Genomic DNA, 98,831 nt, shown 5'->3' with positions numbered 1-98,831 from the left:
GGCCGGCCGCGGCGGGGCGACGGTGGCCACGCGGTCCCGGGCGGCCGGGGCCGGCACCAGGCGCGGGGCCACGACGGGAGGCGACCCGCCCTCCGCCGTTGCGGCCGGCGCCGGGGCGGGCGCTCCGCTCCGCTGTTGCGACACCTCGCCGTTCCGCTGGGGTGGCACAGCGCCGCTCCGCTCGAATGGCACGGCACCGCTCCGCTCGGGCGCCGCGGCGACGACCGGGCTCGCCGGCCGTGACCCGGTCCAGGCCACCGCGGCCGCCACCGCGACCGCGGTCAGCCCGGCCAGGCCGAGCGCGACCGGCAGGCCCGGCCAGCGCGCCCGTGCCGGCATCGCCGGCACGTCCGATACCGGGGACGTCAGGCCGGCGCGCTGGGCCGCCACTTCCCGGTTCAGCATCTGCGGCATGGCGCGGTCGCGCGCCTGTGCCACCGGGCCGTCGCGCAGCGGCCCGCGGGAGGCGAGCGCGCGGCGCACCACGCTGACCCAGCCATCCCCGCCCGGCAGGCGCAGCGGCGGCAGGGTGGCGAAGGCCTGCGGCAGCAGGGTGCCGAGGCTGCCCAGCTCCTCCGGCTGCAGCTGCAGGTGCACCACGGGCAACTGGCCGGGGAAGATCGCGGCGAAGCGGGCGGTTTCGAGCCGGTCGCGGAAGGCCAACTCGGCGCCCGCCGTTTCGCCGGGGGCGATGTCGATCAGCGCGACGCCGATCTCGGGATGCAGCAGCACATGCGGCACCAGCAGCGCCTGGCCCTGGAAGGGGCTCAGGTTGCACTGGTCGAGCCTGATCCAACCCGACGGGACGTCCGGCCCCTGCGCCGCTGCCGGCCCGGCCGCGTCGCGGGCGAGAATGGGCTTGTCCAGTTGGTAAAGCCTCTCGCGCTGCTGCATCATGGATTGAACAGTCCCCCTGGACGCACGCCCTCAACGCGCCCCCGCGCGTCGAAGTCCCCCGATCGTCTAAATGTATACTCGCATGGCGCCGAAAAGGCAGCAGCCCTTTGCAATGGCTGCGGTTCCGAATACTGCCGCGGAGGTCGGAACTACCGGCGCGGGGCGCGCCGGTCCGTGGCCGGTACCGGCGGCGGCCGGTCCTGACCAGCCTGCGGCGGCCGGCCGCGGCCTAGAGCCGCCAGCCCGTATGGATGGCGACGATGCCGCCGGTCAGGCTGCGGTGCTGCACCCGTTCCAGCCCGGCCGCCCGCATCATGCCCGCCAGCGTCTCCTGGTCCGGGAACATGCGGATGCTTTCCGCGAGGTAGCGGTAGCTGTCGCCGTCCTGCGCCACGCGCTCGCCGAGCGCGGGCAGCACGCGGAAGGACCAGGCGTCGTAGACCGGGGCGAGCGCGGCGACCTCGACCCGGCTGAATTCCAGGCAGTGGAAGCGCCCGCCCGGCCGCAGCACGCGGCGGACCTCGCGCAGCACCGCCGGCTTGTCGGTGCAGTTGCGCAGCCCGAAGGCCATCGAGACCTTCTCGACGCTGCGGTCGGGCAGCGGCAGGTGCTCGGCATCGGCGCAGAGGAAGGTGAGGCCGGAGGCCAGCCCGCGGTCGAGCGCACGGCCCTGCGCCACCTGCAGCATGGAGGGGTTGATGTCGGACAGGATGACCCGCCCGGCGCCGCGTTCCAGCGCCCGGAAGGCGATGTCGCCGGTGCCGCCGGCGAGGTCGAGCAGCGCCTCGCGCGGGGAGGCGGCGATGGCGGCGACGAAGGCCTGCTTCCAGGCCCGGTGCAGGCCGAGCGACATCAGGTCGTTCATCAGGTCGTAGCGCGGCGCCACGCTGTCGAAGACCTGGCGGACCATCCCGGCCTTGGCGGACTTGGGCACCTCGCGGTAGCCGAAGTCGATCGTGTCGTCGCCCGAAAGGGCCGGGTCGGGGGTGTTGCGTTCGGTCATGCCCGGTCACCATAGCGCCGCGAGGGGGACGGGGACATATGCCGGAACTGCCGGAAGTCGAGACGGTGATGCGCGGCCTGCGGAAGGTGCTGGAGGGCCGGGTGATCCGCGCCGCCAGCATCGCCCGCCCGGACATGCGCTGGCCCTTCCCGGACGGCCTCGCCACGCGGCTGGCCGGCAGCCGGGTGGAGGGGTTCCGCCGCCGCGGCAAGTACATGCTGATGCGGCTCTCGGGCGGCGACAGCGTGCTGATCCACCTCGGCATGTCGGGCCGCATGGTGGCGCGGCCTGCCGCGGACCTGCCCAATGCCCCGGTCGCGCATGAGCACCTGGCGCTCGAGACCGAGGAGGGCATCCGCGTCGGCTTCGTCGACCCGCGCCGCTTCGGCAGCGTCGATCTCGTGCCGACCGCGGCCGAGGACGCCCACCGGCTGCTCGCCGGCATCGGGCCGGAGCCGCTCGAGGAGGATTTCACCCCGGCGGTGCTGACGGCGGCGCTCGCGGGGAAGCAGACCCCGATCAAGGCGGCGCTGCTGGACCAGAAGGTCGTCGCGGGCCTCGGCAACATCTATGTCTCGGAGGCACTCTACCGCGCCGGGATCTCGCCGAAGCGCCTGGCCGCCAGCGTCGCGGGCGCCCGGGCGCTGCGGCTGGTGCCGGCGATCAAGGCGGTGCTGGAGGAGAGCATCGAGGCCGGCGGCTCCTCGCTGCGGGACTATGTCCAGGCGGATGGCGGCATCGGCTTCTTCCAGGAACGCTTCAAGGTCTACGACCGCGCGGGCCAGCCCTGCGGGCAGTGCCCCGGGCCGCCTGCCTGCGGGGGCATCCGCCGCTTCGTCCAGTCCGGCCGGGCCACCTTCCATTGCCCGCGCAGGCAGCGGTGATAGGTTGCGCGCCGACGCGAGGGAGGCAGCCATGGCCGAGTACGAGATGATCCTGACCGAGGTCGAGGGGCGGGTGGCGATCATCCGGCTGAACCGGCCGAAGGCGCTGAACGCGCTCTGCGACCAGCTGATGGACGAGCTCGGCCAGGCGCTGCGCGGCTACGACGCCGACCCCGGCATTGCCGCCATCGTCATCACGGGCTCCGAGAAGGCCTTCGCCGCCGGCGCCGACATCAAGGAGATGCAGGGGCGCAGCTACCCCGCCATCTATCTCGACGACTTCATCGGCAAGCGCTGGGAAGCCGTGACCTACGTCCAGAAGCCGGTGATCGCCGCGGTTGCGGGCTTCGCCCTCGGCGGCGGCTGCGAGCTGGCGATGATGTGCGACATCATCCTGGCCGGGGACAACGCGAAGTTCGGACAGCCGGAGATCAACCTGGGCGTCATTCCCGGCGCCGGCGGCACCCAGCGGCTGACCCGCGCCATCGGCAAGTCGAAGGCGATGGAACTGATCCTGACCGGCCGCATGATGGACGCGGCCGAGGCCGAGCGCGCCAACCTGGTGGCCCGCGTGGTGCCGGCGGCCGAGGTGGTGGCCGAGGCGGTGAAGCTTGGCGAGAAGATCGGCACGCTCTCGGCGCCCTCCGTCGCCATTGCCAAGGAGGCGGTGAACCGCGCCTACGAGACGACGCTGGCCGAGGGAGTGAAGTTCGAGCGGCGGCTGTTCCAGTCGCTCTTCGCCACCGCCGACCAGAAGGAAGGCATGGCCGCCTTTGCCGAGAAGCGGAAGGCCCGCTTCGAGAACCGCTGATCCCCATTCGATCCGTCCCGGTGTCCCGTTCCCTTGACGGGGCGCGGGGGGGGCCTGTAGAACGCCCCTCCTCGCGCATCACCGGTGCGCCCTCCCATCACTCTGGTTTGAGTCAAATTCACCCATGGCGAACACGGCCTCTGCCCGCAAGCGCATCCGCCAGACGGAAAAGCGCACCCTCCGCAATCGTGCGCGGAAGTCCCGGGTGCGCGGCTTCATCCGTAAGGTCGAGCAGGCGATCGCCGGCGGCGACAAGTCGCTCGCGCAGGACGCGCTGAAGGCGGCGCAGCCGGAAATGCAGCGCGCCGCGACCAAGGGCGTCTTCCACGCCAATACCGTCGCCCGCAAGCTGTCGCGCCTTTCCGCGCGCATCAAGTCGCTGGGCGCCGCTGCCCAGGCTTAAGCCTGGGGCCATATTTCCAAAGCCGTGATCGGGGCCGAGTTGGCGGGAATGGGTCAAGCCTGTTCTTGTTGATTGCTTGTGGTTGGTCGATTTATTCATCGGCTGTCATAATCTTGCCCCGGGTTTCATTCGACCGGTACTACCTCGCAACTCAATTTCGGTAAGTTACCATTTGCGCCGACTTGGTCACCGGGGTAGCATCCCCAGGTCAGGACGGCGGACAGGTTTCCCCCGAAACGGCGCGGTTTTACTTGTCCTGGCATTCTGCCGCGGAACTTCGTTCCGGGCAGCACGGTTCGACGTTGTCCGTGCGCCGGCAGGCGTTGGGAGCAGAAGGAGGCCGGCGGTTTGCCCCCAGAGACGTCCGGACAAATGGTCGCCTGCTGGGCCCGCATCCGCGGCCGGCTGCGTGACGAGGTGGGCGAGGTCGAATACCGCACCTGGCTGCGGCAGATGACCCTGCACGGCATCGACGGCGACGAAGCGGTGATCCTGCTGCCCACGCGCTTCCTGCGCGACTGGGTGAACAGCCATTACGGCGACCGCCTGCGCGCGCTGTGGCAGGCCGAGGACGGCGCCGTCCGCCGGGTCGAGATCCGCGTCGCCCAGGCGGCGGGGGGGCAGGCGGCCGGCAGCCTGGCTGCCGGCGCCGAGCCTGTCTATGCCGATGGGGCCGCCGCCGCGCTGCGCGCCGAGCCGCCGGGCCTGGCGGAAAGCCTCGCCCCGCCACCGCGCCCGCCCGAATTCCGCACGCCCGAGCCGCGCTCCGACTGGGTCGTGCCGCTCGAGGCGCGCTTCACCTTCGACACCTTCGTCGTCGGCAAGCCGAACGAGTTCGCCCATGCCTGCGCCCGCCGGGTGGCGGAACGCCCGGCCTCCCCGGGCTTCAACCCGCTCTTCCTCTATGGCGGCGTGGGCCTGGGCAAGACCCACCTGATGCACGCCATCGCCTGGGCGATCCGCGAGGGCGATACCCACCGCACCGTCGCCTACATGAGCGCCGAGAAGTTCATGTACCGCTTCATCGCCGCGCTGCGCAGCCAGTCCACGATGGAGTTCAAGGAGACGCTCCGCGCCGTCGACGTGCTGATGATCGACGACCTGCAATTCCTGATCGGCAAGGACAACACGCAGGAGGAGTTCTTCCACACCTTCAATGCGCTGGTGGACCAGGGCAAGCAGATCGTCGTTTCCTCGGACAAGCCGCCCTCCGACCTCGCGGGGATCGAGGACCGGCTCCGCACCCGGCTCGGCTGCGGCATGGTCGCCGACCTGCACGCGACGACCTACGAGCTGCGCCTGTCGATCCTGCAGGCCAAGGCGGCCGCGGCGCAGGTGCTGGTGCCGGCCAAGGTGATGGAGCTGCTGGCGACCAAGATCACCACCAACGTGCGGGAGCTGGAGGGCGCGCTGAACCGGCTGGTGGCGCATGCCAACCTCTTCGGCCGCCCCATCACCATCGACAGCGCGCACGAGGTGCTGCACGACGTCCTCAGGGCACACGAGAAGCGGGTCTCGATCGAGGAGATCCAGCGCAAGGTGGCCGAACACTACAATCTGCGCCTGACCGACATGGTCTCCGCCCGCCGCGCCCGGAACGTCGCCCGGCCGCGCCAGGTGGCGATGTACCTGGCCAAGCAGCTGACCCAGCGCAGCCTGCCCGAGATCGGCCGGCGCTTCGGCAACCGCGACCACACCACGGTCATGCACGCCGTCTCCCGGGTCTCGGAGCTGATCGCCGCCGATGCCGGCTTCGCCGAGGACGTGGCGCTGCTGCGGAAGATGCTGGAGACCTGACGCCCGCCGCCCCGGCCCTGGCGGCCGGGCCGGGAGCCGTCCCGGATTTTGCCGGCAGCGTAACGCAACCCTTGGTCTTGCGTGGTGAAAACCCTACCTTATCGGCTCGAATCGAGGCTGCTAGAAGCGGTGCTGAGACCGACCGGCCCATCCCAACGCGGGTGGCGCATGGCGGCGGCTGGACGGATCGTCGGGGGAGCCTGGGTGGCATGAAGTTCACGGTGGAACGGGCGATCCTGCTGAAGGCGCTGGCGCATGTGCAGAGCGTGGTCGAGCGGCGCAACACCATCCCCATCCTGGCCAACGTGCTGATCGCGGTGCAGGACGGGGTGCTGAAGCTGACCGCGACCGACATGGAGATCGCGGTGGTCGAGGAGGTGCCGGGCGTCCAGGTCGCCCGCCCCGGCCGCACCACCGCCCCGGCCGCGACGCTCTACGAGATCGTCCGCAAGCTGCCCGAGGGCGCCAAGGTCGAGCTGGACCATGCCGGCGGCGATGCCGCGCTGAAGCTGCGCGCCGGCCGCTTCAACACCGACCTTTCGGTGCTGCCGGTCGAGGACTTCCCCTCGATGACCGAGGGCAAGCTGCCGCATGGCTTCGGCCTGCCGGCCGGGCAGCTGCGCGAGCTGGTCGACCGCACCCGCTTCGCCATCTCCACCGAGGAGACGCGCTACTACCTCAACGGCATCTACCTGCATGCGACCGAGAGCGACGGCACCCGGGTGCTGCGCGCGGTCGCCACCGACGGCCACCGCCTGGCCCGTGTGGAGGAGCCGCTGCCCGAGGGCGCCGGCGGCATGCCGGGCGTGATCATCCCGCGCAAGACGATCAACGAGCTGCGCAAGCTGGCCGAGGAGACCCAGGACGAGATCCAGGTGAAGCTGTCCGACACCAAGATCCGCTTCGACATCGGCAGCGTGCAGCTGACCAGCAAGCTGATCGACGGCACCTTCCCGGAATACGACCGGGTCATCCCGCGCGGCAACGACAAGATCCTGCGGGTGAACAAGAAGGAATTCGCCGAGGCCGTTGGCCGCGTCGCCGCCATCAGCTCCGAGCGGTCGCGCCCCGTGAAGCTCTCGCTCGACCGCAACCACCTGCTGCTGTCCGCCAGCTCGGCCGAGCAGGGCCAGGCGCAGGAGGAGCTGGAGGGCGACGTGGTGAGCTACGAGAACTCGCCGCTCGAGATCGGCTTCCAGGCACGCTACCTCAATGACATCACCGACCAGATCGGCGACAAGGTCGAATTCCGCTTCGCCGACGGCAGCGCGCCGACGGTGGTGGCGGATGCGGCGAAGCCGGAAGCGCTCTACGTGCTGATGCCGATGCGGGTCTAGCCCGCTTCGGCGATCGCCCGCGCCGCCCGCAGCGCCGCGATCTCCGCCGGGGAAAAGCCGTAGCCGGCCAGCACCTCGGCCGAATGCTCGCCCAGCAGCGGCGGCGGCGACCGCACCGCGCGGGCCTCCCCGTTGAACTGGATCGGCTGGGCCATGGTCTTCAGCGGGCCGAGCGTGGGGTGGTCGTAGTCCAGCACCACGCCCCGCGCCGCGGTCTGCGGATGCGCCAGCATGTCGGCCAGGGTGTTGATCGCGGCGCAGGGGATGCCGACCCGGCCGCAGAACCCGACCCAATGGGCCGCGCTCTCCCGCGCCACGATTTCCTGGACCAGCGCCACTGTCGCGGCGAAATTGGCGACCCTGTCGGCATTGGTGCGGAAGCGCGGGTCCTCGGCCAGCTCCGGCCGCCCGATCCCGGCCGCGAAGCGGCGCCAAAGGTTGTCGCTGGCGATGCCGATCAGCACCGGCCCGTCCGCCGCATCGAAGGCCTGGTAGGGGCACAGGGATTCATGGCCCGAGCCGGACCTCTCCGGCAGCGTGCCCTTCTCCCAGTAGATCTGCAACGAATAGCCGAGCAGCGCCGCCGCGGTCTCGAACAGCGAGACCTCCAGCCGGCATCCCTTGCCCGTCCGCCCGCGCTCCAGTAGCGCCGCCAGGATGCCGCTGAAGGCGTTCATGCCGGTGGACTGGTCGATCGGCGAGAAGGGGCTGCGGATCGGCCCGCCGCCGCGGTCCCCGGTCATCGCCATGATGCCGCTGAAGGCCTGCAGGATGACGTCGTAGCCGAGCCCCTTGGCCAGCGGCCCGGTGCGGCCGAAGCCCGAGATGCTGCAATGGATGAGCCGCGGGTTCGCGGCACACAGCGCCTCGGCGCCGATGCCCAAGCGTTCGGCGACGCCGGTCGCGTAGCTTTCGATCACCACGTCGGCCGTGGCCGCCATGCGCTGCGCCGCCGCTTGGCCTTCCGGCGTCTTCAGGTCGAGCGCCAGGCTGCGCTTGTTGCGGTTGGCGCTGAGGAAGACGGCGCCGACCCGTCCCCCGGGGCCGCCACGGAAGGGCGGCCAGCCGCGAGTATCGTCGCCGGCGCCCGGCGGCTCGACCTTCACCACCTCGGCGCCGAGGTCGCCCAGCCACTGGCCGCAGAGCGGCCCGGCCAGCACCTTGGAGAAGTCGAGGACGCGAATGCCGGCGAGCGGCGTCATCTCAATAGGATTTCGGCTGGCCGAGCACCCGCTCGGCGATGAAGGACAGCACAAGCTGTTCCGAGACCGGGGCTATGCGGGTGATCATCACCTCGCGCAGCAGGCGCTCGACCACGTATTCCTTGGCATAGCCCATGCCGCCATGCGTCATCACCGCGCGCAGGCAGGCCTCGTAGCCGGCGCGGCCGCCGAGCAGCTTGGCCGCATTCGCCTCCGCCCCGCAGGGCCGGCCGTTGTCATAGAGCCAGGCCGCCTTCATGGCCATCAGCAGCGCGGATTCCAGGCCGGTCCAGCATTCCGCCAGCGGGTGCTGGATGCCCTGGTTCTGCCCGATGGGACGGCCGAAGACGACGCGCTCCCTTGCATAGCGCGCGGCGCGGTCGAGTGCGTCCTGGCCAATGCCGATGCCCTCCACCGCCACCAGCACGCGTTCCGGGTTCAGGCTGTCCAGCAGGTAGGAGAAGCCGCGGCCTTCCTCGCCGATCCGATCCTCCTCGGGGATGAAAAGGTCGTCGATGAAGACCATGTTCGAATCGACCGCGGCGCGGCCCATCTTCGGGATCCGCTGCACCTCGACCTTGCTGCGGTCGAGCGCGGTGTAGAACAGCGTGATGCCGTCCGTCGGGCGCCTTGCTTCCTCCTTCCGCACGGTGCGGGCCAGCAGCAGGATGCGGTTCGCCACCTGGCCGGTGGAGGTCCAGAGCTTGCGCCCGTTGACGCGGTAGCCGCCCGGCACCTTCTGCGCGAAGGTGGCGATGCTGGTGGTGTCGAGCCCGGCATTGGGCTCGGTCACGCCGAAGCAGGCCTGGTCGCGCCCCTCGACCAGCGCGGGGATGAAGCGCGCCTTCTGCTCGGCGGTGCCGTGCACGACGATCGGGTGCGGGCCGAACATGTTGATGTGCAGCGACGACGCCGCGGCCATGCCGCCGCCGGAGCGCGCGACCGTGTGCATCATGATCGCCGCTTCCGTCACCCCGAGCCCGGCGCCGCCGTGTTCCACCGGCATGGTGATGCCGAGCCAGCCGCCCTCGGCCATGGCGCGGTGGAATTCGCGGGGGAAACGCGTCTCGGCCTCGCAGTCCCGCCAGTAGTCGTCGCCGAAGCGGCGGCAAACGGCGGCGACGCCTTCGCGGATCGCCTCCTGCTCGGGCGAGAAGCCGAAATCCATGACGTGCTCCCTGGGAGGCGTGGTTGCCGGAGGTTGGGGCGCCGGCCTACCCTCGGCAAGACCATAAAAGCCAAGGGGAGGCGCGGGATGCCCGGTCTGTGGTTCGAGGAATTCGAGGTCGGCCAGCAATTCCGCCACGTCATGCGGCGGACCATCACCGAGGCCGACAACGTCTTCTTCTCCGCGCTGACGCACAACCCGGCGGCGCTGCACCTGGATGAGGAATACTGCCGGACCGAGACGGAATTCGGCCAGCGCATCGTCAACAGCGCCTTCACCCTCGGGCTGATGGTCGGCATCACCGTCGGCGACACCACGCTCGGCACCACGGTCGCCAATCTCGGCTGGGACGAGGTGCGGTTTCCGAAGCCGCTGTTCCACGGCGACACCATCCGCGTGGAATCCGAGGTGCTGTCGAAGCGCGAGAGCAGGTCCCGCCCCGGCCAGGGCATCGTCGAGTTCGTCCACCGCGCCTTCAACCAGAAGGGCGAACTGGTGGCGCATTGCCGCCGCTCCGCGCTGATGAAGGGGCGGCCGGCATGAGCGCGCCGCCGCGCTCCTGGCTCTTCGTCCCGGGCGACAGCGAGCGGAAGCTGCAGAAGGGCGGCGAGAGCGGCGCCGATGCGCTGATCCTCGACCTCGAGGATGCCGTCGCCGCCGGCCGCCGCCCGCTGGCGCGCGGGATGATCCGCGAATACCTCGGCGCCAAGGCACGCCGGCCGCAGCTCTGGGTCCGCATCAACCCGCTGGACGGGGAAGGGCTGGCCGACGCCGCCGCCGTGGTGCGCGCCGCCCCCGACGGGCTGGTGGTGCCGAAGGTCGGCGGCCCGGCGGAACTGCTGCGCGTCTCCCATTGGCTGGACGCTCTCGAGGCGCGGGAGGGGCTGCCGCCGGGCGGCATCCGCCTGCTCTCGGTCGCAACCGAGACCGCGGCGGCGGTGCTCGGCCTCTCCGACTATGCCCGCATCCCGGTCCCCCGCCTGCATGGCCTGACCTGGGGGGCGGAGGACCTGGCCGCGGCGCTCGGCGCCAGCAGCAACCAGGATGCCGGCGGCGGGCTCTCGCTGACCTACCGCATCGCGCGCTCCGCCTGCCTGGTCGCCGCCGTTGCCGCCGGTGCCCAGCCGATCGACACTCTGGAGCCCGACTTCCGCGACGAGGCCGCGCTGCACGCCGCCTGCGCCGCCGCGCACCGAGAGGGCTTCACCGGCAAGATCGCCATCCACCCGGCCCAGGTCGCGCCGATCAATGCCGGCTTCCAGCCGACCGCGGAGGAAGTCGCCTTCGCCCGCCGCGTGGTGGAGGCCTTCGCCGCCAATCCGGGGATCGGCACCGTCGGGATGGACGGCAGGATGCTCGACATGCCGCATCTGCGGCAGGCGGAGCGGGTGCTGGCGGCGGTGAGGTAGGACCGGGGGAGAAAGTATTCTCCCCCAGTCCCCCTCATCTATTTCTCGGAGTCTGGCATTCGCCGCGCGGCGGCAGCCGACCCAGAAAAGGGAAGGGTGGGGTTTGGGGAGGGAACACCTGTTTCCCTCCCCAACCTTCCTTCAGAACGGCACGTCCCCGCACACCGTCACCCGGTGCATGATCCGCGTTTCCGCCGGATAGTCGTTGATGGCGAAATGCATCGTGCAGCGATTGTCCCAGAAGGCGAGCGACCCGCTGGCCCAGCGGAAGCGGCAGGTGAATTCCGGCCGCGCCGCATGCTGCATCAGGAAGTCGATCAGCGGCTTGCTCTCGGCCTCCGTCATCTCCTCGAACCGGTGCAGGTGGCCGCCGACGAAGAGCGCGCGGCGCCCGGTTTCGGGATGCGTGCGGATCAGCGGGTGGGTGGAGATGGTCTGCGTGCTGCCGGGATCGACCACCTTCATGCCGATCTTGTCGGCGTAGTACTCCTTCCTCGTCTTGCCGTCGTGGCTGCTGAAATTGTCGCCGCGATAGACGCCCTTCAGCCCGTCCAGCATCCGCTGCATGCCCGGCGACAGCGCCTCGTAGGCCGCGTAGAGGTTGGTCCAGAGCGTGTCGCCGCCGGCCGAGGGGATCTCCTTGCCATAAAGGATCGTCCCCATCGCCGGACGCGGGGTGAAGGCCTGGTCGGAATGCCAGGATCCCCCGAAATTCTTCTTGTCGGCCGGCGTCTTCACGATCTCCAGCACCTCGGGGTGGTCGTCCATCCCGGCCATGTAGGGGTGCAGGTGGATCTCGCCCCAGCGGCGGGCGAAGGCCAGCTGCGTCTCCGGCGTCAGGCGCTGGTCGCGGAAGAAGATCACGCAATGCGCCAGCAGGGCCTGGCGGATCTCGCCCAGCACCTCCTCCGGCAGGTCCTGGGCCAGGTCCACGCCGCTGACCTCGGCGCCGAGCGAGCCGGCGATGCGGCTGACCTCGATATGGCGGTATTCGCTGTTGCGCAGCCCGTCCATGGCGGTGCCTCCCCCTGGTTCTTGGATCAATTGGTGCACCCTGCCGGGCCGCGGCGCAACGCCCATGCCAGCCCCGCCCTTCGCAGCCGGCGATCCAGGGTCTAGCCTGCCCGGCTTGCGGGAGGGGCAAGCCGGAATGGCCGAAGACGGGCAGCGCGGGACCCTCTCATCCCCAGACAGCGAGTCCCCCATGGCCTTCACCAGCATCGGCGTCACCACCTCCGGCCATGTCGCCACAATCGAGATCCAGCGGCCTCCGAACAACTTCTTCGACATCACCCTGATCGAGGAGATCGCCACCGCCTTTGAAACGGCGGATGCCGATCCCGCGATCCGCGCCCTGGTGCTGGCGGCGCAGGGCAAGGCCTTCTGCGCCGGCGCCGACTTCGCCCGCCGCGATGTCGGCGAGGAACGCCCAGGCCGGCACCTGTACAAGGAAGCGATCCGGCTGTTCCGCACCGGCAAGCCGATCGTCGCCGCGGTGCAGGGGCCGGCGATCGGCGGCGGGCTCGGCCTCGCCTGCATGGCGGATTTCCGAGTCACCTGCGCGGAAGGGCGCTTCAGCGCCAACTTCACCCGGCTCGGCTTCCATCCCGGCTTCGGCCTGACCGCGACGCTGCCGCGCCTGGTCGGCCAGCAGCAGGCGGCGCTGCTGTTCTACACGGGGCGGCGGATCAACGGGGAGGAGGCGGTGCGGCTCGGCCTCGCCGACCAGCTCGTGCCGCTGGCGGAGGTGCGCGACGCGGCGATGGCGCTGGCGACGGAGATCGCGCAGTCCTCGCCGCTCGGCGTCGCCGCCACGCGGCAGACCCTGCGGCGCGGCCTGGCCGATGCGGTGGAGCAGGCGACCGAGCGCGAGCTGGTCGAGCAGGACTGGCTGCGCAAGACCGCGGACTTCAAGGAAGGCATCAAGGCGACCGCCGAGCGGCGCCTGCCCGAATTCCAGGGCCGCTGAGGGAGCAGGACGATGACCACATTCCCCTTCGACGAGAACGAGTTCTTCAAGGCCGGCCGCGAGGTCTGGTTCGAGATGCGCGGCCCCGCCGCCGCCGAGAAGGCGATGGAGGAGGCCGGGCAGCACGAGATGACCCGCGACCTCCGGCAATACCTGTTCGAGCATTGCTTCGGCGCGGTCTGGAACCGCCCCGGCCTGGAACGCGTGACCCGCAGCACCATCACCATCTCGGTGCTGACGGCGCTCGGGCGCAGCGAGGAGCTGAAGTCGCATATCCGCATGGGCCTCAACAACGGCCTGACGCGGGAGGAGCTGAAGGAGATCTTCCTGCATGTCGGCATCTATGCCGGCGTGCCGACCGCGGTCGCCGCGGTGCGCGCGGCGATGGAGGTCTTCGCCGAACTCGACAAGGCGAAGGGCTGACCCGGATGACGGACAGCGATTTCCGCCCGCATTCCTCCCATTGGGGGGCCTTCACCGCGGCCTGGCGCGACGGCGAGCTGGTGGTGCGGCCGCACCCGGAAGACCCCGACCCCAACCGCATCCTGCAGAACTTCCCGCGCGCCCTGCGGCATGAGGCGCGCATCGCCCGGCCGATGATCCGCCGCGGCTGGCTCGAGGACGGGCCGGGCGCCGACCCGCGCCGCGGCCGCGACGACTACGTCGCGGTGTCCTGGGACCGCGCGCTCGACCTGCTGGCGCGGGAGCTCGGGCGCACCGCGCCGGAGCGGATCTTCGGCGGGTCCTATGGCTGGTCCTCGGCCGGGCGCTTCCACCATGCGCAGAGCCAGGTGCACCGCTTCCTGAACACCGCGCTCGGCGGCTATGTCCGCAGCGTCAACAGCTACAGCGCCGGCGCCGCCGGCGTCATCCTGCCGCACGTGCTGGGGCCGCTGGAATCGGTCAGCCGCCGCAACGTCACCTGGGACCAGGTGGCGGAGCACAGCGAGGTGGTGCTCGCCTTCGGCGGCCTGGCGCTGAAGAACTCCATGGTCGCGGGGGGAGGCATCAGCAAGCATGTCGAGCGCCGGTCGATGCAGGCGGCCGCCGCGCGCGGCTGCGCCTTCGTCGGCGTCGGCCCGCTGCGCGACGACATGCCGGCCGAAGCCCGCGCGGAATGGCTGACCATCACGCCGAATACCGACGCGGCGCTGATGCTGGCGCTGATGCACACGCTGGTGGCGGCGGGGCTGCACGACCGCGGCTTCCTCGACCGCTACACCGCGGGCTGGCCGGTGCTGGAAGCCTACCTGCTGGGCCGGGAGGACGGCCAGCCGAAGGACGCCGCCTGGGCCGCGCCGATCACCGGCATATCAGCCGACCGCATCGCCGCGCTGGCGCGCAGCCTGGCCGGCCGGCGCGTGCTGGTCACCGTCTCCCATTCCCTGCAGCGGGCCGAGCATGGCGAGCAGCCGGTCTGGGCCGGCATCGCCCTGGCCGCGGTGCTCGGGCAGATCGGCCTGCCCGGCGGCGGCTTCAACTACGCGCTCGGCGCGCTCGGCCATACCGGGCGGCGCTACAATGCCGTCTCCACCGCCGCGCTGCCGCAGGGGCGCAACGGGGTCGGCGCCTATATCCCGGTCGCGCGGATCAGCGACATGCTGCTGAACCCGGGCGCCGCCTTCGAATACAACGGGCAGCACCTCACCTATCCGGATATCGGCCTGGTCTACTGGGCCGGCGGCAATCCCTTCCATCACCACCAGGACCTCAACCGGCTGCGCGAGGCCTTCCGCCGCGTCGACACGCTGGTGGTGCACGAGCTCGCCTGGACCGCGACGGCGCGGCACGCCGACATCGTGTTGCCCGTGACCATGACCCTGGAGCGCGAGGATATCGGCAGCAGCCAGACCGATCCGCTGATGGTCGCCATGCACAAGCTGGCCGAACCCTATGGCGAGGCACGCGACGACTACGCCATCTTCGCCGACCTCGCGGCGCGGCTGGGCAGGGAGCAGGCCTTCACCGAGGGGCGCAGCGCGCGCGACTGGCTGCGGCACCTCTACGGCCGCACCGCCGACGACCTGCGCGCCAAGGGCCACGACGCGCCGGATTTCGACTCCTTCTGGCAGGCGGGCCACCTGATGCTGCCGGAAGGGCCGGACGACGGCGGCATCCTCGGCGCCTTCCGCCGCGACCCGGAGGCCGATCCGCTGCCGACGCCGAGCGGCAAGGTGGAGGTCGCCTCGGCCACCATCGCCGGCTTCGGCTACGATGACTGCCCGGGCCACCCGGCCTGGATCGCGCCGCGCGACGTGCCGGAGCCGGGGGCGCCGCTGCGCCTCGTGGCGAACCAGCCGGCGACGCGGCTGCACAGCCAGTTCGACTTCGGCGGCCACAGCGCCGAGATGAAGCGCCGCGGGCGGGAGGTGATGCGCATCCATCCCGACGACGCCGGGGCGCGCGGCATCGCCGATGGCGACATCGTCCGGCTGTTCAACGCGCGCGGCGCCTGCCTCGCCGCGGCGGAGGTGACGGACGGCGTCATGCCGGGCGTGGTGCAGCTGCCGACCGGCGCCTGGTACGACCCGGAGGACCCGGCCGAGGACGGCTCGCTTTGCGTGCACGGCAACCCGAACGTGCTGACGCGGGATGCCGGCACCTCGCGCCTCGCCCAGGGCTGCACCGGGCAGCTGACGACCGTGGAGGTCGAGCGCTTCACCGGCAACCTGCCGCCGGTGAAGGCCTTCACGCCGCCGGGGGCGCTGGCGGCGGAATAGCTGGACTTCCTGGAAACTCCAGCGGCGGCGCCTTGCCGCCGTGCGGCGTCCTGGTTTGCTGCGGCGATGCGGGGCCGTCGCTCCGCCCCCAGGTGGGAGCTTCGGCATGCGGACACTCTCTCGGCGCGGCATCATCGGCGGCGGCGCCGCCGCGCCCTTCGCGGTCCAGGCGCGCGGCGGCGGCGAGGAAGGCCTGCGGCGGCGCGTGCTCGGCGCCTTCCGCGGCCTGCCCGGCACCCGGGCGCTGAAGCTCTGGGCGCCGGCGACGGCCTCCGAACCCGAGATCCTGATCACCGAGAATGCCGACCAGCAGCTCTTCATCGGCAGCGCCATCAAGGCCTTCATCCTCTGCGAGCGGCTGCGCCAGCTGGACGGGCCGGAGGTGGCGACGAAGCTGACCGGCAACCCGCTCGCGCTCGATGAATCCGTCTGGTCGGTGGACAGCACCATCCTCAACCCGCCCAACCTGACCGGGACGATCTCGGAACGCACGGCGATGGAGGCGATGATCCTCCACAGCGACAACACCGCGACCGACATGGTGATGCGGGCAGCGGGGCCGGCGAAGGTGCGGGAATTCCTCGCCGCCGCGAACCTGGCGGATTCCGCGGTGCCGGAGAGCACGCGGTCCTTCTTCGGCTACCTGCTCGGCGCGCCGGACTACCTGACCTTCACCTGGGCGGAGCTGGTCGCCTCGGCCGACAAGACCATCGTCAATTCGCCGCTGAACGAGGTGCAGACGCTGGCCTCCTCGGCCGACGACCTCGTCTCCTTCTACGCGCGGTCGGTGCAGGGCGAGTTCTTCCGGAACCCGGAGACGCTGACGCAGTACCGCAACGTGCTGGCGCTGGGCGACGTCATCCGCATCGCCTTCCCGCTCGGCGGCAGTGTCTTCGCCAAGGGCGGCAGCATCGACGTCGCCGGCTTCCACGGGCTCTGCGTGCCCGCCGCGGTCTTCATCAATCGGCGCTGGTTCTACTTCGCGGCGACCATCAACTGGTACGCCAAGGCGGAGACCGACCCGGCGACCGTCGGCCGCTACCTCGCGGCGCTGCAGGCGGCACTCGGCGCGATCTACGACGAGATCCGGTAGCCGCGGGCTACTTCGGGTTCCGCCGGCGGAAGTCCTGCGCCATCTCCTCGAGCGTCACGAAGCGGACGCCGGGGTGCTTCAGCATGTGGCCGATGAGGCGTTCCAGCATCATCAGCACCTGCGGCCGGCCGGAGACGTCGGGGTGGATGGTCATCGGCACCACGGCATAGTCGTATTCGCGGTAGATGAAGTCGAAGTGGTCGCGCCAGATCTGCTCCAGCGCATGCGGCGAGACATAGCCGTGGCTGTTCTGGAACTTCTTGATGAACATCATCGGCGGCAGGTCGTCGAGGTACCAGCTCGCCGGGATCTCGACCAGGTCGGTCACCGTGCCTCTGGTGAAGGGCTTCATCCAGGACTCGGCGGGCTGCGCGTAGTCGATCGGCATCCAGGCATCGCCGGTGCGGACGTAGTAGGGCGTGCAGTCGTGGTGCATCAGCGAATGGTCGTAGGCGATGCCGCGCTCGACCAGGATCTCGATCGAGGCGGCGGACACCTCCCACCACGGCGCCACGTATCCCACCGGCCTGCGGCCCCAGTGCCGCTCGATCAGGCCGATGCACCTGTCGAAGATGGCCTCCTCCTGCTGGCGGCTCAGCGCCAGCGGGTTCTCGTGGCTGTACCCGTGCAGGCCGATCTCGTGCCCGGCCTTGGCGACCAGGTCGGTCTGCTCGGGGAAGCTCTCGATGGTATGGCCGGGGATGAACCAGCTCTGCGTCAGGCCGAAGCGCTCGAACAGCGTCAGGATGCGCGGCATGCCGACCTCGGCGGCGAAGACGCCGCGGCTGATGTCGCCCGGGCTGTCCTCGCCCATGTAGCTGCCGAGCCAGCCGGCGACCGCATCGCAATGGATGCTGAAGGCGCAGAGGATCTCTTTCGGCATGGTCATCCCTCCCAGTTGGCCTCCCGGTTGGCGCCGCGCCAGCGCTCGATCGCGGCGATGCAGGCGGCGCCGTCGACGACGTCGGCATAGCGCCGCTCGACATCCCTGAGGTTCTGGTCGTGCGCCGCCCGGTCGTGGTCGCCGACGCAATCCTGCGGCACCATCACCCGGAACCCAAGCGAGAAAGCGTCGATCACGCTGGCCCGGACGCAGCCGGAGGTGATGCAGCCGGCGACGATCACCGTGTCCACCCGCTCCCTCGTCAGGATCGCCGCGGCGGAGGTGCCGAAGAAGATCGACGGCGCCGATTTCATCAGCACCACGTCCGGCCCCGCGGCGGCGATGCGCGGGTCGAGCTCGACCGCGGGCGTGCCCCGCAGCAGGTCGAGCACCGGGGCGACCTTCCAGTGCGGCGCGGCGCGCGGCGCGTCATAGCCGTTGACGCAGGCGATGACCGGCAGGCCGGCCCGCTTCGCCGCCGCGATCAGCGGCACGGTGTTGCGCACCGCCGCCTCGACCATCGGCGCGCCGCCCATCGGGAAGTCCGGCTCGACGAAGCCGCGCTGGAAATCCACCACGACCAGGCCGGGCTTCGCGCCGAAGCCCAAGGGGCGGCTGCCATAGCCGCGTTCGGCGTAGATGTCGGGCATGATGCCTCCTCGCTCCATGTCGCGGAGGCCAAGCAAGCGCCATGCCCGACCCGGGCGTCAGTTCAGTGGGAGGCGCCGCCCAGGCCCGGAGCGGGCTGGCTGCCGCCGGTCATGGTCGCCTGGGAGATCGCCCGGGCAGCCGGCAGGTTGAGCTTCACCTGGTTGCCCTCGACCGAGGCGATGTTGCTGACCGCGATGTAGTGGTGGTGCTGGCCGCTGCCGTCCGGGTCGTCCTTCTTGGTCAGCTTGATCCGGTCGCCATCCATGTGGTCCACCGTGCCGACATGCTGGCCGTCGCTGCCGACGACCTCCATGTGTTCCTTCACCTGCGCTGCATGGCCGCTCATCGGACGCGTTCCTTCCCTGTTTCCAGCGGCACGAACGGCCCAGCCGGCGAAAGGATGCAGCCGCGTCAGCCGGCCTCGGCGCCCATCAGCGCCAGCCCCTCGGCTACCGAGACGAACTCGCCGCCGCCGGCGATCCGTGCCGCGCCGAAGCGCCCGGCGAAGAGTTCGCGCACCGCGGGCACGAGGGAGGTGCCGCCGGTGAGGAAGACGCGGTCCACATCCGCCGCCGCCAGCCCGGCATCGGCCAGCGCCGCATCCACCGCGGCGCCCATGCGGGCCAGGTCGGGGGCGATCCAGGCCTCGAAGTCGGCCCGGGCGATCGGTGCCTCCACCGCGAAATCCTCGTGCCGGAAGGACAGCACCGCGGTCTCCGCGCGCGACAGCGCCGCCTTCACGCCGGAGACGGCGCGGTAGAGCGCATAGCCCGCCTCCTCCTCCACCAGCATGACCAGGTGGCGCAGGCGGTCCGGGTGCTCGGCGGTGCGGGTCACCTCGGCGATGTCGGCCAGCACCTTCGGGGCGCGCATCAGCGAGAGCTGGTGCCAGCGGGCGAAGGACAGGTACCACCCCGCCGGGATCGGCATCGGCTTGCCCCAGACGGCGTACTGGTCGCCCTTGCCGAGCAGCGGCGAGACCACCCGGTCGATGATCCGGTAGTCCAGCGCATCGCCGGCCAGCCCTACCCCGGCATGGCCGAGCGGCGTCACCCGGCGCGGCGGCCCGGGCTCGAACCGCAGGACGGAGAAGTCGCTGGTGCCGCCGCCGAGGTCGCCGACCAGCACGGTCGCCGGCGCGTCCAGCGTGCTGGCGAAGCGGTGCCCGGCCGCCGCCGGTTCCAGCGCCACCTGCACGCCGGGCAGGCCCGCGGCGGTGAAGGCGGCGCGCAGCCGTTCCTCGCCGAAGGCGTCGTCGGCGGTCTCCCCGGCGAAGCGGACGGGGCGGCCGACCACGACGCGGGCGCCGGCCATCTCGGCGCCGAAGGGCGCCAGCAGCTCCCGCAGGAAGGCCGCCACCAGCGCTTCCAGGGTCCAGGCGCGGCCATGGATGCGGGTCTCGCGGAAGCTGCGCTGCGCCAGGTAGGACTTCATCGACATGATGAGGCGGGAGGCCAGCGGGTCTTCCAGGTAGGCCTCGATCGCCGCCGGGCCGGCGGCGAGGCGGGTGCCGGCGCGGCCGGCCTGCCAGAGGCAGAGGACGGAGCGGAAGACGTCGCCTGCCGCATGGTCGAGGGAGACGACGCTGCCGTCCGGGCGGAGGGTGGCGACGACGCTGTTGGTGGTGCCGAAGTCGATTCCGATGGTCGGGCGCATGGGGCGGGGGTGGAGCAGGTGGGGGGAGGGGTGTCCAGGGTCTACAAGCGGGAAGGACCGCATTCGACCCAAAGCGGTCCTTCATCTATGGTCGATCTAGGTCCGGATCTCGCGAGACCAGAACGTTCTCACGTGTACGATAAGGTTTTTAGTCCTAGGGCATACGGCAGCGGACCATGGTCCACACCAACTGAAATCAAGGCTTGAAAGATACCTTCTGGTAGGTATCTTACCTGGACAAAGCCGGTTGCAGGATCATGCCAAGCCATATCGTCGCCTACTCCGCCCTTGGTGTGGCCATAGCCTGCGAGCTTGTTGGAACCACCTTCCTGCAGAAGTCTCAGCAGTTCACCCGGCTGTGGCCGTCGTTGGCTGTGGCGGTCTTCTACGTCGCCGCCTTCTACTTCCTCACCCATGCTCTCAGGGTCATGCCGCTCGGTGTCGCCTACGCTATCTGGAGCGGCGTCGGCATCGTCATGACCGCTGCCATTGGCGTTGTCGTGTTCAAGCAGACCCTCGACCTACCTGCGCTCGTCGGCATCGCCATGATCGTGGGAGGGGTTGTGATTATGCAGGCATTTTCGGCGGCGACTGAACATTGACCGACCCCTCCGCCTACCGCCGCAGGAAGCAGCCAGACTTGGTTCGGCGCACGCTCCTCGACTGCGCCGCGAAGCTCGCCCTTGAACACGGGCTGGGGGCGGTGACGGTGCAAGCCGTTTCCGAAGCAGCGGGCGTGACCAAAGGCGGCCTCTTTCATCATTTCCCGACGAAGCAGGCCCTTGTTGAGGCGGTTGTCACCGATCTGCTGGCACAGGTTGAAGCGGATATTGACGCGGCGATTGCCCGCGATCCGAAGCCGCAGGGCGCGTACACGCGCGCCTATGTCGCATCGACGCTTTCCGACCCACTCCTCCCGGAGAGCGGGCAATGGGCGGCGCTGCACATTTCGATTATCGCCGAGCCGAGCCTCCGCCGATTGGTCGCTGAATGGCTTTCGGCACGAGTAGAGCGACACCGCGATACCGATAGCGGGCCAGTCCTCGAAATGGTGCGCCTGGCGGCAGACGGCGCTTGGCTCGCCTGCTTCCTCCGCGAGGAAGGGGGGCCAGTGCCAGACATTCCCGCCCTGCGCGACCGTCTTATCGCCATGACTTTCGCAGGCTGAAGACAGCCGCAGGACTTTGTCCAGCCGCGACGCTGCACATCCGACTACAGGCACACAAGCTGATTTGGAGGTACTCGTGGACACGGTGAGCAACCTGACTACCAGCGAACATTCCGTCCTGCTGAATCGCATCCAGGCGCTTCGAGACGTAATCGAGCAAAGCAGCTCGTCGGATGAGTTTGCTACGGAAGTGTCCGCCCACGTGCTTCACGACTTGGAGGAAGCTGGGGTGTTCCGCCTGATGGTGCCAGCTTGCCTTGGTGGTCTTGAGGCGCATCCCTCATCGGTCATCGATGTACTGAAGCAGCTGGCATATTTTGATGGCTCGACCGGCTGGCATTCCATGGCCGTGGTGACGGCAGTGGGCGTCACCAGCGCGTTCCTGGGAGAGCGCGCCGCCGATGCCATCTTCGGCTCCGACAAGCGGGGGACCTGCGCCGGTCAAGTTGCGCCTAGCGGCAAGGCCGAGCGCGTGGGCGATGGCTACCGCATTTCTGGGTCGTTCAGCTTTGGCAGCGGCCTTCCCAACGCGGATTGGGTGCTTGGCGGCTATATCCTGCACGAGGATGGCGACCCGGTGATGCGCGATGGTGAGCCGGTGATGCTCCCGAGCCCGGATGCGTTCGGCGGAAGCCTATGTCCGGGCGACGTTCGACAAGCTGTTCGCCGCCGCATCTGGCGGCTCCATCCCGGAGGATCTGTCCCTGGATGGAAGGCTTTGCACCTCGAACATCATCGCAACGGGCGCTCAAATCAGCCAAACCGCCTTTGCTTCCAGCGCCACGACGGGTCTGCGCAACGGCAGCCGTATTCAGCGCTGCTACCGCGACCTTCAGGCGGCAAACGCCCATTTCTTTACGAATGAGCAGTCATTTGTCGATGCGGGACGCTACCTTGCCGGCATTCCCGGCTCCGCGCCGGGTCTCTGAGACCCTGTTTGCGAAGTCAGGGTGCGGGTAGTCGCCTGCGATTGGGATGGGCGAGGCGGTGGAGCATCAGGCGGATCGCGGCCAGGGTGTGACCATGGCCTCGGAAACCTCGGGCAGCGCCTCGTAGTCCTTGGAGAGTCGCCGCCAGCGGCCGAACCAGCCGAGCGATCTCTCGATCACCCAGCGGCGCGGCCGCACGACGAAGCCGGTGGTGCCTGGGGCACGGCGGACGATGATCAGCACCAGACCCGCCAGAAAGCAGGCGAGCAAGGCCGCGAGCCGATTATAGATACTGTCGGCGAACACGACCCGGAGCTAGGCGTAGAGCGGCTTCACCCGTTTCAGCAGATCGTCGAGGCTGTCGGCATCCTGGATGTCGGCTGCATGCACGAACACGCCCAGCAGCACCCCGTCGGTGTCCACCGCGACGTGGCGCTTGCGGCCCTTCAGCCGCTTCGCGGCATCCCAGCCGCGTGGACCGCCGCTCTCCGTGGTCTTCGCGCTCTGGGTATCGACGATCGCCGCCGAGGGGCCGGCCTCCCGCCCCGCGCCCTCACGCAACATGACCACGAAGTGGTGGCGGATGCTCTCCCACACGCCGTCACGCAGGAAAGCGCGCATATAACCATAGACGGTGCGCCACGGTGGGAAGGCCGGAGGCGGCGGTAGGTGCCGCCACTGGCAGCCGGTGCGCACGAGGTAGAAGAGGCCATCCAGCAGGTTCCGGATGTCCGTCGTGCGCGGTCGCCCGCCCGGCCTGGCGGGCGGGATCAGCGGCTCAAGCAGGCGGAACTGGTCATCTGTCAGGGCCTGGCCGGAGCCGAAGTCCCCAACCAGCGCGCGATCGGCCGGCGTCCACATGGCGGTCTCCAGGCAGGAAACCGCCCGCAACGCCGCCCGGAAGGCCAGGATCAGCCCGTCAAACCGGTGCCCTCACCCCTTCGCAAAGAGGGTCTGAGTGAATGTTCGCCCCAATGGCAATTTTCGGCCAAATGGTGCTGCTACGGGGAAGCCTGAACGGCGGACCCAAAGGTTCCGCTTTGGAAGGTGGATCAAACAGGTGGGCACACGGCCTCGTACAGCCGCTTTCCGCCCAGAACCGACTTTCGCTGATCGCCCGCTCACCTACCCCAGCCTCGCCGCCCCCCCCTCACACACCGCTCGACCATCTCCAACCCATCGAACCCCCGCTCCACCCCATCCTCCGGCACCACCATCCCCACCCCGCCGGCCCAGAGCACCGCCCCCGGGATCATCAGGTTGTCCGGCAGCCCGAACCCGCCCACCGACAGCCCCGGCGTCGGGTCCGGCACCGCCGCCACCTGCCGCGCGCTCCGCTCGGCGAAGGGCACCGCGCCGTTGGAACAGCCGAAGGCCGGCTTCCCCGCCCCGAGGAACCAGCCCAGCTCCACCAGCGTCCCCGCATCGGCCGAGGCGCCGCGGAAGGGCGGCAGCTTGGCGATGATCAGGTCGCAGTCCCGCATCATCGCCAGGTCCTTGGCGAGGATCACCCGCCAGGCCTCCGCCTCCGGCATCGCCGCCAGGCCGGCCACCTCCTCGTTCAGCGGCGGCCGCCCCTCGATCCCATGGCGGGCGCAGATCGCCACCTTCCGCGCGGCATGCGCCGCGGCGTCGGGCAGGAAGACATCGGCGCCGGCGGGATGGGCCTTGGGCGGCATCGGGGCGGGCTCCGCACGGCGCGCCGGCGCGGCGGGACAAGGGGAAGCGCCGCGCCCTATAACGCCGCATGGCCCGCCTGCTGATCGTCTTCCATTCCCGCACCGGCGCCGCCCGGCAGATGGCCGAGGCCGCGGCGCACGGTGCGGCGCCCGAGGCCGAGGTGCGGCTGCTGCCGGCCGAGGCGGCGGGGCCCGACGACCTGCTGGGCGCCGATGGCTACCTCTTCGCCGCGCCGGAGAACCTGGCGGCGCTGTCCGGCCCGATGAAGGACTTCTTCGACCGGTGCTACTACCCCGTGCTGGACCGCCTCAACGGCCGCCCCTATGCGCTGCTGGTCGCCGCCGGCAGCGACGGCACCGGCGCGGCGCGGCAGGTCGCGCGGATCGCCACCGGCTGGCGGCTGCGGGCGGTGGCGGAGCCGCTGATCGTCTGCACCCGGGCGCAGACGGCGGCGGCGATCCTGGCGCCGAAGGCGCTGGACGAGGCGGAGCTGCGCCGCTGCGAGGAGGCGGGCGCGGCGCTCGGGGCCGGGCTGGCGCTCGGGATCTTCTGAGGCCGCGCCGAGCGGTTTCCGTGGCCTTTCGCGGCGGGCCGTGCGATAGGACTATCGTCAAGGTCGGTGCCGCGCCCGGCCGGGGCCGCGGGGCGCGCTTGAATTGCTCAATTCCTCAATCGCTGAAGCGGCGACCGCGCAAAGCCGCGGCCGACCTGACCCGCGGCGGATCGGGGCCGGATCGGCCTCAATCGGATTGAGCGGCATTGAGCCGAATTTCAGGCTTTAGCCGCCTCAATACCTCAGGCGGCTATTTCAGTTCCTGACCCTCGAGCCCGCCGTCGAGGAAGATGTTCGGCTTGAGGAAGAAGCACAGCACCAGCGCCCCGGTGCGCGACCGCGCCACATGCCGGTTGCCGCGCGGGCGCCAGACGAAGTCGCCGGCCAGCACCTCGCCCTCCTCGTCCTCGAGGCTGCCTTCGAGCAGGAAGCTCTGCTCGATCTCGACATGCTCGTGCAGCGCCAGCTCGGTCCCCGGCGCCCAGCGGAACAGCGCGGTCAGCAGCCCGCTGTCCGGGTCCTGCAGCAGGATCTTCATGTGGATGCCCGGAGTCGGCGTCGGCTTCCAGGGCAGCGCATCGGTGCGGACATAGCGGGAGGCGAGGGGGTGCAGCCTGTCCTCGCCGGCCAGGAAGGGGGTGGTGGCGGTCATCTTGGTCCTCCGCGTCCTGGCGGGGACTATTCCATCGGGGGCGATCCGGTGGAAGCTTCGCCGAGGGAAAGGGAGGAGGGCGACATGGCGGAGGAAGGCAGCCCGGTCACGCTGGTGACCGGCGGGGCGGATGGGATCGGCTGGGCGATCGCCCGGCGCTTCGCCGCCGGCGGCCACCGGGTCGTCATCGCCGACCTGCGGCCGGAGGCGGCCGAGGCGCGCACCCGCACGCTGGGGGAGGGGCACCTGGCGCTCGGCTGCGACGTGGCCTCCGAGCCCGCTGTCGTGGCGATGGTGGCGGAAGCCCTGGCGCGCTGCGGCAGGCTCGACGTCCTGGTGAACAATGCCGGCATCGCCGACACCTTCCTGCCGACGGTGGAGCAGGGCGCCGACCTCTTCATGCGGCAGCTCGACATCCACCTGAAGGGCACCTTCGTGGCGAGCCGGGAAGCGGCGAAGGCGATGCTGGGGGCCGGGAGCGGCGCGATCGTCAACCTGGCCTCGATCGCCGGGCTCACCGGCCTGCCCCGGCGCAACGGCTATGGCGCGGCCAAGGCGGGCATCATCGCGCTGACCCGGTCGCTGGCGGCGGAATGGGGCGGCGGCGGCATCCGGGTGAACGCCATCGCCCCCGGCTATGTCCGCACCGCGCTGGTCGAGGCGCTGGAGCGGGACGGGAAGATCGATACCGCGGCGATCGCCGGGCGCGCCCCGCTCGGCCGGCTGGCCCGGCCGGAGGAGATCGCCGAAGCCGCGTGGTTCCTCGCTTCCCCGGCGGCGAGCTACGTGACCGGGGTGACGCTGCCGGTGGACGGGGGGTGGATGGCCTTCGGCGCGGCGGGGTGAGGCCCTTGGCCGACGCCGCGACGCGTGCGGGGGGGAGACCGAAGGCCCGGCCCTAGGCGCCGCAGGCGGGGCCCGGCTGCAGGACCGCGCCTGTCGCCAACAGCGGCGGATCGGAACCGCCGCTCGCCTTGCCCGCCGGCAAGGTGAAGGAGACCTCCAGCCCGCTGGTGTGCCAGGCGAAGTCGATCGAACCGCCGATCTGACGTTCGACAAGCTGGGTGATGAGGCGGGAGCCGAAGCTGCGGTGCGGTGGCTCTCCCGCCAGCGGCGGGCCGCCCGACTCCTTCCAGGTGAACTGCAGTCCGCCGTCCGGGTCGGTGAAGCGCCAGCTCAGGCTGACCCGGCCCTCCGGACCGGAGAGCGCGCCGTGCTTCGCCGCGTTGGTGGCCAGCTCGTGCAGCAGCATCGCCATGGGCTGGACGACCTCCACGACGAGGTGCGCCGTGGGGCCCGCCAAGGCGACCCGCCCGGCATAGGGGCTCAACTCGCCCTCGGCGACCGCCCTGACGTCGCTGCCGCTCCAGGCCGTTTCCGACAGCAGCGAATGCGCCCTGGCCATGGCGGCGATACGGCCCACGAGGACCGTGGCGAACTGGTCCGGCGAGACGGCGCGGGGCGCGAGCTGGGCGAGGGACAGTGCCACCGCGAGCGCGTTCTTCGCCCGGTGGTCGACCTCCCGCATCAGCAAGGTCTGGCGTTCATCCGCCTGGCGCTTGGCCAGATCCCGCGACCGCAGCGCCGCCTCCGCGGCCGAGAGGCCGAGCCGCAGCGCCTCGAATTCGGCGACGCCCGATGCCGGCGGGAGCGGCAGGGGCGTCGCGGTGCCGCCGGCGGCGAGGGCCTGCGCGGCGCCGACCAGATCGGTCACCGGCCGGATCAGCCGGCGCGACAGCCAGATCGCCAGCACGGCGCCGAGCATAACGGTGACGCCGCCGCCAAGGACCAGGATTTCCAGCGGGCGGCGCCAGCTTGCGACGTAGTTCGACCGCATCGCGACGCTGCCGACGATCCAGCCGGGCACCGAGCCCAGCCGGGCGAAGCCCATGACGACTTCCTGCTGCGACACCGACATCCCCTCCAGGAACCCGGAGTTCCGTCCCGCGGTGCCGGCCGTGAACCATCCCGGTGCCTGACGGCCGACATAGATCGCATGCTCCCGGGACCGGGCGACGACCGACTGATGGCCATCGACGACGACGTTGAACCCCGTGTCATCGGATTTCTGTTCTGCCAGCAGCCGAGCGAGACGCTCGGGTGCCAGGCGCGCTGCCAGCACGAAGGGGATCAGCCCGTCGCGCTTCACCGGAACGGCCACCCCGACCACCGGCCGCTGCGCCACCGCCCCGGTCACCAGGTCCGTGACGATTGGCTCGCCGCTCTCCGCCACCGGCCGGAAGTCCCCGGCCGAGACCCGGCCGGCGGGCTCGCCCGGTGGCAGGGCGGTGTTGACGATCTGCCGCATGCTGGCGCCGTCGAGCAGCAGCACCGGGGTCCCCAATGCGGCGGAGGCGCGGCGGGCTTCCACCTCGAAGGCGGCGAGGTCGGGGACCGGGCCGTCGAGGGTGGTGGAACCCGCAAGGGTGGCCATGGTCGCCCGGTGAGCGTCGATTTCGCGGTCCGTGGCGAGCGCCAGGGCCTCCGCCGTGGCGACCAGCCCGTTCCGGAAAGCCTCCTGGTAGGCGGTGACCGCGCGGCTCGCCGAAGCAAGTCCCAGCCCGAAGGCTGGAATGAGCATGGCAAGCGCCAATGCAAGAAGATAATACTCGAAACGGATCGATCCTGCAACCCGATTGGACCCAAACCAATGCATTTGTGCAACCGTCAAGAGTGCAATCGTTGTGCAGGAGGTGGCGGCGACGGTATATGATTGAATTTATGGTGATGGTCCATTGTTTTGGATTTCCTCCATCTGACGGAATAGACCGCGTGATATGAGGTGGCTCGAATATTGTGATCGGATGCTTGATGGCGTCGTGACCGCGGGTCGGGTGCCGCGTGGTGGCAACGAGCTCTGGACGATGCGGGGGGCGCAGCCGTCGACCCGCCGGTCAACGCGGTTGGAGCGCGCAATATCCGCCGGATGCGCGCAGCCCCGGCGGCCGGGGGAGACCGCCGGGGCGGCCTGGCGCCTCGGCCTTTCCCGGTCACGAGCTAGCGGACCGGGATGACTCCGCCGGGGGATGGCGGCTGGATGATCTTCGGTGCGGCGGGCTGCGGCGGGCGCCGCCGCCGACCCTGCCTCACCTCGCCCGGCCGGCGACGCGGCGACAGGCCTCGGGCCTCATGCCGGCCGCCCGCCGGAAGGCACGGGTGAAGTTCGACTGCGCGGAGCAGCAGCAGGCGAGGGCCGCCTGGGCGATCGGCATCGCGCCGAGCGACAGCAGCGGCTTCGCGCGCTCGAGGCGCAGCCGGCTGAGGTCGCGCTGCGGCGGCACGCCCATCGTCGCGGCGAAGGCGCGGTTGACGTGGAACGGGCTGAGTCGTCGGCCTCGTCTACCTGCACGCCTCGCAGCTCGATGGCTGCGCCTTTTGCGTCGGCAGCCACAGCCACGACCTGCTCGGCGCCGGGGTTCCGGCGCGCAAGCTGCTGCTGCCCGCCGGGCGCGCGGCGCTGGCCTGGGCCGAGGCGGTGACGCCGGTGGCGGAGAGGCATGTCCCCGACGAGGCCTCTGCCGCGGTCCGGGCGGGGTTTTCCGGGAAGGAGGTGGCCGACCTGACCATCGCGATCGGCCTGATCAACAGCTGCAACAGGATCGCCATCAGCTTCCGCCGCGGACCCGAGCCCGGACCCTGAGCACATGCGCGGCGAGGGCCGGCGCCTTGCCGCCGGGGAAGGAAGAGGGATTGACTTCGAAGGAATAATATCCTAGTCTCGGCCGCTTTTTCCGGGAGCCGAAGCGATGCCGCCCGTGTCCCTGCGCTGGCCCCGACCAGGAACCGCCCATCCCGCCGTCCGGCGCCCAACGGAGGCCCCCTACCGGTGCGGCCTTCCGCCGCCAATGCCTCGTGCCGGCGCGGCGGAGGGTTTGTCCGGAAACGACAGGTGCGGCCGAAGCAGGCGCTGCCGGGCGGCATCCCCGTCACCGCGCTGCCGCGTCCTGCGGCGGGCTTGCGCCGGGCAACACGGCAGGTTTGTCCGAAAGCCGCAGGCGCAGGGGATCCGGCCACCGCCGCGCGACATCGCCCCCGCCCGGCCTGCCGCGCCGCGGCGTCCAACACCACGGCTCGACCCGGGGCTTTGTCCGGAACCAGGCGCCATGGCCGCTTCGCCCGCTCGGGACCGTGCCGGGCAGCCCCGGGGCCCGGCGCTTCGGCCCCGCCCGTTGAACCCATACCCACCCCGCGGCATTGTCCTTCCGCATGCCGCCAAGGGAGGGACCCCACCATGAAGACACGTGCCGCAGTGGCCTGGGAGGCCAAGAAGCCCCTCACCATCGAGACCGTGGAACTGGACGGCCCGAAGCACGGCGAGGTGCTGGTCGAGATCATGGCGACCGGCGTCTGCCACACCGATGCCTATACGCTGGACGGGCTCGATTCCGAGGGCCTCTTCCCCGCCATCCTCGGGCATGAGGGCGCCGGGATCGTGCGCGAGATCGGCGCCGGCGTGACCAGCGTGAAGGTCGGCGACCACGTGATCCCGCTCTACACGCCGGAATGCCGGCAATGCAAAACCTGCCTCAGCCAGCGCAGCAACCTCTGCACCTCGATCCGCGCGACCCAGGGCAAGGGCGTGATGCCGGACGGCACCAGCCGCTTCCATTGCGAGCCGGCGAAGCCGCAAGGCAACCAGATCTTCCACTACATGGGCTGCAGCACCTTTTCCAACTTCACCGTGCTGCCGGAGATCGCGGTGGCGAAGGTGCGGGAGGACGCGCCCTTCGACAAGATCTGCTACATCGGCTGCGGCGTGACGACGGGCATCGGCGCGGTGATCTACACCGCCAAGGTCTGGCCGGGCGCCAACGTGGTGGTCTTCGGCCTCGGCGGCATCGGTCTCAACGTGATCCAGGGCGCCCGCATGGTGGGTGCGGACAAGATCATCGGCGTCGACATCAACCCGGCGAAGCAGGAGATGGCGAAGAAATTCGGCATGACCCATTTCGTCAACCCGACCGAGGTCGGCACCGACAAGGTGGTGCAGGCGATCGTCGACCTGACCGGCGGCGGCGCCGACTTCTCCTTCGACTGCACCGGCAACGTCAACGTCATGCGCCAGGCGCTGGAATGCTGCCACCGCGGCTGGGGCGAGAGCATCATCATCGGCGTCGCCGAGGCGGGCAAGGAGATCGCCACCCGGCCCTTCCAGCTGGTGACGGGACGGGTCTGGCGCGGCTCGGCCTTCGGCGGCGCGCGCGGCCGGACCGACGTGCCGAAGATCGTCGACTGGTACATGGAGGGGAAGATCAACATCGACGACCTGATCACCCACACCATGCCGCTCGAGAAGATCAACGACGCCTTCGACCTGATGCATGCGGGCAAGTCGATCCGCTCGGTCGTGGTGTTCTGAGCGTGGCGGAGGTCGTCTCCCGCGCCCGCTGCTTCGGGGGCGAGCAGCGCGTGCTGCGGCATGCCTCGGCCGAGACCGGCACGGAGATGCGCTTCGCCGCGTATCTCCCGCCGCAGGCGCTGGCGGGGGCGCACGTGCCCGTGGTGTGGTTCCTCGCCGGGCTGACCTGCACGGAGGAGAATTTCACCGTGAAGGCCGGGGCGCAGCGGGTCGCGGCGGAGCTCGGACTGCTGCTGGTGGCGCCCGACACCTCCCCGCGCGGCGAGGGCGTGCCGGACGACCCGGAGAAGGCCTACGACTTCGGCCTAGGCGCCGGCTTCTACGTGGATGCGACGCAGCAGCCCTGGGCGCGGCACTACCGGATGCGCAGCTATATCGAGCGGGAGCTGCCGGCGCTGGTCGCCGCCGAGCTGCCGGCCGACCCGGCGCGGCAGGGCATCATGGGCCATTCCATGGGCGGCCATGGCGCGCTGACCATCGCGCTGCGCGATCCGGGGCGGTTCAGGGCGGTCTCCGCCTTCGCCCCGATCTGCTCGCCGATGCGCTGCCCCTGGGGGGAGAAGGCGCTGGGCGGGTATCTCGGCCCCGATCGCGCGGGGTGGCGCCCATACGACGCGACCGCGCTGATCGAGGACGGCGCGCGCGTCGCCGACATCCTGGTGGACCAGGGGGGCGCGGACGGCTTCCTCGAGAACCAGTTGATGCCGGAGCTGCTGGAGGCCGCCTGCGCCAAGGCCGGCATCCCGCTGACGCTGCGGCGGCAGGAGGGCTACGACCACTCCTACTTCTTCATCGCCAGCTTCGTGGAGGACCACCTGCGCTGGCACGCGGCGCGGCTCAAAGCCTAAGCGGCGCGGAAGCGCGCCGCCGTCACCGCATCCTCCACCAGCGCCGAGGCGATCGCCGCGCGCGCCTCGGCAGTTTCGGCCAGCGCCACCACCCGGTCGAACCAGGGGCACTGGCCGCGCACCCGGGCCTGGAACAGTCGGTCCAGCGCCGCGGCCGCCGGCGACCGGCCGGCGCAGCAGGAACATGCTGCCGCATGGGACTGCATGGCATCGAAGCTGCCCGTGGTCACGGCGCCCTCCGGCAGCGCCGGGGCCGGCGCCGCCGCCAGCACGGCCGCCTTGGGTCCGGCCGCCAGCGCCGCCGCCAGCGTCGCCGTATCCGCGGTCACCAGCAGGGGAATTCGGGCATCCAGGGTCCAGGCCACGCGTTGTGTCTCCGAGAGGATGCTGGACATAAGGATATCTTTATGTCATTTCCACACCCATGGACAAATTCCTGGCCCAGCTGCGCGCCGCCGCCGAGCCGACCCGGCTTCGCCTGCTGGCGCTCTGTGCCCGCGGCGCCTTTTGCGTGACCGACCTCTGCGAGGTGCTGGGCCAGTCCCAGCCGCGCCTGTCCCGCCACCTGAAGCTGCTGGTGGAGGCCGGGCTGCTGGAACGCGTACCGGAAGGCGCCAACGCCTATTTCCAGGTCCCCGCCAGCGCCGGCCTGGTGCACCAGTTGCTGGCCCGCCTGCCAGAGGAAGACCAGATGCTGGCCGCCGATCGCCGCCAGGCGGCCCGGCTCGCCGCCGAACGCGCCCGTGAGGCGTCCGACAGCTTTCGCCGGCACGGCGCCGACTGGGACGAGATGCGCGCCCTCGGCCTGCCGGCCGAGGCGATCGAGGCGGCGCTGCTGGCCGCCCTGCCGGAGAAGCCTGGCCGGGTGCTGGATATCGGCACCGGCACCGGCCGCCTGCTGGAACTGCTGGCCGGGCGGGCCGAGGCGGCGCTCGGCGTCGATGCCAGCCGCGACATGCTGGCCCTGGCCCGCGCCCGGCTGACGGAGCGCGGATTGGGCGGCCATTGCGCGGTGCGCCAGGCCGACATGTACCGGCTGCCGCTGCCGGATGCCGGCTTCGACGTCGTCGCCCTGCAGATGGTGCTGCACTACGCCGAGGATCCCGCCGCGGCGCTGGCCGAGGCGGCCCGCGTGCTGCGCCCGGACGGGCTGCTGCTGGTGGTGGACCTGGCCGCGCATGAGCGCGGCGAGTTGCTGGAGCACCACGCGCATCGCTGGCCCGGCTTCGACGATGCCGGCATGGCGGGATGGCTGGGTGCGTCCGGCTGCGCCGGGCTGCCGCCGGTCGAGATCGGCGGGCCGCTCGCGGTTCGCCTCTGGCCGGCGCGGCGAATGCCGGGCGCCGTCGCCGCCGTGCCTGCGCTTACCTTCTGATTTCGCGGAAAGCTTTTCCCCATGGCCCGTCCCCCTCTGCTCGAAGCGCTCCGCAACCGCGTCCTCCTCTGCGACGGCGGCATGGGCAGCCGCGTGCAGGCGCTGACCCTCGACATCGACCGCGACTACTGGGGCAAGGAGAACTGCACCGACGTGCTGAACCTTTCCCGCCCCGACCTCGTGCGGGAGATCCACCGCGGCTACTACGAGGCCGGCGCCGACATGGTGCTGACCAACAGCTTCGGCGGCAGCCCGGTCACGCTCGGCGAGTTCGAGCTGGAGGACCGCGCCTTCGAGATCTGCAAGGCATCGGGCGAGCTGGCGCGGGAAGCCGCCGAAACCTTCGCCGATGGCCGCGACCGCTGGGTGATCGGCGACATCGGCCCGGGCACCAAGCTGCCGAGCCTCGGGCATATCGGCTACGACGCGCTTCAGGCGGCGCTGGAAGTCCAGTGCCTCGGCCTGATCGCCGGCGGCGTCGACGCCATCCTGACCGAGACCAACCAGGACACGCTGTTCATCAAGGCGGCGGTGAATGCCGCCAAGGCGGCGCTGAAGCAGACGGGCAGGGACATCCCGATCTTCGTGCAGGTGACGGTCGAGACCACCGGCACGCTGCTGGTCGGGCCGGACATCCACGCGGCGTCCACCGTCGTGCATTCGCTCGACGTGCCGCTGATCGGGCTGAATTGCGCGACCGGGCCGCAGGAGATGGCGGAGCACGTCCGCTTCCTCAGCCAGAACTGGCCGGGGCTGATCAGCGTGCAGCCGAATGCCGGATTGCCGGAGCTGGTCGATGGCAAGACCCATTACCCGCTGGGCGCCGCCGAGATGGCGAGCTGGATGGAGCGTTTCGTCCGGGAGGACGGCGTCAACCTGATCGGCGGCTGCTGCGGCACCTCGACGCCGCATATCCAGGCGCTGGACGCGATGCTGCGGAAGCACGGGGAGTGGCGGCCGGCGCCGGTGGCGCGCAAGCACCACTGGGTGCCCTCGGTCGCCTCGCTCTACGGCGCGACCCCGCTGCGCCAGGAGAATGCTTATTTCTCCATCGGCGAACGCTGCAACGCCAATGGCTCCAAGGCTTGGCGCGAGCGGCAGGCGGCGCATGACTGGGACGGCTGCGTCGCCATCGGGCGGGAGCAGGTCGGCGAAGGCTCGAACAGCCTCGACATCTGCACCGCCTTCGTCGGCCGCAACGAGATGGAGGAGATGAACGAGGTCATCACCCGCTTCACCTCCTCGGTCAACGCCCCGCTGGTGATCGACAGCACCGAGACGCCGGTGATCGAGGCCGCGCTGAAGCTGCATGGCGGCAAGCCCATCATCAACTCGATCAACTTCGAGGATGGCGAGCAGGCGGCCGAGGACCGGCTGCGGCTGGCGAAGAAGTTCGGCGCCGCGGTCATCGCCCTGACCATCGACGAGGTCGGCATGGCGAAGACCGCCGAGGACAAGCTGCGGATCGCCACGCGCCTGGTCGACTTCGCCTGCAACAAGCACGGCCTCGCGCAGTCCGACCTGCTGATCGACCCGCTGACCTTCACCATCGCCACCGGCAACGAGGACGACCGCAAGCTCGGCCAGTGGACGCTGGAGGGCATCCGGATGATCCGCGACGCCTTCCCCGACATCCAGATCATCCTCGGCCTGTCCAATATCAGCTTCGGGCTCAACCCCGCGGCGCGGCACGTGCTGAACAGCGTGTTCCTCGACCATGCCGTGAAGGCCGGCATGACCGGCGCCATCGTGCATGTCTCCAAGATCAAGCCGCTGCACCTGATCCCGGCCGAGGAGGTGCAGGTGGTGGAAGACCTGATCTTCGACCGCCGCAGCGAAGGCTACGACCCGCTGCAGAAGGTGCTGGAGATCTTCTCCGGCCGGAAGGCCGCCGACAGCGTCAAGAAGGTCCGGGGCGAGACGGTCGAGGGCCGGCTGAAGGACCGCATCGTCGACGGCGACCGCAAGGGGCTGAACGAGGAGCTGCAGGACGCGCTCGACCAGGGCATCGCGCCGCTTGCCATCATCAACGACGTGCTGCTGGACGGCATGAAGGTGGTCGGCGAGCTGTTCGGCGCCGGCAAGATGCAGCTGCCCTTCGTGCTGCAATCCGCCGAGACGATGAAGGCCGCCGTCGCCTATCTCGAGCCCTTCATGGAGAAGGTTGAGGGCCAGGAGAAGGGCACCATCGTGCTGGCGACCGTCAAGGGCGACGTGCACGACATCGGCAAGAACCTGGTCGACATCATCCTGACCAACAACGGCTACCGCGTGGTCAACCTCGGCATCAAGGTGCCGCTGGCCGACATGGTGGCGGCGGTGAAGGAACACCGGGCGCATGCCATCGGCATGTCCGGCCTGCTGGTGAAGTCGACCGTGGTGATGCGCGAGAACCTCGAGGAGATGGCGCGCATCGGGCTCGAGGTGCCGGTGCTGCTGGGCGGCGCGGCGCTGACCCGCAACTATGTGGAGGACGACTGCGTCCGCGCCTATGCCGCCGGCGAGACCTCCGGCCGCGTCGCCTATGCAAGGGATGCCTTCGACGGGCTGCACCTGATGGACAAGGTGACCGGCAACGGCTTCGACGACTACCTCGCGGCCATCCAGAAGAAGCGGGTGGGCAAGTCGCGCAACGAGAGCCGGACGCTCGGCACCGCCGACCCGCGCGGCTTCGCCCCGGTCGACGTGAAGTATGCGCAGGAGCGGCGCCGCCGCGTCACCGCCGGCGAGCCGATCCCCGACCCGCCCTTCTGGGGCGCGCGGGTGATCGAATCCGCGCCGAAGGCGGTGGTGCCCTTCATCAACGAGCGCAGCCTCTATCAATTCCAGTGGGGCTTCCGGAAGCAGGGGCGGAGCCTGGACGACTTCCTCGGCTGGGCGAAGCAGGAGCTGCGGCCGGTGCTGAAGCGCATGCTGGCGCTGACCGAGGCGGAGAACATCCTGCGGCCGCAGGCGATCTACGGCTATTGGAAATGCGCGGGACAGGGCAACGACCTGGTGCTGTTCGAACAGGACGGCGAGACCGAGGCCTGCCGCTTCACCCTGCCGCGGCAGCCGAAGCAGGACGGCGAGTGCATCGCCGACTTCGTCCGCGACATCGAGGACGGGCCGCGGTCGCGCGACGTGATCGGGCTGCAGGTGGTGACCGTCGGGCAGAAGGCGTCCGACATGGCGCGCGACTGGTTCGAGGACAACCGCTACCAGGACTACCTCTACCTGCACGGCCTGTCCGTGGAGATGGCCGAGGCGATGGCGGAATACGTCCACAAGCGCATCCGCTCCGAGCTCGGCTTCGCTGGCGAGGACGACCGTGACATGGACAAGATGCTGGCCCAGGGCTACCGCGGCGGCCGCTACAGCTTCGGCTACCCCGCCTGTCCGAAGCTGGAGGACCAGGCGCCGCTGCTGAGGCTGCTGGATGCGGAACGGATCGGCGTGACCATCAGCGACGAGTGGCAGCTTCACCCGGAGCAGTCGACCAGTGCGATCGTGCTGCACCACCCGCGGGCGAAGTACTTTTCCGTCTAGCGGTTCGCCGCCTTGTGCGAGCCGACATTCTCGTGCCACTCGACCGGCAGCCCGTCCCAGGTGGCGAGCTGCTTGCCCGGCCATTTCCGCCGGACATAGACCTGGAAGCCATCGGGGGTGGCTTCCACATAGCCCGACTTTCCGTCGTTGAGCCGGAGGTGCTGCGCCAGCGCCTCCGCCTGTTCCCGCATGTAGCTGTCGCTCATCGCCGTGCTCCTTCCGTAGCTGTCATATAGGAAGCGCGACCGCGCCCTGCATCAGCCGTCGTTGCGTGCGGAACACCACGGCGCTGTCTGCATGCCAGCCGGCATTGTCCCGGCGGACCTCGGCGCCGACGGTCAGCATGCCGGAAGCGTGCGCGACGCGGATCTCCTCGGGCCGGGTGCCGCGGGTGGCCAGGGCCTGCGGGATGCTGCCTTCGATGCGGCAGGCGACTGCAAGGCAGAGGGCGCCGGTCATCGGCACCGCGCGGTGCGGCCGTTCCATGGACAGCATGCGGATGGTGACGTTATGGCCGGCGGGCTCGAGCACGCTGCCGTCGAGGATGCGGGCGGCGGTCGGGCCGGCGACCAGGGCGACCCGCGGATTGGCCAGGCTGACGCCGTCCTCGGTTGCGGCCAGGCCCATGGCGACGCCGCCCGTGCGGCGGATGCGGTCGAGCAACGCCATCAGGTCGGCGCGGGCCTCGATTTCGTCGGGCGATTCAGCGCCCGTCAGGCCGAGGTCGCTCGCCGCGACGAAGACCGCCGGGTTGGCCGCATCCACCAGGCTGGCGCGCAGCGGCCCGAAACCGGGGATGTCCAGCACGTCCACCGCATTGCCGGTCGGCAGCAGCCCCGCGCATTGCGAGCCGCCGGGCGCGAGGAAATCCAGCCGGATGCGCGCGCCGGTGCCGGCGACGCCAGCGATGGCGAAGTCGCCGTGAATCTCGGCGCGGCCGTCGCGCACGGGGAAGCGGGCGTGGATGAGCTTCCGCGTGTTGACCTGGTGGATGCGGACCAGCGCCTCCCCATCCGCCGCGCGCACCAGGCCTTCATCCACCGCGAAGGGGCCGACGGCCGAGGACAGGTTGCCGCAATTGCCCTTCCAGTCCACCACCGGCCGGTCCACCGAGACCTGTGCGAAGGTGTAGTCGACATCAGCCTCGGGGTGGGTCGGCGGGCCGATGATGACGCCTTTCGAGAGAGAGGAGATGCCGCCGCCCATGCCGTCGAGCTGGCGGCCGTTCGGGTCCGGGCTGCCGAGCACGCCGAGCAGGATGGGGTCGATCGCGGCGCGGTCGGCCGGCAGGTCCTTCGCGTGGAAGAAGACGCCCTTGGAGGAGCCGCCGCGGATGAAGGCTGCCGGGATGAACTGCTGGCTCATGCCGCCTGCGCCTCCAGCACGCGCCAAACCTTCTCGGGCGTCACCGGCATGTCGATATGGCCGATCCCCAGCGCGTCGCAGACCGCCGAGACGATCGCCGGCGGCGCGCCGCAGGCGCCACCCTCGCCCGCGCCCTTCACGCCGAGGTCGTTGTTGGGGCAGGGCACGATGTTGAAGCCGAGGTCGAAGCCCGGCGCGTCGGCGGCGCGCGGCATGCAGTAGTCCTGGAAGGTGGCGGTGAGGAACTGGCCGCTCTCCTTGTCGTAGACCGCATGTTCCAGCAGCGCCTGGCCGATGCCGGTCATGATGCCGCCATGGCTCTGGCCATGCACCAGCATCGGGTTGATGACGTTGCCGACATCGTCCACCGCGGCGTAGCGGACGATCTCGACCTGGCCGGTGTCGGGGTCGATCTCCACCTCGGCGACGTGGCAGCCGTTCGGGAAATTGCATTCGGTGCTGCGGGTATAGAGCAGCTGCTCGTCGAGGCCGGGCGCCTCGCCTTCGGGCGGCACCTGCGCCAGCTCGATCACCTGTTCCCAGCCGGTGCTGAGGTCGGTGCCGGCGACGCGGAAGCGGCCGCCCGCGAATTCCACGTCGTCCACCCCGGCTTCCAGCAGGTGCGCCGCCAGCCGCCGTGCCTTGGCGACGACGAGGTCGGAGGCCCGGGCGATGGCGACGCCGCCCATCTGCGAGGAGCGCGAGCCTCCGGTGCCGTTGCCCTTCTCCACCACCGCGGTATCACCCTGGATCAGCCGCACCGCATCGAAGGGCACGCCGAGCTTCTGGTGCAGGATCTGCGCATAGGCGGTCTCGTGCCCCTGGCCATGGCTGAAGGTGCCGACGGTGACGGCGACCGTGCCGTCGGGTTCGAAGCGAACCCGCGCCCATTCGCTGGGCTGGCCGCCCGAGGCCTCGATGAAGTAGCCGAGGCCGATGCCGCGGCGCCTGCCCTGCGCCGCCGCGGCCGCACGCCGCGCCGGGAAGCCGGCCCAGTCGGCCAGCGCCTGCGCCTTGGCCTGGGTTTCTGCGAACAAGCCGCTGTCGATCGCGTTGCCGACGACGTTGGTATAGGGGATCTGCTCGGGCCGGATGTAGTTGCGCCGGCGGATCTCGTCGCGGCCGATGCCGAATGCGGCGGCGCCGAGGTCATACAGGCGTTCCAGCACATAGGCCTGCTCGGGCCGCCCGGCGCCGCGATAGGCATCGGTCGGCGTAGTGTTGGTGAAGACGCAGCTGACCTGTGCGTTCAGCGCCTGGATGTCGTAGACCGTGCCCATGATGCGGCCGCCGGCGACGGTCGGCACGCGCGGGCCGAAATCCTGGAGGTAGGCGCCCATCGCCGCCATGGTGCGGATGCCGACCGCGAGCGTCCTGCCATCCGCATCGAAGGCCATCTCGGCCCGCGTCACGTGGTCGCGGCCATGTGGGTCGCACTGGAAGGTCTCGGTCCGGCCGCTGGTCCACTTCACCGGCCGGCCGAGCCGCTTTGCCGCCCATAATACCATCCCCGATTCCGGGAAGATCTTGCCGCGCAGGCCGAAGCCGCCGCCGACATCGGGGGAGATGACCCGCAGCTTCTCCTTCGGCACCTTCAGGATCAGCCGCGCCAGCCCGTCCTGCACCCGGATCACCCCCTGGGTCGGGGAGTGCAGGGTGTAGCTGTCGCTCGCCGCATCGTATTCGCCGAGCGCCGTGCGCGGCTCCATCGGGTTGCCGACCAGGCGGTTGTTGACGAGCTCGAGCGAGACGGTCCTGGCGGCGCGGGCGAAGCCGGCATCGGCCTCCGCCTCCCGCCCGCTGTCCCAGAGGACGCAAAGGTTGCTGCCATTCTCCTCCCAGATCACCGGCGCATCCGGGGCCAGCGCCGCGGCGGTGTCGGTGACGCTCGGCAGGATTTCGTAGTCGACCTCGATCAGTTCGGCGGCGTCCTGCGCCTCGGCCCGGGTCTCGGCGATGATCAGCGCTACCGGGTCGCCGACGAAGCGGACCTTTTCCGTCTGCAGGATCTGCCGCGGCGTCGGGAAGAGCTTGGTGCCGCCCTTGCCGGGCACGTCGACCATCACGGGGAACCGGCCGATCCCGTCGGCGGCGGCGTCATGCCCGGTCAGCACCGCAACGACGCCGGGCGCCGATCTCGCCGCCGTCACGTCGATCGACAGGATGCGGGCATGCGCATGCGGCGAGCGCAGCACATGGGCCTGCGCCTGGCCGGGCCGGTTGACGTCGTCGGTATAGGTGCCGCGTCCCGTCAGCAGCCGGACGTCCTCCTTGCGCCGCACCGGCTGGCCGATCCCGAACTTGTCCATGGTTCCGCCCCTGCTTTCCCCCGGAGGAAAGCCGCCCCGGCCGGGACTGTCGAGGGGGGGTGGCGCGACGGGCCGGAATGGGCGAGGAAAGGGGCCAAACGGGCAGGAGGAAGGCGCCATGGCCGGCTTGCGGTTCGATCTGCGGGACACCCCGCCGGAAGCCGAGGCGCTGCGCGGCGAGCTTCGCGCCTTCCTGGCCGAGCAGGGGCGCGACTGGGGCCCGATGGTCCGCGGCTATTCCTGGATGGGCTTCGACCGTGACTTCTCGCGCGAGGTCGGCAAACGCGGCTGGATCGGCATGACCTGGCCCAGGGCCTATGGCGGCGGCGAGCGCACCGCGCTCGAGCGCTACGTGGTGCTGGAAGAGATGCTGGCGGTCGGTGCCCCGGTCGGCGCGCACTGGATCGGCGACCGGCAATCCGGCCCGCTGATCCTCCGGCTCGGCACCGAGGAACAGCGGCGGGACTTCCTCCCCCGCATCGTCTCCGGCGACCTCGCCTTCGCCATCGGCCTGTCGGAGCCCGACAGCGGCTCCGACCTCGCCAGCCTGCGCACCCGGGCGGAGAAGGTGCCGGGCGGCTGGAAGATCAACGGCCGCAAGGTCTGGACCACGAACGCGCATCGCTGCGACTTCATGATCGCCCTGCTGCGCACCGCCCCGGCGCCGGACCCGAAGCAGAAGCACCAGGGGCTCAGCCAGTTCCTGGTGGATTGCCGCAGCAGCGGCATCACCATCCGGCCGATCCTCGACCTGGTAGGGGAGGAGGGGTTCAACGAGATCACCTTCGACGACGTCTTCGTCCCCGACAGCATGCTGGTGGGGCAGGAGGGCAATGGCTGGGAACAGGCAACGGCCGAGCTGGCCTTCGAGCGCGCCGGGCCGGAACGGTATCTGTCCTCGCTGCCGCTGCTGACCGCCGCCCTGGACGACCTGCGCGACGAACCCGCGGCGCCCGAGGCGGTCGGCCGTCTGCTCGCCCGCGCCGGCACGCTGCGCCAGATGTCCCTGGCCGTCGCCGGCATGCTGCAGGACGGCAAGACCCCGGCGCGCGAGGCCGCGCTGGTGAAGGATGTCGGCAACGACTACGAGCAGGCGCTGCCCGAGACGCTTCGGAAACTCTTCGATCCCGCCCGCACGCCGGATGAGGTGCAGGAGATGCAGCGCATCATGACCATGGTCGCCCGCAGCTACAGCCTGCGCGGCGGCACCCGCGAAATTCTGCGCGGCATCATCGCCCGCCAGCTGGGGCTGCGCTGATGTCGGACGATCTTCGCACGATCCTGCTGGAGCAGGTGGAGCGCCTGCTGGCCGACCGGGCCGGCCCCGACCTGCTGCGCGCCAATGAGCGCGGCACCTGGCCGGAGGCGCTCTGGGCCGAGGCCGAGGCGCTCGGCCTGCCGACCGCGCTGGCGCCGGAAGCGCTGGGCGGGGCCGGGCTCGGCTGGGACGATGCCGTCGCGGTCTGGCAGGCGCTGGGCCGGCATGCCTCGCCGGTCCCGCTCGGGGAGAGCATGGTCGCGGCGGCGCTGCTGGCCGCCGGCGGCATCGCGCCGCGGGCCGGGCTGCTGGGCCTCGCGGTGGGCAATGCGCCGGTCGCCTGGGGCCGTAGGGCGGCCGCGGTGGTGATGGTCTCGGCCGGCACCGTGCTGCTGCAGCCCGGCCCCGCCACCCGCCAGGGTACCGCCCACTATAGCCGGGAGCCGGCCGACCTGGCCGCGCCCGGCGTGCCCTCCGAGGAAGGCCGGCTGCCCGATGCCTTCGGGCCCGACGCCGCGCTGCTGGCCGGCGCGCTGCTGAACGCCGCCCGGATCGCCGGGGCGCTGGAGGCGGTGCTCGACATGACGGTCGAGTATGCCAATACCCGCAAGCAATTCGGGCGTCCCATCGGCGGCTTCCAGGCGGTGCAGCAATTGCTCGCCCGTTGCGCCGGCGAGGTGGCCGCGGCCGGCGTCGCCGTCGCCAATGCCGGCCGCGCCGCCGACCGGCACGGGCTGGCCGCCGCCGAGTTCGAGATTGCCTCGGCCAAGGTGGTAGCCGGAGAGGCTGCCGGGACCGGCGCCGACATCGTCCACCAGGTCCATGCCGCCATCGGCTTCACCGACGATCATCCGCTGCACCTCTTCACCCGCCGCATGTGGGACTGGCGGGACGGCTGCGGCGCGGAACGCGTCTGGGCGGCGCGGATCGGCAAGGCGGCGCTGACGCGCGGCGGCGACAGGCTCTGGGCCGACCTGACGGCCCGCTGAAACAGGGGAAACTCCGGGAATGCCCGACTACGTCACCTACGAACAGGATGGGCCGGTCGTCACGCTCACCCTGAATGCGCCGGACAAGCGCAATGCCATCTCCACCTTCGCCGATTGCGACGCGGTGGTCGCCGCCGTCCACCGGGTGAACCGGGACCGGTCCGTGCGCGCCGTGATCCTGACCGGCGCGGGCACGGCCTTCTGCGCCGGCGGCGACCTGAAGGCGATGCGCGACCGGCGGGGGATCATCGAGGGCAGCCATGCCGACCTGCGGGAGAACTACCGCCGCGGCGTCCAGGCCATGGCGAATGCGCTCTACGACTGCGACGCGCCGACCATCGCCGCGGTGAACGGGCCTGCCATTGGCTTGGGCCTCGACGTCGCCTGCATGTGCGACATGCGGATCGCCTCGGAGAAGGCGAGCTTCGCCGAGAGCTTCGTCAAGGTCGGCATCGTCCCCGGCGATGGCGGCGCCTGGCTGCTGCCGCGCGTGGTCGGCATGTCCGTCGCCTGCGAGATGAGCTTCACCGGGGACGTGCTGACGCCGCAGGAGGCCAAGGAGGTGCGGTTGGTGTCGCGCGTCGTCCCGCACGAGGCGCTGATGGACGCCGCCCGGGCGCTCGCCGGCCGCATCGCCGCCAACCCGCCGGAGATGGTGCGGATGACCAAGCGGCTGCTGCGGGAGGGCCAGCATACCAGGCTGTCCACCCTGCTGGAGATGTCGGCCGCCTTCCAGGCCCTGGCCCATAGCACCGAGGACCACAAGGAAGCCGTCGGCGCCATGTTGGAGAAACGCAAGCCGACCTTTACAGGGCGCTGATGACCATCCTCTCCGAGGGTCCGATTCGCGCCTCCGCGCCTCCGCCGACCGGGCCCGCCCTGCCCCGCGCCGCCGTCGGCGCGCTCGAAAGCTCGAAGATCCGCGAAGTCTACAACGACGGCGCTGACATCCCCGATCTCATCCCGCTCTGGGTCGGGGAGCCGGACATCCCGACGCCGGACTTCATCAAGCGGGCGGCGGCGGAGTCGCTGGCGGCGGGGGAGACCTTCTACTCCTCCAACCTCGGCATCGACCCGCTGCGCGACGCCGTTGCCCGTTACCAGCGGCGCAACGGCCGTCGGGTGACCATGGACCGCGTTTGCGCGACCAGCGCCGGCGTCAATGCCATCATGCTGGCATGCCAGACCGTGCTGGACCCGGGCGACCGGGTGGTCACGCTGGCACCGCACTGGCCGAACATCGGCGCCATCCCGCTGATCCTCTCGGCGCCGGTCGAAACCGTGCCGCTGTACCTGGCGCAGGGGTTGTGGCGGGTCGATCTCGACCGCCTGCTGGCGGCCATCACGCCGGAGACGCGGCTGGTGCTGCTGAACTCACCGGCCAATCCGACCGGCTTTGCCCTGACGCGGGAGGAGCAGCAGGCGATCCTGGCGCAATGCCGCCGCACCGGGACCTGGATCCTGGCCGACGAGGTCTACGAGCGCCTGTATTACGAAGGCCCGCGCGCGCCCTCCTTCCTCGACATCGCCGAACCCGAGGACCGCGTCATCGCGGTCAACAGCTTCTCCAAGTCCTGGGCGATGACGGGCTGGCGCCTGGGCTGGCTGGTGGTGCCGCCCGCGGTGACCGATTCCGTCGCCAAGCTCGTCGAGTACAACACGTCCTGCGCCCCGGTCTTCGTCCAGCGCGCCGGCGTCGCGGCGCTGGACCAGGGCGACGAGTTCATCCTGGAGGTCGCGGCGCTGTACCGCCGTCTCCGCGACAAGACCGCCGCGGCGCTGAACGCCGTGCCGGGGGTGACCGCGCCGGTCGCCTCGGGCGGCATGTACAGCTTCTTCCGGGTGGAAGGCCTGACCGACAGCCTGGCCGAGGCCAAGCGGATGAGCCGCGGCGCCAAGGTTGGCCTTGCCCCCGGTTCCGCCTTCGGCCCGGGCGGGGAGGGGCATTTCCGGCTCTGCTTCGCGCAGCAGGAGGCCACGCTGGAACGGGCGCTGGAGCGGGTGACGGGCTGGCTGCGCGGGCGCTGACGCGGGTCACGTCCCGGGTGGCTGGGCGGAGGAGGGTGGCGGCCTAAGCCTCGGCCTTCCCGCCTCGCATCACCTGGCTCATCAACCGCGCCGTGTCGCCCTGCATGCGTTGCATCAGGGCGCCGATCTCCTGCGCGGTCTGCAACCCGAGCCACTGGGCCCGGTCGAGCATGGCCATCATGGCCTCGGCCGCCTCGGGCGGGGCGCTGGCACTGGCGAGGTGACGGGCGTTCCGGGTCATCTCGTCCAGCATCCGCCGGGTCACCTGGGCATGCTGATTCGCCGCGGCCTGCATCCAAGTCATCGCCAGCCGGTTGGCCGCCGCGACCATCTCGATCCCTCGCCGCTGCATGGCCAGCAGGTCCTCCGGCCCGCCGTCGCGGGCCGGGGGTACCAGGGGCCGGAAGCCCGATCCGCGGGGTTGCTCACCACTCATCGCCGGTATCCCACTGCAACACGCGCGCGCTGCCGCCGGTGCTCGCGCCAGGATGACAAGCCGCGCGGCGAAGCGCCAGATGCAGCCCGCTGCCCCATGACGCGTTGCCTCGCCATCCCGAGGAGGAAACCCATGGCGGACCACCTGAAGGCGATGCTGGACAGCCAGCCGCACCACCCATCGGCGCTGGAGGTGATCCGGCGCTGCATTGCCGCCTGCCTGGATTGCAACGCGACCTGCACCAGCTGCGCCGATGCCTGCCTGGCCGAGCCGATGGTGGCGGAGCTGGTGCCCTGCATCCGGCTGGACCTGGACTGCGCCGATATCTGCGGCGCGACCGGGCGGGTGATCGGCCGGCTGACCAAGCCGAACAAGGCGACAACGGCCGCCATGCTGCAGGCCTGCATTGCCGCCTGCGAGGCCTGCGCCGCCGAATGCGGCAAGCATGCCGGGATGCACGCACACTGCCGGATCTGCGCCGAGGCCTGCCGCGACTGCGCGGCGGCCTGCCAGGCGCTGCTGGACGTGATGCCCTAACGGGAGGCCGGGATGGCGAAGGAAACCAGGGCCCAGCGCGAGACGGTCGAGCGGGTCATGCGCGAGTGGAAGGAAGGCGAGCTGGAAACCAGCCGCGGAACCCCGGTGACGTCGCGACGCCAGGCGGTGGCGATCGCGCTGCACGAGGCCGGCGCATCGCGCGACGAGACGCCGGCGAAGAACCGCAGGAACCTGCAGGTGACCAAGGCGCGGGAGCGGAAGTCCGAGGAAACGCGGGCGTCGCTCTATGCCGAGGCGACGCAGCGCGGCATAGCCGGCCGGTCCCGGATGACCAAGGCGGAACTGGTCCGGGCGCTGCGGCCGCACTGAAGGCGCGGCCGCAACACTGGGGGTCAGCCGCGGGCGATCCAGGGCATCTTGGAGGCCGCGATGGTGACGAACTGGATGTTCGCATCGAGCGGCAGGTTTGCCATCATCAGGATGGTGCTGCCGACATGGGCGACGTCGAAGGTCGGCTCGACCTTCATCTCGCCATTGGCTTGCTTGACCCCTCTCGCCATGCGGGCCGTCATCGGCGTCGCCGCATTGCCGATATCGACCTGGCCGGAGACGATGTCGAACTCCCTGCCGTCCAGCGCCAGCGTCTTGGTCAGCCCGGTGATGGCGTGCTTGGTGCTGGTATAGGCAACGCTGTTGGGACGCGGCACATGCGCGCTGATGCTGCCGTTGTTGACGATGCGGCCGCCCATCGGGTCCTGGTTCTTCATGATGCGGAACGCCGCCTGGGCACAGAGGAAGGACCCGGTGAGGTTCACCTGCACCACGCGGGCCCAGTCGTCGTATTGGAGGTCCTCGATCGGCCCGGCCGGGACGTTGCCCCCGGCGTTGTTGAACAGGAAGTCGAGCCGGCCCCAATCGGTCTTCAGCTTGTCGAAGAGCGCGCTGACCGAGGCGGGGTCGCCCACATCGGTCGGTACCGCGACGGCGCGCGGCCCGGCATTGCCGGCCAGGCCCGCGGTCTCGGCCAGTGCATCGGCGCGGCGGCCGGCCAGCGCCACGGTCCAGCCATCGGCGAGCAGGGCAAGGGCGGCGGCGCGGCCGACACCGGAGCCGGCGCCGGTGACAACGGCATACTTGGTCATCGAGGTGTCTCCTTCAGGAATTCGGCCCGCGACCCATGCCGATGGGCTGCCAGCGGCGCAAGGCGGTATCCTGCAGCACGCCGGGATTGACGCAGCTCATCGGCCATTTGCCGGACAGCACCAGGGCCAGCTCGTGGCCGACGCGGCGCTTGCGCGCCTCGTCGAACCGGGCGGAGGCGCTGGCGACATGCGCCGTGAGGGTCACGTTCTCCATCCGCAGCAGCGGGTTGTTGTGGCTGGGCGGCTCGACCTCGAGCACGTCGAGCGCGGCATGGGCGATCCAGCCTTCCTGCAGCGCCTTGATCAGCGCTTCCTCGTGCACCGTCGGGCCGCGGCCGACATTGACGAAGATGCTGCTCGGCTTCATCAGCCGGAAGTGCTCCTCCCGCAGCATATGGGTGCATTCGGGGCGAGCAGGCGCGTGCATGGAGACGAAGTCGGACTGTGACATCACCTCGTTCAGCGTCGCCGGCAGCACGCCGTGTTCGGAGATGGTCATCTCCTCGACGAAGGGATCGTAGGCGATCATCCGCAGGCCGAAGGGCGCGGCGCGCCTGGCTACCGCACGCGCCACGCGGCCGAAGGAGATGAAGCCGAGCGTCAGGCCCATCAGACGGGGGATCTTCAGCAGGGCCGGACGGCCTTCCTTCCAGCGGCCCTCGCGCACCATGCGGTCCTGCTCCAGCAACCGGCGGAAGCCCGCCAGCAGCAGCATCATGGCGTGGTCGGCAACTTCCTCGATAAAGGTGTCGGGCACGTTGGTCACCGGGATGCCGCGCGCGGTCGCCGCCTTCACATCGACGCTGTCGACGCCGACGGAGCCGAGCGCGATGACCTTGCAGTTCTCCAGTGCGTCGATGATGTCCTTGGTGATGGCGATGCCCTTGCCGTAGATCGCATCCGCGGTCCGGGCGGCGGCGATGAAGCCGGCGGTATCGGTCGGCGCCTCGACGATCTCGGCATCCATGCCCGCCAGCGCCTCGCTCTCCAGCGCATAGCCGCCACCGGCCGTGGTGAAGCTGGCGCCGGCGGGCGTGACGATCCTGTACTTGGCCATGGTTGGGCGTTCCCTCCTACTTCGGCGGCCGCGCGCGGATCGCGGCCTCGTTCACCTCGACGCCCCAGCCCGGTCCAGTTGGCATGACCAGCTCGCCATCCTCGATCACCGGCGGGGGCGTGAACTCGTCGCGCCAGGCGACGCTGTCGATGTCGATCTCCATCACCCTGAAGTTCGGGATGCAAGCGGAGAAGGTCGCGCTGATCATGCTGCACAGGTTGCCGTAGAAATTGTGCGGCGCGCAGTTGACCTCGTAGACGTCGCAGAGCGAGGCGATCTTTATCGATTCGCCCAAGCCGTTCCAGATGACGTCGACGATGCCGACATCCATCGAGTACTGCTCGAGGTACGGGCGGAAGTCGCGCCTTCCGTGCAGCGTCTCGGCCGAGGCGATCGGGCAGGGGGCCATGCGCTTGATGGTGCCCAACGCCTGCGGATCGTGGATGTCGATCTCCAGCCAGGTCAGGTTGAAAGGCGCAACGGTCTCGGCGATGCGCTGGAAGCCCTCGGTCCTGAAGTGGAAGTTGGTATCAAGGTGGATGCCCATCTCGGGCCCGACCGCGTCCCGGATGCTGCGGAGATGGGCGCGAAGCTCGGCCAGCAGCCGGTTGTCCCAGTTTAGCTCCGGCCAGCCGGCGTGGCGGCCGAAACCGGGGGAATACTGGAACAGGCTGCCGTCCGGCCCCGGCACAAGGATATTGGTCTTCAGCGCCTTGAAGCCGCGGTCCTTCACCTCGGCCGCGTGGCGGGCGACATCGGCGCGGCTGCGGATGGCGGGCACGCCGATATGCGCGGCGTTGCGGACGCGGTAGCTGGCGAAATGGGACCAGTAGACCGGGATGCGCTCCCGGATCGGGCCGCCGAACAGCGCGGCGACCGAGATGCCGCGAGCCCGGGCAGCGATGTCGAGCAGCGCATTCTCGATCGCCGCGATCGCCTGCTGGTTCAGCCCGCCGCGCGACTGCCGGGTCATCACCTGCAGCCAGGCCGTCACCTCCTCCCACCGCGTCGGATCGCGGCCGATGATGAGCGGCGTCAGCGCATCGATGACCGAGGAGAGGCCGGCGGAGCCGAAGCTTTCGCTGTACTCGGACCAGCCGACCAGCCCGTCATCGGTGGTGACCTTGAGGAAGGAGAAAAGCCGCCAGCCGGCATCCGCTCGCAGCGTCTCGACCTGGGCGATCTTCATCGCAGCCTCCGTTCCCGTCCCGACCGAAACCAAGCATGCCGTCCGCCTATCCACAAGACGGCGTCGGGACGGTAGCCTTGCCCGGCAAGCAATGGAGGGGACAATGGGGAAGCTGGACGGCAAGATCGCCTGGGTAACCGGAGCGGGCAGCGGCATCGGTGAGGCGGTGGCGGAACGCTTCGGCGCCGAGGGTGCGACGGTGGTCGTCACCGGCCGCCGGCAGGACCGGCTGGAGCAGGTGGCGGAGCGCATCCGCGCCAAGGGCGGCACCGCTCATGTGCAGGTGGCCGACCTGATGCAGTCGGCCGAGGTGCAGCGGGTGGCGGATTGGATCGGCGCGACGCTGAAGCGGCTGGACGTGCTGGTGAGCAATGCCGGGCTGAACGTGACCGAGCGTCGCTGGGACAACCTGACGCCGGAGGGGATCGACCAGCTGATCCATGGCAACCTGTCCTCGGCCTTCTATGTCGCGCGGTCGGTGCTGCCGATCATGCGGGCGCAGGGCGGCGGGGTGATGATCCACACCGCGTCCATGGCCGGGCGGAATGTCGGGCCGATGAGCGGCGCCGGCTACAACGCCGCCAAGCACGGCGTGGTGGCGATGAGCCACAGCCTCAACATGGAGGAATGCGTCAACAACATCCGCAGCACCGCCTTCTGCCCCGGCGAGGTCAATACCGAGATCCTGAAGAAGCGGCCCAACCCACTGAGCCAGGAGGACCTGGACCGGATGCTGCAGCCGGAGGATTGCGCCGAGCTCATCCTCTATGCGGCGACACTGCCGGCGAGCGTCACGATGAACGAGGTCTGGCTGACGCCGACCTACAACCGCGGCTATGTCGCGGCGCTGGGGCGCAAGCTGTAGCCGGCACGGGCGCCGCGGGCATGCGGCGCCCCTTCGGCCTATTCGATGACGATCTCGCCCTGCATGCCGTGGTCGGCGTGGGTCTTCCCATCCGCCATGCGGATGCCGCAGCGCAGGTCGGTGATGCGGCCGGCCTGGACCGGCACCAGCCACCATTCGGCGCTATGGCCGGGATAGACCTCGATCTCGCGGATGGCGCCCTTGATCTCGGCCAGCACCGCGTCGCGCCCGTCCGCGCCGCGCTGGGTCAGCTGCACCTTGCGGGTCCAGACGCTGGCGGCGAAGTTGTCGGAGGTGAAGTAGTGCGCCTCGGTGCCGCGGTTGCGCAGCACCAGCTTGTAGAGCCTGCCCGCCTCGAACCGCAGCTTCGAGGGTGAGAAGCCGAGCGGCATCTCCGGCGTGCCGAGGTCGACCACCATCTCGGTTGCCGCCTGGCGGGACAGGTCGCCCGCCGCCTGCGCCCTTCCGATCACCATCGCCGCTGCGGTGGCGATCAGCCCCATGGCGCCGCGGCGCCCCGTATCCTGCATAGCGGTCCACCCCTTGCCATTCGTCGAAAGGCCTGGAAGTCTGCATAGCTGTTCAGATGAACAGTCGCGCGAAAACAATCCAAGCATTTCAGTGGCTTATCATTAGGAAGGCGGCGACGCCAGCGCAAGCCGCGGCACAGCTATTCCTTTACTGCCCCGGTCAGCGACGACACGTAGTAGTCGACGAAAAAGGAATAGAAGATCGCCACCGGCAGCGACCCCAGCAGGCTGCCTGCCATCAGCGCCCCCCACTGGTAGACGTCGCCCGAGACGAGTTCCGTCAGGATCGCCACCGGCACGGTCTTGCTCTCGCTGCTCTGGATGAAGGCGAGGGCATAGATGAACTCGTTCCAGGACAGGGTAAAGCTGAAGATGCCAGCAGAGATGAGGCCCGGCACCGCCAGCGGCAGGGTGATCTTCATCAGGATCTGGATGCGCGTCGCGCCGTCGATCAGCGCGCATTCCTCGAGCTCATAGGGGATCGACTTGAAGTAGCCGATCAGCAGCCAGGTGCAGAAGGGGATCAGGAAGGTCGGGTAGGTCAGGATCAGCGCCATCGGCGTGTCGAACAGCCCGAGCTGGAAGACCATGGTCGCCAGCGGGATGAACAGGATCGAGGGCGGCACCAGGTAGGCCAGGTAGATCGCCAGCCCGACATACTGGCTGCCGCGGAAGCGCAGGCGCTGGATCGCATAGGCCGCCAGCGTGCTGGCGAACAGCGACAGGATGGTGGCGCAGATCGACACCGTCATCGTCGTCACCAGCCAGCGCGGATAGGCGGTGTTGAACAGCAGGTGCTTGATGTGGTCGAGCGTCGGCGAGCCGATCCAGAACGGATTGTAAGTCTTGTAGTCGTAGAGCTCGGCATTCGGTTTGAAGGCGGTGATCCCCATCCAGTAGAAGGGGAAGAGCAGGATCAGCACGAAGCAGGCCAGCGGCACGTAGAGCATGACCAGGCGCCGGGTCTTGCTGTCCCAGGACATCGCCTCGGGCTGCGCGGTCGCGGCATTGCCCTGGATCGGGGCGGCGGTGGCGGCGGCGTCAGTCATTGCTCTCTCCCTGCTGCCACTTGCGCCGGGCGAGGGCGAAATAGCTGAACAGCGTAGCGGCGACGAGGAAGGGGATCATGGAAACCGCGATGGCGGCGCCTTCGCCGAGCTGGCCACCCGGGATGCCGCGCTGGAAGGCCAGCGTCGCCAGCAGGTGGGTGGAGTTCACCGGCCCGCCGCGGGTGATGGCATAGACCAGCTGGAAATCGGTGAAGGTGAAGATGATGCTGAAGGTCATGACGATCGCCAGGATCGGCAGCAGCATGGGGAAGGTGATGAAGCGGAAGCGCTGCCAGGCGGTCGAGCCATCGAGCAGCGCGGCTTCATAAAGGCTGGGCGAGATGGTCTGCAGCCCGGCCAGCAGCGAGATCGCCACGAAGGGGATGCCGCGCCAGATATTGGCGGCGATGAGCGAGAAGCGGGCCGGCCAGGCGCTGCCGATGAAGTCGATATTGGTGGTGCGCCAGCCCAGCACGTCGACGAAGAGATAGGAGATGATGCTGAACTGCGGATCGTAGATCCACCAGAAGGCGATCGCCGAGAGCACCGTCGGCACGATCCAGGGCAGCAGGATGATGGCCCGCAGCAGCGACTTGAACGGCACGTGGTTGTTCAGCAGCAGCGCCAGCCACAACCCGAGGCCGAATTTCCCGATCGTGGCGACGGCTGTGTAGAAGACGCTGAAGAAGACCGCGTTCCACCAGAGCTTGTCCTCCAGCAGGTACTCGAAGTTCTCGAGCCCCACCCAGACGCCGCTGCGGCCGATGGTGGTGTCGGTGAAAGCGAGATAGATGCCGAGACCCAGGGGATAGGTCAGGAACACCAGCAGCAGCCCGACCGCCGGCAGCAGGCAGGCGAAGACGAGGAAGGGCTTGTAGTCGAACAGCCGGGCGAGCCAGTTGGGCTCGGTGCGGCGGCGGACCCAGTCCGGGGCGGTCGTGACGGACATGCAGCGTTCCTTGGCTGCGGCGGCGCCCGCGAAGGGGCGCCGCCGACAGGCGTCAGCGGCGGAAGATGCGGCGGGCGCGGCGCTCGGCCTCGCGCGCCGCTTCCTGCGGCGTGGACTGGCCGGAGGCGACGGCGGCATACATCTGCACCGTCACGTATTCCGCGCTCGCCTGGCCGGAGGCTTCCGAGATCGGGCCCTTGTAGCCGTTCCAGAACTTGTTGTTCATGCTGTCGCGGAAGATGGCGATCTTCGGATCGCTGGTCCACACCGCGGCATCCCGGTAGGCCGCCAGTGGATGCGCCCAGTAGCCGAGGTTGGCGTTCAACCAGGGCTCGTACTGCTCCTGCTCCAGCATGAATTGCAGGAAGGCCTTGGCGGCATTGGGGTAGCGGCTGTGCTTGAACACCATGGCGTTCAGGGTCAGCGGCGCGCTCGGCCAGCTGCCGGCCTGGCCCGCCGGCATCGGCGTGTGCTCGGTATCCGCGGCGATGGCCGCCGTCGCCGGGTCGTTCTTCAGCGAGAAGTAGAGCGAGACGCCGTTCGAGGTGACCGACAGTTCGTTCGCCGCATAGGCGCGGTTGTTGCTGATGTCGCCCCAGGCCAGCGTGCCGGCCACGAAGGTGGGGTAGAGCTCCTTCAGGTAGTTCAGCGAGGCAACGGTCTGCGGGCTGTTGATCGAGACCTTGCCTTCCTCGTCGATGATCGAGGCGCCATGCGACCAGAGCAGCCAGTTCGCCGTGCCGTTGCCGTCGCCCACGGCATTGCCGAGCGCGAATCCGGCCGGCTTTCCTGCCGCCTTCAGCTTCTTGCACATGTCGAGGAAGCCCGGCAGGTCGGACGGCGGCGTCTCGAGGCCCACCGCGTTCACCGCCGACTTGCGCCAGACCAGCGGGCCGGCGGTGCCGCCGAAGGGCAGGCCGATCCAGTTGTTGGTGCCGTGCCGCTTGCCGTACTTCTCGCCGACGAACATCCAGCCGCCGTACTTCTTGCCGAGATATTCGGCAACGTCGGACAGCTCGACCAGCTTGTCGGCGTAGATGTGCGGCGCGTCGCCGAAGCCGATGATCATGTCGGGGCCGGCGCCGGTATTGGCAGTGACCGCGGTCTGCTGGGTGATGTCCTCCCAGCCCACGAAGTCGACGCGGACCTCGACGCCCGTCGCCTTGGTGAAGGCGGCGGCGCCGGCGCGGAAGATGTCCTCATCCGGCTGCACGAAGCGCACCGGACGCAGCATGCGGAGCGTGGCGCCCTTCTCGATCGGCAGGCTTGGCGGCGTGGCGTTGGCGGCGGTGACGCGGCTTTGGGCGAGGGCGCCGGTGGCGGACAGCGCCGCGGCGCCGACGCCGAGCTGAAGGGCGGACCGGCGGGTGATGAGCGTCATTCTTGTCTCCCGGATATGTCTTGGACGTCAGTGGCTGATGCGGCGACCGGTGCCGCCGTCGAACAGGTGCACCAGCGAGATGTCGGGCATGATGCGGATGGTGTCGCCCGGCCCTGCGGTGACGCGCTCGCGGAAGGTGCAATGGATCGGCGTGTCGCCCAGCCGCGCCATGACCTGGGTCTCGGACCCCGTCGGCTCGACCAGCGTCACCGTCGCTTCCAACCCTCCGTTCGGCGTCAGCATGATGTGCTCCGGCCGCATGCCGTAGACCCCGGCATTGCCCCCGGCGCCCGGCGGCAACGGCAGCAGCGCGCCGCCCTCGGCCTCGAACCCGCCATTGCCGATGCGGCCGCGGATGAGGTTCATCGCCGGGCTGCCGATGAAGCCGGCGACGAAAAGGTTGGCGGGGCGGTCGTAGAGCTCGAGCGGCGGTCCCGCCTGCTCGACGTTGCCGCCGTTCATGACGACGATCTTGTCGGCCATGGTCATGGCCTCGATCTGGTCGTGGGTGACGTAGACCGTGGTCACCTTCAGGCGCTGGTGCAGTTCCTTGATCTCGGCCCGCATCTGCACCCGCAGCTTGGCGTCGAGGTTGGAGAGCGGCTCGTCGAACAGGAAGACCTGCGGGTGGCGGACGATGGCGCGGCCCATGGCGACGCGCTGCCGCTGGCCGCCGGAGAGCTGACGCGGGTAGCGGTCGAGCAGCTCGCCCAGGCCCAGGATGGCGGCGGCGCGCTGCACCTCGGATTCCATCACCGCGGCCGGGGCCTTCGCCAGCTTCATGGAAAAGGCCATGTTCTGCCGCACGGTCATGTGCGGGTAGAGCGCATAGTTCTGGAAGACCATGGCGATGTCGCGGTCCTTCGGCGGAACCAGGTTCACCACCCGGCCGCCGATCGCGATCTCGCCCGCGCTGATATTCTCGAGCCCCGCCAGCATGCGCAGCAGGGTCGACTTGCCGCAGCCCGACGGCCCGACCAGCACCACGAACTCACCGTCCGAGATGTCGACGCTCACCCCATGCAGCACTTCGAAATTGCCGAAGGACTTGCGGACATTCCGGATGTCGACCGTCGCCATTCTGCCTCCCCTGATCGGGCGGGCCACAGCGGCCGCCCGTTCCTTCCTTCTGGTTGTCCCCGCCTGTCAGAGGCGCGAGACGGCGGTTTCCTTGGAGGTGATAAACTCCAGCAGCACGGGGACGCCCGCCTTGGTCTTCTCGATCCCGCGCCGGATGGCGGGGATGATCTCGGCCGGGTCCGTCACGCGCTCGCCGTAGCCGCCGAAGGCGCGGGCCATGGCGGCATAGTCACCGGAGATGTCGGTGCTGCGGTACTTCTCCGTGCTGACCGGCATCACCTTCAGCTCGATCGCCATGGAAAAATTGTTCAGCAGGATGGACATGATCGGGATGCGCTCGCGCACGCAGGTCTCGAAGTCCATCCCGGTGAAGCCGATCGCGGCATCGCCCCAGACATTGATGCAGAGCTTGTCGGGCGCAGCCAGCTTGGCGCCCATGGCAAGGCCGAGCCCGTAGCCGAGCTGCGTTGTCTTGCCCCAGCCCAGGTAGCTCAGGGGCGTCGTCGCCTTCCAGAAGGGCGAGAGCTGGTCGCGCGGGCTGCCGGCGTCATGGGTGATGATGGTGTTGTCGCGGTCCACCGTGTGCTGCAGATCCCAGAGCACGCGATAGGGATTGATCGGCGCGTCCTTGGACTTCAGCTTCGGCATCCACTGCGCCAGCCAGGGCTCCCGCTGCCCCTGGATCTCGGCCGCCACCGGCGCCGGGTCGCGCGGCTGCGGCACCAGCGTAGCAAGCTCGGCCAGGAGCGCATCGAGCGTGAGCGCCGCGTCGCCGATCAGGCCGAGCTCGGCCCGCACATCCTTGTTCAGGTGCATCGGGTCGAGCGTGGCGTGGATGATCTTCGGGCCTTTCGGCATCTTCACGCCGAAATTGGTCTCCGTGAAGGAACACCCGATTCCGAAGATCAGGTCGGCCTTGTCGAGGAAGTGCCGCACCGGCTGCGGGATGGCGAGCCCGCCGGAGCCGAGGCTGAGCGGATGGTCCTCGTTGAAGGACGACTTGCCGCCGAGGCTGGTGGTCACCGGCGCCGCCAGCAGCTCGGCCAAGGCCTTCAGCTGCGGCCAAGCCTCGGCCCAGTGCACGCCGGTGCCGGCATAGATCACCGGCCGCTTCGCCCCCGCCAGCAACGCCGCGGCGCGCTTCACCTCGGCCGGGTCGGGGCCGTAGCGCGTCGCCATGACAGGGGTATAGTCCAGCGGTTCCGGCACCTCCTCGTTCCACATGTCGGTCGGGATCTCGACCAGCACCGGGCCGCCGCGGCCGTTGCGCAGCCGGGTGAAGGCGCGGCGGAGGATGTTCGGCACCTCGGCCGCCAGCACGATCGGCTCGGCGCTCTTGGTGATGCCGCGCATGGCAGCGGTGGAGTTGAAGTTCGGGTCGATATGCGCGATCCGCCGGGCATAGCCCATCGGCAGGACCAGGATCGGCACGCTCTCGCCATAGGCCTGCGCCACGCCGCCATAGGCATTCTCGCTGCCCGGCCCGTGCTGCATGCAGAAGGCGCCGATCCTGCGGCCGGAGGTGACGCGGGAGATGGCGTCGGCCATGTGCAGGCCGATGCGTTCCTGTCGCACCATCACGGGGCGGATATCGGCGGCAGCGGCATGCTCGATCAGGTGGTTCACCGGATAACCGGTGAGGATCTCTATGCCCTCGCGCTTCATGATCTCAGCTATGGCTTCGCCCAGCTTCATGGATTGAATCCTCCCGCCCGGGCTGCGCGCGCCCGATGATGCGCGGCCGGTGATCCCGGTCCGCGTCCGTTTCCTTTTCCAGCCTAGCCTTCGTCGCGCATCGCACGCAACCGGCCGGCTTTCCGCGGCTTCCCGGCACGGCGAATCGCTTCATACTGCATCGCATCATCCGCCGTTGGGGGAGTGCCGATGCCGCCCGAGACCACCCGAGAGGAGTTCGACGCGCTGGTCGCTCGCGCCGGCATCCCGCTCACCGCCGAGCAGAAAGCCGGGATCCACGCCGCCTGGGGCGGCATCGAGGCGATGCAGCGCCTGGTACGCGCGCCCGCGCCGGCGGCCGAGGCCGAGCCCGCCACCACCTTCTCGACCGAGCCCGGCCGATGAGCGCGATCCCGAGCATCGCCGAGGCCGCCGCCGCGATCGCCACGAAGTCACTCTCGCCGGTCGAGCTGACCGAGGCCTGCCTGGCCCGCGCCGAGGCGCTGGACGGCACCCTGCACGCCTTCATCCGGCTGGACGCCGCCGGCGCCCGCGCCGAGGCCCGGGCGGCCGAGGCGCGCATCCTGCGCGACGGCCCGCGCGGCCCGCTGGACGGCATCCCCTTCGCCCACAAGGACATCTACTGCACCGCCGGCGTCCCCACGACCGCGCATTCGAAGGTGCTGCAGGACCATGTGCCGGGCGAGGACGCAACCACGGTCCGGCTGCTGGCCGAGGCGGGCGTGGTCATGCTCGGCAAGCTGTCGACGCATGAATTCGCCTTCGGCGGCCCCAGCTTCGATCTGCCCTGGCCACCGGCGCGCAATCCCTGGAACCCCGACCACTTCCCCGCGGGGTCGTCGAGCGGCACGGCGGCGGCGGTCGCCTCCGGCATGATCCTCGGCGGCACCGGCTCGGATACCGGCGGCTCCATTCGCGGCCCGGCGGCGCTCTGCGGCATCACCGGCATCAAGCCGACCTATGGCCGTTGCTCGCGCGCCGGGGTGCTGCCGCTGGCGCAGTCGCTCGACCATACCGGGCCGATGGCCTGGACGGTCGAGGATTGTGCCATCCTGCTGCAGGCCATGGCCGGATACGACCCTTCGGACCCGGCCAGCGCCGAGGTGCCGGTGCCCGACTTCCGTGCCGAACTCGGCCGCGGGGTGAAGGGTCTCCGCATCGGCGTGGTCCGCCACTTCCACGAGCGCGACAACCCGACCAGCCCGGCGACGCTCGCCGGCATCGAGGCGGCGGCCGGCTTCTTCAGGGCCGAGGGCGCCGTGGTGCGCGACGTCACCCTGCCCAGCCTGGCGGACTACAATGCTTGCGGCTGGCTGATCCTGCTGGCCGAGGCCTGGTCGGTGCACGAGCAATGGATGCGCCGCGACCCCGGCCTGTACGGCGAGCTGCTGCGCGACCGGCTGGTGGCGGGCGGGCTGCTCTCGGCCGGCGACTACCTGACGGCGCAGAAGAAGCGGCGCGAGCTGATCACGGCAACGCTGGCGGCGGCCGCCGATCTCGACATCCTGCTGACGGCCTCGGCACAGGGCGAGGCACCGCGGATCGAGGACGTGCCCAAATGGGCCTTCCTGGAGAAGCCGAATTTCACCATGCCCTTCAACGTCACGGGTTGGCCGGCCCTGACCCTCTGCACCGGCTTCGGCGAGGGCGGCCTGCCGGTGGCGATGCAGCTGATCGGCAAGCCCTTCGCCGAGGCGACCGTCTTCCGCGCCGGGCAGGCCTACGAGGCGGCGCATGCCTGGCGCGCGAAGCGGCCTGCCGTGGTGGCATAACACCGGCAATGGCGGGGGAGGGGGAATGGGAGGCCTGGATGGTCGCGGCGCAGGCCGGCGACGCCCGCGCCTATGACGCCCTCCTCCGCGCCGCGCTGCCCCTGCTCCGCAGCGTTGCCCGCCGCCGCATCCGCGACGCGGCGGAAGCGGAGGATGCGGTGCAGGACGCGCTGCTGACCATCCACCAGCTCCGCCACGCCTTCGACCCGGCGCGGCCGATCCGGCCCTGGCTGGTGGCGATCTGCGAGCGCCGCGCCATCGACCGGCTGCGCCGCAGCGGCCGGCGCCTGGGGCGCGAGACGCCGATCGACGATTTCGGCGAAACCTTGGCCGCACCCGGGGCGAACCAGGGGGAGACGAGGGTAGCCTCGGCCGAATTGCGCGCCGCGGTCGCCGAGCTGCCGCCGGCGCAGCGTACCGCGCTTGGCTTGGCGAAGCTGGAGGACCTGCCGCTGGCCGAGGCCAGCGCACGGTCGGGCATGTCGGTCGGGGCGCTGAAGGTGGCGACCCACCGGGCGGTGAAGGCCTTGCGGAAACGCCTGGGCGCGGAGGACTGAGTGGAGAGCGAGCAGCTGATCGACCGGCTTGCCACCGGGTTGCGCCCGGTCCGCCGCCTGCCGCCGCCGGGGCTGCAGGCGCTGCTGTGGTGCGCGCTGGCGGTGCTGGTGATCGGCTTCGCGGTCGCCGTGCAGGGGCTGCGCCACGACCTGGCGCAGCGCATGGCCCTGCCACAGGAGCTGGCTCAGTTTCTCGCCTCGATCGCCACCGGCCTGGCCGCGGCGCTGGCGGCGGCGATGCTGGCGCGGCCGGACCGCTCGGCCGCCTGGGTGTTGCTGCCGGTGGTCCCGCTGGTGCTGTGGCTGGGCGGGCTGGGCTGGGGCTGCTTCGCCGACCTGGGCCGGATGGGGCCGGATGCCCTGGCCATGGACACCAGCTGGGGCTGCCTGAAGTTCATCCTGCTGATGGGCACGCCGCTGACCGTGGCGCTCTACCTGCTGCTGCGCCATGCCGGGCCGGTCCGGCCGCTGCCGGTGCTGCTGCTGGGCGGGCTGGCCTCCGCGGCGCTGTGCTCGGCGGGGCTGAGCCTGTTCCATCACCTGGATGCCATGCTGATGATCCTGGTCTGGCACGGCGGCGCCGTCGCGGTGCTGGTGGTGCTGGGCTGGGCGCTCGGCCGGCCGCTGCTGCTGCGGGCACCGGCCATCCCGCGCTGACGCAGCCGCTACGCCGCGCCGAGCAGGGACTACCAGACCGGCAGGGTGACGAAGGAAAGCAGGGTGCCGATCCCCACCATCAGGGTGACCAGCGGTGGGTTGAGCCCCTGCTGGATGGCGATGATCGAGGCGCCGATCTGCGGCGCCATCGCCGCCTCGAGCAAGGTGACCTGCAAGGTCTCGCCTGCCTGCCCGGGCACGCCGACATAGAGCAGGTCGAGCAGCAGCGGGCCGAGCACCAGCTTGTAGCCGGGCCCCAGCGCCAGGGCCGTGCCGTTGCCGCGGAGCGTGGCGCAGCGCAGCTGCAGCCCGACCGAGACAAGGGCGAGCCGGGCGAGCGTGCCGCCGAGGCGATGCAGCACGGCCACCAGCCAGTCGGGGTACCTGACCGGCATCGGGGCGAGCGCCAGCAACGTGGCGAGCAGCGGCGGGAAGCGCGCGATCCGCCCGGCGATTTCCCGCCGCGAAGTGACGGCATCGGAATGCAGGCAGGCGGCCACGATCCCCACCGTGCTGAGCACGAAGTAGGTGCCGAACTGGTCGATCAGGATCCCGGTCGGCAGGGAGCGGTGCCGTGGCAGCTCTCGATCACCGGCAGCCCGATCAAGGAGGTACTGCCCAGACCGCCCAGCATGATCACCGCCCCGGTGGTCGGGCGCGGCAGCCGCAGCCGCCGGCCCAGCCAGCCGAACAGGGCCGTGCCGACCCCGAACAGGAGCCAAGGCATGGCCGCGACGCCGAGCAGGTCCGGGTGCAGGTCCATGCCGTGCAGCGAGCCCAGGATCAGGGCCGGCAGCGAGACATGGATGATGAGCCCGTTGATGATGGCCGGGGCGTCGTCCGGTCATCGTCTCGCGCGATGCAGCGTCATGCCGATCACCGGACAGACGAAAAGCAGGACGATATTGGCCATGGTCGGCATCCCCCTGGGCGATTGCCTCTGCGAGCGACACGCAGACGCAGGAAAGATCCGGCCATTTTCGCGCCGTTGGATGGTGGGAGCATTTCTATTGGTTGTAACTCCATGGGGTCATTGCCAGAGGGGGAGGCGATTTGACCACGGACACAGGGACATCATCTTATTTCTATCTCGGGATGGTTGCGGCCCGGCGTCCTTCCACATGCTGGCGCACCGGGCGGTAGGCGCCGGGGCAGGGGATGCGGCATAGCCGGGGCATGGACATCGCAAATCGCATCGCCGCGCTCGACTGGGCGCGCATCCCGGCCGAGTTGGACGGCTTCGGCGCCGCGACGACCGGCGCGCTGCTGACGCCGGGGGAATGCGCCGGCCTCGCCGCGCTCTATGGGCGGGAGGACGGCTTCCGCAGCCGGGTGGTCATGGCCCGGCACGGCTTCGGCCGCGGCGAGTACCGGTATTTCGCCAACCCGCTGCCACCCCTGGTCGGCGCGCTGCGGGAGGCGCTCTATCCCCGCTTGGCGCCGGTGGCGAATGCCTGGAACGCGGCGCTGGGCCTGCCGCGGCGGTTCCCGCCCGGGCTCGCCGCCTTCACCGCCGAGTGCCACGCGGCGGGCCAGGCGCGGCCGACGCCGCTGCTGCTCCGCTACGGCCCGGGCGACTACAATTGCCTGCACCAGGACCTCTACGGCGAACAGGTCTTCCCGCTGCAGGTCGCCATCCTGTTGTCCGAGCCCGGTCGGGACTTCGAGGGCGGCGAATTCGTGCTGACTGAGCAGCGCCCGCGCATGCAGTCCCGCGCCGAGGTGGTGCCGCTGCGCCAGGGCGAAGCGGTGGTCTTTGCCGTCCACCATCGGCCGGTGCGGGGCACTCGGGGGGTCTACCGCGTCATGCTGCGGCACGGTGTCAGCCGCATCCGCATGGGGGAGCGCTTCACCCTCGGGGTGATCTTCCACGATGCGGCGTGAAACTGGTGCCGCGATCCGGCCAGATCGTGGATGCCGAGCCGTCGGCATGCCTCTAGGCTTCCCTCCGCTAGCCGTGGGAAGCCTCGATGGATATGCAGCGGAGCGCCGCGGTCGGGTTCTTGATGGTGCTCCTGGTCGGCTGCACCGGGGCTGCGGAGGATGGGCCGCATCCGGCGGCGTCGGCATCGCGCCCCGTCCCGCCCATGGCCGACCTTGCCAGCCCCGGCCATCCGGGCTGGGTGGTGGACGAGGCCTCCGGCTGCTGGTTCTGGAATGCCTTGCCGAAGCACGGCGAGGTCGTGACCTGGACGGTCCTGGCACCGCATGGAGCGAGCGGAACCTGCCCGGGCGGACCGGCCGCCGGCCGTGGCCGAGCCGCGTGGCAATGGCTCGAGGATGGCCGGGCTCGCCGTGCCCTGGCCTATGGCTATTATGAGAACGGTCGCCTGAACGGGCTGGGCGAGGTCGTCGCCCCGAACGGTGAACGCTATGAAGGCAACTGGCGTGCCGGCCGGCCGGACGGCTTCGGCATGCTCGTCTTCGCGCCCGACGCCCATGGCCGCGAACTGGTGGCGGGTGCCCCTCCTGGCACTTGGCGGATCCGCGCCCGTCGCTACGAAGGCGAATGGCGCGACGGCCGGCCGCATGGCAGGGGAGTCGTGCTCTTCGCCGACGGCGCACGCTTCGATGGCGAGTTCCGCGAGGGGCTGGCAGACGGTCCGGGCGAATACGCCTCCCTGCGAGGGCCGCCGCGGCACGGTGTCTGGCGGCGCGGGTGCCCGGTGCATTCCGCAGGCGCGGAGGGGGCGGCCCCAAGCCTGCGATTCGATGGGGCCGGCCCGACATGCCCGCGCAGGCCGGCAGCATCGGCGTCCGGTTCGTTGCGATAGCAACCGAATCCGCGGGTCGAGTCTGGCCCGGCTGTCTCAGCAGCCGGTGACGCGGCCCGAGGCGATGCAGTCCTGGTAGCTCATCGACCGCTGCAGCACCGGGAACAGGAAATAGGCCCCGGCCAGCACGCCGAGGATCACCGCCAGGCCGATGATCCCGACCAGGTCCGGGCCGCGGCGCTTCTGTCTGTCCGGCACCGGAAGCCCTCGGCTGCGACGAAGCCGCCAGCATAGGGGGCGAGCCACGTGGGGCAAACCCGTCCCCCGGCTTCCCCCTCCGGCCCGCGGTGCTACCCTCCGGCCAAATGCCGAGAGGAAACGCCATGCCGGATCACGCCGGACAGACCACCAACGCCACCGTCGCGCTCCGCCTCGCCGAGGCCTTCCGCCGACACGGGGTGACCCTGACCTTCGGCCAGTCCCTGCCCAGCGCCTTCCACTTGGCCTCGCCGCATGTCGGCATCGACCAGAAGGTCTACCGGCAGGAGAATGCCGGCGGGACCATGGCGGATGGCTATGCCCGGATCTCCCGCAAGGTCGGCGTGGTCACCGCGCAGAACGGCCCGGCCGCCACCCTGCTGGTGCCGCCGCTGGCCGAGGCGCTGAAGGCCAGCATCCCGGTCCTCGCCCTGGTGCAGGAGGTCACCCGCGACAGCGCCGACCGTAATGCCTTCCAGGAGTTGGACCACCTCAACATGTTCGCCCCGGTGGCGAAGTGGGTGCGGCGGATCGACCGCGCCGACCGGCTGGACGACTATGTCGACATGGCATTCACCGCCGCGACCTCGGGCCGGCCGGGCCCGGCCGTGCTGCTGGTGCCGGCCGACCTGCTGACCGATCCGGCGGCGCCGCTCTCCTCCCTGCTGCGGCCGCGCGCCATGTCGCTCGGCCAGATGCCGCTCGACCGTGTCGTGGCCGACCCCGCCGCCATCGCCGCGGCGGCGGATGCGCTGGCCGCGGCCCGGCACCCGCTGGTCGTCGCCGGCGGCGGCATCCACCTCTCGGACGCCGCGGCGGAACTCGCCGCGCTGCAGCAGGCGGCGCACCTGCCGGTCGGCACCACCGTGATGGGCAAGGGCGCGGTGGACGAGACGCATCCGCTCAGCCTCGGCGTCATCGGCTACGTCATGGGGCAGGGGTCCCGCACCGGGGAGATGCGGCCGATCGTCGACCGCGCCGACGTGGTGCTGCTGGTCGGCAACCGCACCAACCAGAACGGCACGGACAGCTGGAAGCTGTTCTCCCCCAACACCCGCTTTATCCACCTCGACGCCGATCCGATGGAGGTCGGCCGCAACTACGAGGCCATGCGCCTGGTCGGCGACGCGAAGCTTACCTTGGCCGCGCTGACCGAGGCGCTGCGGGCCCGCGACCTCTCGACCCGCGCCGCCGCCCGGCCGGCCGTCGAGGCGGAGATCGCCAGCGCCATCACCGGCTGGCGCCGCACCATCGCTGACATCACCACCCGTGACGCGCGGCTGCCGCGGCCGGAGCGGCTGATGGCCGAGCTCGACACCCTGCTGCGGCCGGAAGACATCGTTGTCGCCGATGCCTCCTATTCCTCGATCTGGATCGCCAACTACCTGACCGCGAAGCGGCCGGGGCAGCGCTTCCTGACGCCGCGCGGCATCGCCGGCCTCGGCTGGGGCCTGCCCATGGCGATCGGCGCGCGGATCGCGGCGGAGGAGGCGGGCAGCGGTGCCCGCGTCGTCTGCCTCTGCGGCGACGGCGGCTTCGGCCATTCCTGGGCCGAGCTCGAGACGCTGCGGCGGCTGGAGCTGCCGATCGTCACCATCGTCCTGAACAACGGCATCCTCGGCTACCAGAAGCACGCGGAGGAGGTGAAATTCGGCGAGCACACCAAGGCGGTGAACTTCACCGCGGTGGACCACGCCGCCATCGCCCGGGCCTGCGGCGTGCTCGGCGTGCGGCTGGAGCACAGCGGTGAGATCCGCGGCGCGCTGGAGACCGCGCTGGCTGCGGACCACCCCACGCTGATCGACATGGTGACCGACCCCGATGCCAAGCCGCCGATCTCCTTCTATGCCGGCCACTACCCGGAGCCCTTCTGATGCTGGCGCTCCGGAAGACCCAGGCCGCCTTCGGCCTCGAATTCCAGGACATCCCCGACCCACCGCCGCCCGGCCCGGCCGAGGTCGTGCTGCGGGTCGATGCGGTCGGCATCTGCGGCTCCGACGTCCATGCCTATGAATGGACGTCGGGCTACGACTTCATGGTGCAGCACCTGCCGCTGACCATGGGCCACGAGTTCTGCGGCACCATCATCCGCAACGGCACCGGCTCCGGCTTCGCCGAGGGCGACCGGGTCGCCGTCATCCCCTTCGTCTTCTGCGGCCATTGCGCCAACTGTCGCGCCGGTGACACGCGGAACTGCCTGCAGCGGCAGGGCATCGGCCTGACCCGGGACGGCGGCTTCCAGGCCGAGGTCCGGGTGCCCTCGCGCTGCTGCGTCGCCCTGCCGAAGGCGCTGGACGCCGAGCTGGTGGCGCTGACCGAGCCGCTCGGCGTCGGCGCCGAGGCGGTGCTGACCGGCGGGGTCGGCCTCGGCGACACCGTCCTCGTGCTCGGCCCCGGGACCATCGGCCAGGCCATCGCGCTTTTCGCGCGCCTCGCCGGCGCCGCCCGGGTCATCGTTGCCGGCCGCGCCGATGCGCCGCGCTTCGACGTGCTGCGGGCGCTCGGCTTTACCGATCTGGTCGATGTCGCGGAAGGCGCCCTGAAGGACCAGGTCCTGGCGCTGACCGGCGGCCGCGCCGTCGACGTGGTGCTGGAGGCGACCGGCGTGCCGCAGACGTTGGTCGAGGGCATGTCGGTCCTGAAGAAGGGCGGCGTCATCGTCGCCGCCGGCATCCACGCATCGCCGCTCACCCTGCCGCTGACCGACTTCGTCCGCATGCGCCACCAGCTCCGCGCCAGCCACGGCGCCGAGCGCCGCACCTGGGACCGCGTGCTGGCCCACCTGTCGCGCGACCCGGAGGGCTTCCGGCCGATGATCACCCATCGCATGCCGCTGGACCGCGGGATCGAGGGGTTCGAGCTCGCCCGCCAGCGCGCCGCCAGCAAGGTGATTCTGACGCCATGAACGCCCCGCAGCACCGCCTCGCCCTGGTCACCGGCGCCGCCCGCGGCATCGGCGCCGGCATCGCCGCGAAGCTCGCCGCCAACGGCCACCCCGTGGTCCTCGCCGACGTGATCGACGAGGTGGAGGCGACCGCCGCCGCCCTCCGTGCCGAGGGACACGAGGCCCGCGCCATCCGGCTCGACGTGGCGGACGAGCAGGCGGTGGCCGCCCTGCCGATCGCCCTCGGCGCGGATTGGCAGCGCCTGGGCATCGTCGTGAACAATGCCGGCATCTCGCCCAAGGCCGCGGATGGCCGGGCGCGCAGGATCCGCGACATGCCGGCCGAGGAATGGCGCCGGGTGCTGGCGGTGAACCTGACCGGCGCCTTTCTCGTCTCCCAGGCCTGCCTGCCGCCGCTGCGGGCGCGGCGCTGGGGCCGCATCATCATGCTGACCAGCCAGGCGGCGCGGGCGAAGAGCCAGATCGCCGGGGCCCATTACGCCGCCGCCAAGACCGGACTGATGGGCTTCGCCCGGAGCCTGGCCGTCGAATGCGGCCCGGACGGCATCACGGTGAACTCCATCGCCCCGGGCCGGATCGACACCCCAATGGCGCGTGGCACCACCGATGCGGCCAATGCCGCCTTCCTGGCCCAGGTGCCGATGGGGCGGGTGGGAACCCCGCTCGACGTGGCGGAGGTCGCGGCCTTCCTCGCTTCCGACGCCGCGGGCTACCTGACCGGCGCCACCATCGATGTCGGCGGCGGCAGCTTCATGCCGTGACCGCAGCGGAAGCGGCTGGAATGGTCCAATGGCCGGAGCGCGCAGCCCAAAGGTCTGCTTCGGCCGTATCGTCCGCTACGGCCGGATGGACGGGGTGCGCGGCCTGCAGGTCTGCATCGGCCATCCGGTAAACCTCGGTTTCTTGACACCCCACCCCCCGGCAGGCTTCATCCCGGCGCCTGACGCGCCGACCCTGCCCGGGGACCGCCCCGCGGGCACCCAACCCTGCGGTGGTTTTCCTTGAGCACATCCATGGCGAAGAAGAAGTCCGGCGGCTGGCTGGAGAGCGTCAAGACGATGCTCTATGCCGGCCTGATCGCCATCGGCATCCGGACCATCGCCTTCGAGCCGTTCAACATCCCCTCGGGCTCGATGATCCCGACCCTTCTGGTCGGCGACTACCTCTTCGTCTCGAAGTACTCCTACGGCTATTCGCGCTATTCGATGCCCTTCGGGCCTAACCTGTTCTCCGGGCGGATCATGGGGTCGATCCCGAAGCGGGGCGACGTCGCCGTCTTCAAGCTGCCGCGCGACCCAAGCCAGGACTACATCAAGCGCATCGTCGGCCTGCCGGGCGACCGCATCCAGGTCAAGGGCGGCATCCTGCATGTCAACGGTCAGCCGGTGAAGCGGGAACTGGTGGGGGATTCCGAGCTCGATCGCTGCTACCGCGAGCCGGCCAAGTACTACCGGGAAACCCTGCCCGAGGGCCGGGTGCACGGCATCCTCGAATGCACCGACCAGGGCAGCGCCGACAACACCATCGAATTCCGCATCCCTCCCAACCACGTCTTCGGCATGGGCGACAACCGCGACAACAGCCAGGACAGCCGCTACCTCGACGCGGTCGGTTTCATCCCGGTGGAGAACCTGGTAGGGCGGGCCGAGTTCATCTTCTTCTCCATCGACGGGTCCCAGGCCAGCCTGTGGAAGCCTTGGACCTGGCCCATGGCCATCCGCTGGAACCGGCTGTTCTCCGGCGTCCGGTGAGGCCGCCCGGATGACCCGAAGCCGATGAGCCGAACCCGATGAGCAGCCTGGCATGAGCGAGGAGGCCGCCCATGCCGCCCTCGCGGCCAAGCTCGGCCATGCCTTCGCCCGGCCGGAGCTGCTGCGGCAGGCGCTGACCCATTCCTCCTCCACCCAGGGGGCGCGGCTGAGCTCGAACGAGCGGCTGGAATTCATCGGCGACCGTGTGCTCGGCCTGCTGATCGCGGAATGGCTGATCGAGCGCTTCCCGACCGAGCGCGAGGGCGACCTCGGCAAGCGGCTGTCCTTTTTGATCTCGGCCGAGACCCTGGCCGGCATCGCCGAGCGGCTGGACATCGCCGCGGCGTTGAGAATGCCGGAGAGCTACCGGCAGCAGGGCTTCCGCACCTGGGTGAACATCCTGTCCGATGCGCTCGAGGCGGTGCTCGGCGCGCTCTACCTGGATGCCGGGCTGGATGCGGCGCGCGGGCTGGTGCGGCGGGAATGGCTCGGGCTGCTGGAAGGCCACCACAAGCCGCCGCTGCCGGCGAAGAGCCGGCTGCAGGAATGGACGCTCGGGCGCGGCCTCGGCCTGCCGGTCTATACCCTCAACTCGACCGAGGGGCCTGCGCATAATCCGGTTTTCAAGGTGACCGTCGCCGCGGCGGGCCGCGAGGCGGAGGGCAGCGGGGCGTCCAAGCGAGCCGCCGAGCAGGCGGCGGCGGAGGCCTGGCTTTTGGGGCTGCAACGGACATGAACGAGAACCAGGACCTGCCCCACCCTCCCGAGGAAGACCGCCCCGCGCCGTCCCGCGAACCGACGCGCTGCGGCCTGGTCGCCGTGGTCGGCGCGCCGAATGCCGGCAAGTCGACGCTGGTCAATGCGCTGGCCGGCAGCAAGGTGACGATCGTCTCGCCCAAGCCGCAGACCACCCGCTTCCGCATCCGCGCCGTGGTGATGCACGAAGGCTCGCAGATCATCCTGGTGGACACGCCCGGCATCTTCCAGCCGCGCCGGCGCCTCGACCGCGCCATGGTCGCCGCCGCCTGGGGCGGCGCGCAGGATGCCGATCGCACGCTGCTGATCGTCGATGCGCGCGCCGGGCTGACGGATGCGGTGCGCGCCATCGTGGAGCGCCTCGCCAAGGCAGCGAAGCCGATCTGGCTGGCGCTGAACAAGGTGGACCTGGTCGAGCCGCCGCGGCTGCTGCCGCTGGCCGCCGAACTGAACCAACTGCTGACGGTGGAGGAGACCTTCATGATCTCCGCCGAGAAATCCCGCGGCCTGGACCGGCTGCTGGAAAAGATGGCGGCCGACATGCCGCCCGGCCCCTATCTGTTCCCCGAGGATGAGCTTTCCGATCTGCCCAACCGCATGCTGGTCGCGGAAATCGTGCGCGAGCAGATCCTTCGCCAGACGCACGAGGAAGTGCCGCACCACGCGACGGTCGAGACCGAGAACTGGCAGGAGCGCAAGGACGGCAGCGTCCGCGTCGACTGCACCATCTATGTCGGCCGCGCCACCCAGAAGGCGATCCTGATCGGCGACGGCGGCGCCAAGGTGAAGGCGATCGGGCAGAGCGCGCGGCGCGAGCTCGAGACGCTGCTGGAGCGCCGCGTGCACCTCTTCCTCAACGTCAAGGACAGGCCGGGCTGGGACGAGGAGCGCGGCCGGCTCCGCGCCCTCGGCCTCGAGGATCTCGACTAAAGGAGATCCCGATCTGGTGGAGTCATCGGATCGGGTAAAGTGCTCGCAAAGACAAGCAGCTAGAGCGGGTGCCGTGAGCAAAGGCGGACGGAAACCGCTCTAGCTTCGCAGGAAGGCCAGCAGGTCGGCGTTGAAGCGGTCCTTGTGGGTGCTGGCGATGCCATGCGGCGCACCTTCGTAGACCTTCAGTTCGGCATGCCGCAGCAGCTTCGCAGAGGCGCGCCCGGCTTGGTCGATCGGCACGATCTGGTCGTCGTCGCCGTGCACCACCAGCACTGGCTTGTCGATCCGCTTGAGGTCCTCGGTGAAGTCGGTCTCGGAAAAGGCCTTGATGCAGTCAAGCGCCGGCTTCAGCCCGGCCTGCATGCCCCATCGCCAGAACGCGTCTCGCAGCCCCTGCGAGACCTTCGCGCCCGGCCGGTTGGCGCCGTAGAAGGGGCCGCTGAGGTCCTGGTAGAATTGCGAGCGGTCGGCCATGACGCCGGCGCGGATGGCGTCGAAGACCTGCATCGGCAGGCCATCCGGGTTGGTCGCCGACTTCACCATCTGCGGCGGCACCGCGCCCAGCAGCACCATGCGGCCGATCCGCCCGGTGCCGTGCCGGCCGGCATAGCGGGTGATCTCGCCGCCGCCGGTCGAATGGCCGACCAGGCTGACATCCTGCAGCGCCAGCGTCTCGATCAGCGAGGCCAAGTCGTCGGCATATTCGTCCATGTCGTGTCCGGCCCAGCTTTGCTCGGAACGGCCATGGCCGCGGCGGTCGTGCGCGATGGCGCGGAAGCCCTGGGAGGCGACGGCGACCATCTGCTCGTCCCAGGCATCCGCGTTCAGCGGCCAGCCATGCGAGAAGACCACGGGCGGGCCGCTGCCCCAATCCTTGTAGAAGATGCGCGTGCCGTCCTTGGCGATGATGCTGGGCATGGGCGGGCTCCGTCCCCCGTGAGGTTGCGGTGCAACGCCGCGGCTTCCGCTAGCGTTCCGCCGCCGGCCGGACCCTGGTCGGCGGCGGAGCGGCCGCCGCAACGGGCGTGAAGCGGGTCCAGCCCGGGACCTGGGCGGCCAGGTTCACCTCCCGCCACTTCGGATGCCGCGGCGGTTGCAGGAAGGCAGGGAATTTGGCGGTAAAGGCCTCGACGAAGCGGGCCACCTTGCGGTGCCGCTCGGTCGCCGCCGGCCAGGCATAGACCGCCATGACGGCGCCGACCGCAATGGTCTCGACCGTCCCGCCCTCCGGCACCAGGCGGGGATAGTCGGCGGGGCGGAACTCGGCGGGCAGGTAGGTCTCCAGCAGGGCCGGGCTGGCCGGCACCGGCAGCAGCTTCAGCCCGCTCGCGGCCGGGATGCCGCCGAACAGCCGGGCCGGCTTGCCCGCGACATAAACCAGCGCCGCGATCTCGCCGCGCCGCAGCCGCTCCAGGGCGCTGTCCTGCGGGTCGTGCCGGGCCTCGACCGGCACGCCGAGCGCATCGAAGACCAGCGAGGCGGTCATCGCCGTGCCGCTGCCCCGGACATCGACGTTCACCGGCTTCCCGGCCAGGTCCTCGATCCGGCCGACCTCCTGCCGGGCCAGGACATGCACCTCTTCGTCGTAGAGCTTGGCGACGTACTGGATGAGGCTGTCGAGGCCGGGCAGCAGCTTCTCCCGCCGCGCATAGGCGAGGACGTCCGACTGGACGATGCCGATATCGACGCCGCGCAGCACCAGGATGTCGGCGATGTTCTGCAGCGAACCCTTGCCGAGGATCGGCAGTACCCGCAGGGCGTCGCCGTCGTCGAGCACCGCGGCCAAGTCGGCGGCGATGCGGACATAGGTGCCGTCCGGCCCGCCCGAAACGATGCCGACCGTGCCGGCATTGGCTTTCGCCGCCAGCGCGTTGAGCGTCGGCGTGGTGCCCTGCGCCAGGGCCGTGCCGCCAAGGCCGGCGGCGGCTGCGCCGAGCAGCAGGCCGCGGCGGGCCAGGCAGGTGGATGCGGTCATGGGCGTTCCTGCGCCGCGAGTGCCGCACCGCGGCGATACCAGGCCGCGGCGGCTTCGGGGTCTGGACGGATGCCGCGCACGCCGAGTTCGGCGAGCAGGGCGGGGTCATGGGTGCGGCCGGCGGCCCTGGCGCCGGCCGCACTGCCGGCCTCGGCGGCGCGTTCGTAGAAGCGGCGGGCGCCGGAGACGTCGCCGAGCGCCAGCAACGTATCGCCGCGGCGCAGAAGGGCGACGACTGCGGACGGGTCCGCCTGCGGGCGGCCGGCCGCGGCCGGTGACGCCGAACTGGCCGCCACCGGTGCGGCCGGTGGCGAGGGCGCGTCACCGGGTGCGGGGTGGGCCAAGCGGGCTGCTGCGTCGCGCAAGAACGCTGGCTGCAACGTTGCGTGCGGCTCCGGCGCGGGCGGCGCGGCCATGGCCGGCGGGCTGGGCGGCAGCGACGGCACGGTGAGTGACGGGGCCTCGGCGAACTCGATGGCGCGGGCATCCTCGGTCAAGGCTGCCGCCGGCACGGGCAAGGCAGCCTCGGGCAGGGGCGGCGCGGACAAGCCCTCGGTCGGTGGCAAGGCCGAGGAAGCCTCGGCGGATACCACGACGCTGCTGGCCAGGCGTTCCAGGATGCCGGACTGGGCCGCTGCCTCGGGCTTCGGCGCCGCCGTCGGCCGCGCTGCCAGGAAGCCGCCACCCAGCGCGCCGGCGAGGACGAGTCCCGTCGCGCCGATCAACCCGCCGCGCCGGCGGCCGTCCCTGGCGGGCGCCGCCGTCTCGGCCGGTGCCAGCAGGGCGCGGCGCACCACTGCCACCCAGGCATTGCCACCCGGCAGATCGAGCGGAGGCTGCGCCGCGAACTCCCGGGCGAGAAGCTGCGGCAGGCCGGCCACCGCGCCACGCTCCAGGCGGGCATGCACGACCGGTAGCGTGCCGGGGAAGATCGCCGCGAAGCGTGCCTGCGTCAGGCGGCGCTGCAGCCGCGCCGGTGCATCCGGCGTCCAGTGGGGTGGCGCTTCCAGCAGCGCGACGCCGCGCGCCGGATGCAGCAGGACGATGTCGATGGTGACGGGCGCCTCGCCCGGGCCGCCGATCACTGCGTGCGGCAGCATGGCCCAGCCATATTCGAGGGCGGCGATGAGCGGCGCGCCGGCATTGCCGGCCGTGGCCTCGACAGGGGGTACGGGGATATCGGGCAGGGCTGGGGCCTCCTCCCAATCGGGAGGGCGCCAATATAGCGGCCGCGGCAAAAAGCCGATGCGGCGCTCGGCTCCCCGCAGGGTTCAACCCTGGGCGAGCGCGCGCCTGAGCGCGAGGCCGATCGGCACCATCGCCGGGATGACCTGCCGGGTGAAGCTGCCGAGCACGGCGAGCACAGCCGTGCCATGGCCGTTCGGCACCTCGCCCTGCAGCGCCAGGGCGGGGCGCAGCGCATCGGCTTCCCGCTCCGCCAGCCGCAGCGTGGCGTCGCGGCCCGTCGCGATCGCTGCCGGGTCGAGCGCTCCGCCGAGCCAGCCCGGCAGTGCCGGCGGGATGGCGGGCCAATGTGCGAGATGGAGATAGAGGCTGGGCACCACCCCGACCGTGCCATGCCGCGCGGCGAGCGCACGCACCGCGGCGGCCAGGGCGGGGGGAAGGTCCGCCAGCTTCGGCAGGGGCGGCGACATCGGCAGCATTCCGGGCGGGGTGATCGCCGGCGGCGGCGGGGCCGGTTCGGCCGGCACGCCTTCCAACGCCCGGCGCAGCGCGGTCAGCAGGATGAGGTTGGTCAGGTTGCCGCGGTTGTAGGTCTCGACCAGCGCGGCGACGTCGGCACGCTCCGCCGCGGTCAGGGCACTTTCGGGCAGAGGGGAGACGGGCGACAGCGGCACCGCCGCCGCCAGCCTTTCCCGCGCACCCGCCAGGCGGCCATCTTCCAGCGGCGGGCGAATCGCCTGCCAGACCCAGGGCAGCACGCCGGGCAGGGTGGCGAGGTGGCGGTGGATCAGGTTGACCAGCGGCACGCCGCTGGCCTCGCGCAGTGCCGCATAGACCGCGGCGATGCCGGGCGGCGCCTCCGCCTCTCGGATTTCAGGAAGCGCCGCCGCGACCATCAGAGCACGGAGACGTTGGTCGGCGTCGCGTACCATCCGAAGCCCTCGCCTTCCTTCACCACGCGGCCAAGGCCGGGCCAGGGGAAATGGTAGGACAGGATCTGGTGTTTGTCGGTGGCCAAGCGGTCGAGCATCCGGGTGCGGGTCTGCGCCGACAGCTTCGGGTCGCTGTCATAGGCGAATTCCCACATCGGCCGGCGCAGCAGCAGGACCGGGTGATGCGCCAGGTCACCGGTGTTCACCATGGTCGCGTTGCCGGACGTGACGGCATAACAGTGATGGCCCATCGTGTGCCCGGGCGTCGAGATCGCCACCACGCCCGGCGCAACCGGCTGCCCGTCCTTCACCATGATCATGCGGTCACGGTAAGCCAGCAGGTTCTTCTTGGCGCCGTCGATGAAGGTGACCATGAACTCCGGCCCCTTCTTGTTGGCGTCATCGGTCCAGAATTTCAGGTCGGTTTCGCTGATGGCAACCTGAGCATTGGGGAAGACGCGGTTGCCGGCGCCATCGACCAGCCCCCAGCAATGGTCGCAATGCGCGTGGGTCAGCACGACGAGGTCTATCTGCTCAGGTTCTATGCCGGCCGCCCGCATGTTCTGCAGCATGCGCCCGGATGTCGGGCCGAACATCTTGCTCGCCGGCCCCATGCTTTCTCCCATGCCGGTATCGAACAGAATCAGCTGTCGGCCGGTGTTGAGAATGAGGATGTTCTGCTCGAGTGGCGTCTCGTCGAGCGGCAGGAAATTGCTGGCCAGCAGGTTGCGTAGTTCCCCGACCGGCGCAGTGGGAAAGGCGGGCTCTGGCTTGCCGATCGGCAACAGGCCATCGGAGACCACAGTCGCTTCGAATTCACCGACCTTGAAGCGCTGCCAGGCCGGCGGGAGCACGTTGCGGAATGGCGCGGCGGCCATGGCGGGCAGGCCTGGCAATACGGACGCGACCGCGGTTGCGGCGGCCGCGCCGAGCAGGCCGCGGCGGCTGACGATGGACATGTGTTCTCCTCCCCCGATGGGATTCCGCGGCGTGGCGCGGGGATCCAGCATGCCACAGCCGCACCTTGTGTCTCGCGGAATTTCCACGCCGCGCCACCGCATTGACGCGCGGGGCCGGCTGCCGCCACCCTGACGGCGACAGGAGGACGCGGATGCCGCAACTGGCTTACTGGGCGGATCGCCAACCGGACAAGATCGCCGCGCACTTTCCCGAAACGGACGAGGCGATCAGCTATGGCCGGCTCTACGCGCGGGCACGACAGGTGGCGCATTGGCTTGTCGGCCTCGGCCTGCAGCCGGGCGATGGCATCGCGCTGCTGCTGGAGAACCGGCCCGAATTCCTGGAGATCGCCGAGGCGACGCGGTTGGCCGGCCTCTACTACACGCCGCTCTCGATCCATCTGCGGCCGCATGAGGTCGCCTACGTGCTGCAGGACAGCGGCGCGAAGCTGCTGATCGCCAGCCCGGCGCTGGCCCAGTTGGCGCAGGACCTGGTGGCGGAAGGCGCGGTCGGCGACCGGCCGCGCTATGCGCTGGCCGAAGGCATCCCCGGCTATGCTGGCTACGAGGCGGGCGTCGCCTCGCAGGATCCTGCGGCCCCGCTGCCGGAACGGCCGGTCGGGCGCGAGTTCCTCTACTCCTCTGGCACCACGGGCCTGCCGAAGGGCATCCGCCGGCCGCTGATCGCCTATGCCGACCGCGACGCGCCGGAATGGGACATGACCTGGAAGGCATTCTACGGCTTCGGCGAGGACACGGTCTATCTCTGCCCGGCGCCGCTCTATCACGCGGCGCCCAACCGTTATGTCTATCGCACGCTGACCGAGGGCGGCAGCGTGGTGGTGCTGAAGAAATTCGACCCGGCCCAGGCGCTGTCGGCAATCGAGCGGTTCCGCATCACCCATAGCCAATGGGTGCCGACGATGTTCGTCCGCATGCTGGCGCTGCCGGAGGCGGTGCGACGGGCGCACGACCTTTCGTCGCACCGCACCGCGATCCATGCCGCGGCGCCCTGCCCGCCGGCGGTGAAGCGCGCCATCATCGACTGGTGGGGGCCGATCCTCTGGGAATACTACGCGGGCTCGGAAGGGATCGGGACCACGGTCATCTCGCCGCAGGACTGGCTGCGCAAGCCCGGCAGCGTCGGCCGGCCGGTGAACGGCGTCGCGGTGCACATCACCGGGGAGGATGGCGCGGAACTGCCGCCAGGCCGGACCGGCACCATCCGCTTCAGCGGCGCGCCGCGCTTCGCCTACCACAATGCGCCGGACAAGACGGCAGCCTGCTACGACGCGCGCGGCTGGGCAACGCTCGGCGATCTCGGCTGGCTGGACGAGGACGGCTTCCTGTTCCTGTCCGACCGCCGTGCCGACCTGATTCTCTCGGGCGGGGTCAACCTCTATCCCGCGGAGATCGAGGCGGTGCTGGCGCAGCACCCGGACGTGTCGGAAGTTGCGGTGGTCGGCGTCCCGCATGCCGAGATGGGAGAGCAGGTGCATGCCGTTGTGGTGCCGCGCGGCGGGGCGGCGCTGGACGCCGCAGCGCTGGATGGCTGGTGCCGGGACCGCCTGGCCGGGCCGAAGCGGCCGAGGAGCTGGGAAGTGGCGGAGGAACTGCCGCGCAGCGAAGCCGGCAAGCTGCTGCGGCGGATATTGAAGGAGCGCTACCTGCCCGCCGGGTAGCGCTCCCGCGTCAGAAGCTGCTGAGGAAGACCAGCCGGGCGAGGGCGAATTCCACCGCCGCCACGAAGCCGCCGAGATAGCCGAGGGCCAGCGCGGCTGCGCCCACGTCTTCCCACTGGTGCCGATGCCGTTTGAATGCCTGGAACATTGTCTTTCTCCTGGATGGCGTATTGCATGCAGGAGGTATGTGCCGGGCCGCGGCGGGCGGCTGTGGCGCGGCGCACAGGTCGCCGCTGCCGCTTAGCCGGTGCGAAGCCCGAGCCGTTCGACGCGCTTCTCCTCGAGGTTGATCGTATCGGCCATGTTGCGCGCGTAGTCGGCACTGTTCAGGTATTCCACCGGCTGGTCCAGCCGTGCCAGCACCGCGAGATGCGCGGGGTCGTGCAGCGCGCGTCGGAAGCCGTCATGCAGGGTGGCGAGGATCGCCGGATCAAGTCCCGCCGGCGCCACCAGCCCATAGGGCGAGGTGACCACCATGCCGGGATATCCGAGCTCCATCAGCGTCGGCACCTCGGGGAAGCGTGCCACGCGTTCACGCGTCCAGAAATTCAGGTAGCGCAGCTTGCCTTCGGTGACGAGCTGGGCGCCGCCAGTGCCGGCTGCCTGTGCCTCGATATGACCGCCGAGCAGCGCGGTGGTGCCTTCCGATTCGCCGCGGAAGGGAATGTGCTCGACATCCAGCCGCTCCGCCTCGGCCAGGTCGACCATGGCGAGATGCGGCGTGCCGTTGGCGCCGGTATTGCCCCAGCGGTGCCGGCCGGGCCGCGTCCGCGCATCCGCGACAAGATCCTTCCAGGTAGACCAGGGGCTGTCGGCCCGCACCAGCACGCCGAAGGTATAGCCGGTGAGGTGGAGGATCGGCGTGAAGTCGCGCCGGGGGTCATAGGCCATGCGCTGCATGAAGGGCAGCCGCAGCGCCGGCAGGGTCATCTGCGACACTAGGTACCCATCCGGTTTGGCGCGTGCGACCGCCGCGGCGCCCAGCGTGCTGCCGGCGCCCGGACGGTTCTCGGTCAGCACGGTCTGGCCGAAGGCGCGCGTCGCGGCTTCCGCCAGGCCACGCATCTGCACATCGGTGGCACCGCCAGGCGGGAAGGGGACCAGCACGGTGATGGGCCGGTCCGGGAAGCGCGGCTGTGCGCGCAGGGCGGCAGGGGCCGCAAGCAGGGCTGCCGCGCCCAGCAGGGCGCGGCGCGAGGTCGTCATCCCGGTCCCTCCGTTACAGCGTGCGGCCGATGATCTCGCGCATCACCTCGCTGCTGCCGCCGTAGATGCGGCCGACGCGGGCATCGGCCCAGGCGCGGCCGATCTCGTATTCCGCCATGTAGCCATAGCCGCCATGCAGCTGCAGGAAGTCGTCGAACAGCTTGTTCTGCATCTCGGCGCCCAGCAGCTTCGCCGTCGCGGCAAGCTCGACCGTCAACTCGCCGCGCAGGTGCAGGGCCAGGCAATGGTCGGCGAAGACCCGGTACATCGCCGCCTGCGCCTTGGCGTCGGCCAGCTTGAAGCGGTTGTGCTGGAAGTCGATGACCGGCTGGCCGAAGGCCTGGCGTTCCTTCACGTAGTCCACGGTCTTCTGCAGCATCACCTCCATGCCCATCGCGGCGCGCACGGCGATGACCAGGCGTTCCTGCGGCAGATTGCGGATGAGGTAGGAGAAGCCCTTGTTCTCCTCGCCGAGCAGGTTCTCGACCGGCACCCGCACATCCTCGAAGAACAGTTCCGAGGTGTCCTGCGCGTGCAAGCCGATCTTCTCGAGGTTGCGGCCCTTGGTGAAGCCCGGCGTGCCGGCGGGGACGCAGATCAGGCTGATGCCCTTGCGGCCCGCCGCCGGGTCGGTCTTGGCGCAGACGATCACCAGATCGGCGAGCTGGCCGTTGCTGATGAAGGTCTTCGAGCCGTTGATGACGTAGTGATCGTCGTCGCGCTGCGCCGTCGTGCGCATCGCCTTCAGGTCGCTGCCCATCCCGGGCTCGGTCATGGCAATGGCGCCGATGATCTCGCCGGCCGCCATCTTCGGCAGCCATTCGCGCTTCCGCGCCGGCGTCGCCAGATCCTCGATATAGGGGACGACGATGTCGGAATGCAGCGGGAAGCCGGGCCCGGTGCAGTTGGTCCGGGCGATCTCCTCGATGACGATGGCGCTGTAGCCGAAATCGGCGCCGGCGCCGCCATACTCCTCCGACAGCATCGGGCAGAGGATGCCGGCCTCACCCGCCTGCCGCCATACCTCGCGCGAGACGATGCCGTCGCGTTCCCATTGCCGGTGGTGCGGCACGACGTGCTTCTCGAAGAAACGGCGCACCTGGTCACGGAACATCTCGTGGTCCGCGTTGTAGACGGTGCGCGGGCCGGTCAGGCGGCCGCTGCCCGTGGCGGTGATGGTATCCATGGGGTTCCTCCGGGAGGTCGTTCAGGCGATGGCGCGGGCGGCGCGGAGCGCGTCGATCTCGGCGGCGGAGAAGCCGGCATCCCGCAGAATGGCCTCGGTATGCTCGCCGCGCAGTGGCGGCTGGCTGCCGATCCCGGCCGGGGTGGCGCTGAAGCGCGGCGCCGGGCTTGGCTGCACCACGCCGTCCCGCACCGCGAAGGTGCCGCGCGCGGCATTATGCGGGTGAATGGGTGCTTCTTCCATGTCCAGCACCGGCGCGACGCAGGCATCGGTACCCGCGAAGAGCGCCGCCCAATCATCCCTGGTGCGGGTCAGGAAGATGCCGGCGAGCTTCGTCTTCAGCCCGGGCCAGGCGGCAGGCGTCATGCGATCGGGGAAATCCTTGGCATCCAGTTCGAGCTTGCTGCAGAGCAGCGCGAAGAATTGCGGCTCGATCGGACCGACCGAAAGCCAGCGCCCATCGGCGCATTCGTAGGTGTCGTACCAGGGCGCCGCGCCATCCAGCATGTTGACGCCGCGTTCGTTCCGCCAGCGGCCGCGCGCCTTCATCGCGTAGATCGGTGCCATCAGCAGCGCTGCGCCGTCCACCATGGCAGCATCCACCACTTGGCCCTTGCCGGTCGCCTTCGCGCTCAGCAGTGCCGCCAGGAGGCCGACCGCCAGGAGCATGCCGCCGCCGCCATAATCGCCGACAAGGTTCAACGGCGGCACCGGCCGCTCACCCGGGCGCCCGATGGCCCAGAGCGCGCCGGTCAGCGCGATGTAGTTCATGTCGTGCCCGGCCGATTGCGCGAGCGGCCCGTCCTGGCCCCAACCCGTCATGCGGCCATAGACCAGGCGTGGGTTACGCCCGAGGCATGGGTCTGGCCCGAGGCCGAGCCGTTCCATCACCCCGGGTCGGAAGCCCTCGATCAGTGCGTCCGCGCCCTCCACCAGGCGAAGCGCCGCCTCGATCGCCGCCGGCGATTTCAGGTCGAGCGCGATGGAGCGGCGGCCGCGGCCGGTGAAATCCTCGCGTGCGCCGGACGGTCCCTCGGTCCGCTCGATCCGCACAACCTCGGCCCCGAGATCGGCCAATACCATGCCGCAGAACGGTCCTGGCCCGATGCCGGCGAATTCCAGGATGCGCAGGCCCTCGAGCGGTCCCATTCGTCTTCATCCCCTCCGTTCGGAGGGAGACTAGCAGGCGCCGCCCGCATTGCCAGTACTTCGAAGTCAGGCCTCCTCGGCCTGACTTTCATCGCCCGCGCCGGCGCGGGCTCCGCCGCGTTGCTGGCCGCCGAGCCGTCCCGCCTCGCTCGCCTTGCTGCGGTCATTGGCGAAGTTAGCCGGATTGTTCTGCCGGCCCTGATGCGTGCCGCCAATATGCCCTGCCTCGCGCGCTTTCGCGGGATCGTTGGCAAAGTTCGCCGGGTTGTTCCCCTTGCCCTGATGCACGCCGCCGAGATGCCCGGCTTCGCGCGCCCGGTCGCGGTTGTTGGCGAAATTGCCTGGATTGCTCGCCGCACCCTGCCGCGAACCGCCGATCTGGCCGGCTCGCGAGGCTTTCTCCCGATTGTTGGCGAAGTTGCCCGGATTGCTGTTCCGGTTGCCGCCCTGCGGCACGTCGCCGCTGGAACCCGCCATGAAAATGTCCTTCCTGTTTGCTCCCGATACCGCCGGCCAAGTATTGCGACCGACAAGACTGCAACGCCGACGGCAGGGGCGGGATGCGTTGGAGCTTGTGTTCGGTTGGGAAGATGCGCGGCCGGATCAGCCGCGCAGGGCCTGTGGCGGCGGCATCTCACGCGGGCCGGGCGGATTTTGTACCGGCAGTTCCGGGCTAGGCGTCGGCGCCGGCGGCAACGGGCTTGGGCCTGGGGCGGGCGAAGGGGGCCCGGGCGGCATCGGCGGGATCTCGGGGCCGGGAAAGCCCGGCGGCGGGATCGGGTCGGATGGCGGCATGAACGAAATTCCTTCGGATTGGTCCGCTACAACGCGGCAAGGCGCCACTTGTTGCGGCGCAGGCGATCGCGTGCCGGGTCGGGTGCGGCATGCTCTCAATCGCTGGATGTGATGTGTCGTCCTGGCGCCGCTTGGCATGTTGCAAGGTCTGCTTCGCGTGTAATATTCGAGACATGACGGTACGCGGTCGCGGCGCGATGACGCTGTCCCGCGGAGGCGGGAGGCGCGACGAACCGGCGAATGCTGCGTCCCGCTGCGTAATCCGCCGTAACGCGTAAGAGGCACCGTCGCATTGGCACAGCCGGCAGAACGGACTCCACGATCCGATCATCCGGGCGCCCGTGCCACCTGTGCCGGTTGCGGTACAAGGCTCGCGGCCACGGCGCGCTTCTGCAGCGAATGCGGACGGCCGCAGCAGCGGGGACCGGTGCCGCCGCGCCATGGCCCACCGCGGTCGCGCGAGTTGCGGCCGATGACCGTGCTGTTCTGCGACGTCGTCGGCTCCTCCGCCCTGGCGGCGAGGATCGACCCGGAGGAATTCACCGAGGCCATCGCCCGCTTCTACCGCACCACGGCGGAGGTGGTCGCGGCGCATGGCGGGCATCTCGGCCGCCTCGTTGGCGATGGCGTGCTGGTCTATTTCGGCTACCCGGCCGCACAGGAGAACGACGCGGAATGCGCGGTGCGCGCCGCACTCGGCATCATCGACGCGATGGCGGCGCTGCCGGTGCCCGCGGGCCGGCGCCTGGCGGTCCGCATCGGCATCTCGACCGGCCTCGTCGTGGTCGCCGATGTTGCCGATACCGGTGATCCGCGCAACCTCGACATCTTCGGCGAGACGCCGAATCTGGCCGCGCGACTGCAGGCCCTGGCGGAGCCCGGCACTGCACTGCTCTCGGACAGCGTGCGGCGCCAGGTCGGCGCGCTGTTCGAGATCCGCGACCTCGGCCTCCATCCGATCAAGGGGTGGCCGGACCCGGTCCCGGTCTGGCGGGTGGTTGGCGTCTGCCGCAGCCCGGACCGCTTCGCCGCCCGCGCTGCGGGCAGTGTGCTTCCAATGCTTGGTCGCAGCGCGGCGCTCGATCGTCTGCTGGACCTCTGGCACTCCGCCCGGGCCGGGCAGGGGCGCGCGGTGCTGGTGACCGGCGAGGCCGGCATCGGCAAGTCGCGCCTGGTTGCGCAGCTGCTGAGGGACACCGAGGGAAGGATCCCGGTTCGCTACTTCGCCGCGCCGCACCAGCAGGGGATGCCGCTGCAGCCGGTGCTGCAACAGTTGGAACGTGACGGCCGGATGCATCCGGCCGACGGTCCCGCGCAGCGGATCGAGAAGCTGCGCGCCATCCTGCCGGACCTCTCGCCCATCGACTTCGCTCTGGTGGCCGAGCAGATGTCGCTGCGGGAGGCGGGCCTTGCCGCCATCCCGCCGATGCCGCCGCAGCGGCGGCGCGAGCGCCTGTTGCAGGCCTTTGCGGAGGGTTTGGCCACCACCACGCGGCTGCGGCCGGTGCTGATGGTGCTGGAGGATGCGCATTGGGCGGATCCGACCACCCGCGAATTGCTGGCGCTCTGGACGCGGCGCGTGCCGCGGCTCCGGGTACTGGCGGTGATTACCGCGCGTCCGGAATTCACCCCCGCCTGGCTCGACTTGCCGGGGGTCGAACGTCTCGCGCTGGCGCCGCTGGCCGAGGCCGAGGCGGCGGAACTGGTGCGCGCCATCGCCCGCGACGTCCCACTGCCGGCGGCGACCACCCGCGACATCCTGCGCCGCGCCGATGGCGTGCCGCTCTTCCTTGAGGAATTGACGCGCGCGGTCACCGAGCAGATCGCCCAAGGCGGCAGCATCGAAGGATTGATGCCGCAGCGGACGACGGAACGCGCGAGCGTGCCGGTCTCCCTGCATGCCTCGCTGCTGGCGCGGCTGGACCGCCTGGGCGAGGCGCGGCAGGTGGCCGAGGTCGCTTCGGTCCTCGGCCGTGAATTCGACGCGGCATTGCTGGCCCCGGTGCTGGACCGCGAGGCCGGTATCCTCGCCCCCATGCTGGAACGCCTTGTGGAATCGCGTGTGCTGCAGCAGCGCGGCGAGGCCGGCGGCAAGACCTACCGCTTCAGCCATGTGCTGCTCCAGGATGCCGCGCTCAGCATGCTGCCGCGCGAGCGCTACCGGTCACTGCATGCCCGGGTCGCCGACATCATCGAGGAACGCTTCCCCGCAAGTGCGGCGGCGCGACCCCAAGTCGTCGCTCATCACCGCACCGAGGCGATGCAGCCCGAACAGGCGGTCGCCTGGTGGCAGCGCGGCGCACAGCAGGCGATGCGGCGCGGCGCGATGGAAGAAGCCCTGGTGCAGCTGAGGCGCGGCATTGCCCTGCTGCAGGCGCTGCCCGAATGCCCGGCGCATGCTCAGGCCGAACTCGACATGCAGCTGCTGGCGGGCGCTGCGCTGCTGAGCCTGCGCGGCCACAGCGCGCTGGAGACTGGCCAAGCCTATGACCGCGCCCGCCACCTGGCCGAGACGTTGCCGGGCCAGCCGCAACTGCGGAACGCCATGCACGGGCAGTGGAGCCATGCCTGGATGCGCGGCCATATGGGCCTTGCGCTGCAAAGGGCGGAGGCCCTGCTGGCACAGGCCCGCGCGCGCGAGTCCCATGGCGGCCTGGCCATCGCCTGGAGCGCGATCGGGCATTCGCAATTCATTCTCGGCCGCTTTCCGGAGGCGCTGGAAAGCCTGGAGCGAGGCCTGGACCACGATGCGCGTACAGAGCGCGACCGGCGCTATGGGCTTGCTTTGCAAGCGACGGTGATCAGCACCCGCTGCTATGCCGCCTGGGCACGCAGCTTCATGGGCCGGCTGGAGGAGGCGCGGCGCGAACTGTTGGCAACGCTGGAAGCGGCTGAGGCCGCCACATTCCCCTTCGCCCTGGCCAACGCGCATTACGCGCTGGGCCGCTATGACTACGACACCGGTGCGGCGGAAGCCTGCATTGCCCGGCTTCGCACCACCCTCGCGCTCTGCGACGAGCACGGCATCGAATACCTCGCCATGGCGGCAAAGGCGATCATCGGCCTGCTGCTCGGCCGCCGCGGCGACCATGCGGGCGGCTTGGCACTGATACGGGAGGCGGTGGCCTGGAACCGGGCGACGGAGGCGCTGACCTTCGTGCCGAACTACCTCGGCATGGAGGCGGAATTGATGGCGCGGGCCGGCGATACCGGCAGCGCCCTGCAGCGGATGGCGGAGGTTTTCGCGCTGATGGCCGAGAGCGGCGCGCAGTGGGAGAAATCGGTGCTGCTGCGGCAGCATGGCGAGATCCTGGGTCGCGCCGGCCGGCCGGATGCGGCGGAAGCGGCGCTGCGCGACGCGGTAGCGACGGCGGAGGCGCAGCAGGCAGCGCTGTTCCGGCTGCATGCCGCGATCCCGCTGGCGGCGCTGCTCGGCCGCACGGGGCGTGCCGAAGCGGGGCGCACGACGCTCGATGCGGCGCTCGCGCCCCTGGCGGGAGCGGCGGCGCCGGTCGTGCTGCGCGCCCGCGCGACGCTGGAGGCGCTTCAGCTCTTGCCGTAGCTGATGCCCATGCCGGCCGAGGGATCGTTCTGGATGCCGTAGGGCGGGATCGGATAGCGGATGCCGTTCTTCGCCAGCGCCTTCATCCCGTCCACCGCCTGGCGCAGGTCGGCCGGCTTCAGCGCCATCAACATCTCCTCGTCCGGCACGCCGCCATAGCGCCGCTCGGCGAAGCAGGGCAGCGAGAGGCTTGGCTCGCCGGTCGCCAGTGCCCGCCCCCAACTATCGGCACAGGCGGTCTCGCCCACCACGGACCATTCGAACTTGCGGTAGTTGCGATACTGCAGCCCGTTGATGAGGATAATCATTTGCCCGGGCGTCGCATAAACCATGGCAATGTCCGGCGGGTCGAGCCGGCCGCTGTCGAGCGGGCTGACCGCCATCGCCTGGAAGCGGCCATGCGGCACGCACGTCAGCGCTTCCTGCCGCGCCTGCGCGTCCTGCTGGGTGCCGTGCCAGACGCCAACGTATTTTTCGCCGCGCCGCCAAGCCTCGTCTCGCGGCGTCAAGCCGATCACCGCCTGGCATTGCGCGCCGACCAGGTCGGCCGCGGTGATGCCGACAGTCCAGCCGAGCCGGGACGCCATCGAGACGATCTGGTCGGTAGTGTGCTTGGTCTTTGGCCGGCGGATGCGTGGGATCGCCTCCATCTCCGCCACAGTCTCGAACAGCTTCATGCCGATGACGGTAGTCTTCAATCGCAGCAGCGCGTTCAACTCCGTGAGCAGGCGCTGCGTCTCGTTCGGCTCCGTGTCGGGCATGTCGCCCCTCCCTATTCCAAGCGCAGGTTGGCGGCGCGGATCACCGCCCCCCATTTCTCCAGCTCCTCGTCGATCAGCTTGGCCATCGGCGCCGGACCGCGGGTCCAGACCGTGGCGCCGGCCCGGCGGATGCGCTCCGCCGTGTCGGGACTCTCGGCGATGCGGATGATGGTCGACGACAGCCGGTCGCGGATCGCGGCCGGCAGCGCCGCAGGGCCGACGAAGCCGAACCAGACATAGACCTCGACGTCGGGGAAGCCGGCCTCCGCGAAGGTCGGCACGTCCGGTAGGGCCGGGTCGCGCTCGGTGCCGGTCACGGCGAGCGCACGCATCCGGCCATCCTGCACATGCGGCAGGACGTTCGGCAGGTTGTCGACTGACAGGGTGATGCGGCCGCCGAGCAGGTCGGCCAGCCCCGGCGCGCTGCCGCGATAGGGAACATGGGTGATGTCGGTGCCGGTGCGCGCCTTGAACAGCTCGGCCGCGAGGTGCGGGCTGCTGCCGGCGCCGGAACTGGCAAAGCTGAGCTGCCCGGGCTTTGCCTTGGCCGCAGCCACCAGCTCCGCCACGCTGCGGATCGGACTGTCCGCCCGCACCACCAGGGCATTCATCACCCGCGCCACCACCGCGATCGGCGCCAGGTCCTTCCGCGAATCATAGCCGGTATTGGCGAAAAGAAAGGGGTTCATGCAGAGGTTGGCGGTATTGGCGACGACGATGGTGCTGCCATCCGGCGCCGCCTGCGCCGTCGCCGCCAGCGCAAGCGAACCGCTGGCGCCCGGCCGGTTCTCCACTAGGCCGGGCTGGCCGAGCGTGTCCTGGAAACGCTCGCCGACCAGCCGGCCGAGCGCATCGTTGATCGCCCCCGGCGTATAGGGGATGAGGATGCGGACCGGCTTGTCCGGCGTCCAGCTCTGTGCCCATGCCGGCAGCGCGAGCAGAGCGGGGGCGGCGAGCAGAGCGCGGCGGGCGAAGCGCATCGGTGGTTTCCTCCCGGGGTTGTTGCCGGTCAGGCTACACCGGACGCAGGCGTTGCCGCAGTTCGAATTTCTGGATCTTGCCGGTGCTGGTCTTCGGCAACGGCCCGAAGGTGACGCGCTTCGGGCATTTGAAATGCGCCAGGCGCTCGCGGCACCAGGCGATCACCTCGGCCTCGGTCGGCGGGTCCTTGTCGGGGGCGGGAGTGACGAAGGCGTGCGGCACTTCGCCCCATTTCTCGTCGGGCTGGGCGACGACCGCGGCTTCCATGATGGCGGGATGGGCATAGAGGACCTCCTCGACCTCCAACGTCGAGACGTTCTCGCCGCCGGAGATGACGATGTCCTTGGCGCGGTCCTTCACCTCGATATATCCGTCCGGATGCATCACACCGAGGTCGCCGGTGTGGAACCAGCCGTCGGCGAAGACCTCGCGGTTGGCCACCGGGTTGCGGAGATAGCCCTTCATCACGGTGTTGCCGCGCAGCATGACCTCGCCGAGCGTCGTGCCGTCGCGCGCCACCGGCGACATCGTGCTGGGGTCGAGCACGGTCGCTTCCTCAAGCATTGGATGGTTGACGCCTTGCCGGGCCATGAACGCTGCCCTGTCCGGGAGCGTCATCTCCTCGAGCCCCGGCTGCCAAAGGCAGATCGTCGCGGGGCCATAGCATTCGGTCAGGCCGTACAGGTGCGTCATCGCGAAGCCCATGCCTTCCATTTGGGCGATGACCGGCGAGGGCGGCGCGGCGCCGCCGGTGGCGATGGCCACCGGCTCCACCGGCCTGAGCTTCGCCGCATCCGGCGCGTGGATCAGCATGGTCAGTACCACGGGCGCGGCGCACATATGAGTCACGCCATGCTCGGCGATGGCGGCGAAGATCGCCTCCGGCCGCACATTGCGCAGGCAGACATGCGTGCCGCCCTGCAGCGTCACGGCCCAGGTATAGGTCCAGCCGTTGCAATGGAACATCGGCAGCGTCCAGAGATAGACGCTGCGCGGGCTCAGCCCGAAGGCCAGCGCATTGCCGCAGGCATTCAGGTAGGCGCCGCGATGGTGCGTGACGACGCCCTTGGGATTGCCCGTGGTACCGGAGGTATAAGACAGCGCGATTGCCTCCCACTCATCCTCCGGCAGGCGCGGGGGCTGCTGCGGACTGGCGCTGGCAAGGAATGCCTCATAGTCGATCGGACCTAGCTGCGTGCCGGCGGGTGCCTCCGAATCGATGATGTCCACCACCGGCGGCGCTGCCTCAATCCCGGCCAGCGCCACGCCGGCCACGCCGGTATACTCGCGGTCCACCAGCAGCAGCTTCGCCTGGCTGTGCTGGAGGATGAAGCCGATCGCCGCGGCGTCTAGGCGGATGTTGATGGTCAGCAGGATCGCGCCGGCCATCGGCACGCCGTAATGCGCCTCCAGCATCTCCGGGATGTTCGGTGCCAGCACTGCGACGACGTCGCCAGGCGCGATGCCGGCACCGCGCAGGGCCGATGCCAGGCGACGGCTGCGCTCCGCCATCTGCGCATAGGTGGTACGCCGCGCGCCATGGATGATGGCGACACGCTTCGGGTAGATCCGCGCGGCCCGCTGCAAGAAGGAGATCGGCGAGAGCGGCACATGGTTCGCGGCGAGTTGCGGCAGCGTGTTCGGGTCGTCCATCGGTGGTCTCCTAGCCCGCCTTGCCGAGCGCCTTGGGCGCGCTGACGCCGCAGCGCAGCCGGGTCAGCGCCAGCAGCGCCGCCGCGACGGTGGCGTGCGATGCCGTGCCGGGATCATGCGTGCCCGTGCGGATCTCGCCTGCCAGGCGTTGCAGCAGGTCGTCCGTTGCTCCGGCAGGCGCGCCTGTCGCGGTACGCAGTGCGGCCAGCGCCGGCGCGGGGTCGGTGACGAACTCGCGCCGGGCGACCGCCATGGCATTGGCCACCATCCGTGCGTGGAAGCGCTGCGCTTCCGGGAGATGCGGCAGCAGCTCCTTCAGCAGGACGTCACGCGCGGTGTCCAGCAGGTTGCCGCCATCCGGGCGTTCCAGCATCAGGCGATCCCCGTCATACGCAGCACATCCATCTCGAGCTCCGGCACGATATGGCCGGTCAGCGCGAGTTCCAGGCTGGTGTCGCCGGACAGGTGCCGCCCCGCTTGGTCGGCGGCGACGACGGCCCAGCGGATGGTCGCCGCCAGCTCCCACCACAGCACGCGGTCATGCTGCACGGCACGCCCACTGGCCGCCTCGTAGCCCGCGTAGAAAGCGGTGCGCGGGCCGATGCCGCCGGCCTCCTGCGCCAGGGCGCCGAAGCGCCAGCAGGGCGCGCAGAACCAGCCATGGTCGGCATGCGGGTCGCCCCAGGCGGCGAATTCCCAATCGAGGATCGCCGAAACCCGGTCGCCCTGCGCCATGTAGTTGCCGGTGCGGAAGTCGTTGTGGTTCAGCACGGTATCGCCTGATACCGGCGCAGTGCGTTCCAGGTGCCGCAGCCCCCATTCCAGTACCGGGCGCGGCGTGCCGGCGGCATCCAGCGCCGCCCGCTGAGCGGCGACGAAGGCGACATGCGCATCGGCCGGCGGGGCGCCGAGGAAGGCCAAGTCCGCGCGCGGTGGGTGGATGCTGTGTATGCGCGCCAGCTCGCGCCCCAGCGCCTCGGCCAGCGCAGCGCCTTGCGCGGCGCGGACCAGGCGATGGCCGGCAGCGATCCCTTCCACCCGCTGCATGATGAAGAAGGGCGCGCCGGTGACGTCGCGCGCGGTGCAGCAGAACAGCGGTGCCGGCACCGCCACGCCGGCGGCATGCGCCGCCTGCAGCAGCGCGAATTCCGCCATGCGCGAGTGGGACACGGCGAGCACCGCGGCGTTGTCTGTGCGCAGCACCCACCGTTGCGGCGAGCCGCCGAGCAACACGTCCAGCGCCCAGTTCTGCTGCACCGCGCCGCCCGAGAGCAGCCCCATGCCGGTGATGACCACCGGCGCGCCCGCCTCGGCGGTCAGCCAAGCGGCAAGGCGTGCACGGGCCGCCTCATCCACGCCCGGCGCCCCAGTTGAAGAAATCCTTGGCGTGCCGACGCAGGAAGTTGGCCAACACCATGCGGTGCACCTCCGACGCGCCATCCACCAGCCGCGCCTGCCGGGCATAGCGGTACATCCATTCCACCGGCGTGTCCTTCGAATAGCCGCGGGCGCCGAGCAGCTGGAGCGAGGTGTCCACCGCCTTGTGCAGCGCATCGGCCACTACGACCTTGGCCATGGAGATCTCCTTCCGCGCCAGGCTGCCGTTGTCCAGCAGCCAGGCGGCGCGCATGGTGAGCAGCCGCCCGATATCGAGTTCCATCGCCGCCTGGCCGATCAACTGCTGCACGCTCTCCTTCTCGATCAGCGTCGCGCCGAAGGCCCGCCGCGTCTCGATGCGCGCCATGGCGATTTCCAGCGCGCGGCGGCCCATGCCGGTCCAGCGCATGCAGTGGGTCAGTCGCGCCGGGCCGAGGCGGATCTGCGTCGCCCGCAGCCCGTCGCCGACCTTCATCAGCACGTCGTCGTCGGTGACCTCAAGCCCATCGAATTCCAGCTCGCAATGTCCGCCATGCTCCTCCGGCCCCATGATCGGGATGCGGCGGATGATGCGCCAGCCCGGCTGGTCGGCATGGAACAGGAAGGCGGTCAAGCCGTTGCGGTCGTCCTCACCGGTACGGGCCATGAGGATGAAGTGCTTCGCCGATTCGGCGCCGGTGATGTAGTGCTTGCGGCCGTAGATGCGCCAGCGGTCGCCGACGCGCTCGGCCCGCGTATAGGTCATGGACGGATCGCTGCCGCAGCCATCGGGCTCGGTCATGGCGAAGGCGCTCTGCACCTTGCCGTCGATGATCGGCTGCAGCCAGCGTTCCTTCTGCGCTTCGGTTCCCACCATGTTCAGCAGGCGCATGTTTCCGTCGTCGGGTGCCGCGCCGTGAAAGACCACGGGGCCGAAGATGCTGCGGTTCATCTCCTCGTAGCAGGCGGCGAGCGTCACCATGTTCTGGCCGCCGCCGCCGCGCTCCTGCGGCATGTTCAGCGCCCAGAGCCCCTTGGCCTTCACTTCGGCCCGCAATGTCTCCAGCAGCGGCCGCGCAATGTTCTCGTGCTCGTCGTAGCTCGCCGGATCGGCTTCGAGCGGGATGATGCGCTCCTCGACATAGGCCCGGATGCGCAGCCTGAGCTCATCGGCTTCGGGAGAGAGGGCAAAATCCATCGATGCGGTCCTAGAGCGGGTTCACGGAATGGCCGCCATCCACCACCAACGCCGCGCCGGTCATGTGCGCGCCGGCAGCGGAGGCGAGGAGCAACAGCGGGCCGGTCAGATCCTGTGGTTGGCCAAGCCGGCGCTGCGGCACCCGCTTGACCACGGCCTGCCCAGCTTCGGAGGCGAAGAATTCGGTGTTTATCGGCGTCTCGACGTAGCCGGGGCAGAGCGCATTCACCCGAATACCATGGCGCGCCAGCTCGACCGCCATCTGCTTGGTCATCTGCACCAGTCCGGCCTTCGATGCCGTGTAGCCGACGACGCCCTGCAGGATGCGGAGGCCGCCGATCGAGGCGATGTTGACGATGCTGCCGCCGTGCTTTGCCGCGACCAAGCGCCGCGCGCCCTCGGTTGCGACCAGGAAGCAGCCGCGCAGGTTGACATCTAGGACGCTGTCCCAATCGGCTTCCGTCTGCTGCAGAACGGGGCGGCTGACGGCGATGCCGGCATTGTTGACAATGATGCTGCAGGGCGCGCCGAAGGCGGCCTCCGCCCCGTCGTAGGCGCGGGCGACGGCGGCGCTGTCGGTGACGTCGAGCGGCACCGCGGCGGCACGCTTGCCGAGCTCGGCGGCCAGTGCGTCCAGCGCCTCGGTCCGGCGGGCCGCCAGCACGACATTGGCGCCTGCCGCGTGCAGCACGCGGGCGAAATGTGCGCCGAGCGCGCCGGACGCGCCGGTGACGAGCGCCGTGGCGCCCCGAAGCGAAAAGATCTGCGCCGGATCGGTCATGCTGTCCGGGGCGCACGGTGATGCCGTCGCCCCTTTTCTCCCAAGGAATGTCGACGCGCAATTGACCACTGCCCGGCACGGGCGGCAAGCGGGCCCGGGGAATGGGTTCAATGTCCTGCCGCCGCCACCTCGACCTCGATCGCCGCCAGCAGCCGGGCTGGAAAGTGGCGCGGGATGCGCTCGCCGATCAGGACGATGCGGCTGCGCCGATCCTCACCCGGCCAAGCATCAAGCCATTCCAGCGGGTGCACCATGTGCTGGATGGCGTGCAGCACGGCGGGGCGGTCCGGCTGTTCCGTGAGCGCTACCAGTCCCTTCACGCGCAGCAGCCGCGGGCCGGCGTGTTCGGCCAAGCCCTGCAGCCAGAGCGTCAGCGCCAGCGCTGGGATCGGCGCTTCGCGCTCGATGACGATGGAAGCGAGACCGGCCGTATGGCGCGCCGCCCAGTCCGGCAGCTCCGCCGGGCGCGGCGCAGCGGCGAAGAGCCAGCCGGGGTCGGCAGCGCCATGCGTTGCCTCGCGCAGCGGCGCGGCCGGGTTCAGCGCGCGGATGGCACCCTGCGGCGCCGCAGCCAGGTCCGGCTTTGTGACCAGGATGCGGTCGGCGAGCATAACTTGGCGCTGTGCTTCCGGATGGCGCGCCAGCGTCGCCTCGCCATGCAGCGCATCGACAAGCGCGACCACGCTGGAGAGGACATGCGTCGCGGCCAAGGCTTCGTCGGTCATCAGCGCGTGCAGGATGGGGGCAGGATCAGCCAGGCCCGAGGTCTCGATCAGTACCCGAGCATAAGGCGGCACCGCGCCGGCTTCGCGCCGCCGCAGCAGGTCCAGCAGCGTCTGCGTCAGGTCGTCCCGCACCACGCAGCAGAGGCATCCGGTTGAGGCGCTGACGAAGCTCTCCTCGCTGGCGGCGATCAGGTCGTGGTCGAGCGGGATCTCACCGAATTCGTTGACGATCACGGCGCTGTCGGCCCAGGCGGGATCGCGCAGGATGCGGCGCAGCAGCGTGGACTTGCCGGCGCCGAGGAAGCCGGTGACGACCGAGATCGGGATCATACGTCAGGCCGCGCCACTCGAAGGCGCCGGGCCTCGGTCTCGCCGGCGCCGACTGCGTTGCGAAACGTGCGCAGCAGTCCAAGGACGGAGGTGCAGGGGCGGCGCTGGCCCGGGCGCTCCAGCCACCAGCGAACCGGCAGGTCGGCGGCAACGGCGGGCAGGATGGACAGCGGGGTGCCGTCGGGTGCGGTGAGCGCAATGCCCGTCCCGGTGACCTGCGGCCGCGCCGCCACCTCCCATAGGGCGAGGCTATCGGCCAGCAGGTCGCGCAGTTCGGGCGGCGTCATACGCTACAGTGCGGCGCCGGCGCGGATCTCGGCGGGAATGCGGCGTGGCAACCAGATGCCGCCCTTCGCATCGCCGAGCCATCGGTCACCCTCCACCACCACCTTGCCGCGCAGGATGGTCATGCATGGCCAGGCATCGACCTGACGGCCCTCCCAGGGGCTGTAATCGGTCTCGTGCATCGCCTCGGCCCGCACCGTGCGCCTGAGTGCCGGATCGAGGATGCAGATATCCGCGTCTGCCCCCGGGGCGATAGCGCCCTTGCGCGGGTAGAGCCCCATCACCTGCGCCGCGTTGGTTGAGACCGCATTGACGAACTGCCGCAGGGTGAAGCCACGCTTGCCGACCATTTCGGAGTACATCAGCGCGACGCGCGGCTCGACGCCGGAATTGCCGCCGGTGGTGTCGTCGATCCGGCTGCCCTGGGTCTTGACCGAGAGCGAGCAGCAGAGCTCGTCGGTGGCGATGCAGCCGATGGTCCCGTCCATCGCGCCGCGCCACAGTTCGTCCTGGTCGGCCTGCGACTTCAGCGACGGGTAGGTGTGATACATCTGACCGTTCGGGCGCTTGTAGTCCTCCTGCGTGTACAGCATGTACTGATGCAGGCTCTCGCCGTAGACGGCCTGGTTCTTCGACCGCGCCTCGCGGATGGCGCGGACGCCGTTGGCGGCCGAGACGTGCAGCATGTACAGCGCAGTGCCCGGGACGTGCTCGGCCAGCTTCAGCACGCGGCGGAAGGACAGGTCCTCCGACAGGGTGTTGTGCACTTCCGCCATGTTCTCGAAGCCGGCGCGGCCCTCGCGGAACAGCTTGGCATACATGTGCATGACGATGTCGTTGTCCTCGGCGTGGATGACGCCGAGGCCGCCCCTTTTCGCCAGTACCTGGAAGACCTCCCAGATGTCGCCGAAATCGACCATCCTGCCCTTGCGGCTCGGGGTGATGTCGGTGGTGAAGATTTTGACCGAGGCATGGCCGGCCTCGATCGCCTCGCCGAGCTGGCCGGGGATCTCCGGGCCGAGGTCGCCCTCGACCATCGTGTGCAGCGCCCAGTCGCAGGGGCAGCCGTCATCCGTCCAGGCGGCGATGCGCTGCTCGATCGCGCCCTGCACGGTCTGTCCGTGCATGACGCGGGTGAAGTCGATGATGGTGGTGGTGCCGCCGAACAGAGCCGCCTTGCCGACGATGGATGGGCCCTGGGTGAGCGTCGGCTCGCCGCTCGGCACCACAACGGGCCAGAGGCAATGGGTATGCGGGTCGATCCCGCCGGGCATGACGATCTTGCCCCTAGCGTCCACCAGGCGGGCGCCGGCCGAGAGCGGGAAGGCACCACGTTCCGCAACCGCGACGACCTGGCCGCCGGCGATCGCCACGTCGGCGGGGCCGATGCTGTGGGGGGTGACCACACAGTCCCCGGTGATAACCAGATCGACCATTGCCCGTACCCATTTCTCGCGGGCCGGATGCTGCGACGGCACGGCTTGCGGGGCAAGGGCGGGACGGGGAGAATGCCGCATGGCACGCACGCTGTTCGACAAGATCTGGGATACCCATGTCGTCGCCGAACTCGGCGAAGGCTGGGCCTTGCTGCATATCGACCGGGTCCTGCTGCACGACCTGTCCGGCGCGCGGGCGCTGTCCGAAGTCGCCGAGCTTGGCCATGCGCTGGCGCGGCCGGAGCTGGTCTTTGCCACGCCCGATCACGCCGTCTCCACCGCGCCGGGCCGGACCGGCGAAACCTTCGCCGGCGGTGCGCGAACCTTGGCCGGCCTGCGGAAGCGCGCCGCGGAGACCGGCATCCGGCTCTATGACCTCGGCCAGCCCGGCAACGGCATCGTCCATGTCATGGCGCCGGAACTCGCCATCGTCCTGCCCGGCCTGACGCTGGTGTGCGGCGACAGCCATACCTGCACGAATGGCGGTGTCGGCGCGCTGGCCTTCGGCATCGGCGCCAGCGAACTGACGCATGTGCTGGCGACGCAGACGCTGATGCAACGACGGCCGCGCAACATGCGGATCCGCTTCGAGGGCAGCCTGCCGCCGGGCGTCACGGCGAAGGACATGATCCTGCACGCCATCGGCCGCTACGGCACCGCCGCCGGTACCGGCTTCGCGGTGGAATATGCCGGCAGCGCGGTGCGGGCGCTGCCGCTGGAGGCGCGACTGACGCTCTGCAACCTTTCGATCGAGCTCGGCGCCAAGATGGGCCTGGTGGCGCCTGATGAGACGACCTTCGATTTCATCGCCGGCCGTGAGTTCGCGCCCAGGGCGCGCGCCTGGGACGCCGCGCTGGCCGATTGGCATGCGCTGCCGAGCGACGCGGAGGCGCATTTCGACCTCGACCACCGGATCGAGGCGAGCGGGGTCGCGCCGCAGGTCACCTGGGGCACCAGCCCGGAGCAGGTGGTCGCGGTGACGGAGGCGGTACCGCCGCCACGCAATCCCGGCGACCGCGCCGCGCTCGACTACATGGGGCTCGAGGCCGGGCGGCCGATCGCCGGGACGAAGGTGGATTGGGTCTTCATCGGCTCCTGCACCAACTCCCGCCTGTCCGACCTGCGCGACGCCGCCGCGGTGCTGGGCGAGCGGCGCGTGGCGCCCGGTGTCACCGCCTGGGTGGTGCCGGGATCGGAGACCGTAAAGCGAGAAGCCGAGGCGGAGGGCCTGCACCGGCGCTTCCTCGAGGCCGGCTTCGAGTGGCGGGAGCCGGGCTGCTCGCTCTGTGTCGCAGCCAATGGGGAAGCGGTGCCGGCCGGGGCGCGCAGCGTTTCCACCAGCAACCGCAATTTCGTGGGACGGCAGGGGACCGGCGCGCGGACCCATCTGGCGAGCCCGGCCATGGCCGCCGCCGCGGCGTTGGCTGGCGTCATCACCGATGTCCGGGAATGGCCGTAATGGAGAGGTTCGCCACCGTCACCGGCATCGCCGTGCCGATGCTCTGGGCCAATGTCGACACCGACATGATTATCCCGGTGCAGCGCCTGGTCGGCAGCGGCCGCCAGGGCTTGGGGCAATACGGGTTCGAACGGTTCCGCCTCGACCCGGATGGCAGCGACAACTCGGACTTCCCGCTGAACCAGCCGGCCTTTCGCGGCGCGCCGATCCTGCTGGCGGGGGAGAATTTCGGCTGCGGCTCTTCCCGCGAGGGCGCGGTCTGGACGTTAATGGACATGGGACTGCGCTGCGTCATCGCGCCGAGCTTCGGCGACATCTTCCACAACAACTGCTTCCAGAACGGCCTGCTGCCGGTGCGGCTGCCCTTCGACCTGATCCGGCGGATCGCGGCGGCGATGGAGGAGGGGCCCGGCAATGCCCGTGTTAGCGTCGACTTGGAGCAGCAGGTGGTGGTGACGCCCTGGGGCGAGGCGGTGCCCTTCTCGGTTGATGCCCGCAAGCGGGAGGCGCTGCTGAGCGGCCTCGACGAGATCGCGCAGACCTTGCAGCGGGCGGAGGAGATCGCCGCCTGGCAGGCGCGCGACCAGGCCATGCGGGGCTGGGCCTGGGACGGCGTCGCCCTCGGCTGATCCTCAGGCGATCGCCCGGCCCAGCTTCGCCGCGTAGCGTTCCGCAAAGCGCGGCACCACTGCGGGATTGATGATCCGCGGCGGCAGCTTGCCTTTTGCCGCGTCCGCAAACGCCAATGCCGCGATGCGGGTGATGTTCGCCCGGCTTTCATGCGTCACGCCGGCGGTGTGCTGGGTGACGATCACGTTGTTCATGTGGAGCAACGGGTGGTCCGGGTTCGGCGGCTCCAGCTCCCACACATCCAGGCCCGCGCCGGCCAGGTGGCCATTGCGCAGCGCCTCGTGCAGCGCCGGCTCGTCGTGGATGTTGCCGCGGGCGGTGGTCACGAAGATGGCGCCCTTGCGCATCCGCGCGAAGGATTCGCCGTTCAGCAGGCTGCGGCTCTCGGGCGACAGCGGAAGGTGCAGGCTGACCACGTCGCTCTCGGCCAGCAGTTCCGGCATCTCCACCTTGCGGGCACCGCGGGCCTCGATCGTCGCCGCATCCAGGTAGGGGTCGCAGGCCAGCACCGGGCAGGAGAAGGCGAGGCGGACGATCTCCGCCACCCGGGTCCCCACATTGCCGATGCCGACCAGCCCGACGGTGCGGTGGCGCAGTTCGCGCCCCATCAGCGCGTTGCGGTCCTTCGCCCGGCCCGCGCGCATCGCCGCGCCCGCTTCCGGCATCCGCTTCAGCAGCGCCAGCATCATGCCGACCGCATGCTCCGCCACGCCTTCGGCGTTGCCACCGGCCTGGTTCACCAGCAGCACGCCGGCCTCGGTGCAGGCCTTGGGATCGATCGGGTCGTAGCCGGCGCCGGTGCTGCCGACCATGAGCAGCCCCGGCAGCTGCGCCAGGAAGGCCGCGGTGACGTGGAAGGGCTTCGGCAGCTCGTCGCGCGAGGCCATGCAGTAATAGGCATCGACGCCGCGCAGCGCCTCCATCACCCCGGCTTCGGGCTGGTCCAGCGGGATGCGCACGACCTCCAGTTCCGGGTGCTGCGCTGCCGTCTCGAGGAAGGACGGGTGCGGCACATGGGAGAGGTAGCCGACTCGGAAGGCCATGCTTGCGTTTCCTCTGGAGGTTGCCCCGGTTGTATCCCGCGCCCCGGCCTGCGAAAAGTCGCGGCCTGGGTGAATCCGTTGCCCTCCTGGCGCGTTGCGGCCCCGCATGCAGCGCGCCCTTCGCAGCCATCAGCAGCTTCTGGCCGGCGTGGTGGAGGCGATCGCGACCGGGCAGACCGACCTGCGCGACATCCTCGCCGCGGTGACGCCTGGGGGCGGCAAGAGCCTCCTGCCGGTGATCGCCGCGGCGCGGCTGATGGCGGCCGGCGTGGTGGAGCGGGTCTGCTGGATCGTCCCGCGCGACAGCCTGCGCCTTCAGGCGGAGGAAGCCTTCGCCGACCCCGCCTGGCGCGACGCGCTGAACCACGCCGTCTCGGTCCGCGCCGCGGAGAATGCGCCCGATCCCTGCCGCGGGCTGCAGGGCTGGATCACTACCTACCAGGGCGTCGCCGCCGCACCCGAACTGCACGCAGCGGAGTTCCGCTGTCACCGCACGCTGCTGGTGGTGGACGAGGTGCACCACCTGCCGGCCGAAGCCGTCCCGGATGCCCCCGAGGAAGCGGCCTGGTCCCGCGCCATCCTGCCGCTGCTCGAGACCGCCGCGGTGCGCCTGCTGCTGTCGGGCACGCTTGAGCGCGCTGACGGCCGGCCGATCCTGTGGTTGCCCTATCGGAAGGGCCAGGGGACCCGGACGCGGGAGGTCGACCTCGCCGCGCCCGGCTTCGCCGTCATCGGCTACAGTCGCGCCCAGGCGCTGGCCGAGAAAGCGGTGCTGCCGGTCGATTTCGGCGCGCTGGACGGGGAGGCCGAATGGCTGGACGAGGAGCGCCGCCGGACCGGCCCGCACCCCGTCTCCGGCCCGCCGGAGGTCGGCCGCGCCGCACTCTTCACCGCGCTGCGTACCGGCTTCGCCCGCGACCTGCTGCGCCGCGCCTTCGCCGCGACGCGCGATCTGCGGGCGGAACGCCGGGCGCGGCTCGGCCTGCCGGCAAGCGAGACCGCGATGGGCCTCGGCAAGCTGCTGGTGGTCGCACCCGACCAGGAGAATGCGCGGCACTACCTGGCTTGGCTGCGCGACTGGTTGCCGCGCGGCCAGGCGGAGACCGCCGCGCGCATCGCCACCTCGGACGAGCGCGACGCGCAGGAGGTGCTGGCCGCCTTCCGGCTGCGGCCGGAACCCAGCGTCCTGGTCACCGTCGCCATGGCCTATGAGGGGCTGGACGCACCGAGCGTCTCGGTCTGCGCCGCGCTGACCCATATCCGTTCCCGCGCCTGGCTGGAGCAGATGATCGCCCGCGCCACCCGCGTCGACTTCGCCGCCGGGCCCTATGAGAGCCAGCGCGCCGTGGTGCTGCACCCGGACGACCTGCTGTTCCGCCGGTTCCGCGAGAGGATCGAGCGCGAGCAGGGCACGCTCGCGCGGATGAAGACGCCGCGCCGGCAGGGCGAGCTGCCGATCCTGCCGGAGGGCGTGCGGGAGCCGGCGATCATCCCGCTGGCCTCCAACGCCACCGCGCTGCACTGGCACCGTCTGGCCCCGGGGCCCGAGTTCGCCGCCGCCAGACCGGAACAGGCGCCGCCGGCAGAGACCCCCTCCGCCCGGGAACGCGCGCTGCGCGGCCGCATCGCCCAGCTTGTCGCCGCCCAGGTGCTGGAGGACGAGGGCGGCCTCCGCATCCCGCGCGGCGGCGTTGCCCACCATGCCTATGCCGCGGCGCTGAAACGGATCATGGGCAAGGGACGGGCGGAGATGTCGCTGGCCGAGTTGGAGGCGACGCTCGCTTGGCTGGAGCGCAACCGCATCGGCGACCACCTGACGGTGCTGGAAGGCGATGCCCGCTACGGCTGGAGCGTGCGGCAACGCCGCTTCGACTTCCGTTCGGGGCCATAGGCGCCACCGGGGAAACCGGTGCGGCCCATCCGGGTTCTTCCCACGCCGTTCTGGCCTCGCCGGAACCGAAGCGACGAGGAGACGCCATGCGAACCCCGAAGGCCGCCATAGCCTGTTGCCTGGCCCTGCTGGCTGCACCCGCCTGGGCCCAGAACGCCGGCGGGCCGGCCGCGCAGGCGCCGAGCGGCGAGAATACCCAGACCTCCCCGGCTTCCACCCCGGCACCCGTCGCGGTACCGGACGCGGCGCCGCCGGCGACCCGGCCGCGCGAAGCCGGGGCGGTTGTGCCGATCCCCACCTGGCTCGATCGCAACGGTAATCTCGTGGAGACGCACCCGAATACCTATGCCGATCCCGACCGGATGGATGCGGGCAAGCCCCTGACCCCGATGCCCTGGGGGTCGGTCGCCGGAGCGGTGGCCGGGATGAATGCCGGCCCGGCCTACCGGCCGCTGGCGCCCGGCGACACCGCCGGTACCCGTCCGCACATGGCGGCCGGCAAGCCTTTCACCCCGCTGCCGGAGGGCGCCGTGCCGCGCCAGGTACCGGGCATGCAGGCCGGGCCGGGGGAAGGGCCGCTCTCGCCGCCCGGCTAGGCTGACCGGGCGAAACCGACCAGCGCCGCCGCCGTCGCTGCCGGCTGTTCCGGCAGCAGGGCATGCCCGGCATCGGCGATAACAGTGAGGGCGACTTGTTCGCCCAGCGCCTCTCGCAGCTGGTCCAGGCTCGGCGGCGGGGCGATCGTATCCGCCGCCGCGGCGACATAAAGCGTCGGGTGCCGCTCCGCGACACGGCGCCAGCGCTGGTCGGTCGCTGCCGTCGCCGCCCGCTGCATCCGGGCCACCGGCGGATACCAGCCGGACAGCCAGACTCCGGCATCATGTCCTGGGGCGAAGTAGCCGCGTCGCAGATGTGCAAGCCGCTCGGCCGCCGACAGCGCCGGGTCGAAGCTGCCGTCGATCGAGGCGCGGACCGCCGGGTCGAGGTTGGTGGTCACCGACGCCGCCAACAGCACCACTCCGCGCACCAGAGCTGGCCGGGCGGCTGAAAGCGCCCGCGCCACCCAATTGCCGAAGGCATGGCCGGCGATGATGGCAGGGCCGGTCGCCTCGGCTTCCAGCACCGCCGCTCCGTCTTCCGCCAAGTCATAGAGGGTCAGCCCTTCCATCGGCCCGCCGGAGGCGCCGATGCCGCGCGGATCGGGACAGAGCACGCGGAACCCGGCTTCGGCCACCAGCGGCGCGACCTCGGCGAAATCCTCGGCGCCGCGGCCGAGCGAGGCTAGTAACAGCACGGCCGGGCCCTGGCCGGTCGCCAGGTAGCCGATCCGCGCCGGCCCGCGCGCGACGATCCGCTGCTCCATGATGCCTCTCCCGCTCCGCGTGTCGGGACTATCACGCGCGGTGCTCCGGCGCGCTAGAGCAGATGGCGGGCAGGCCTGAACGCCCCGGTGCCTGAATCCGCTCTGAAAACAGAGACCTATGGCGGTGCCGCGTTCACCTTCGGACGCAAACCGCTATAGGCTGCGGCCAGAGGGAGGACCCGACGATGGACGGAGCCATAACGCCAGACC

98 protein-coding genes and 3 pseudogenes (1 of these 101 only partly in view) are annotated in these 98,831 nt (G+C 70.3%); 47 read left to right on the top strand and 54 right to left on the bottom strand.

The features are described 5' to 3' along the window. Together E2C06_RS10420 and E2C06_RS10415 are read right to left on the bottom strand one after the other, a co-directional pair. Positions 1-897: pseudogene (locus E2C06_RS10420) on the bottom strand (hypothetical protein); the annotation flags it as partial. 229 nt (positions 898-1,126) lie between these two features. Further along, a complete protein-coding gene (locus E2C06_RS10415) occupies positions 1,127-1,900 on the bottom strand; it encodes a class I SAM-dependent methyltransferase (RefSeq protein ID WP_133288538.1) in 774 nt (257 codons plus the stop codon). A gap of 38 nt (positions 1,901-1,938) precedes the next feature. Between E2C06_RS10415 and mutM the strand changes: the two genes are divergently transcribed. The 5 genes from mutM to dnaN all read left to right on the top strand — a co-directional run bounded on the left by mutM (position 1,939) and on the right by dnaN (position 7,132). After that, a complete protein-coding gene (gene mutM, locus E2C06_RS10410) occupies positions 1,939-2,784 on the top strand; it encodes a bifunctional DNA-formamidopyrimidine glycosylase/DNA-(apurinic or apyrimidinic site) lyase (RefSeq protein WP_133288537.1) in 846 nt (281 codons plus the stop codon). A 31-nt stretch (positions 2,785-2,815) separates the two neighbouring features. Continuing rightward, positions 2,816-3,595, top strand: coding sequence for an enoyl-CoA hydratase (locus E2C06_RS10405; protein WP_133288536.1), 780 nt, complete (start codon positions 2,816-2,818; stop codon positions 3,593-3,595). A gap of 124 nt (positions 3,596-3,719) precedes the next feature. After that, positions 3,720-3,998 carry a 30S ribosomal protein S20 gene (gene rpsT / locus E2C06_RS10400; RefSeq protein WP_133288535.1) on the top strand — a complete coding sequence of 93 codons (279 nt, stop codon included), beginning with the start codon at positions 3,720-3,722 and terminating at the stop codon, positions 3,996-3,998. Positions 3,999-4,370: 372 nt separating this feature from the next. Beyond that, positions 4,371-5,795: a chromosomal replication initiator protein DnaA gene (dnaA, locus tag E2C06_RS10395; RefSeq protein ID WP_133288534.1), complete on the top strand. Its 1,425-nt coding sequence runs from the start codon at positions 4,371-4,373 to the stop codon at positions 5,793-5,795. 209 nt (positions 5,796-6,004) lie between these two features. Continuing rightward, positions 6,005-7,132 (top strand): DNA polymerase III subunit beta, encoded by a 1,128-nt coding sequence (gene dnaN / locus E2C06_RS10390; RefSeq protein WP_133288533.1) that lies wholly within the window; start codon positions 6,005-6,007, stop codon positions 7,130-7,132. On the opposite strand, the gene E2C06_RS10385 is transcribed toward dnaN, so the two are convergent. Continuing rightward, positions 7,129-8,334: a CaiB/BaiF CoA transferase family protein gene (locus E2C06_RS10385; protein WP_133288532.1), complete on the bottom strand. Its 1,206-nt coding sequence runs from the start codon at positions 8,332-8,334 to the stop codon at positions 7,129-7,131. The two genes, dnaN and E2C06_RS10385, sit on opposite strands and share 4 nt — an antisense overlap. Position 8,335: 1 nt before the next feature. Beyond that, the gene (locus E2C06_RS10380; RefSeq protein WP_133288531.1) at positions 8,336-9,502 is read right to left on the bottom strand and encodes an acyl-CoA dehydrogenase family protein; all 1,167 of its coding nucleotides are present in this window, start codon (positions 9,500-9,502) and stop codon (positions 8,336-8,338) included. A gap of 87 nt (positions 9,503-9,589) precedes the next feature. Between E2C06_RS10380 and E2C06_RS10375 the strand changes: the two genes are divergently transcribed. Both E2C06_RS10375 and E2C06_RS10370 read left to right on the top strand, forming a co-directional pair. Then, positions 9,590-10,045: a MaoC family dehydratase gene (locus E2C06_RS10375; RefSeq protein WP_133288530.1), complete on the top strand. Its 456-nt coding sequence runs from the start codon at positions 9,590-9,592 to the stop codon at positions 10,043-10,045. After that, entirely contained in the window at positions 10,042-10,911 is an 870-nt protein-coding gene (locus tag E2C06_RS10370; RefSeq protein WP_133288529.1) for an HpcH/HpaI aldolase/citrate lyase family protein, read from the top strand. Before E2C06_RS10375 ends, E2C06_RS10370 begins: the two co-directional genes overlap by 4 nt. Before the next feature lie 141 nt (positions 10,912-11,052). Here E2C06_RS10370 and E2C06_RS10365 read toward each other — a convergent pair whose 3' ends face one another. Beyond that, the gene (locus E2C06_RS10365) at positions 11,053-11,925 is read right to left on the bottom strand and encodes a TauD/TfdA dioxygenase family protein (RefSeq protein ID WP_133288528.1); all 873 of its coding nucleotides are present in this window, start codon (positions 11,923-11,925) and stop codon (positions 11,053-11,055) included. Positions 11,926-12,115: 190 nt separating this feature from the next. Here E2C06_RS10365 and E2C06_RS10360 point away from each other — a divergent pair, with 190 nt between their 5' ends. From E2C06_RS10360 to E2C06_RS10345, 4 genes are all read left to right on the top strand, one after another. Beyond that, complete coding sequence (locus E2C06_RS10360) at positions 12,116-12,880, top strand: enoyl-CoA hydratase/isomerase family protein (protein ID WP_133288527.1); 765 nt, start codon at positions 12,116-12,118, stop codon at positions 12,878-12,880. 12 nt (positions 12,881-12,892) lie between these two features. Further along, positions 12,893-13,303 carry a carboxymuconolactone decarboxylase family protein gene (locus tag E2C06_RS10355; protein WP_133288526.1) on the top strand — a complete coding sequence of 137 codons (411 nt, stop codon included), beginning with the start codon at positions 12,893-12,895 and terminating at the stop codon, positions 13,301-13,303. A gap of 5 nt (positions 13,304-13,308) precedes the next feature. Next, positions 13,309-15,600 carry a molybdopterin guanine dinucleotide-containing S/N-oxide reductase gene (locus tag E2C06_RS10350; protein WP_133288525.1) on the top strand — a complete coding sequence of 764 codons (2,292 nt, stop codon included), beginning with the start codon at positions 13,309-13,311 and terminating at the stop codon, positions 15,598-15,600. 106 nt (positions 15,601-15,706) lie between these two features. Beyond that, positions 15,707-16,693 (top strand): serine hydrolase, encoded by a 987-nt coding sequence (locus E2C06_RS10345; protein ID WP_133288524.1) that lies wholly within the window; start codon positions 15,707-15,709, stop codon positions 16,691-16,693. 7 nt (positions 16,694-16,700) lie between these two features. Here E2C06_RS10345 and E2C06_RS10340 read toward each other — a convergent pair whose 3' ends face one another. The 4 genes from E2C06_RS10340 to E2C06_RS10325 form a co-directional block, all read right to left on the bottom strand. Continuing rightward, positions 16,701-17,576, bottom strand: coding sequence for a polysaccharide deacetylase family protein (locus E2C06_RS10340; RefSeq protein WP_133288523.1), 876 nt, complete (start codon positions 17,574-17,576; stop codon positions 16,701-16,703). 2 nt (positions 17,577-17,578) lie between these two features. Beyond that, the gene (locus E2C06_RS10335; protein ID WP_133288522.1) at positions 17,579-18,226 is read right to left on the bottom strand and encodes an isochorismatase family protein; all 648 of its coding nucleotides are present in this window, start codon (positions 18,224-18,226) and stop codon (positions 17,579-17,581) included. A gap of 62 nt (positions 18,227-18,288) precedes the next feature. Beyond that, positions 18,289-18,573: a DUF2171 domain-containing protein gene (locus tag E2C06_RS10330; RefSeq protein ID WP_133288521.1), complete on the bottom strand. Its 285-nt coding sequence runs from the start codon at positions 18,571-18,573 to the stop codon at positions 18,289-18,291. 65 nt (positions 18,574-18,638) lie between these two features. Beyond that, complete coding sequence (locus E2C06_RS10325; RefSeq protein ID WP_133288520.1) at positions 18,639-19,883, bottom strand: Hsp70 family protein; 1,245 nt, start codon at positions 19,881-19,883, stop codon at positions 18,639-18,641. A 233-nt stretch (positions 19,884-20,116) separates the two neighbouring features. On the opposite strand from E2C06_RS10325, the gene E2C06_RS10320 reads away from it, so the two are divergent. The 3 genes from E2C06_RS10320 (at position 20,117) to E2C06_RS40750 (ending at position 21,980) form a co-directional block, all read left to right on the top strand. After that, on the top strand, positions 20,117-20,485 hold the full coding sequence (locus E2C06_RS10320) for a DMT family transporter (RefSeq protein ID WP_456305175.1): 369 nt from the start codon (positions 20,117-20,119) through the stop codon (positions 20,483-20,485). After that, on the top strand, positions 20,482-21,051 hold the full coding sequence (locus tag E2C06_RS10315; RefSeq protein WP_133288518.1) for a TetR/AcrR family transcriptional regulator: 570 nt from the start codon (positions 20,482-20,484) through the stop codon (positions 21,049-21,051). The genes E2C06_RS10320 and E2C06_RS10315 overlap by 4 nt, the downstream gene beginning before the upstream one ends. 617 nt (positions 21,052-21,668) lie before the next feature. Continuing rightward, positions 21,669-21,980 carry an acyl-CoA dehydrogenase family protein gene (locus tag E2C06_RS40750; RefSeq protein WP_133288517.1) on the top strand — a complete coding sequence of 104 codons (312 nt, stop codon included), beginning with the start codon at positions 21,669-21,671 and terminating at the stop codon, positions 21,978-21,980. 66 nt (positions 21,981-22,046) lie between these two features. Here the strand turns inward: E2C06_RS40750 and E2C06_RS41045 are convergent, their stop codons facing one another. The 3 genes from E2C06_RS41045 to E2C06_RS10300 all read right to left on the bottom strand — a co-directional run bounded on the left by E2C06_RS41045 (position 22,047) and on the right by E2C06_RS10300 (position 23,659). Continuing rightward, positions 22,047-22,286, bottom strand: coding sequence for a transposase (locus tag E2C06_RS41045; RefSeq protein WP_408869913.1), 240 nt, complete (start codon positions 22,284-22,286; stop codon positions 22,047-22,049). Positions 22,287-22,295: 9 nt separating this feature from the next. Beyond that, entirely contained in the window at positions 22,296-22,841 is a 546-nt protein-coding gene (locus tag E2C06_RS41040; protein ID WP_370451428.1) for an IS5 family transposase, read from the bottom strand. Between the two features lie 260 nt (positions 22,842-23,101). Further along, a complete protein-coding gene (locus tag E2C06_RS10300) occupies positions 23,102-23,659 on the bottom strand; it encodes a nucleoside 2-deoxyribosyltransferase (RefSeq protein ID WP_133288516.1) in 558 nt (185 codons plus the stop codon). A gap of 68 nt (positions 23,660-23,727) precedes the next feature. Here E2C06_RS10300 and E2C06_RS10295 point away from each other — a divergent pair, with 68 nt between their 5' ends. Continuing rightward, positions 23,728-24,213, top strand: a complete 486-nt coding sequence (locus tag E2C06_RS10295; RefSeq protein WP_133288515.1) for a flavodoxin family protein — start codon at positions 23,728-23,730, stop codon at positions 24,211-24,213. A gap of 250 nt (positions 24,214-24,463) precedes the next feature. Here E2C06_RS10295 and E2C06_RS10290 read toward each other — a convergent pair whose 3' ends face one another. Continuing rightward, positions 24,464-24,865, bottom strand: a complete 402-nt coding sequence (locus tag E2C06_RS10290; RefSeq protein WP_133288514.1) for a cupin domain-containing protein — start codon at positions 24,863-24,865, stop codon at positions 24,464-24,466. Positions 24,866-24,949: 84 nt separating this feature from the next. On the opposite strand from E2C06_RS10290, the gene E2C06_RS10285 reads away from it, so the two are divergent. Next, positions 24,950-25,711 (top strand): glucose 1-dehydrogenase, encoded by a 762-nt coding sequence (locus tag E2C06_RS10285; protein WP_133288513.1) that lies wholly within the window; start codon positions 24,950-24,952, stop codon positions 25,709-25,711. A 52-nt stretch (positions 25,712-25,763) separates the two neighbouring features. Here E2C06_RS10285 and E2C06_RS10280 read toward each other — a convergent pair whose 3' ends face one another. Both E2C06_RS10280 and E2C06_RS10275 read right to left on the bottom strand, forming a co-directional pair. Next, positions 25,764-27,446 carry an HWE histidine kinase domain-containing protein gene (locus E2C06_RS10280; protein WP_165982315.1) on the bottom strand — a complete coding sequence of 561 codons (1,683 nt, stop codon included), beginning with the start codon at positions 27,444-27,446 and terminating at the stop codon, positions 25,764-25,766. A gap of 505 nt (positions 27,447-27,951) precedes the next feature. Then, positions 27,952-28,179, bottom strand: a pseudogene (locus E2C06_RS10275) (helix-turn-helix domain-containing protein); the annotation flags it as partial. 29 nt (positions 28,180-28,208) lie between these two features. Here E2C06_RS10275 and E2C06_RS40245 point away from each other — a divergent pair. The 3 genes and pseudogenes from E2C06_RS40245 to fghA all read left to right on the top strand — a co-directional run. Beyond that, positions 28,209-28,322, top strand: a pseudogene (locus E2C06_RS40245) (hypothetical protein); the annotation flags it as partial. 774 nt (positions 28,323-29,096) lie between these two features. Continuing rightward, positions 29,097-30,224 (top strand): S-(hydroxymethyl)glutathione dehydrogenase/class III alcohol dehydrogenase, encoded by a 1,128-nt coding sequence (locus E2C06_RS10270; RefSeq protein ID WP_133288544.1) that lies wholly within the window; start codon positions 29,097-29,099, stop codon positions 30,222-30,224. Then, positions 30,221-31,072, top strand: coding sequence for an S-formylglutathione hydrolase (gene fghA / locus E2C06_RS10265; RefSeq protein WP_133288543.1), 852 nt, complete (start codon positions 30,221-30,223; stop codon positions 31,070-31,072). Before E2C06_RS10270 ends, fghA begins: the two co-directional genes overlap by 4 nt. Here fghA and E2C06_RS10260 read toward each other — a convergent pair. Further along, positions 31,069-31,437, bottom strand: coding sequence for a hypothetical protein (locus E2C06_RS10260; protein ID WP_241671204.1), 369 nt, complete (start codon positions 31,435-31,437; stop codon positions 31,069-31,071). The two genes, fghA and E2C06_RS10260, sit on opposite strands and share 4 nt — an antisense overlap. A 59-nt stretch (positions 31,438-31,496) precedes the next feature. On the opposite strand from E2C06_RS10260, the gene E2C06_RS10255 reads away from it, so the two are divergent. Together E2C06_RS10255 and metH are read left to right on the top strand one after the other, a co-directional pair. Continuing rightward, positions 31,497-32,447: an ArsR/SmtB family transcription factor gene (locus tag E2C06_RS10255; RefSeq protein ID WP_133288509.1), complete on the top strand. Its 951-nt coding sequence runs from the start codon at positions 31,497-31,499 to the stop codon at positions 32,445-32,447. Positions 32,448-32,468: 21 nt separating this feature from the next. Further along, positions 32,469-35,975, top strand: coding sequence for a methionine synthase (gene metH, locus E2C06_RS10250; RefSeq protein WP_133288508.1), 3,507 nt, complete (start codon positions 32,469-32,471; stop codon positions 35,973-35,975). Here the strand turns inward: metH and E2C06_RS10245 are convergent. The 3 genes from E2C06_RS10245 to E2C06_RS10235 are packed head-to-tail and all read right to left on the bottom strand — an operon-like array spanning position 35,972 to position 39,649. Continuing rightward, positions 35,972-36,181, bottom strand: coding sequence for a hypothetical protein (locus tag E2C06_RS10245; RefSeq protein WP_133288507.1), 210 nt, complete (start codon positions 36,179-36,181; stop codon positions 35,972-35,974). The two genes, metH and E2C06_RS10245, sit on opposite strands and share 4 nt — an antisense overlap. A gap of 22 nt (positions 36,182-36,203) precedes the next feature. After that, entirely contained in the window at positions 36,204-37,340 is a 1,137-nt protein-coding gene (locus tag E2C06_RS10240; protein ID WP_133288506.1) for a 2-methylaconitate cis-trans isomerase PrpF family protein, read from the bottom strand. Further along, complete coding sequence (locus tag E2C06_RS10235) at positions 37,337-39,649, bottom strand: xanthine dehydrogenase family protein molybdopterin-binding subunit (protein WP_133288505.1); 2,313 nt, start codon at positions 39,647-39,649, stop codon at positions 37,337-37,339. Before E2C06_RS10235 ends, E2C06_RS10240 begins: the two co-directional genes overlap by 4 nt. 118 nt (positions 39,650-39,767) lie before the next feature. On the opposite strand from E2C06_RS10235, the gene E2C06_RS10230 reads away from it, so the two are divergent. From E2C06_RS10230 to E2C06_RS10215, 4 genes are read left to right on the top strand one after another with little or no spacing between them, the layout of a single operon-like run. Continuing rightward, the gene (locus E2C06_RS10230) at positions 39,768-40,907 is read left to right on the top strand and encodes an acyl-CoA dehydrogenase family protein (RefSeq protein ID WP_133288504.1); all 1,140 of its coding nucleotides are present in this window, start codon (positions 39,768-39,770) and stop codon (positions 40,905-40,907) included. After that, the gene (locus tag E2C06_RS10225; protein WP_133288503.1) at positions 40,907-41,896 is read left to right on the top strand and encodes an acyl-CoA dehydrogenase; all 990 of its coding nucleotides are present in this window, start codon (positions 40,907-40,909) and stop codon (positions 41,894-41,896) included. Before E2C06_RS10230 ends, E2C06_RS10225 begins: the two co-directional genes overlap by 1 nt. Positions 41,897-41,915: 19 nt before the next feature. After that, on the top strand, positions 41,916-42,716 hold the full coding sequence (locus tag E2C06_RS10220; protein WP_133288502.1) for a crotonase/enoyl-CoA hydratase family protein: 801 nt from the start codon (positions 41,916-41,918) through the stop codon (positions 42,714-42,716). Beyond that, positions 42,716-43,924: a pyridoxal phosphate-dependent aminotransferase gene (locus E2C06_RS10215; RefSeq protein ID WP_133288501.1), complete on the top strand. Its 1,209-nt coding sequence runs from the start codon at positions 42,716-42,718 to the stop codon at positions 43,922-43,924. Before E2C06_RS10220 ends, E2C06_RS10215 begins: the two co-directional genes overlap by 1 nt. A gap of 43 nt (positions 43,925-43,967) precedes the next feature. Here E2C06_RS10215 and E2C06_RS10210 read toward each other — a convergent pair whose 3' ends face one another. Further along, a complete protein-coding gene (locus E2C06_RS10210; protein WP_133288500.1) occupies positions 43,968-44,360 on the bottom strand; it encodes a phasin family protein in 393 nt (130 codons plus the stop codon). Positions 44,361-44,492: 132 nt separating this feature from the next. On the opposite strand from E2C06_RS10210, the gene E2C06_RS10205 reads away from it, so the two are divergent. Both E2C06_RS10205 and E2C06_RS10200 read left to right on the top strand, forming a co-directional pair. Further along, a complete protein-coding gene (locus E2C06_RS10205; protein ID WP_133288499.1) occupies positions 44,493-44,897 on the top strand; it encodes a four-helix bundle copper-binding protein in 405 nt (134 codons plus the stop codon). A 12-nt stretch (positions 44,898-44,909) separates the two neighbouring features. Continuing rightward, complete coding sequence (locus tag E2C06_RS10200; RefSeq protein WP_133288498.1) at positions 44,910-45,227, top strand: DUF6496 domain-containing protein; 318 nt, start codon at positions 44,910-44,912, stop codon at positions 45,225-45,227. Between the two features lie 23 nt (positions 45,228-45,250). Here the strand turns inward: E2C06_RS10200 and E2C06_RS10195 are convergent, their stop codons facing one another. From E2C06_RS10195 to E2C06_RS10185, 3 genes are read right to left on the bottom strand one after another with little or no spacing between them, the layout of a single operon-like run. After that, complete coding sequence (locus E2C06_RS10195) at positions 45,251-46,000, bottom strand: SDR family oxidoreductase (protein WP_133288497.1); 750 nt, start codon at positions 45,998-46,000, stop codon at positions 45,251-45,253. Positions 46,001-46,013: 13 nt separating this feature from the next. Next, positions 46,014-47,057, bottom strand: coding sequence for a C-terminal binding protein (locus tag E2C06_RS10190; RefSeq protein WP_133288496.1), 1,044 nt, complete (start codon positions 47,055-47,057; stop codon positions 46,014-46,016). 16 nt (positions 47,058-47,073) lie between these two features. Continuing rightward, positions 47,074-48,246: a mandelate racemase/muconate lactonizing enzyme family protein gene (locus E2C06_RS10185; protein WP_165982314.1), complete on the bottom strand. Its 1,173-nt coding sequence runs from the start codon at positions 48,244-48,246 to the stop codon at positions 47,074-47,076. 103 nt (positions 48,247-48,349) lie between these two features. On the opposite strand from E2C06_RS10185, the gene E2C06_RS10180 reads away from it, so the two are divergent. Then, positions 48,350-49,111, top strand: a complete 762-nt coding sequence (locus tag E2C06_RS10180; protein ID WP_133288494.1) for an SDR family oxidoreductase — start codon at positions 48,350-48,352, stop codon at positions 49,109-49,111. Positions 49,112-49,149: 38 nt separating this feature from the next. Here the strand turns inward: E2C06_RS10180 and E2C06_RS10175 are convergent, their stop codons facing one another. From E2C06_RS10175 to E2C06_RS10150, 6 genes are all read right to left on the bottom strand, one after another. Then, complete coding sequence (locus E2C06_RS10175) at positions 49,150-49,641, bottom strand: cupredoxin domain-containing protein (RefSeq protein ID WP_206664503.1); 492 nt, start codon at positions 49,639-49,641, stop codon at positions 49,150-49,152. Positions 49,642-49,781: 140 nt separating this feature from the next. Next, complete coding sequence (locus tag E2C06_RS10170; protein ID WP_133288493.1) at positions 49,782-50,690, bottom strand: carbohydrate ABC transporter permease; 909 nt, start codon at positions 50,688-50,690, stop codon at positions 49,782-49,784. Next, positions 50,683-51,639 carry a carbohydrate ABC transporter permease gene (locus E2C06_RS10165; protein ID WP_133288492.1) on the bottom strand — a complete coding sequence of 319 codons (957 nt, stop codon included), beginning with the start codon at positions 51,637-51,639 and terminating at the stop codon, positions 50,683-50,685. Before E2C06_RS10165 ends, E2C06_RS10170 begins: the two co-directional genes overlap by 8 nt. A 52-nt stretch (positions 51,640-51,691) precedes the next feature. Then, positions 51,692-53,020, bottom strand: a complete 1,329-nt coding sequence (locus E2C06_RS10160; protein WP_133288491.1) for an ABC transporter substrate-binding protein — start codon at positions 53,018-53,020, stop codon at positions 51,692-51,694. A gap of 27 nt (positions 53,021-53,047) precedes the next feature. After that, positions 53,048-54,100 carry an ABC transporter ATP-binding protein gene (locus tag E2C06_RS10155; RefSeq protein WP_133288490.1) on the bottom strand — a complete coding sequence of 351 codons (1,053 nt, stop codon included), beginning with the start codon at positions 54,098-54,100 and terminating at the stop codon, positions 53,048-53,050. 66 nt (positions 54,101-54,166) lie between these two features. After that, positions 54,167-55,795, bottom strand: coding sequence for a thiamine pyrophosphate-requiring protein (locus E2C06_RS10150; RefSeq protein ID WP_133288489.1), 1,629 nt, complete (start codon positions 55,793-55,795; stop codon positions 54,167-54,169). A gap of 189 nt (positions 55,796-55,984) precedes the next feature. Here E2C06_RS10150 and E2C06_RS10145 point away from each other — a divergent pair, with 189 nt between their 5' ends. Genes E2C06_RS10145 through E2C06_RS10130 form a run of 4 tightly spaced genes read left to right on the top strand, consistent with a single transcriptional unit; the run spans position 55,985 to position 58,781 of the window. Further along, positions 55,985-56,179, top strand: coding sequence for a hypothetical protein (locus E2C06_RS10145; RefSeq protein ID WP_133288488.1), 195 nt, complete (start codon positions 55,985-55,987; stop codon positions 56,177-56,179). Further along, positions 56,176-57,567 carry an amidase gene (locus E2C06_RS10140; RefSeq protein ID WP_133288487.1) on the top strand — a complete coding sequence of 464 codons (1,392 nt, stop codon included), beginning with the start codon at positions 56,176-56,178 and terminating at the stop codon, positions 57,565-57,567. Before E2C06_RS10145 ends, E2C06_RS10140 begins: the two co-directional genes overlap by 4 nt. An 8-nt stretch (positions 57,568-57,575) precedes the next feature. Further along, a complete protein-coding gene (locus E2C06_RS10135) occupies positions 57,576-58,124 on the top strand; it encodes a sigma-70 family RNA polymerase sigma factor (protein WP_133288486.1) in 549 nt (182 codons plus the stop codon). Then, the gene (locus E2C06_RS10130) at positions 58,125-58,781 is read left to right on the top strand and encodes an NrsF family protein (RefSeq protein ID WP_133288485.1); all 657 of its coding nucleotides are present in this window, start codon (positions 58,125-58,127) and stop codon (positions 58,779-58,781) included. A 29-nt stretch (positions 58,782-58,810) separates the two neighbouring features. Here E2C06_RS10130 and E2C06_RS38690 read toward each other — a convergent pair whose 3' ends face one another. Together E2C06_RS38690 and E2C06_RS38685 are read right to left on the bottom strand one after the other, a co-directional pair. Beyond that, on the bottom strand, positions 58,811-59,302 hold the full coding sequence (locus tag E2C06_RS38690; protein WP_206664502.1) for an AEC family transporter: 492 nt from the start codon (positions 59,300-59,302) through the stop codon (positions 58,811-58,813). A gap of 23 nt (positions 59,303-59,325) precedes the next feature. Beyond that, on the bottom strand, positions 59,326-59,544 hold the full coding sequence (locus E2C06_RS38685; RefSeq protein WP_206664501.1) for a hypothetical protein: 219 nt from the start codon (positions 59,542-59,544) through the stop codon (positions 59,326-59,328). A 413-nt stretch (positions 59,545-59,957) separates the two neighbouring features. Here E2C06_RS38685 and E2C06_RS10120 point away from each other — a divergent pair, with 413 nt between their 5' ends. Both E2C06_RS10120 and E2C06_RS10115 read left to right on the top strand, forming a co-directional pair. After that, positions 59,958-60,665, top strand: coding sequence for a 2OG-Fe(II) oxygenase (locus E2C06_RS10120; RefSeq protein WP_206664500.1), 708 nt, complete (start codon positions 59,958-59,960; stop codon positions 60,663-60,665). 203 nt (positions 60,666-60,868) lie between these two features. Next, complete coding sequence (locus tag E2C06_RS10115; protein WP_165982313.1) at positions 60,869-61,555, top strand: MORN repeat-containing protein; 687 nt, start codon at positions 60,869-60,871, stop codon at positions 61,553-61,555. Positions 61,556-61,591: 36 nt separating this feature from the next. Here the strand turns inward: E2C06_RS10115 and E2C06_RS37500 are convergent, their stop codons facing one another. After that, a complete protein-coding gene (locus E2C06_RS37500) occupies positions 61,592-61,753 on the bottom strand; it encodes a hypothetical protein (RefSeq protein WP_165982312.1) in 162 nt (53 codons plus the stop codon). Positions 61,754-61,878: 125 nt separating this feature from the next. Here E2C06_RS37500 and E2C06_RS10110 point away from each other — a divergent pair, with 125 nt between their 5' ends. The 6 genes from E2C06_RS10110 (at position 61,879) to era (ending at position 68,095) form a co-directional block, all read left to right on the top strand. After that, positions 61,879-63,627, top strand: a complete 1,749-nt coding sequence (locus tag E2C06_RS10110; RefSeq protein WP_133288482.1) for an acetolactate synthase catalytic subunit — start codon at positions 61,879-61,881, stop codon at positions 63,625-63,627. Continuing rightward, complete coding sequence (locus E2C06_RS10105) at positions 63,627-64,658, top strand: zinc-dependent alcohol dehydrogenase (protein WP_133288481.1); 1,032 nt, start codon at positions 63,627-63,629, stop codon at positions 64,656-64,658. Before E2C06_RS10110 ends, E2C06_RS10105 begins: the two co-directional genes overlap by 1 nt. Further along, the gene (locus tag E2C06_RS10100) at positions 64,655-65,419 is read left to right on the top strand and encodes an SDR family oxidoreductase (protein WP_133288480.1); all 765 of its coding nucleotides are present in this window, start codon (positions 64,655-64,657) and stop codon (positions 65,417-65,419) included. The genes E2C06_RS10105 and E2C06_RS10100 overlap by 4 nt, the downstream gene beginning before the upstream one ends. 252 nt (positions 65,420-65,671) lie before the next feature. Beyond that, positions 65,672-66,409, top strand: a complete 738-nt coding sequence (gene lepB / locus E2C06_RS10095; protein WP_133288479.1) for a signal peptidase I — start codon at positions 65,672-65,674, stop codon at positions 66,407-66,409. A gap of 52 nt (positions 66,410-66,461) precedes the next feature. Further along, a complete protein-coding gene (rnc, locus tag E2C06_RS10090; RefSeq protein WP_133288478.1) occupies positions 66,462-67,145 on the top strand; it encodes a ribonuclease III in 684 nt (227 codons plus the stop codon). Further along, positions 67,142-68,095, top strand: coding sequence for a GTPase Era (gene era, locus E2C06_RS10085; protein WP_133288477.1), 954 nt, complete (start codon positions 67,142-67,144; stop codon positions 68,093-68,095). The genes rnc and era overlap by 4 nt, the downstream gene beginning before the upstream one ends. Before the next feature lie 99 nt (positions 68,096-68,194). Here the strand turns inward: era and E2C06_RS10080 are convergent, their stop codons facing one another. From E2C06_RS10080 to E2C06_RS10060, 5 genes are read right to left on the bottom strand one after another with little or no spacing between them, the layout of a single operon-like run. Beyond that, on the bottom strand, positions 68,195-69,016 hold the full coding sequence (locus E2C06_RS10080; RefSeq protein WP_133288476.1) for an alpha/beta fold hydrolase: 822 nt from the start codon (positions 69,014-69,016) through the stop codon (positions 68,195-68,197). A 49-nt stretch (positions 69,017-69,065) separates the two neighbouring features. Then, positions 69,066-70,073: a TAXI family TRAP transporter solute-binding subunit gene (locus E2C06_RS10075; RefSeq protein WP_133288475.1), complete on the bottom strand. Its 1,008-nt coding sequence runs from the start codon at positions 70,071-70,073 to the stop codon at positions 69,066-69,068. Beyond that, positions 70,070-71,311, bottom strand: coding sequence for a hypothetical protein (locus E2C06_RS10070; protein WP_133288474.1), 1,242 nt, complete (start codon positions 71,309-71,311; stop codon positions 70,070-70,072). Before E2C06_RS10070 ends, E2C06_RS10075 begins: the two co-directional genes overlap by 4 nt. Before the next feature lie 33 nt (positions 71,312-71,344). After that, a complete protein-coding gene (locus tag E2C06_RS10065) occupies positions 71,345-72,190 on the bottom strand; it encodes a hypothetical protein (protein WP_133288473.1) in 846 nt (281 codons plus the stop codon). Next, a complete protein-coding gene (locus E2C06_RS10060) occupies positions 72,154-73,149 on the bottom strand; it encodes an MBL fold metallo-hydrolase (RefSeq protein WP_133288472.1) in 996 nt (331 codons plus the stop codon). Before E2C06_RS10060 ends, E2C06_RS10065 begins: the two co-directional genes overlap by 37 nt. A 152-nt stretch (positions 73,150-73,301) precedes the next feature. Between E2C06_RS10060 and E2C06_RS10055 the strand changes: the two genes are divergently transcribed. Next, on the top strand, positions 73,302-74,831 hold the full coding sequence (locus E2C06_RS10055) for an AMP-binding protein (protein WP_133288471.1): 1,530 nt from the start codon (positions 73,302-73,304) through the stop codon (positions 74,829-74,831). A gap of 10 nt (positions 74,832-74,841) precedes the next feature. On the opposite strand, the gene E2C06_RS37495 is transcribed toward E2C06_RS10055, so the two are convergent. From E2C06_RS37495 to E2C06_RS39240, 5 genes are all read right to left on the bottom strand, one after another. Next, positions 74,842-74,979, bottom strand: a complete 138-nt coding sequence (locus E2C06_RS37495; RefSeq protein WP_165982311.1) for a hypothetical protein — start codon at positions 74,977-74,979, stop codon at positions 74,842-74,844. Positions 74,980-75,071: 92 nt separating this feature from the next. After that, on the bottom strand, positions 75,072-76,037 hold the full coding sequence (locus E2C06_RS10050; RefSeq protein WP_133288470.1) for a tripartite tricarboxylate transporter substrate binding protein: 966 nt from the start codon (positions 76,035-76,037) through the stop codon (positions 75,072-75,074). A gap of 13 nt (positions 76,038-76,050) precedes the next feature. Continuing rightward, complete coding sequence (locus tag E2C06_RS10045; protein WP_133288469.1) at positions 76,051-77,223, bottom strand: acyl-CoA dehydrogenase family protein; 1,173 nt, start codon at positions 77,221-77,223, stop codon at positions 76,051-76,053. A gap of 21 nt (positions 77,224-77,244) precedes the next feature. Beyond that, on the bottom strand, positions 77,245-78,372 hold the full coding sequence (locus E2C06_RS10040; protein ID WP_133288468.1) for a CaiB/BaiF CoA transferase family protein: 1,128 nt from the start codon (positions 78,370-78,372) through the stop codon (positions 77,245-77,247). Positions 78,373-78,438: 66 nt separating this feature from the next. Next, entirely contained in the window at positions 78,439-78,849 is a 411-nt protein-coding gene (locus E2C06_RS39240; protein ID WP_133288467.1) for a con-10 family general stress protein, read from the bottom strand. A gap of 790 nt (positions 78,850-79,639) precedes the next feature. On the opposite strand from E2C06_RS39240, the gene E2C06_RS10025 reads away from it, so the two are divergent. Next, positions 79,640-82,729, top strand: coding sequence for an AAA family ATPase (locus E2C06_RS10025; RefSeq protein WP_165982310.1), 3,090 nt, complete (start codon positions 79,640-79,642; stop codon positions 82,727-82,729). Here E2C06_RS10025 and E2C06_RS10020 read toward each other — a convergent pair. The 10 genes from E2C06_RS10020 to E2C06_RS09975 form a co-directional block, all read right to left on the bottom strand. Further along, on the bottom strand, positions 82,714-83,490 hold the full coding sequence (locus E2C06_RS10020) for a DUF169 domain-containing protein (protein ID WP_133288464.1): 777 nt from the start codon (positions 83,488-83,490) through the stop codon (positions 82,714-82,716). The two genes, E2C06_RS10025 and E2C06_RS10020, sit on opposite strands and share 16 nt — an antisense overlap. An 11-nt stretch (positions 83,491-83,501) precedes the next feature. Beyond that, positions 83,502-84,470, bottom strand: coding sequence for a Bug family tripartite tricarboxylate transporter substrate binding protein (locus E2C06_RS10015; RefSeq protein WP_133288463.1), 969 nt, complete (start codon positions 84,468-84,470; stop codon positions 83,502-83,504). Positions 84,471-84,504: 34 nt separating this feature from the next. Continuing rightward, positions 84,505-86,124: an AMP-binding protein gene (locus tag E2C06_RS10010; RefSeq protein WP_133288462.1), complete on the bottom strand. Its 1,620-nt coding sequence runs from the start codon at positions 86,122-86,124 to the stop codon at positions 84,505-84,507. A gap of 10 nt (positions 86,125-86,134) precedes the next feature. Then, positions 86,135-86,497, bottom strand: a complete 363-nt coding sequence (locus E2C06_RS10005; protein WP_133288461.1) for a DUF6285 domain-containing protein — start codon at positions 86,495-86,497, stop codon at positions 86,135-86,137. Next, the gene (locus E2C06_RS10000; protein ID WP_193560445.1) at positions 86,497-87,480 is read right to left on the bottom strand and encodes a phosphotransferase family protein; all 984 of its coding nucleotides are present in this window, start codon (positions 87,478-87,480) and stop codon (positions 86,497-86,499) included. Before E2C06_RS10000 ends, E2C06_RS10005 begins: the two co-directional genes overlap by 1 nt. Next, positions 87,473-88,678, bottom strand: a complete 1,206-nt coding sequence (locus E2C06_RS09995; RefSeq protein ID WP_133288459.1) for an acyl-CoA dehydrogenase family protein — start codon at positions 88,676-88,678, stop codon at positions 87,473-87,475. Before E2C06_RS09995 ends, E2C06_RS10000 begins: the two co-directional genes overlap by 8 nt. Positions 88,679-88,688: 10 nt before the next feature. Next, on the bottom strand, positions 88,689-89,459 hold the full coding sequence (locus tag E2C06_RS09990; protein ID WP_133288458.1) for an SDR family NAD(P)-dependent oxidoreductase: 771 nt from the start codon (positions 89,457-89,459) through the stop codon (positions 88,689-88,691). A 107-nt stretch (positions 89,460-89,566) separates the two neighbouring features. Beyond that, positions 89,567-90,514 carry a CobW family GTP-binding protein gene (locus tag E2C06_RS09985; RefSeq protein ID WP_133288457.1) on the bottom strand — a complete coding sequence of 316 codons (948 nt, stop codon included), beginning with the start codon at positions 90,512-90,514 and terminating at the stop codon, positions 89,567-89,569. Next, positions 90,511-90,801: a hypothetical protein gene (locus E2C06_RS09980; RefSeq protein ID WP_133288456.1), complete on the bottom strand. Its 291-nt coding sequence runs from the start codon at positions 90,799-90,801 to the stop codon at positions 90,511-90,513. Before E2C06_RS09980 ends, E2C06_RS09985 begins: the two co-directional genes overlap by 4 nt. Positions 90,802-90,804: 3 nt before the next feature. Then, positions 90,805-92,235 (bottom strand): amidohydrolase family protein, encoded by a 1,431-nt coding sequence (locus E2C06_RS09975; RefSeq protein ID WP_165982309.1) that lies wholly within the window; start codon positions 92,233-92,235, stop codon positions 90,805-90,807. Positions 92,236-92,314: 79 nt separating this feature from the next. On the opposite strand from E2C06_RS09975, the gene leuC reads away from it, so the two are divergent. Together leuC and leuD are read left to right on the top strand one after the other, a co-directional pair. After that, positions 92,315-93,694: a 3-isopropylmalate dehydratase large subunit gene (gene leuC / locus E2C06_RS09970; protein WP_133288454.1), complete on the top strand. Its 1,380-nt coding sequence runs from the start codon at positions 92,315-92,317 to the stop codon at positions 93,692-93,694. Then, the gene (leuD, locus tag E2C06_RS09965) at positions 93,694-94,323 is read left to right on the top strand and encodes a 3-isopropylmalate dehydratase small subunit (RefSeq protein ID WP_133288453.1); all 630 of its coding nucleotides are present in this window, start codon (positions 93,694-93,696) and stop codon (positions 94,321-94,323) included. The genes leuC and leuD overlap by 1 nt, the downstream gene beginning before the upstream one ends. Positions 94,324-94,326: 3 nt before the next feature. Here leuD and E2C06_RS09960 read toward each other — a convergent pair whose 3' ends face one another. Then, entirely contained in the window at positions 94,327-95,367 is a 1,041-nt protein-coding gene (locus tag E2C06_RS09960) for an NAD(P)-dependent oxidoreductase (RefSeq protein WP_133288452.1), read from the bottom strand. Between the two features lie 106 nt (positions 95,368-95,473). Between E2C06_RS09960 and E2C06_RS09955 the strand changes: the two genes are divergently transcribed. Further along, positions 95,474-97,258: a DEAD/DEAH box helicase gene (locus E2C06_RS09955; RefSeq protein WP_133288451.1), complete on the top strand. Its 1,785-nt coding sequence runs from the start codon at positions 95,474-95,476 to the stop codon at positions 97,256-97,258. Between the two features lie 86 nt (positions 97,259-97,344). After that, entirely contained in the window at positions 97,345-97,854 is a 510-nt protein-coding gene (locus E2C06_RS09950; RefSeq protein WP_133288450.1) for a hypothetical protein, read from the top strand. On the opposite strand, the gene E2C06_RS09945 is transcribed toward E2C06_RS09950, so the two are convergent. After that, entirely contained in the window at positions 97,851-98,621 is a 771-nt protein-coding gene (locus E2C06_RS09945; RefSeq protein ID WP_133288449.1) for an alpha/beta fold hydrolase, read from the bottom strand. The two genes, E2C06_RS09950 and E2C06_RS09945, sit on opposite strands and share 4 nt — an antisense overlap. Positions 98,622-98,806: 185 nt before the next feature. On the opposite strand from E2C06_RS09945, the gene E2C06_RS09940 reads away from it, so the two are divergent. Then, positions 98,807-98,831, top strand: partial view of a dioxygenase family protein gene (locus E2C06_RS09940; protein WP_133288448.1) — the 5' end (the start) only. 692 nt of this gene lie beyond the right edge of the window; the window shows 25 of its 717 coding nt (coding positions 1-25); the start codon lies at positions 98,807-98,809; its stop codon lies beyond the right edge, outside the window.

The sequence above is a fragment of the Dankookia rubra genome (assembly GCF_004355005.1).
Lineage (GTDB): Bacteria > Pseudomonadota > Alphaproteobacteria > Acetobacterales > Acetobacteraceae > Paracraurococcus > Paracraurococcus ruber_A.
This window is presented reverse-complemented; position numbering and strand designations above follow the sequence as displayed.

Excerpts from the sequence above, each read along its gene's own strand:
- E2C06_RS10415 (WP_133288538.1), bottom strand. The coding sequence starts at position 1,900 with ATGACCGAACGCAACACCCCCGACCCGGCCCTTTCGGGCGACGACACG.
- mutM (WP_133288537.1), top strand. The coding sequence starts at position 1,939 with ATGCCGGAACTGCCGGAAGTCGAGACGGTGATGCGCGGCCTGCGGAAG.
- E2C06_RS10405 (WP_133288536.1), top strand. The coding sequence starts at position 2,816 with ATGGCCGAGTACGAGATGATCCTGACCGAGGTCGAGGGGCGGGTGGCG.
- rpsT (WP_133288535.1), top strand. The coding sequence starts at position 3,720 with ATGGCGAACACGGCCTCTGCCCGCAAGCGCATCCGCCAGACGGAAAAG.
- dnaA (WP_133288534.1), top strand. The coding sequence starts at position 4,371 with ATGGTCGCCTGCTGGGCCCGCATCCGCGGCCGGCTGCGTGACGAGGTG.
- dnaN (WP_133288533.1), top strand. The coding sequence starts at position 6,005 with ATGAAGTTCACGGTGGAACGGGCGATCCTGCTGAAGGCGCTGGCGCAT.
- E2C06_RS10385 (WP_133288532.1), bottom strand. The coding sequence starts at position 8,334 with ATGACGCCGCTCGCCGGCATTCGCGTCCTCGACTTCTCCAAGGTGCTG.
- E2C06_RS10380 (WP_133288531.1), bottom strand. The coding sequence starts at position 9,502 with ATGGATTTCGGCTTCTCGCCCGAGCAGGAGGCGATCCGCGAAGGCGTC.
- E2C06_RS10375 (WP_133288530.1), top strand. The coding sequence starts at position 9,590 with ATGCCCGGTCTGTGGTTCGAGGAATTCGAGGTCGGCCAGCAATTCCGC.
- E2C06_RS10370 (WP_133288529.1), top strand. The coding sequence starts at position 10,042 with ATGAGCGCGCCGCCGCGCTCCTGGCTCTTCGTCCCGGGCGACAGCGAG.
- E2C06_RS10365 (WP_133288528.1), bottom strand. The coding sequence starts at position 11,925 with ATGGACGGGCTGCGCAACAGCGAATACCGCCATATCGAGGTCAGCCGC.
- E2C06_RS10360 (WP_133288527.1), top strand. The coding sequence starts at position 12,116 with ATGGCCTTCACCAGCATCGGCGTCACCACCTCCGGCCATGTCGCCACA.
- E2C06_RS10355 (WP_133288526.1), top strand. The coding sequence starts at position 12,893 with ATGACCACATTCCCCTTCGACGAGAACGAGTTCTTCAAGGCCGGCCGC.
- E2C06_RS10350 (WP_133288525.1), top strand. The coding sequence starts at position 13,309 with ATGACGGACAGCGATTTCCGCCCGCATTCCTCCCATTGGGGGGCCTTC.
- E2C06_RS10345 (WP_133288524.1), top strand. The coding sequence starts at position 15,707 with ATGCGGACACTCTCTCGGCGCGGCATCATCGGCGGCGGCGCCGCCGCG.
- E2C06_RS10340 (WP_133288523.1), bottom strand. The coding sequence starts at position 17,576 with ATGCCGAAAGAGATCCTCTGCGCCTTCAGCATCCATTGCGATGCGGTC.
- E2C06_RS10335 (WP_133288522.1), bottom strand. The coding sequence starts at position 18,226 with ATGCCCGACATCTACGCCGAACGCGGCTATGGCAGCCGCCCCTTGGGC.
- E2C06_RS10330 (WP_133288521.1), bottom strand. The coding sequence starts at position 18,573 with ATGAGCGGCCATGCAGCGCAGGTGAAGGAACACATGGAGGTCGTCGGC.
- E2C06_RS10325 (WP_133288520.1), bottom strand. The coding sequence starts at position 19,883 with ATGCGCCCGACCATCGGAATCGACTTCGGCACCACCAACAGCGTCGTC.
- E2C06_RS40750 (WP_133288517.1), top strand. The coding sequence starts at position 21,669 with ATGCGTTCGGCGGAAGCCTATGTCCGGGCGACGTTCGACAAGCTGTTC.
- E2C06_RS41040 (WP_370451428.1), bottom strand. The coding sequence starts at position 22,841 with ATGTGGACGCCGGCCGATCGCGCGCTGGTTGGGGACTTCGGCTCCGGC.
- E2C06_RS10300 (WP_133288516.1), bottom strand. The coding sequence starts at position 23,659 with ATGCCGCCCAAGGCCCATCCCGCCGGCGCCGATGTCTTCCTGCCCGAC.
- E2C06_RS10295 (WP_133288515.1), top strand. The coding sequence starts at position 23,728 with ATGGCCCGCCTGCTGATCGTCTTCCATTCCCGCACCGGCGCCGCCCGG.
- E2C06_RS10290 (WP_133288514.1), bottom strand. The coding sequence starts at position 24,865 with ATGACCGCCACCACCCCCTTCCTGGCCGGCGAGGACAGGCTGCACCCC.
- E2C06_RS10285 (WP_133288513.1), top strand. The coding sequence starts at position 24,950 with ATGGCGGAGGAAGGCAGCCCGGTCACGCTGGTGACCGGCGGGGCGGAT.
- E2C06_RS10280 (WP_165982315.1), bottom strand. The coding sequence starts at position 27,446 with ATGCTCATTCCAGCCTTCGGGCTGGGACTTGCTTCGGCGAGCCGCGCG.
- E2C06_RS10270 (WP_133288544.1), top strand. The coding sequence starts at position 29,097 with ATGAAGACACGTGCCGCAGTGGCCTGGGAGGCCAAGAAGCCCCTCACC.
- E2C06_RS10255 (WP_133288509.1), top strand. The coding sequence starts at position 31,497 with ATGGACAAATTCCTGGCCCAGCTGCGCGCCGCCGCCGAGCCGACCCGG.
- metH (WP_133288508.1), top strand. The coding sequence starts at position 32,469 with ATGGCCCGTCCCCCTCTGCTCGAAGCGCTCCGCAACCGCGTCCTCCTC.
- E2C06_RS10245 (WP_133288507.1), bottom strand. The coding sequence starts at position 36,181 with ATGAGCGACAGCTACATGCGGGAACAGGCGGAGGCGCTGGCGCAGCAC.
- E2C06_RS10240 (WP_133288506.1), bottom strand. The coding sequence starts at position 37,340 with ATGAGCCAGCAGTTCATCCCGGCAGCCTTCATCCGCGGCGGCTCCTCC.
- E2C06_RS10235 (WP_133288505.1), bottom strand. The coding sequence starts at position 39,649 with ATGGACAAGTTCGGGATCGGCCAGCCGGTGCGGCGCAAGGAGGACGTC.
- E2C06_RS10230 (WP_133288504.1), top strand. The coding sequence starts at position 39,768 with ATGGCCGGCTTGCGGTTCGATCTGCGGGACACCCCGCCGGAAGCCGAG.
- E2C06_RS10225 (WP_133288503.1), top strand. The coding sequence starts at position 40,907 with ATGTCGGACGATCTTCGCACGATCCTGCTGGAGCAGGTGGAGCGCCTG.
- E2C06_RS10220 (WP_133288502.1), top strand. The coding sequence starts at position 41,916 with ATGCCCGACTACGTCACCTACGAACAGGATGGGCCGGTCGTCACGCTC.
- E2C06_RS10215 (WP_133288501.1), top strand. The coding sequence starts at position 42,716 with ATGACCATCCTCTCCGAGGGTCCGATTCGCGCCTCCGCGCCTCCGCCG.
- E2C06_RS10210 (WP_133288500.1), bottom strand. The coding sequence starts at position 44,360 with ATGAGTGGTGAGCAACCCCGCGGATCGGGCTTCCGGCCCCTGGTACCC.
- E2C06_RS10205 (WP_133288499.1), top strand. The coding sequence starts at position 44,493 with ATGGCGGACCACCTGAAGGCGATGCTGGACAGCCAGCCGCACCACCCA.
- E2C06_RS10200 (WP_133288498.1), top strand. The coding sequence starts at position 44,910 with ATGGCGAAGGAAACCAGGGCCCAGCGCGAGACGGTCGAGCGGGTCATG.
- E2C06_RS10195 (WP_133288497.1), bottom strand. The coding sequence starts at position 46,000 with ATGACCAAGTATGCCGTTGTCACCGGCGCCGGCTCCGGTGTCGGCCGC.
- E2C06_RS10190 (WP_133288496.1), bottom strand. The coding sequence starts at position 47,057 with ATGGCCAAGTACAGGATCGTCACGCCCGCCGGCGCCAGCTTCACCACG.
- E2C06_RS10185 (WP_165982314.1), bottom strand. The coding sequence starts at position 48,246 with ATGAAGATCGCCCAGGTCGAGACGCTGCGAGCGGATGCCGGCTGGCGG.
- E2C06_RS10180 (WP_133288494.1), top strand. The coding sequence starts at position 48,350 with ATGGGGAAGCTGGACGGCAAGATCGCCTGGGTAACCGGAGCGGGCAGC.
- E2C06_RS10175 (WP_206664503.1), bottom strand. The coding sequence starts at position 49,641 with ATGCAGGATACGGGGCGCCGCGGCGCCATGGGGCTGATCGCCACCGCA.
- E2C06_RS10170 (WP_133288493.1), bottom strand. The coding sequence starts at position 50,690 with ATGACTGACGCCGCCGCCACCGCCGCCCCGATCCAGGGCAATGCCGCG.
- E2C06_RS10165 (WP_133288492.1), bottom strand. The coding sequence starts at position 51,639 with ATGTCCGTCACGACCGCCCCGGACTGGGTCCGCCGCCGCACCGAGCCC.
- E2C06_RS10160 (WP_133288491.1), bottom strand. The coding sequence starts at position 53,020 with ATGACGCTCATCACCCGCCGGTCCGCCCTTCAGCTCGGCGTCGGCGCC.
- E2C06_RS10155 (WP_133288490.1), bottom strand. The coding sequence starts at position 54,100 with ATGGCGACGGTCGACATCCGGAATGTCCGCAAGTCCTTCGGCAATTTC.
- E2C06_RS10150 (WP_133288489.1), bottom strand. The coding sequence starts at position 55,795 with ATGAAGCTGGGCGAAGCCATAGCTGAGATCATGAAGCGCGAGGGCATA.
- E2C06_RS10145 (WP_133288488.1), top strand. The coding sequence starts at position 55,985 with ATGCCGCCCGAGACCACCCGAGAGGAGTTCGACGCGCTGGTCGCTCGC.
- E2C06_RS10140 (WP_133288487.1), top strand. The coding sequence starts at position 56,176 with ATGAGCGCGATCCCGAGCATCGCCGAGGCCGCCGCCGCGATCGCCACG.
- E2C06_RS10135 (WP_133288486.1), top strand. The coding sequence starts at position 57,576 with ATGGCGGGGGAGGGGGAATGGGAGGCCTGGATGGTCGCGGCGCAGGCC.
- E2C06_RS38685 (WP_206664501.1), bottom strand. The coding sequence starts at position 59,544 with ATGGACCTGCACCCGGACCTGCTCGGCGTCGCGGCCATGCCTTGGCTC.
- E2C06_RS10120 (WP_206664500.1), top strand. The coding sequence starts at position 59,958 with ATGGACATCGCAAATCGCATCGCCGCGCTCGACTGGGCGCGCATCCCG.
- E2C06_RS10115 (WP_165982313.1), top strand. The coding sequence starts at position 60,869 with ATGGCCGACCTTGCCAGCCCCGGCCATCCGGGCTGGGTGGTGGACGAG.
- E2C06_RS10110 (WP_133288482.1), top strand. The coding sequence starts at position 61,879 with ATGCCGGATCACGCCGGACAGACCACCAACGCCACCGTCGCGCTCCGC.
- E2C06_RS10105 (WP_133288481.1), top strand. The coding sequence starts at position 63,627 with ATGCTGGCGCTCCGGAAGACCCAGGCCGCCTTCGGCCTCGAATTCCAG.
- E2C06_RS10100 (WP_133288480.1), top strand. The coding sequence starts at position 64,655 with ATGAACGCCCCGCAGCACCGCCTCGCCCTGGTCACCGGCGCCGCCCGC.
- lepB (WP_133288479.1), top strand. The coding sequence starts at position 65,672 with ATGGCGAAGAAGAAGTCCGGCGGCTGGCTGGAGAGCGTCAAGACGATG.
- rnc (WP_133288478.1), top strand. The coding sequence starts at position 66,462 with ATGAGCGAGGAGGCCGCCCATGCCGCCCTCGCGGCCAAGCTCGGCCAT.
- era (WP_133288477.1), top strand. The coding sequence starts at position 67,142 with ATGAACGAGAACCAGGACCTGCCCCACCCTCCCGAGGAAGACCGCCCC.
- E2C06_RS10080 (WP_133288476.1), bottom strand. The coding sequence starts at position 69,016 with ATGCCCAGCATCATCGCCAAGGACGGCACGCGCATCTTCTACAAGGAT.
- E2C06_RS10075 (WP_133288475.1), bottom strand. The coding sequence starts at position 70,073 with ATGACCGCATCCACCTGCCTGGCCCGCCGCGGCCTGCTGCTCGGCGCA.
- E2C06_RS10065 (WP_133288473.1), bottom strand. The coding sequence starts at position 72,190 with ATGGTACGCGACGCCGACCAACGTCTCCGTGCTCTGATGGTCGCGGCG.
- E2C06_RS10060 (WP_133288472.1), bottom strand. The coding sequence starts at position 73,149 with ATGTCCATCGTCAGCCGCCGCGGCCTGCTCGGCGCGGCCGCCGCAACC.
- E2C06_RS10055 (WP_133288471.1), top strand. The coding sequence starts at position 73,302 with ATGCCGCAACTGGCTTACTGGGCGGATCGCCAACCGGACAAGATCGCC.
- E2C06_RS37495 (WP_165982311.1), bottom strand. The coding sequence starts at position 74,979 with ATGTTCCAGGCATTCAAACGGCATCGGCACCAGTGGGAAGACGTGGGC.
- E2C06_RS10050 (WP_133288470.1), bottom strand. The coding sequence starts at position 76,037 with ATGACGACCTCGCGCCGCGCCCTGCTGGGCGCGGCAGCCCTGCTTGCG.
- E2C06_RS10045 (WP_133288469.1), bottom strand. The coding sequence starts at position 77,223 with ATGGATACCATCACCGCCACGGGCAGCGGCCGCCTGACCGGCCCGCGC.
- E2C06_RS10040 (WP_133288468.1), bottom strand. The coding sequence starts at position 78,372 with ATGGGACCGCTCGAGGGCCTGCGCATCCTGGAATTCGCCGGCATCGGG.
- E2C06_RS39240 (WP_133288467.1), bottom strand. The coding sequence starts at position 78,849 with ATGGCGGGTTCCAGCGGCGACGTGCCGCAGGGCGGCAACCGGAACAGC.
- E2C06_RS10025 (WP_165982310.1), top strand. The coding sequence starts at position 79,640 with ATGACCGTGCTGTTCTGCGACGTCGTCGGCTCCTCCGCCCTGGCGGCG.
- E2C06_RS10020 (WP_133288464.1), bottom strand. The coding sequence starts at position 83,490 with ATGCCCGACACGGAGCCGAACGAGACGCAGCGCCTGCTCACGGAGTTG.
- E2C06_RS10015 (WP_133288463.1), bottom strand. The coding sequence starts at position 84,470 with ATGCGCTTCGCCCGCCGCGCTCTGCTCGCCGCCCCCGCTCTGCTCGCG.
- E2C06_RS10010 (WP_133288462.1), bottom strand. The coding sequence starts at position 86,124 with ATGGACGACCCGAACACGCTGCCGCAACTCGCCGCGAACCATGTGCCG.
- E2C06_RS10005 (WP_133288461.1), bottom strand. The coding sequence starts at position 86,497 with ATGCTGGAACGCCCGGATGGCGGCAACCTGCTGGACACCGCGCGTGAC.
- E2C06_RS09995 (WP_133288459.1), bottom strand. The coding sequence starts at position 88,678 with ATGGATTTTGCCCTCTCTCCCGAAGCCGATGAGCTCAGGCTGCGCATC.
- E2C06_RS09990 (WP_133288458.1), bottom strand. The coding sequence starts at position 89,459 with ATGACCGATCCGGCGCAGATCTTTTCGCTTCGGGGCGCCACGGCGCTC.
- E2C06_RS09985 (WP_133288457.1), bottom strand. The coding sequence starts at position 90,514 with ATGATCCCGATCTCGGTCGTCACCGGCTTCCTCGGCGCCGGCAAGTCC.
- E2C06_RS09980 (WP_133288456.1), bottom strand. The coding sequence starts at position 90,801 with ATGACGCCGCCCGAACTGCGCGACCTGCTGGCCGATAGCCTCGCCCTA.
- E2C06_RS09975 (WP_165982309.1), bottom strand. The coding sequence starts at position 92,235 with ATGGTCGATCTGGTTATCACCGGGGACTGTGTGGTCACCCCCCACAGC.
- leuC (WP_133288454.1), top strand. The coding sequence starts at position 92,315 with ATGGCACGCACGCTGTTCGACAAGATCTGGGATACCCATGTCGTCGCC.
- leuD (WP_133288453.1), top strand. The coding sequence starts at position 93,694 with ATGGAGAGGTTCGCCACCGTCACCGGCATCGCCGTGCCGATGCTCTGG.
- E2C06_RS09960 (WP_133288452.1), bottom strand. The coding sequence starts at position 95,367 with ATGGCCTTCCGAGTCGGCTACCTCTCCCATGTGCCGCACCCGTCCTTC.
- E2C06_RS09955 (WP_133288451.1), top strand. The coding sequence starts at position 95,474 with ATGCAGCGCGCCCTTCGCAGCCATCAGCAGCTTCTGGCCGGCGTGGTG.
- E2C06_RS09950 (WP_133288450.1), top strand. The coding sequence starts at position 97,345 with ATGCGAACCCCGAAGGCCGCCATAGCCTGTTGCCTGGCCCTGCTGGCT.
- E2C06_RS09945 (WP_133288449.1), bottom strand. The coding sequence starts at position 98,621 with ATGGAGCAGCGGATCGTCGCGCGCGGGCCGGCGCGGATCGGCTACCTG.